This is a genomic window from Klebsiella sp. K47 (assembly GCF_051858335.1).
In the GTDB taxonomy this organism is placed as follows: Bacteria; Pseudomonadota; Gammaproteobacteria; order Enterobacterales; family Enterobacteriaceae; genus Klebsiella; species Klebsiella pneumoniae.
In genome coordinates this window covers 166,668-279,240 of record NZ_JBPYUI010000002.1, presented here as the reverse complement: position 1 = coordinate 279,240, position 112,573 = coordinate 166,668, and the positions used below count along the sequence as shown (strand labels likewise).

Below are 112,573 nucleotides of genomic sequence, written 5' to 3'. Positions count from 1 at the left end.
TTCCAGCTGCTCGATCTTATGCGCGAACCCGGCGCCCAGCAGCGGATGCTGCTCCAGTTGGGCAACGACCGCTTTCATATCGGTTTCAGCATCGAACAGGCCGATTACGTCGGTATCCCCCCACAGGCGGGTTTCCCCGGGCAATGGCTCAAATACCGGCGTATCGTGCGTATCCTGGAAGGTGATCGAGACCGATCCGGCCTCCATCAGCGCATCGCTAAGATCTTCAGCGTTCGCGCCGGTGGTATTTAGTTTCAGTTGGATCCATGGCATAGCAAAACTCTTTATTTATCAGTAGTCAAAATGGGGGGCTGTGGGGCGGGACGACCGAAACGGTTCCCCGCCACAAACGCCAGCAAACTCAGCAGCAGCGCGGGAACGATCGGGTGAAAGCCCAGAAACTGCACTTTCAGCGTGGCCAGTACGGCATACAGGACGCCGCCTACGATCATCGCGCTCAGCGCGCCAGCCGCGTTGGCGCGTTCCCAGTAAAGGCCCAGCACCAGCGGCCACAGGAAGACGGCTTCCAGGCCGCCGAAGGCCAGCAGGTTCAGCCAGATTATCATCTCCGGCGGCCGCCAGGCCGCGAGCAGCAACAAGACCCCCAGCAGGAGCGTGATGCTGGCGGACATGCGTTTAAGCCGCTTTTCGTTAGTCGCTTGATCCGGCCGCCAGTTCAGGTACAGATCTTTGATGATCGTAGCGGAACTTTGCAGAAGTTGGGCATTGATCGTCGACATAATCGCCGCCATCGGCGCGGCAAGGAAGATCCCGGCGGCAAAGGGCGGAAGCACTTTAACCATCAGCGTCGGGATCACCAGATCCGGCACGGTTAAATCGGGGATCACCGCCCGGCCTAATGCCCCAGCCAGATGCATGCCAAACATCAGGATCGCCACCACGATGGTGCCGATAATAATGCCGCGATGCACGGCTTTGCTGTCTTTGTAGGAGATACAGCGCACTGCGGTATGTGGCAGACCAATAACGCCGAAGCAGACCAGCACCCAAAACGAGGCCATAAAGGTTGGCGAGAGGATATCCTCCGCGCCCTGCGGGGACACCAGCTTGACGTCGATCGACTGCAGCGTCTCTACCGCATGGCCAACCCCCCCGGCGGCGTGGATCACGCCTACCAGCAGCACGATCGTGCCGATCAGCATTACCATGCCCTGCATCGTGTCGTTGAGCACGCTGGCGCGAAAGCCGCCATAGGCGGTATACAGCGCGATGCTGACCCCGAAGATCAGCAGGCCGGTATCGTAAGGAATACCGGCAGCCGTCTCCAGCAGGCGGGCGCCGCCGATAAACTGGACGGTCATGGCGCCGACAAAGGCCACCAGCAGACTCAGGCTGGCCAGCCAGACCAGCAGGCGGCTCTGATAGCGCGCAAACAGCATGTCATTGAGGGTGACAGCATTATAGCGACGCGCAAGGATGGCGAATTTTTTCCCCAGCACGCCCAGCGACAGCCAGATGGCGGGGAGCTGGATCATCGCCAGCAGCACCCAGCCCAGGCCGTATTTATAGGCGGCGCCGGGTCCGCCGATAAATGAGCTGGCGCTGATATAGGTGGCAGTTAGCGTCATGGCCAGCACGAAGCCGCCCATCGAGCGGCTGCCGAGAAAGTACTCATTAAGAAAGCTACCTGAGGCGCGTTTTCTCATGGCGTAGAGGGATAAACCGAACACCACCACCAGGTAGGCGATCAGGGGAATAATGACCTCAAACTGCATCATCGTCCTCCAGAGAAATATCGCGGAAAATCAGTTTGACCATCGCCCAGCACAGCAGAATGAACAGCAGCGGTACCAGCAGGCAGGCCATTTCAAACCAGTGTGGCAGGCCGGTAAAGCCAATAGCCACCCCCGGCAGATAGGCGGCGGCCAGCCAGGCGGCAAGGTAGAGAAGGGTCAGCCACAGCGCCCAGCGCGCTTCTTTGTGGGCCTGAACAAAGCGTTTGTCCATTTTTTGTCCCTTGAGGATGAAGAAAGCGGGGATTGTACCGCATGGTATAGATGAGGAGAGAGAAAAAGAAAAAAGGCCGGTTTACCCGGCCTTTTGCTGAGAGAGCAGAATTATTTTTCCTGCAAGCCGAGTTTTTTCTCCAGATAGTGGATATTGGTGCCACCATGCTGGAAATTCTCGTCGCTCATAATGCGCATCTGCAGATCGACGTTGGTTTTGATGCCATCGATGATCAGCTCCTGCAGCGCATTCTTCATGCGGGCAATCGCCACGTCACGGCTTTCGCCGTAGCAGATCAGTTTACCGATCATGGAGTCATAGTACGGCGGTACGGTGTAACCGGCGTAAATATGTGACTCCCAGCGTACGCCAAAGCCACCCGGCGCGTGGAAACGGGTGATTTTGCCCGGGCTCGGCAGGAAGGTGTTCGGGTCTTCGGCGTTGATACGGCATTCCACCGCATGGCCGCGAACCACCACTTCATCCTGCTTGATAGACAGCGGCTGGCCGGCTGCGATACGCAGCTGCTCTTTGATCAGGTCAACGCCGGTGATCATTTCAGTTACCGGATGCTCTACCTGGATACGGGTGTTCATTTCAATGAAGTAGAACTCGCCGTTTTCGAACAGGAACTCAAAGGTACCCGCCCCGCGGTAGCCGATATCCACACAGGCTTTCGCGCAACGCTCGCCGATGTAGCGACGCAGTTCCGGGGTGATGCCCGGCGCCGGCGCTTCTTCGACCACTTTCTGATGACGGCGCTGCATGGAGCAGTCGCGTTCAGCCAGATAGATAGCGTTACCCTGACCATCCGCCAGCACCTGAATTTCAATGTGGCGTGGGTTTTCCAGGTATTTCTCCATGTAGACCATGTCGTTGTTGAAAGCCGCTTTGGCTTCCGCTTTGGTCATGGAGATGGACTGTGCCAGTTCAGCGTCGCTACGTACAACGCGCATACCGCGACCGCCGCCGCCGCCGGAGGCTTTGATGATCACCGGATAGCCGATGCGTTTGGCATGCGCGCGGTTAGCGTCCATGTCGTCGGTCAGCGGGCCGTCAGAACCCGGAACGGTCGGGACGCCGGCTTTCTTCATGGCGGTGATCGCGGACACTTTGTCGCCCATCAGGCGGATAGTGTCGGCTTTCGGGCCGATGAAGATAAAGCCGGAACGCTCAACCTGCTCAGCAAAATTAGCGTTCTCAGAGAGGAAGCCATAACCCGGGTGAATCGCTACCGCGCCAGTGATCTCAGCGGCGCTGATAATGGCCGGAATGTTCAGATAGCTTTTTACGGACGGAGCCGGACCGATGCAGACCGTCTCATCCGCTAACAATACGTGTTTTAGATCGCGATCCGCAGTGGAGTGCACAGCGACAGTCTTGATGCCCAGTTCTTTACAGGCACGCAGGATGCGCAGTGCGATCTCGCCACGGTTAGCGATGACAATTTTATCCAGCATGTTCGCCTCGTTACTCGATAACTACCAGCGGCTCGTCGAATTCTACCGGTTGGCCGCTTTCGATCAGAATGGCTTTCACCACGCCGGCTTTGTCGGCTTCGATCTGGTTCATCATTTTCATCGCTTCGACGATGCACAGGGTGTCGCCCACGTTAACTTTCTGGCCAACTTCCACAAACGCTTTCGCGTCCGGGCTCGGCGTACGATAGAAAGTACCAACCATCGGGGAACGTACGATGTGACCACTGATTTCCGCTTTCGCCGGCGCTTCAGCCGCAGCAGCTGGTGCGGCAGTCGCGGCGGCAGGCGCCTGAGGCTGCATCATCGGCGCAGCATAAGCCTGCTGCATAACCGGATAGCTTGCGGCCGGTGCAGAGCGGCTGATGCGAACAGACTCTTCGCCTTCAGAAATTTCCAGTTCGGAGATACCTGATTCTTCAACCAGCTCGATCAGTTTTTTAATCTTACGAATATCCATGAGTGGGTTCCGTACTCTTTGTTTAGTGTGATTGTGACAGGCGTTTTACCGCCGTCTGTAAAGCGTATGAATAACCATCCGCCCCCAGCCCGCAAATGACGCCAGCGGCGACATCTGACAGATACGAGTGCTGGCGGAAGGGTTCGCGTGCATGCACATTGCTCAGGTGAATCTCGATAAACGGGATGTTCACGGCGAGCAAAGCGTCACGGATTGCTACGCTGGTATGCGTGAACGCGGCCGGATTAATCAGGATATAGTCCACGTTGTCTTTAGCCTGATGAATTCGGTCGATTAACGCATGCTCCGCGTTGGACTGCAGGTGATCCAGACTCACATTCAGCGCCGCCGCTTCAGATGTTAAACGGTTAACAATTTCAGCCAGCGTGAGAGGGCCATACTTCTCAGGCTCGCGGGTACCGAGCATGTTAATGTTTGGACCATTCAAAAGCAAAATGTGAAACTTCACTGCCATTGTGTGGCGATCTCCTGCCATTTTCGGGTAAAAAACAACATATACCTTCAATGCGCCCTTGTCACCTTTTCAGGGTCAGAAAACCCCGTCAGGAAAACCAAAGTCGCACATTATAACGATTTCGTAGCAATTGGCAGCTAAATACTGGTCTTATCAGGGAAGATTATCAACCGCTATCTGAAAAAGAGTCGCGGTTGATAAAGGATCTGCGGGAAACTGCACATTACCGGATTGAGCGCCACCACTGGCGGAACTTCTTGTAACGCCATGTCAATAGCCCCGCTGCCAGCAGGGCATATATAACGGGCTGCGGCGAGACGATCTTCACTGACCACAGGTAGTGTATCGGCGCGAGGATCGCCACCAGATAGACGAAGTTGTGTAAAAGTTGCCAGCGACGCCCCAGTTTTCGCTGCATCGCTTGCGTGGAGGTCACCGCCAGCGCCAGCAGAATCGCCCAGCTGATCATGCCCAATGTCAGATAGGGGCGGGTGATAATCTCCGAGCCCAGCAGCGCCAGATTGTTAATGCCCAGCTCCAGTAGGGTATAGCTGGTCAGGTGCAGCGTCGCCCAGGCAAAACACCATAAACCTAACAGGCGACGAACGCGAATCAATAATGGCTGCTTCGCATAGCGCGCCAGCGGAGAGACCAGCAGCGTCGCCAGCAGAAACTTAAGCGCCATTCTGCCGGTAAAGTGCTGGATATCCTTGGCTGGATCGGCGCTAAAGTAGCCCTGGTGCCCGGCCCAGAATAACCAGACCAGCGGCAAAAACCCCGCAAGGTGAAGTAAAACCTTCAGCCAGACGATCTGTTTGACGGTGAAACGCACTAGAAGTTCTCCCGCAGATTCATGCCGCGATACAGCGACGCCACTTCGTCGGCATAGCCATTAAACAGCAACGTCGGTTGACGCTTCACATCGAGCACGCCGCCGGCGCCGATAAACCGCTCGCTAGCCTGCGACCAGCGGGGGTGATCGACGTGCGGATTGACGTTGGCGAAGAAGCCGTATTCGTCCGGCGCCGCCAGGTTCCAGGTGGTTGGCGGCCGCTCGCGGGTCAGCTCGATACTAACAATGGATTTTATGCCTTTAAAACCGTACTTCCACGGCACGGTCAGGCGGACCGGCGCGCCGTTTTGCGGCGGCAGCGCTTTGCCATACACCCCAACGGTGAGTAGCGTCAGCGGGTGCATCGCTTCATCCAGCCGTAGCCCCTCCACGTAAGGGTAAGCGAGCCCCCCGCCGATAAACCGGTCTTTCTGGCCGGGCATTTGATCCGGAGCATAGAGGGTTTTGAAGGCCACATAGCGCGCGCTGCTGGTGGGCTCCACCAGCGCCAGCAGTTTATGCAGCGGGAAGCCGACCCAGGGGACCACCATCGACCAGGCTTCCACACAGCGCATACGATAAATACGCTCTTCCAGCGGGAAGTGTTTGGTCAGATCGTCATGGTCAAGGGTCAGAGGTTTCGCCACTTCGCCACCGATGGTGAGCGTCCAGGGATCGGTGCGCAGGCTACCCGCGTTCGCCGCCGGATCGGCTTTATCGAGGCCGAATTCATAAAAATTATTGTAACCGGCGACCTTATCTTCCGGGGTAAGCGTCAGATTAGCCTGCCACTCGGCGGGTTTAGCAAACTCCAGGGCCTTGCCCGCCGGGGCCGGCGGGCGGTCATTTCCTTTAAACCAGTCCAGCAGATCGGCCTGCGCGGCGGCGGGAAGCGAAAGCGCCGTCGCGCTGATACCCAGCATTTTCAGCACCTGGCGCCGCTTGAGCATAAAAACGGATTCGGCCGTGACGTCGGCTTCCGTCAGTTTTTTTCTTTTCATGGTGTCCTCCGTCATGCGTTTTCCTAAGCATGACGGAGACGGCGATGAATGGCGAATATGTCACGAAAAATTGCACATTAGGATGAGGAGCCGCCGCCGAAGCAGAGGCGCGGTCGTCCAGGAATCATCGGAAAGTGGCGCAAGATGTTTCCTTTGCCGCGCATGACCCGGCATCTTTAGCAGGGAAAAGAGGGCGGCAAGCAGGCCAAACGGTAAACCGGTAATAATTTGCGTCGCTGGCGCGGGTTTGCCATCCTGCGTCTAAAATTAAAGCGCTTCTGGCGCAGGCCGCAGGCGGGCGACGATTGGCAAATTTTTTCTGCAAACTATACTCGCTATCGGCATACTTTTACCGATAATACGCATTCCATTGCCAGACTCGCCATCTTTGATAGTATGCGTCGCGCTTTAAAAGGTTAATGCTTGCGGCAAGGCGCGCGCCGGCACGGGAGCCTGATGGTTCATCGGGTAGTCATTCACTCGCGGAGTTAACACAGGGATGCGATTAACGACGAAGTTCTCAGCCTTTATTACGCTGCTAACTAGCCTGACCATCTTTGTCACGCTGATTGGCGCTTCGCTGAGTTTTTATAACGGCATTGAGAACAAGGTCGAAAACCGCGTTCAGGCGGTGGCGACCATGCTGGATAACCGGCTCATCACCACCTCTTTCGATAAGCTTGAACCGCAGTTGGATGAGCTGATGACGCCGATCGAGATCGTGCATATCGATTTCATGCTCAACGGCAAACCGCTCTACAGCCATTCCCGACCCGATAGCTATCGCCCGCTCGGCAGCCATGAGCAATTCCGTGAGATCACGGTTCCGTCGCTTAAACATCCTGGCATTACGCTGCATCTGGTCTACGTTGACCCGATGGTGAACTATTTCCGTTCGCTGTCGATCACTGCCCCGCTGTCGATCTCCATTGGCTTCATGGTGGTAATTATTTTCTTCGCCGTCCGCTGGATCCGCCGCCAGCTGGCCGGCCAGGAGCTGCTGGAGGTGCGTTCCACGCGTATCCTGAGCGGCGAGCGCGGGCCGCAGGTGCGCGGGTCGGTCTATGAATGGCCGGCTAGCACCAGTAGCGCGCTGGATATGCTGCTGTCGGAGCTGCAGTTCGCCAGCGATCAGCGCAGCCGGATGGATACGCTTATTCGCTCCTACGCGGCGCAGGATTCGAAAACCGGACTGAATAACCGCCTGTTTTTTGACAATCAGCTGGCCACGCTGCTGGAAGACCAGGAGAAGGTGGGAGCCTACGGCATCGTGATGATGATCCGTCTGCCGGAGTTTGATCTGCTACGGGACAACTGGGGACGGGCGGCGGCCGAAGAACATTACTTTACGCTTATCAACCTGCTCTCTACCTTTATTATGCGTTACCCCGGCGCGCTGTTGGCGCGCTATCACCGTAGCGACTTCGCCGTGCTGCTGCCGCACCGTACGTTGAAAGAGGCGGATAGTATCGCCGGCCTGTTGCTGAAGGCGATGGATGCGCTGCCTCCAACGCGTATCCTCGATCGCGACGATATGATGCATATCGGCATCTGTTCGTTCCGCAGCGGGCAATCGGCGGCGCAGGTGATGGAACATGCGGAAGCGGCGACGCGCAACGCGGTGCTGCAGGGCAGCAACAGCTGGTCGGTCTATGATGACACCCTTCCGGAGAAAGGTCGCGGCAACGTTCGCTGGCGAACGCTGATCGAACAGATGCTGAGCCGCGGCGGGCCGCGGTTGTACCAAAAACCAGCTGTCACCCGCGACGGGCGGGTACATCATCGTGAACTGATGTCGCGGATGTACGACGGTAAAGAAGAGGTGATTGCAGCGGAATACATGCCGATGGTGCTGCAGTTTGGCCTGGCGGAGGAGTATGACCGCCTGCAGGTAACGCGCCTGCTGCCGTTTTTAGGCTTCTGGCCCGAGGAGAATCTGGCGCTCCAACTGTCGGTGGAGTCGCTGATCCGTCCGCGTTTCCAGCGCTGGCTGCGCGATGCCTTGATGCAGTGTGAAAAATCGCAGCGTCAGCGGATTATTTTTGAACTTGCAGAGGCAGATGTTTGTCAATATATCGGCCGTCTGCAGCCGGTTATGCGATTGGTTAACGCTCTGGGCGTTCGGGTGGCAGTGGTTCAGGCGGGGTTAACCCTGGTTGGAACCAGCTGGATCAAGCAGCTGGATGCGGAGCTGATCAAACTGCATCCGGGTCTGGCGCGCAACATCGAAAAGCGCAGCGAGAACCAACTGCTGGTGCAAAGCCTGGTGGAAGCCTGTAAAGGCATGCCTATGCAAGTTTTTGCGACGGGCGTACGCAGCCGCAGCGAGTGGTTGGTACTGTCCCAATGCGGTGTCACGGGCGGGCAGGGGGAATTTTTTGCCGCCTCACAGCCACTTGACACAAATGTGAAAAAATATTCGCAAAGATACTCGGTTTGATCTGCCGTTTAGCGTGATTTCACGTAGAATAACGCGCGCCATCGTGAAGGGGGTGTGCTTGTCTACCTGCCGGATCATCGCAATGTAAATGCCAGTGACCCTCCTTTGACAGGTTACAAATTCAGGCGTGGAGCGCTGCTGAAGATTTCAGCAATGAACGGAGTCGGGAAAATTTGTAACAAAGGAAATGAACTGCACTAATTTTCACCGCAGCAGGTGATTTTTGCGCCTTGTCGCTGCTGCGTGTGGTTGGTAAAGTAAGCGGATTTTGTTTTCCGCCCCAGCTTTCAGGATTATCCCTTAGTATGTTAAAAAAATTTCGTGGCATGTTTTCCAATGACCTGTCCATTGACCTGGGTACCGCGAATACCCTTATTTACGTAAAAGGACAAGGCATCGTATTGAATGAGCCTTCCGTGGTGGCCATTCGTCAGGATCGTGCCGGATCGCCGAAAAGCGTCGCCGCCGTGGGTCATGAAGCGAAGCAGATGCTCGGCCGTACCCCGGGTAATATCGCGGCGATTCGCCCGATGAAGGACGGCGTTATCGCTGACTTCTTCGTGACGGAAAAGATGCTGCAGCACTTTATCAAACAAGTGCACAGCAACAGCTTTATGCGCCCGAGCCCGCGCGTGCTGGTGTGTGTACCGGTTGGCGCAACCCAGGTCGAACGTCGCGCTATTCGTGAATCCGCGCAGGGCGCAGGCGCCCGTGAAGTCTTCCTGATCGAAGAGCCGATGGCGGCAGCGATTGGCGCAGGCTTACCGGTTTCTGAAGCGACCGGCTCCATGGTGGTGGATATCGGTGGCGGTACCACTGAGGTGGCGGTTATCTCCCTGAACGGCGTGGTCTATTCCTCTTCTGTACGTATCGGCGGTGACCGCTTCGACGAAGCCGTTATCAATTACGTGCGTCGTAACTACGGCTCCCTGATCGGTGAAGCGACCGCTGAACGTATCAAGCATGAAATCGGTTCGGCTTACCCGGGCGATGAAGTGCGCGAAATTGAAGTGCGCGGTCGTAACCTGGCGGAAGGCGTGCCACGCGGCTTCACCCTGAACTCAAACGAAATTCTTGAAGCGCTGCAGGAGCCTCTGACCGGCATCGTGAGCGCGGTCATGGTTGCCCTTGAGCAGTGCCCGCCGGAACTGGCGTCTGATATCTCTGAACGCGGGATGGTTCTCACCGGCGGTGGTGCGCTGCTGCGCAACCTGGACCGTCTGTTAATGGAAGAAACCGGTATTCCAGTCGTGGTTGCTGAAGATCCGCTGACCTGCGTAGCGCGTGGCGGCGGCAAGGCGCTGGAGATGATCGACATGCACGGCGGCGACCTGTTTAGCGAAGAGTAGTCAGCCTGAAGGTCCGGGGCGGCATACGAGCTGCCCCTGGTCTTTACTGACACGAGAATACGCATAGCCTATGAAGCCAATTTTTAGCCGTGGCCCCTCGCTACAGATTCGCCTTATTCTGGCGGTGCTGGTGGCGCTTGGCGTGATTATCGCCGACAGCCGCCTGGGTACGTTCAGTCAAATCAGAACGTACATGGATACAGCCGTCAGCCCTTTCTACTTTGTCTCTAATGGTCCTCGGGAACTGCTCGACAGCGTATCGCAGACGCTAGCTACCCGCGACCAGCTCGAACTGGAAAACCGCGCGCTGCGCCAGGAGCTGTTGCTGAAAAACAGCGATCTGCTGATGCTGGGCCAGTACAAGCAGGAGAACGCGCGCCTGCGTGAACTGCTTGGCTCGCCGCTGCGCCAGGACGAGCAAAAAATGGTGACGCAGGTCATCTCAACGGTCAACGACCCTTACAGCGATCAGGTGGTTATTGACAAAGGCAGCGTGAACGGCGTCTATGAAGGCCAGCCGGTTATCAGCGATAAAGGCGTCGTGGGGCAGGTCGTGGCCGTGGCGAAAATGACCAGCCGGGTGCTGCTGATCTGCGATGCCACTCATGCGCTGCCGATCCAGGTTCTGCGTAACGACATTCGCGTCATTGCCGCCGGTAACGGCTGCACGGACGATCTCCAGCTTGAGCATCTGCCGGCGAATACCGATATTCGCGTCGGCGACGTGCTGGTGACCTCCGGTCTCGGCGGTCGTTTCCCTGAAGGGTATCCGGTTGGGGTAGTCTCCTCGGTGAAACTGGACACCCAGCGCGCCTATACCGTGATTCAGGCGCGTCCGACGGCCGGGCTGCAGCGCTTGCGCTATCTGTTGCTGCTGTGGGGCGCCGATCGTAATGGCGCTAACCCGATGACCCCGGAAGAGGTTCATCGGGTGGCTAACGAACGTCTGATGCAGATGATGCCGCAGGTACTGCCTGCGCCGGATGCGATGGGGCCGCAGATGCCGGCGCCCGCCACCGGGTTGACGCCGCCTCAGCCGTCGCAGCCTGCAGGGGGGCAATAGTGGCAAGTTACCGTAGCCAGGGACGCTGGGTTATCTGGCTCTCGTTTCTTATCGCGCTATTGCTGCAAATTATGCCCTGGCCGGCGGACATCAGCGTTTTCCGGCCCAACTGGGTATTATTGATCCTGCTGTACTGGATCCTCGCGTTGCCGCACCGGGTAAACGTGGGGACGGGTTTCGTGATGGGGGCTATTCTTGATCTCATCAGCGGTTCAACGCTCGGCGTTCGCGCGCTGTCTTTAAGCATCGTCGCCTATCTGGTCGCGCTGAAGTATCAGCTGTTCCGTAACCTGGCGCTGTGGCAGCAGGCGCTGGTGGTAATGCTGTTATCCCTGGCCGTGGATATCATTGTTTTCTGGGCAGAGTTTTTAGTGATCAACGTCTCTTTCCGTCCGGAAGTATTCTGGAGTAGTGTAGTAAACGGCATCCTCTGGCCATGGCTCTTCCTGCTGATGCGTAAAGTGCGTCAGCAATTTGCAGTGCAATAAGGTTGATATGACAACTCTGTATCTCGCTTCTGGTTCCCCGCGTCGGCAGGAACTGCTGACTCAGCTTGGTCTCGCTTTCGAGCGTCTGGTTCCTGGTATCGAGGAGCAGCGCCAGCCGCAGGAGAGCGCCCAGCACTATGTCGTCCGCCTGGCGCGCGAAAAAGCGCAGGCCGGGGTGGCGATGGCCACCCGCGATTTGCCGGTGCTGGGAGCGGATACGATTGTCATTTTGAACGGCGAAGTGCTGGAAAAACCGCGCGACGCCGAACACGCTGCAGCGATGCTGCGTTTGCTTTCCGGCCACACCCATCAGGTCATGACCGCGGTGGCGCTGGCGGATAAGCAGCAAACGCTGGACTGTCTGGTGGTCACGGAAGTGACCTTCCGGCGGCTCAGCGAGCAGGATATCGCCGATTATGTGGCCAGCGGCGAGCCTTTAGATAAAGCAGGTGCATACGGTATTCAAGGGTTGGGTGGTTGCTTCGTCAGGAAGATTAATGGCAGCTATCACGCCGTAGTCGGCTTACCGCTGGTGGAAACGTATGAGTTGCTCAGTAACTTTAACTCACTGCGTAAAGGAAAGGGATAAAGATGACGGCTGAATTATTAGTTAACGTAACGCCATCCGAAACGCGCGTTGCGTATATTGATGGCGGTATTCTGCAGGAAATCCATATTGAGCGTGAAGCGCGACGTGGAATAGTAGGCAATATCTACAAAGGTCGTGTTAGCCGAGTGCTGCCGGGAATGCAGGCGGCTTTTGTAGATATTGGTCTGGATAAGGCGGCGTTCCTTCACGCCTCCGATATCATGCCGCATACCGAGTGCGTCGCCGGTGAGGAGCAAAAGCAGTTTACCGTGCGCGATATTTCGGAGCTGGTGCGCCAGGGCCAGGACCTGATGGTCCAGGTGGTTAAAGATCCGCTGGGTACCAAAGGCGCGCGTCTGACCACCGATATTACCCTGCCTTCCCGCTATCTGGTCTTTATGCCAGGCGCCTCCCACGTGGGGGTCTCTCAGCGGATTGAAAGCGAAGCCGAGCGCGAGCGCCTAAAAAAGGTCGTCGCAGAATATTGCGATGAGCAGGGCGGGTTTATCATTCGCACCGCTGCGGAAGGCGTTCACGAGCAGGAGATGGCCGCCGATGCCGCTTATCTTAAGCGCGTATGGACCAAGGTGATGGAGCGCAAAAAGCGCAACCAGACCCGCTATCAGCTGTATGGCGAGCTGGCTCTGGCCCAGCGCGTGCTGCGTGATTTTGCCGATGCGCAACTGGATCGCATTCGCGTCGACTCGCGCCTGACCTATGAGGCGTTGCTCGAATTCACCGCCGAATATATCCCGGAAATGACCAGCAAGCTGGAACACTACAGCGGCCGTCAGCCGATATTCGATCTCTTTGACGTTGAGAACGAAATTCAGCGCGCGCTGGAGCGTAAAGTCGAGCTCAAATCGGGGGGCTATCTGATCATCGACCAGACCGAGGCGATGACCACCATCGATATCAACACCGGGGCCTTTGTCGGGCACCGCAATCTTGACGATACGATCTTCAATACCAACATCGAAGCCACCCAGGCGATAGCCCGCCAGCTACGTTTGCGTAATCTCGGCGGCATTATCATCATTGATTTCATAGACATGAACAATGAAGATCACCGTCGACGGGTGTTGCACTCTTTAGAGCAGGCGCTGAGTAAAGATCGGGTGAAGACCAGCATTAACGGCTTCTCCCAGCTGGGCCTGGTGGAGATGACCCGTAAACGCACCCGTGAAAGCGTGGAGCATGTGCTGTGCAACGAGTGCCCAACCTGCCACGGACGTGGAACGGTAAAGTCGGTGGAAACGGTGTGCTATGAGATTATGCGTGAGATCGTCCGCGTACATCATGCTTATGATTCCGATCGCTTCCTGGTCTATGCTTCCCCTGCGGTGGCGGAAACCCTGAAAGGGGAAGAGTCGCATGCGCTGGCGGAAGTGGAAATCTTTGTCGGCAAACAGGTGAAGGTACAAATTGAGCCGCTCTATAATCAAGAGCAGTTCGATGTGGTTATGATGTAAGACACCGCGTCATTGTGCGGCTGACAAGGAGAGAGGCGTGAGGCGACTGCCCGGGATTTTATTGCTCACCGTGGCAACATTGATTGTTATCGTCGCGCTGCTGGTGAGTGGCTTGCGTCTCGTGTTGCCACAGCTCGACGCCTGGCGTCCGCAGCTGCTGGAGAAGATCTCCACCCTCACCGGTACGCCGGTGGACGCCTCGCAGATCACCGCCAGCTGGCAGACTTTTGGTCCGACGTTAGACGCCCGCGATATCCATGTCGGGCTGAAAGATGGCGGCACAATGGCGGTCAAGCGCGTAACCCTGGCGCTGGATGTCTGGCAGAGCCTGCTGCATATGCGCTGGCAGTTCCGCGACCTCACCTTCTGGCAGCTGCAGGTCCATACCAATACCCCTATTCAGACCAATGACGGTGGCGAAAGCCTGAAAACCGACCGCATCAGCGATCTCTTTTTACGTCAGTTCGATCACTTTACTCTGCGCGACAGCCATCTGAGCTTCCTGACCCTTTCCGGTCAGCGGGCGGAGCTGGCGGTTCCGCAGCTGACATGGCTTAACGGCAGGAACCGTCATCGCGCCGAGGGGCAGCTCAGCCTCTCTAGCCTCACCGGCCAGCATGGCGTCATGCAGGTGCGGATGGATCTTCGCGATGAGGATGGCCTGCTGAATAAAGGCCGGGTCTGGCTGCAGGCGGATGATATCGACGTCAAACCGTGGCTGGGACGCTGGATGCAGGACAATATCGCCCTGAAAAGCGCCCGCTTCAGCCTCGAAGGCTGGATGACCATTGAAAAAGGCGATGTGGCCAGCGGCGACGTATGGCTGAAAAAAGGGGGCGCCAGCTGGCAGGGCGATAACGAAGTCCATCATTTGTCGGTGGATAACCTGACGGCGCATCTCTCCCATGATAAGCAAAGCTGGGCCTTTTATATTCCCGACACGCGGATCGCTATCGATGATAAACCCTGGCCAAGCGGAGCCCTGGCGATGGCGTGGATCCCGGCGCAGGACGTTGGTGGCGACGATCGTCAGCGTAGCGATGAGTTACGTATTCGCGCCAGCAATTTGGCCCTCAGCGGCCTGAGCGGGTTACAGCCGTTTGCTGATAAGCTGGCGCCTTCTCTGGGCGAACTCTGGCGAACCACGCAGCCTGGCGGCAAAATCAATTTGCTGGCTCTCGATATCCCCCTGCAGGCGACGGAGAAAACGCGTTTTCAGGCGCAGTGGAGCGATCTGGCGTGGAAGCAGTGGAAACTCCTGCCTGGGGCAGAGCACTTCTCCGGCAGTCTGAATGGCAGCGTTGAGCACGGGGAATTACGCGCCCATATGGCGAAGGCGCTGATGCCGTATGCCGGCGTCTTCCGCGCGCCGCTGGAGATAGCCGCTGGCGAAGCCACGCTCAGTTGGGTGAAAAACGACAAAGGGTTTATGCTTGATGGCCGCGATATAGACGTGCAGGCGACAGGCGTACGCGCCCGCGGCGGCTTCCGCTATCTGCAACCGCAGGGGGACGATCCCTGGCTGGGCATTCTGGCGGGCATCAGCACCAATGACGGTGGCCAGGCATGGCGTTATTTCCCGGAAAATCTGATGGGCAAAGCGCTGGTGGACTATCTGAGCGGCGCGATTAAAGCGGGGCAAGCCAGCGATGCGACGCTGGTGTATGGCGGCAATCCGCATCTATTCCCTTATCCGCATAATGAAGGCCAATTCCAGGTTTATGTTCCGCTGAAGAACGCCACTTTTGCCTTCCAACCGGACTGGCCGGCGCTAACCGGGCTGAATATCGACCTCAATTTTATCAACAACGGCCTGTGGATGCGGGCGGATAAAGCGATGCTTGGCAACGTGACCGCCAGCAATCTCGATGCCGCGATCCCGGACTATGCGCAGGAAAAACTGCTGATTGATGCCGATATCAAAGGCCCGGGAAAAGAGGTTGGACCTTACTTTAATACTACGCCGCTGAAAGAGTCGCTCGGGGCGGCGCTGGATTCCCTGCAGCTGGATGGGGATGTGAGCGCTCGCTTACATCTGAATATCCCCCTCGACGGCGAGATGACCACCGCGAAAGGCGATGTGCGCCTGCAGAATAATAGCCTGTTTATCAAACCGTTAGATACTACGCTGCAGAACCTGAGCGGTAATTTCAGCTTTGTGAATGGCGATCTCAATAGTCAAACGTTGAGCGCGACCTGGTTTAATCAGCCGCTGAACCTCAATTTTTCCACCCGCGAAGGTGAAAAAGCGTTTCTGGTGGATGTCGGGATGAATGCCAACTGGCAGCCGTCGCGCACCGGGCTGCTGCCGAAAGCCGTGAGTGAGGCGTTGAGCGGTAGCGTCCCGTGGGATGGCAAGGTCGCCATCGAACTGCCGTACCATGGCAATGCCAGCTATAAGGTCGATATCAACGGCGATCTGAAGAATGTGAGCAGTCGCTTACCTTCGCCAGTCAGTAAGCCCGCCGGCGAACCCCTTCCGGTCAAAATTAACGTCGCCGGCGGCCTGAGCAGCTTCGACCTGACCGGCTCCGTCGGGGCGAAGAATCATATTAACAGCCGCTGGTTGCTCAATCATAAGCTGACGCTGGATAGAGCGATCCTTACCACTGACAGCAAAGGGCACTCTCCGCTGCCCGATCAGCCCGGTATCGAGCTCAATCTGCCGCCGATAGATGGCGCGCAGTGGCTGGCGCTCTTCGAGAACGGCGCGGCAAATGAAGTGAGCAGCAGCGTGCTCTTTCCACCGCGCATTGTGCTGCGTACGCCGTCGCTGGCCCTTGCGGGGCAACAGTGGAACAACGTCAGTCTGATGTCCCAGCCGGTCGCCGGCGGCTCGCAGGTTGAGGCGCAGGGGCGTGAGATCAATGCCACATTGACGATGCGCGACAATGCTCCGTGGCTGGCAAATGTGCGTTATCTCTATTTCAATCCGGCCAGCGCCAGCGGCCAGAACGCAACAGAGAATGTGGCCCCCCAGACGGCGACGCGGCTGGATTTCCATGGCTGGCCCGATCTGCAGCTACGCTGCGCGGAATGCTGGCTGTGGGGACAAAAATATGGCCGCATCGATGGGGATGTGGCGATCGAAGGGGATACCTTAACGCTCTCCAACGGCCTGGTGGATACCGGGTTTGGCCGGCTGACGACCAACGGCGTGTGGGTGAACGCCCCTTCAGGGGTTCGAACCTCGCTGAAAGGCAGACTGCACGGCAATAAGACGGATGCATTTGCGGATTTCTTTGGCGTCTCCACGCCGGTGAAGGATTCGCCGTTTGATATCGACTACGATCTGCACTGGCGCGCGCCGCCCTGGTCACCCGATGTCGCGTCGCTCAATGGCATCATTAAAAGCCACCTGGGCAAGGGGCAGTTTACCGACCTGAGTACCGGGCACGCTGGCCAGCTGCTGCGTCTGCTGAGTGTGGATGCCCTGCTGCGTAAACTGCGTTTCGATTTCAGCGATACCTTCAGCGAAGGCTTTTACTTTGATTCGATTAACAGTACGGCATGGATTAAGGATGGCGTACTGCATACCGATGATACGCTGGTAGATGGCCTTGAAGCGGATATTGCTATGAAAGGGTCGGTCGATCTGGTGCGTCGCCAGCTGGATCTGCAGGCGGTGGTGGCGCCGGAGATCTCCGCGACCGTCGGCGTGGCGGCGGCCTTTGCCGTCAACCCCATCGTCGGCGCGGCGGTATTTGCCGCCAGCAAAGTGCTGGGTCCGCTGTGGAATAAAGTTTCGATTCTGCGCTACCGCATCACCGGCCCAATTGACCAGCCGCAGATCAATGAAGTGCTGCGCCAGGCGCGCAGCAATAAAAAGCAATGATTTGACGATTGCCGGGAATTGCCGCAATCTCAATAGATAGCCTTCTGTATTTCCGCCTGTCAGGCGGCAACAAACGAGTAGCATAACGATGAGTCTGAACCTGGTAAGTGAACAATTACTGTCGGCAAATGGCCTGAATCATCAGGACCTGTTTGCCATTCTTGGTCAACTGACCGAGCGCCGCCTCGATTACGGCGATCTCTATTTTCAGTCGAGCTATCACGAATCCTGGGTTCTGGAAGACAGCATCATTAAAGATGGGTCGTACAATATCGACCAGGGCGTAGGCGTGCGCGCCGTCAGCGGCGAAAAAACGGGCTTTGCCTACGCCGATCAGATCAGCAAACTGGCGCTGGAGCAGAGCGCCCAGGCGGCGCGGACCATTGTGCGCGACACCGGCAATGGCAAAGTGCAGACCCTCGGCGCCGTAGAGCATCGTGCCCTGTACACCAGCATCGACCCGCTGCAGAGTATGACCCGGGAAGAGAAGCTGGATATTCTGCGCCGGGTAGACAAAGTCGCCCGGGCGGCGGACCAGCGGGTGCAGGAGGTTTCAGCCAGCCTGAGCGGGGTGTATGAGCTGATCCTGGTCGCCGCCACCGATGGCACTCTGGCCGCCGACGTTCGTCCGCTGGTTCGTCTTTCCGTCAGCGTGCTGGTGGAAGAGGATGGCAAGCGTGAGCGCGGCAGCAGCGGTGGTGGCGGGCGTTTTGGTTATGACTATTTCCTCGCCTCCCAGGAGGGCGACGTGCGGGCCGATGCCTGGGCGAAAGAAGCGGTGCGCATGGCGCTGGTCAACCTCTCGGCGGTCGCCGCCCCTGCGGGGATGCTGCCAGTGGTGCTCGGCGCCGGCTGGCCTGGCGTCCTGCTGCATGAAGCGGTCGGCCATGGGCTGGAAGGCGATTTCAACCGGCGTGGCACCTCGGTCTTTAGCGGCCATATGGGGGAATTAGTCGCCTCTGAGCTGTGCACCGTAGTGGATGACGGCACCATCGCCGATCGCCGTGGCTCGGTGGCCATTGATGACGAAGGGACGCCGGGGCAATACAACGTGCTAATCGAAAACGGCATTCTGAAAGGCTATATGCAGGATAAACTCAACGCGCGCCTGATGGGCGTCGCACCGACCGGCAATGGCCGACGTGAGTCGTATGCCCATCTGCCGATGCCGCGTATGACCAACACCTATATGCTGGCGGGCCAGTCAACGCCACAGGAGATTATCGAATCGGTCGACTACGGTATCTTTGCGCCTAACTTCGGCGGCGGGCAGGTGGATATCACCTCCGGTAAATTCGTCTTCTCCACTTCCGAGGCCTATCTGATCGAAAAAGGGAAGGTCACGAAGGCGGTGAAAGGGGCCACGCTGATTGGCTCCGGCATTGAGACCATGCAACAGATTTCGATGGTGGGCAACGACCTGCGCCTGGATAACGGCGTCGGCGTCTGTGGCAAAGAGGGCCAGAGCGTGCCGGTGGGCGTCGGCCAGCCGACCCTGAAGGTCGATAACCTTACCGTCGGCGGCACCGCCTGAGCCTGACCTGGTTCCCGGCGCTGCCGGGAACCGCTTCACCGGGCGATCCCGCGCCCGTGCATGCCCTGATAGATCTTCGCCACGTCGACAAAATACTCCGTCAGATAGTTGATACAGACCTGCACTTTCAGCGGCAGTTTATCCTTTTCCGTATACAGGGCGTAGACCGGTCGCGGATCGGACTGATAGCTGGGCAGCAGGATCTCAAGCTCACCGCGGTTGATCTCTTCGATCGCCCACATTAAGGGTACATAGGCGATACCCACCCCGGCGGTCAGCCAGCGCACCAGCGTCATAGGGTCGTTGGTCACGAAGCGCCCCTGCGGGGTCAGGCGGGTCGAGATCCCTTCCGGCGCGATAATGACAAACTCATTGTCCGGCCGCACGCTATATTCCAGCCAGGCATGTCCGGCAAGGTCGGCCGGTTTCTCTGGATTGCCAGCCTGCGCCAGATAGCTTTTAGCGGCGCATAATACCATCGGCATTGAGCCCAGGCGGCGGGAAAAAAGGCTGGAATCCTGCAGGGCGCCCACGCGGATCACCACGTCAAGGCCGTCGGCGATCAGGTCTGGCGCAGGTATGCCGGTGACCAGATTAACAGAGAGCCCAGGGTATTCTTTGAGCATTTTCGCCGTTATGCGCGCCAGAACATTCTGTGCCATAGTTGAAGAGCAGCCGATGCGCAGCGTCCCGATGGGGGTATTGTTAAATGCGTATAATTGCTCATGGACATCCTGCGCTTCAAACAGCATCCTACGGCAGCCCTGGTAATAGATTTTACCTGCTTCAGTTAAGCCAAGGCTGCGGGTGCTGCGGTTGAGCAGCTTTACCTGCAGTTCATCTTCCAGTTTGGCGACGGTCTGACTGATCGAGGAAACGCTCATCTGAAGCTGGCGGGCCGCTGCGGTGAATGAACCTAATTCGACCACTTTGGCGAAAACGGACATGCGTTTTAATCGTTCCATTATTCACTCTGGCTTAAAAGTGATTTAGATCACACATTGTAGATAATGCGGCAATCGTTACGTTAATATATTGTTAGCTACATAATAAACGCATCTGCTCACTACCTGTACGCTTCTTATTCAAGGTCATCATGAGTCTGTTTCCTGTCATCGTGATTTTCGGCTTATCGTTTCCGCCGATCTTCTTCGAGTTGCTTTTGTCGCTGGCTATCTTTTGGCTGGTGCACCGACTGCTGGTTCCGACCGGCATTTACGATTTTGTCTGGCACCCAGCACTGTTTAATACGGCGCTCTATTGCTGCCTTTTTTATTTGATATCGCGCTTGTTCGTTTGAGGTTGATGTGAAAACACTAACAAGAAATATCCTCCGTACTGCCATTACCGTGATACTGGTCATTCTGGCCTTCGTGGCGATTTTCCGCGCCTGGGTTTATTACACCGCCTCGCCGTGGACGCGTGATGCGCGCTTTAGCGCCGACATTGTGGCGATTGCCCCCGACGTCTCCGGGCTGATTTCTCAGGTAAACGTCAAGGATAACCAACTGGTTAAGAAAGACCAGGTATTGTTCGTTATTGACCAACCTCGTTACCAAAAAGCGCTGGCGCAGGCGGAAGCTGATGTCGCCTATTATCAGACGTTAGCTCAGGAAAAACGCGTCGAAGCCGGTCGGCGTAATAAGCTTGGCGTACAGGCGATGTCGCGGGAAGAGATTGATCAGGCGAACAACGTACTGCAAACCGTTGAACATCAGCTGGCGAAAGCGGTGGCTAGTCGCGACCTGGCCAGGCTAGATCTGGAGCGGACGGTCATTCGCGCCCCTGCGGATGGCTGGGTGACTAACCTTAACGTCTACACTGGGGAATTTATCACCCGTGGCTCCACGGCGGTGGCGCTGGTGAAAGAGAATACGTTTTACGTCATGGCCTATCTGGAAGAGACCAAACTGGAGGGCGTCCGTCCAGGCTATCGTGCGGAGATTACCCCGCTGGGCAGCAGCAAAACCATTAAAGGGACGGTGGACAGTATCGCTGCGGGGGTGACCAACGCCAGCAGCAGCAGCGACTCGAAAGGGATGGCCTCGGTCGACTCCAACCTTGAGTGGGTGCGTCTGGCGCAGCGTGTGCCGGTGCGTATTCGCCTCGATCACCAGCAGGGGAATCTGTGGCCATCGGGCACCACGGCGACGGTAGTGATCACCGGTCAAGAAGATCGTGATACCAGCCAGGCCAACTTCTTCCAGAAACTGGCTATGCGCCTGCGCGAATTTGGTTAATCGCTATGGGGACATATACCATTGCTCCCCGGCATCTCCGCTTTGCCATTAAGCTTGCATGCGCGGTGGTGCTGGCGCTGTTTGTCGGTTTCCATTTTCAGCTCGAAACGCCGCGCTGGGCGGTACTGACGGCAGCGATCGTCGCCGCCGGGCCGGCCTTTGCTGCTGGCGGCGAACCGTACTCCGGCGCGATCCGCTATCGCGGTATGTTGCGTATTGCCGGGACCTTTATTGGCTGTATTGCGGCGCTGGTTATCATCATCCTGATGATCCGCGCGCCTCTGTTGATGATGCTGGTCTGCTGTCTGTGGGCCGGTTTTTGTACCTGGGTTTCGTCGCTGGTCAAGGTCGAAAACTCCTATGCCTGGGGGCTGGCCGGGTACACCGCGCTGATTATCATTATTACCATCCATACCAATCCGATGCTGGCGCCGCAGTTTGCTGTCGAACGCTGCAGCGAAATTGTCATCGGTATTGTCAGCGCCATCGTCGCCGATCTCCTGTTTTCGCCGCGTTCGATTAAAAAAGAGATCGACCTCGAGCTCGATAATCTGCTAATTGCACAGTATAAGCTGATGCAGTTATGCGTCGCGCACGGTGAAAAAGAGGAAGTGGATCAAGCCTGGGGAGCGCTGGTACGCCGCACTACGGCGCTGGAAGGTATGCGTAGTAACCTGATTATGGAATCCTCACGCTGGGCAAAGGCCAATCAGCGCCTGAAGGCGATCAACACCCTTTCGCTAACCCTTATCACCCAGGCTTGCGAAACCTATCTGATTCAGAACTCACGCCCGGAAATGGTCACGGACGACTATCGCGAGCTGTTCGCCGAGCCGGTTGAGACGGTGCAGGATGTTCACCAGCAGCTGAAGCGCATGCGCCGCTTCCTGACCTGGAAAGGCGAGCATAATACCCCGGTCACGATTTATAGCTGGGTGGGCGCCGCCACGCGTTATCTGCTGCTTAAGCGCGGCGTGGTGGGGAATACTAAAATCAGCCGTATCGAGGATGGCGTGTTGCGCGGCGAAACGGTGGTTAAAGTGGAGTCCGCCGAACGTCATCACGCGATGGTGAACTTCTGGCGCACCTCTGTCTCCTGTATTCTCGGAACGCTATTCTGGCTGTGGACGGGCTGGACCTCAGGCAGCGGCGCGATGGTAATGATCGCCGTGGTTACCGCGCTGGCGATGCGCCTGCCAAACCCGCGTATGGTGGCGATAGACTTCCTCTATGGCACCCTGGCGGCGTTACCGTTGGGCACCTTGTACTTCCTGGTGATCATGCCGGCGACGCAGCAGAGCATGCTGTTGCTTTGCATCAGCCTGGCGGCGATGGCGTTCTTTATCGGGATCGAAGTGCAGAAAAGGCGTCTCGGATCGTTGGGGGCGCTGGCGAGCACCATCAACATTCTGGTGCTGGATAATCCGATGCAGTTCCAGTTCAGCCAGTTCCTCGATAGCGCGCTGGGGCAGATCGTCGGCTGTTTCCTCGCTCTGATGGTTATTCTTATTGTCAGGGATAACTCCCGGGCCAGAACCGGTCGGGTGCTGCTGAACCAGTTTGTCTCCGCGGCGGTCTCTTCGCTGACCACCAACTCGGCGCGTCGCAAAGAGAATCATCTGCCCGCGCTCTATCAGCAGCTGTTTTTATTACTCAATAAATTCCCAGGTGACGTCGCCCGTTTCCGTCTGGCCTTGACGTTAATCATCGCCCATCAGCGCTTGCGCGATGCGCCCGTGCCGGTGAACGACGATCTCTCCGCCTTCCATCGTCAGCTGCGACGTACCGCGGACCATGTGATCTCCGCCGGCAGCGATGATAAGCGTCGGCGCTATTTTACCCAGCTGCTGGCGGAGCTTGATGTCTATCAGGAGAAGCTGCGGGTCTGGGAGGCCTCGCCGCAGGTTACCGAGCCGGTACGGCGACTGGTTGAGATGTTGCATAAGTACCAGCATGTGCTGACCAGCAGCTAACCCATAAACCGACGCCCAGGCGTCGGTTTTTTTATCGCTATACTTAACGGCGACAGAAAGAGAAGCGGGAGGGGCTGTCATGACCACCTATACGTTTGATTTTGACGAAATCGCCGAACAACAGGATTTCTACCGGGAGTTTTCCCGAACCTTCGAGCTGGCTCAGGATAAGGTCAACAACCTGGATTCGCTATGGGACGCAGTGACCGGTGGCCTGCTACCGCTGCCGCTGGATATTGAGTTCATCCATTTAAATGACAAGCAGCGCCGGCGCTTTGGCGCATTGATTTTATTGTTTGATGAAGCAGAGGAAGAGCTGGAGGGGGAGTTGCGTTTTAATGCCCGACAAGCATAAAAAAGCCCCCGGCAGGCGGGGGCAAGTCGTCGAAATAAGACGACGAGGGTTTATTTGTACAGCTCAGCGGTGGCGTGCCAGCTATCGCCGGTACGTGCTTCAATAATACGGTAGCTGCTGGCGCCTTCTTTCTCGGCTTTAGCCGCCAGTTCCTGACGCATGTCCATTGGCGCACTACCTACCTGGGATACGGAGATGGTGCCCATGGATTGCAGATTTTGGGCTTGTTCTGCGTTCACTTGCTGGACAGCCGCGCTGGCACCGAAAGAGAGAAGGGAAGCCAGGCCAAGGGATGCGATGATCATTGCGCGTTTCATAATCTTTACTCCAGTCTTTGTTTTGCCGCGGCGGGGCGATGTATGTCGCCGGGCCGCGGTAGAGAATTTTTGTCAGGTTAATCGTTGACGTCTAAAACTTATTTATACAGCTCAGCAGTGGCATGCCAGTGGTCGCCAGTGCGGGCTTCAATAATGCGGTAAGAAGAAGCCCCTTCTTCCTGCGCTTTTTTGTTCAGCATTTCATGCATATCCATCGGGGAAGATGCTACCGCGCCGACGGAAACCGTGCCGATGGCCTCGCGGCCCTGGGCCTGCTCGCTGTTGATAATATCAGCGGCGAAAGCGCCAAACGACACGACGGACAGGATGCTGATAGCAGCTACAGTGGTTTTGATTTTCATGATGTTCACCTCGTCGAATCTTTTTGTTGGGGGTCTTTGTTTCGTGACCCTCATCACAAAACCAAGTATACACTAATCACCAAAAATATTAATACCATGCTAATTGTTTTGTGCGTTAATAGTTACAATAGATTGCGCTTTTTATAACGGATAAGAATTAAAAATGACACGTTAGCGACAGCGATAAGATTTATTTCTAATAAATTCATAAAGGTATACGAATTTGATCTTTTGTGCGTTTTACGATTTTCGCGTTAGTAAAAGAACGTATAGACGGCGTAAATGACACTAAGTGTTAAATAGTTGTTGTGCCGGAAGGGGGGAGAGGCAAAAGAAAAGGGAGTCGCCCTCTGACGGTAGCCAGAGGGGAATTACTCAGAGTTCCTGCTCAAACAGAACCAGAATGGCGTCGTGCAGATCTTTCACCGTAAAACCGCGCGCAGGCGTGGTAAAGATGGTGTCATCCCCGGCGATACTGCCAAGAATGCCTTCCGCTTTGCCCAGCGAGTCGAGAAGACGGGCGATCAGCTGCGCGGCGCCGGGGCTGGTATGAATCACCACTACGGCATCGTTATAGTCGATATCCAGCACCAAATTCTTCAGCGGGCTGGAGGTGGTCGGTACCCCAAGCTCGGCAGGCAAGCAATAGACCATTTCCATTTTGGCGTTACGGGTACGTACCGCGCCAAATTTGGTGAGCATGCGGGAAACCTTCGATTGGTTGATATTCTCGAAGCCCTCTTCCTGCAGCGCCTGGACGATCTCTCCCTGCGAGCTGAATTTCTCTTCTTTAAGCAGCGCTTTAAACGCTTTAACCAGTTCTTCTTGTTTTGCCGAACTTCGCATAAGTCACCCAGATTATGGTGGTAAAATCAACATCATTATGCATAACCATGAATTTTTATGCAAATAATCCGCGAAAGGATAGGCCAATAATGTTATGAAGGGGGCATATTTTAGCAAAAAAACCGTATAAGGAACATGTTCTCATCACAACGCTTAAAGCCATGTAAAAGTAAATGAAATGTTATTGAGTTGGTGTTGTTTTGCGCAACTGGCTGGGTGTATTGTAACCAATAGTCGATCCGGTACTTCGCTTTGCTGGATGGTCAGTCAGGAAGCATAAAGTGCGCCGCTGTTCTATTGCTACGCACAATAATGCATTCTTCAGCCATAATCATTGTAATTGTTCATCTTGTGAATTAAGGTCCAGGCGACGGAATAACGAAAGACTAAATTAACCATAATAAGGAGTTTAGGATGAAAGTTGCAGTCCTTGGCGCTGCCGGTGGTATCGGCCAGGCGCTTGCCCTACTACTTAAGACCCAACTGCCTTCAGGTTCAGAGCTCTCGTTGTACGACATCGCTCCGGTTACGCCGGGCGTGGCGGTAGATCTAAGTCATATCCCCACAGATGTAAAAATTAAAGGATTTTCCGGTGAAGACGCTACTCCGGCGCTGGAAGGCGCGGATGTAGTGCTGATCTCCGCGGGCGTGGCGCGTAAGCCCGGCATGGATCGTTCCGACCTGTTTAATGTGAATGCGGGTATCGTGAAGAACCTCGTGCAGCAGATTGCCAAAACCTGCCCGCAGGCCTGCATCGGCATTATCACCAACCCGGTGAATACCACCGTGGCTATCGCCGCCGAAGTACTGAAAAAAGCCGGCGTGTACGATAAAAACAAACTGTTCGGCGTTACCACGCTGGACATCATCCGTTCCAATACCTTTGTGGCGGAGCTGAAAGGTAAATCGGCAACCGAGGTGGAAGTCCCGGTCATTGGTGGTCACTCCGGGGTCACCATTCTGCCTTTACTGTCGCAGATCCCCGGCGTCAGCTTTAGCGATCAGGAAATTGCCGACCTGACTAAACGTATTCAGAACGCCGGTACTGAAGTCGTGGAAGCGAAAGCGGGCGGCGGGTCGGCGACCTTGTCGATGGGCCAGGCGGCTGCCCGTTTTGGTCTCTCTCTGGTTCGCGCCATGCAGGGGGAAAAAGGCGTGGTGGAGTGCGCCTACGTGGAAGGCGACGGCCACTATGCGCGTTTCTTCTCCCAGCCGCTGCTGCTGGGGAAAAACGGCGTGGAAGAGCGACAGTCTATCGGCAAACTCAGCGCCTTTGAACAGCAGGCGCTGGAGGGCATGCTGGACACCCTGAAGAAAGATATCGCGCTCGGCGAAGACTTCGTCAACAAGTAATCTCGCCCTAACAGAAGAGCCGGAACCGCTGTTCCGGCTTTTTATTGTCCAGCATTCATGGAAACCGGGTTTCTGGTCAGATTCCCGGCCGGTCCGGTATTTAGCGATTAACGTGGCTCCCCAAACGGGGAGCCGTTTAGTTGGTGGCCGGGTATTCCTGGACGGCGATATGGAGCGTGATTTTCTTATCATCACGCATGATGACCACCGGAATTTCCGATCCCGGGCGGATCTCGGCCACCTGATCCATCGTCTCCAGTGCCGAGACGGCGGGTTTGTCATTCACGGAGATGATTACGTCGTTGGCGCGGATCCCGGCTTGCGCCGCTGGACCGTCCGGGGCGACATCGTTAACGACGATCCCCTGAATCTGATCGATCCCTCCGCCCTGCGCGTGCAGCGGGGCGATCTCCCGGCCGCTAATGCCGATATAGCCGCGGATCACCCGGCCATCGCGGATCAGTTTATCCATAATTTTGGTCGCTAACTGGAACGGGATCGCAAAGCCAATGCCTTCCGGCGTTTCGCCGTCATTGCTCTTGTCAAAGGAGAGGGTGTTAATCCCCATCAGCTCGCCGAGAGAGTTCACCAGCGCCCCGCCGGAGTTACCGTGGTTGATCGAGGCGTCAGTCTGCAGGAAGTTCTGGCGGCCGGTCGGATTGAGGCCAATGCGCCCTGTGGCGCTGATAATCCCCTGGGTGATGGTCTGCCCCAGGTTATAAGGGTTGCCAATCGCCAGCACCACGTCGCCGATGTGCGGCGTGCGTTTCGGATTGATCGGGATCACCGGCAGCCCGCCGGTAGCATTGATCTTGAGCACGGCGAGATCGGTGAGGGAATCGGATCCTACCAGCAGCGCTTCGAAGACGCGGCCGTCCTGCAGGGCGACGATAATCTGATCGGCATCGTTGATAACATGCTTGTTGGTCAGGATATAGCCGCGCTGATCCATAATCACCCCTGAGCCAAGCGTCAGCTGATTATGGCTGGTGCTGTTCAGGGCGCGGTTATAGACGTTCACCACGGCGGGCGCCGCGCGGCGCACCGCGGCGTTATAGCTCGCCGGGGAGTCGTCTGCCGTATCGTTCTGGGTAGTCGGCGCCAACTGCCACTGGCGCAGCGAGGGCATCAGGGCCAGCAGCAGACCCCCGACAAGCAAACCGATGAGTACTGAACGTAATAACTTTCCAGGCATGATGCAGATATCGTTAATGAATGGTCAGGCGCAGCATAGCATGAGTTGTCCGGACATCGCACATGGCGGCGATGCCCGGAGAGACAATCAGCGCAGCAGCAGATAGATGCTTTCGTTGCCGCGGATCACGTTCAGGGCGATGACCGGCGGTTTGCCTTCGAGCGCTTTGCGCAGTTCGGCAATCGAGTGAATACGCTGCCGGTTAAGGCCAATGATAATGTCATCTTTATGTAGGCCGACCTGGGCGGCGGCGCTGCCTTTATCCACATTATCGATCACCACTCCTTTGGTGCCATCTTTCATCTGGCCGTCGCTGAACGAGGCCCCCTGCAGCGCCGGGATAATCAGTTCCGCGCTGGCGGTTGAGGAGGTGCTCTTATCCAGGGTCACTTCGACATCGACCGGCTTTCCGTCGCGCAGCAGGCCCAGTTTGACCTTGGTACCCGGCTCGGTGGTGGCGATCCGCGAACGCAGTTCGGCGAAACTGTTCAGCGGTTTGCCGTTCAGACTCACGATGACGTCCCCGGATTTAATCCCCGCTTTGGCGGAGCCGGAGTTTGGCAGGACTTCACTGACGAAGGCGCCGCGCTGAACGTTGAGATTCATCGCTTTGGCGATGTCGGCGCTCATTTCCATGCCTTTAATGCCCAACAGGCCGCGCTTGATTTCGCCAAACTGAATAAGCTGGTCGGCGAGGGTTTTCGCCATATTGCTTGGAATGGCAAAGCCGATGCCGATGCTGCCGCCGCCCGGCGCGAGGATCGCGGTGTTGATCCCGATAAGCTCGCCGTTGAGGTTCAGCAGCGCGCCGCCGGAATTGCCGCGGTTAATCGAGGCGTCGGTCTGAATGAAATTCTCCAGCCCTTCAAGGTTCAAGCCGCTGCGGCCAAGGGCAGAGATAATGCCGGATGTGGCGGTCTGGCCAAGGCCGAACGGGTTGCCGACGGCGACGGCGAAGTCGCCGACGCGAAGTTTATCAGAGTCAGCAATGGCGATTTGCGTCAGGTGGTCTGGCTTAATCAGCTGCAGCAGAGCGATATCGCTCTGTTCATCGCTCCCGACCAGTTTGGCATCGAACTCACGGCCATCGTTCAGCTGGACGCTGATCTTCTGCGCCTGATTGATGACGTGGTTATTGGTCAGCACATAGCCTTTCGCCGCGTCGATGATAACGCCGGAGCCGAGCCCTTCAAACGGCTGCGCCTGCTCCTGCGGGGCGTTATCGCCAAAATATTTTTTCAGCTCTTCCGGCATATTGAGCGTCGGCGAGGCAGTGCCTTCCACCTGTACGCTAACCACCGCCGGCAGAACCTTTTCCAGCATCGGCGCCAGGCTTGGTAACGCGCCCTGGCCGGGCACCTGAGTCGGTAAGGATGCCGCTGCCGGAGGCAGGACCGACAACGATAACCCAATGCTTAACGCTAACGCACTCAACAGCAAAGTCTGTTTCTTCATTAGATGCTGGCTCTCGTAACCTGAGGTGTATGGAAAAATGTCCTGAATAACCTGATGTTATTGAATTTTTGCACAGGTAACAACGTGGGGACTGGTTTAAATTGTAGCCGGGAAGTGGGGGAAGGAGCGGGCGCGACGGGCGCGCCCGGAGAATATTTTAATCGCAGCGAGGCTTAATCGCGTTTTGCGCCTCCGCGCAGTAAACCGGATGCGCCCTCGGAGTAGTCGCGCGGCATCTGGACCGGCGCCTGATCGTTGCTGGCTTCAGACTCTTCCAGACGGTTGCGGAACGGGTTGGCGTCTGCCATCGAGTCCGGCAGCAGGTTGTTAGAGCTTTTCGCCATATGCTGATATAGCTGACGATAGTCGTGCGCCATGTTATCCAGCAGTTCGGCGCTACGCGCAAAGTGGCTCACCAGCTCTTCACGGTACTCTTCAAGCTCGGCTTTATTCTTTTCCAGTTCGTACTGCAGCGCCTGCTGTTGGCGCAGTTTGCGGTTGCCGAAACGCATGGCGACGGCACCAATGATGATACCGACGACTAACCCAATTAGCGCGTATTCCCAGGTCATGAACATCTCCCGTTGTATTGTGGTTCCGTAGGGTGGCTCTTAGGCTCTCCGCCTGCGCCCGATAGTGCCACTATAACCGCTAATTCCACAGAAGTGGAATCCTGGCGTATCATCGCGTAGTGTAGAACGGCCTTTTTTTCGTCAATCGTGAGCTTCGGCATTACGGTTTTCAAGGAATAACAATTAGATCATGCAAAGCCTGTCTCCAACATCGCGTTACCTTTTAGCCCTGAAAGAGGGCAGCCATCAACCCGACGACGTCCAGCAAGAAGCGGTGAGCCGCCTTGATACCATTTACCAGGAACTGCAGACGCAGCCCGCGCCGGTCGCGTCAGGCGGCGGTTTGCGCGCGAAATTCGGCAAACTGCTGGGTAAGCGCGAGCCGGCTGCCGGGACGGCACCTGTCCGCGGCCTGTATATGTGGGGCGGCGTGGGGCGAGGCAAAACCTGGCTGATGGACCTGTTTTACCAGAGCCTGCCGGGCGAGCGTAAACAGCGCCTGCATTTCCATCGTTTCATGCTGCGCGTACACGAAGAGCTGACCACCCTGCAGGGACATAGCGACCCGCTGGAGATCGTCGCCGACCGCTTTAAAGCGGAAACCGACGTGCTCTGTTTCGACGAGTTTTTTGTCTCCGATATTACCGACGCCATGCTGTTGGGCGGGCTGATGAAAGCCCTGTTCGCCCGCGGCATCACCCTGGTGGCGACCTCCAATATTCCGCCGGATGAACTCTATCGCAATGGCCTGCAGCGGGCCCGTTTTCTGCCGGCGATCGACGCCATCAAGCAGCATTGCGATATTATGAACGTCGATGCCGGCATCGATTATCGACTGCGTACCCTGACGCAGGCGCACCTGTGGCTGTCGCCGCTGAATAACGACACCCGCGAACAGATGGATAAATTGTGGCTCGCGCTGGCGGGCGCGCCGCGCGCTGCCGGGCCGACGCTGGAGATTAACCATCGCGAGCTGCCTACCCTCGGCGTAGAAAACCAGACGCTGGCGGCGTCATTCGCCACGCTATGCGTGGATGCGCGCAGCCAGCATGACTATATCGCGCTCTCCCGACTGTTCCATACGGTGATGCTGTTCGACGTGCCGGTGATGACCGCGCAGCTGGAGAGCGAGGCCCGCCGCTTTATCGCTCTGGTGGATGAGTTCTACGAGCGCCATGTAAAGCTGGTGGTCAGCGCGGCAGTGCCGCTGTACGACATTTACCAGGGCGAGCGGCTGAAGTTTGAGTTCCAGCGCTGTCTCTCGCGTCTGCAGGAGATGCAGAGCGAAGAGTACCTCAAACGTCCGCATATGCCCTGACAGGGGACTTTTTCAGGCGGATTCAGGGCCGCAAGGCCGCCCCGGGCGCGGCCTGAAAAATCTCATAAAGGGGTCGATCTTTGACCCCGACTTCTCTATAATCTTGCGACCCCACGTTACGAGAAGGTTTTTTTCCCGAAACTTTCTATGCGCCGGCATAGGCTATTCGAAGGGGTAGGTTTGCTGGACAATGTCGTGTGAACCTCAACTGACTAAACGTTTGGGTGTTCACCAACGTGTAACTTATTATTTGGGTAAGCTTTTAATGAAAACTTTTACAGCTAAACCAGAAACCGTAAAACGCGACTGGTATGTTGTTGACGCGACCGGTAAAACTCTGGGCCGTCTGGCTACTGAACTGGCTCGTCGCCTGCGCGGTAAGCACAAAGCGGAATACACTCCGCACGTTGATACCGGTGATTACATCATCGTTCTGAACGCAGAAAAAGTTGCTGTTACCGGCAACAAGCGCGAAGACAAAATGTACTACCACCACACCGGCCACATCGGTGGTATCAAAGAAGCGACCTTTGAAGAGATGATTGCCCGCCGTCCTGAGCGTGTGATTGAAATCGCGGTTAAAGGCATGCTGCCAAAAGGCCCGCTGGGTCGTGCTATGTACCGTAAACTGAAAGTTTACGCGGGTAACGAGCACAACCACGCGGCACAGCAACCGCAAGTTCTTGACATCTAATCGGGATTATAGGCAATGGCTGAAAATCAATACTACGGCACTGGTCGCCGCAAAAGTTCCGCAGCTCGCGTTTTCATCAAACCGGGCAACGGTAAAATCGTTATCAACCAGCGTTCTCTGGAACAGTACTTCGGTCGTGAAACTGCCCGCATGGTAGTTCGTCAGCCGCTGGAACTGGTCGACATGGTTGAGAAACTGGATCTGTACATCACTGTTAAAGGTGGTGGTATCTCTGGTCAGGCTGGTGCGATCCGTCACGGTATCACCCGCGCTCTGATGGAGTACGACGAGTCCCTGCGTTCCGAACTGCGTAAAGCTGGCTTCGTTACTCGTGACGCTCGTCAGGTTGAACGTAAGAAAGTCGGTCTGCGTAAAGCACGTCGTCGTCCGCAGTTCTCCAAACGTTAATTGTTTTCTGCTCACGCAGAACAATTTGCGAAAAAACCCGCTTCGGCGGGTTTTTTTATGGATAAAACGGCTGTTATCCACAAGCATAGCGCCGGTTCTCGCCACTTTTTCAGCATTTCCAGAATCCCCTCACCACAACGTCTTCAAAATCTGGTAAACTATCATCCAATTTTCTGCCCAAATGCTGGTGATTGTTCATTTTTTGTTTTATTCGTGAACGAAGGTGACATCGCGCTAATGGGGTTTTTACATCTGGCTGGTCATGAGTGGCCGGCAGCAGTACAAAATTCTGAATATACCTGGAGGTTTTCATGGCTGTCGCTGCCAACAAACGTTCGGTAATGACGCTGTTTTCTGGTCCTACTGACATCTATAGCCATCAGGTCCGCATTGTGCTGGCCGAGAAGGGTGTCAGTTTTGAGATAGAGCACGTGGAGAAGGATAACCCGCCTCAGGATCTGATTGACCTCAACCCGAATCAAAGCGTACCGACGCTGGTGGATCGTGAGCTCACTCTGTGGGAATCCCGCATCATTATGGAGTATCTGGATGAGCGTTTCCCGCACCCGCCGTTAATGCCGGTTTATCCGGTGGCGCGTGGTGAAAGCCGCCTGTATATGCAACGTATCGAGAAGGACTGGTATTCGCTGATGAACACCATCCAGAGCGGTACCGCAGCGCAAGCTGATGCTGCGCGTAAGCAGCTGCGTGAAGAATTGCTGGCCATCGCGCCGGTCTTCACCCAGAAACCTTACTTCCTGAGCGATGAGTTCAGCCTGGTGGACTGCTACCTGGCGCCGCTGCTGTGGCGTCTGCCGGTTCTTGGTGTGGAGCTGGTTGGCGCTGGTGCGAAAGAGCTCAAAGGCTATATGACTCGCGTATTTGAGCGTGATTCCTTCCTCGCTTCTTTAACTGAAGCCGAGCGTGAAATGCGCCTCGGTCGGGGCTAAATAATGGATGTATCACAGCTGACGCCGCGTCGCCCGTATCTGTTACGGGCGTTTTATGACTGGCTGCTGGATAACCAGCTGACGCCGCACCTGGTGGTGGATGTGACGCTGCCGGGCGTGCTCGTGCCGATGGAGTACGCGCGCGATGGGCAAATCGTTCTCAATATTGCCCCGCGTGCGGTAGGCAATCTCGAGCTGGCGAACGACGAAGTGCGCTTCAACGCGCGCTTTGGCGGGGTACCACGCAACGTGTCTGTCCCGCTGGCTGCGGTACTCGCCATCTACGCCCGTGAGAACGGCGCTGGTACGATGTTCGAACCGGAAGCGGCCTATGACGAAGACGTCAGCAGCCTCAACGATGATGACGTCGCGCCGGAGAGTGAAAGCGAAACGGTGATGTCGGTGATCGATGGCGATAAGCCGGATAATCACGACGACGATCCTGACGACACGCCGCCGCCGCGCGGTGGTCGCCCGGCGCTGCGCGTGGTGAAGTAAATCCCTTCTCTGACAGGCCCTGCGGGGCCTGTTTTTTTGTCTGTCCGCTTTGTTAACTCTGCCACAAACGAGGCGTCCCATGGCTGGTATCGTCATCGCCACAGGTAGTTTTTAGGGAGCAGACATGTCTTTACTCGCACAACTGGACCAGCGTATCCGTCATCATGGCGGATTAATTGTCTCCTGCCAGCCGGTGCCGGGCAGTCCGCTGGATAATCCCGCTATCGTCGCGGCAATGGCGCTGGCGGCTGAGCAGGCGGGAGCGGTAGCGCTGCGCATCGAAGGCCTGGCCAACCTGCAGGCCGTTCGTCCGTTAGTGACAGTGCCCGTTATTGGGTTGATCAAACGCGATTTGCCCGATAGCCCGGTGCGTATTACGCCATGGCTGGAAGATATCGACGCGCTGGCGCAGGGCGGAGCGGATATTATTGCTATTGACGGCACCCAGCGTCAGCGTCCGGCGTCAGTGTCGGCGCTATTAGCAGAAATTCATCGGCTGGGGAAAGTGGCGATGGCCGATTGCTCATCTCTCGACGATGCTCTCGAGTGCTGGCAGTTGGGGGCTGAGATTGTCGGCACGACTCTCTCCGGCTATACCGCAGAAGAGACGCCGGATGAGCCGGATCTGGCGCTGGTGCAATGCCTGAGCGCGGCGGGCTGCAGAGTGATTGCCGAAGGGCGCTATAACACGCCTGCCCAGGCGGCGGAGGCGATGCGCTGCGGCGCGTGGGCGGTGACCGTCGGCTCGGCGATTACCCGCCTGGAGCATATCTGCGGCTGGTATAATACGGCGCTGAAAGCGGCGGTTTGCCCGGCGAATGAGCAATAAAAAAGCCCGATGACGTTAACCATCGGGCTTTTATGCGTGAGGTTCCGGACCTAATCAGACTTCAAGGTAGTTGAGGATCCCGTCCGCCGCTTTACGGCCTTCGGCAATCGCGGTGACCACCAGATCGGAACCGCGAACGATATCGCCACCGGCGAAGATTTTCGGGTTGCTGGTCTGGAAGGCGTTTTCGCTGCCTTCCGGGGCGATAATACGGCCCTGGGAGTCCAGTTCGACGCTGTGCTTCGCCAGCCACTCCATGCTGTGCGGACGGAAGCCAAACGCCATGACTACGGCGTCAGCCGGCACCACGTGCTCAGAGCCGGGGACGATCTCCGCGCGGCGGCGGCCCTTCGCATCCGGCTGGCCCATTTCGGTGCGCGCCATCTTCACGCCGCAAACCTTACCGTTGGCATTCACTTCCACGCCCAGCGGCTGGACGTTAAACTGGAACTCAACGCCTTCTTCGCGCGCGTTTTTCACTTCGCGTTTTGAGCCGGGCATGTTCTCTTCGTCACGGCGATAGGCGCAGATCACGTGCGCCGCATTCTGACGGACGGAGGTGCGTACGCAGTCCATCGCGGTATCGCCACCGCCGAGCACCACCACGCGTTTGCCTTCCATGCTGACATAGGGCTCATCGGCGGTTTCACCAAAGCCCATGATCTGCTTAGTGTTAGCGATCAGGAACGGCAGCGCGTCGTAAACACCCGGAGCGTCTTCGTTGTCCAGTCCACCGCGCATAGACTGATAGGTCCCGACGCCGAGGAACACCGCATCGTACTCCTTCAGCAGGTCGTCGAGCTGCACGTCGCGGCCCACTTCGGTATTGAGTTTGAACTCAATGCCCATGCCGGTGAAGATCTCCCGGCGGCGGGTCATCACCTCTTTTTCCAGCTTGAACGCCGGGATACCGAAGGTCAGCAAGCCGCCGATTTCCGGATGGCGGTCAAATACCACCGCCTTGACGCCGTTACGGGTCAGCACGTCGGCGCAGGCGAGGCCCGCCGGGCCAGCGCCGATGATCGCGACGGTTTTACCGGTCGGCTTCACGTCGGAGAGATCCGGACGCCAGCCCATCTCGAATGCCTTATCGTTGATATAGCGTTCGATGTTGCCGATGGTCACCGCGCCGAACTCATCGTTCAGCGTACAGGAGCCTTCACACAGGCGGTCCTGCGGGCAGACGCGCCCGCAGACTTCCGGCAGAGTGTTGGTTTGATGCGACAGCTCGGCCGCTTCAAAAATACGCCCCTCGTTGGCCAGCTTCAGCCAGTTCGGGATGTAGTTATGCACCGGGCACTTCCATTCGCAGTACGGGTTGCCACAGGAGAGGCAGCGATCCGCCTGCGCCTTGGCCTGGCCTTCTGAAAACGGCTCGTAAATTTCCACAAACTCAATTTTACGGATCTTCAGCGGTTTCTTTGGCGGATCAACGCGCTGCAGGTCGATAAATTGATAAACGTTCTGACTCATCTTAACCCCTTACTGCGCCTGCACCCGCAGCTCAGCTGCGGAACGACTACGGTGACCCAACAGTGCTTTAACATCGCTGGACTTTGGTTTAACCAGCGCAAACTTCGCGGAGAAGGCCGGCCAGTTGGCGAGGATCTCTTCGCCGCGTTGCGAACCGGTAAGCTGTACGTGCTCGGTGATTAAACCGCGCAGGTGCTCTTCATGGATGGCCAGAGAATCAACGTCCAGCACTTCCACCAGCTCCGGGTTCACGCGTTTGCGGAAGTCGCCATCTTCATCCAGGACATAGGCAAAGCCGCCGGTCATCCCTGCGCCAAAGTTGACGCCGGTTTTTCCGAGCACGCAGACGATGCCGCCGGTCATATATTCGCAGCCGTTGTCGCCGATGCCTTCCACCACGGTGATGGCGCCGGAGTTACGCACGGCGAAACGCTCGCCCGCGCGGCCTGCGGCGTACAGACGACCACCGGTCGCGCCGTACAGGCAGGTGTTGCCGATAATACTGGCTTCATGGCTGCGGAACGCAGAGCCCACCGGCGGACGAATGGCCAGCAGACCGCCCGCCATGCCTTTCCCGACGTAGTCGTTGGCGTCGCCAGTCAGATGCAGTTCCACGCCGCCGGCGTTCCACACGCCGAAGCTCTGGCCCGCGGTGCCGCTAAAGTGAGCGACGATCGGGTCGCCCGCCAGTCCCTGGTCGCCATGGGTCTGGGCGATATACCCGGACAGCGAGGCCCCCACGGAGCGGTCGGTGTTACGGATATCAAACCAGAACGTCTTGCTCTGCTTTTCATCCACGTACGGTTTCGCCTGCTGCAGCAGCTGGGCGTTGAGCACGCCGTTATCGAACGGTGGGTTGTTCTCGGTGCAGTACAGCGCTTTGCCCGGATGCGGCTCTGCGGTCTCCAGCAGTTTACCCAGATCCAGTTTCTGCTGCTTGGCGGTGAACCCATCCAGCTCTTTGAGCAGATCGGTGCGGCCAATCAGATCCACCAGACGCTTGACGCCCAGCTGGGCCATCAGCTCGCGGGTCTCACGGGCGATAAATTCAAAGTAGTTGGTCACTTTGAACGGCAGACCGTGATAGTGATTCTTACGCAGTTTGTCATCCTGGGTCGCCACGCCGGTAGCGCAGTTGTTCAGGTGGCAAATACGCAGGTATTTACAGCCCAGCGCGACCATCGGGCCGGTACCGAAACCGAAGCTCTCCGCGCCGAGGATCGCCGCTTTGATGATATCAAGACCGGTTTTCAGGCCGCCATCCACCTGCAGACGGATCTTATGACGCAGACCGTTGGCAACCAGCGCCTGCTGGGTTTCCACCAGGCCGAGCTCCCACGGACAGCCGGCATATTTCACCGAAGAGAGCGGGCTCGCCCCGGTGCCGCCGTCGTAGCCGGCGATGGTGATCAGGTCGGCATAGGCTTTGGCCACGCCGGTGGCGATGGTGCCAACGCCCGGCTCAGAAACCAGTTTGACCGAAATCATCGCTTTCGGATTGACCTGCTTGAGGTCGAAAATCAGCTGCGCCAGATCCTCGATAGAGTAGATATCGTGGTGCGGCGGCGGGGAAATCAGCGTGACGCCCGGTACCGAATAGCGCAGTTTGGCGATGTACGGGGTGACTTTATCACCCGGCAGCTGGCCACCTTCACCCGGTTTCGCCCCCTGGGCGACTTTGATCTGGATGACGTCGGCATTGACCAGGTAGGCTGGCGTGACGCCGAAGCGGCCGGAAGCGACCTGCTTGATGCGCGACACTTTATTAGTGCCGTAGCGCGCCGGGTCTTCACCGCCTTCACCGGAGTTGGAGAAGCCGCCGATGCTGTTCATCGCTTCCGCCAGCGACTCGTGCGCTTCCGGGCTCAGGGCGCCGATCGACATCGCCGCGGTATCGAAGCGTTTAAACAGCTCCTTCGCCGGCTCTACTTCGTCGATGCTGATGGCGTCTTCGCCTGGGTTGAGCGCCAGCAGGTCGCGCAGCGTGGCCGCTGGACGTTCGTTAACCAGTTTCGCGTATTGTTGATAATCGCTGTATTCGCCGCTCTGCACGGCCTGCTGCAGGGTGCGCACCACGTCCGGGTTGTAGGCATGATATTCGCCGCCGTGCACATATTTCAGCAAACCGCCCTGGGCCAGTGGCTTACGCGCCAGCCAGGCGCGTTTCGACAGATTCAGCAGATCCTGCTGGAAGTCGTCGAAGCTGGCGCCGCCGATGCGGCTGACCACGCCCTGGAAGCAGAGCTCGGAGACATCGCGATGCAGACCGACCGCTTCGAACAGCTTCGAGCAGCGGTAGGAGGCGATGGTCGAGATCCCCATCTTGGACATGATCTTATACAGACCTTTATTGATACCGTTGCGATAGTTCAGCATCACCGCACGGTACGGTTTATCGATGGCTTTGCTGTCGACCAGCTTCGCCAGCGTTTCGTAGGCGAGGTATGGATAGATAGCCGTCGCCCCAAAGCCGAGCAGCACGGCGAAGTGGTGCGGATCGCGGGCGCTGGCGGTTTCAACGATGATGTTGGCATCGCAGCGCAGGCTTTTATCGACCAGACGGGTCTGGATCGCGCCAACGGCCATCGGCGCCGGTACCGGCAGACGGTCTTTGGCGATGTTGCGGTCAGAGAGCACCAGCAGCACGGTGCCGTCGCGCACCATTTGCTCCGCTTTATCGCACAGCGCTTTCACCGTCTCGCTGAGGGAGGCCTCTGCCGGGTTGAACGTGATATCGAGGACGTCGGCGCGATAGTGCTCTTCTTCCATCGTCGTCAGCTGTTTAAAATCGGAGTACAGCAGGATCGGCGATTTGAAGCTCAGACGATGCGCCTGGCCTTCCGCTTCGCAGAAGACGTTCATTTCGCGGCCGATGCTGGTAGCCAGCGACATGACGTGCGCTTCGCGCAGCGGGTCGATCGGCGGGTTAGTCACCTGGGCGAACTGCTGACGGAAGTAATCGTAGATAATGCGCGGCTGGCTGGAGAGCACGGCGAAAGGCGTGTCATCGCCCATCGAACCGACTGCTTCCTGGCCATTTTCGCCGAGCACGCGCAGGACGGAGTCCAGCTCTTCCGCGCTGTAGTTAAACTGTTTCTGGTAGCTGGCGAGCGTGTCGTCATCCAGCTGGCGACTGCCAACCTCTTCGTCCGGCAGATCTTCGAACGGCACCAGGCGACGAACGTTTTTCTCCATCCACTCTTTATACGGGTGGCGGCTCTTCAGATCGTCATCGGTTTCCGCTGAGTGCAGAATGCGTCCGGCACGGGTATCGATAACCATCAGCTCGCCCGGGCCCACGCGGCCTTTCTCGACCACTTCGTCAGGCTGGTAATCCCAGATGCCGACTTCGGAGGCGCAGGTGATGAGCTTATCTTTGGTAATGACGTAGCGCGCCGGGCGCAGACCGTTACGGTCGAGGTTACAGGCCGCGTAGCGGCCATCGGACATGACGATGCCCGCCGGGCCGTCCCACGGCTCCATATGCATGGAGTTAAAGTCGAAGAACGAACGCAGCTCCGGATCCATATCCGGGTTGTTCTGCCAGGCTGGTGGCACCAGCAGACGCATGGCGCGCACGATGTCCATCCCGCCGGCCAGCAGCAGCTCCAGCATGTTGTCCATGGAACTGGAGTCGGAGCCGGTTTCGTTAACGAACGGCGCGGCGTCGTGCAGGTCAGGGATCAGCGGGGTCTGGAACTTATAGGTACGGGCGCGGGCCCACTGGCGGTTGCCGGTAATGGTGTTAATTTCACCGTTGTGCGCCAGGTAGCGGAACGGCTGCGCCAACGGCCAGCGTGGTACGGTGTTGGTGGAGAAGCGCTGGTGGAACAGGCAGATAGCCGACTCCAGGCGCAGGTCCGCGAGGTCCAGGTAGAAGCGCGGCAAATCCGCCGGCATACACAGACCTTTATAGATGTTGACCAGATTGGACAAGCTACAAACGTAGAAATCTTTGTCTTCCTGCAGACGTTTTTCAATGCGACGACGCGCAATAAACAGACGGCGCTCCATATCGCGCGGGCGCCAGCCAGCCGGGGCGTTGACAAAGATTTGCTCAATACGGGGCAGCGAGGAGAGGGCGATTTCACCGAGCACGCCTTCGTTGGTCGGCACATCGCGCCAGCCGACAATCGACAGGGTCTCAAGCTGAAGTTCTTCTTCAACGATGCGGCGCGCCGCTTTAGCCAGCTCAGGATCTTTATTCAGGAACAGCATCCCAACGGCGTAGTTTTTGGCTAAACGCCAGCCGCGCTCTTCGGCAACGATGCGGAAGAAACGATCGGGTTTTTGCAGCAGCAGACCGCAACCGTCGCCGGTTTTACCATCGGCAAGGATTGCGCCACGGTGCTGCATGCGGGCCAGTGCGTGTATTGCGGTTCGCACTACCTTGTGGCTAGGTTCGCCTTCTATGTGGGCGATCAGGCCGAAACCACAGTTATCCCTCTCAAGGGATTTGTCGTACAACATATCAGTGAACCTCCCCAGGCTCTACGGACACCCTCCGATACCGATTGCGCACAGGCACAGAAAGAGCATGGCGACGGGGTTTACACCTCGCATTCGCCCTCTTTAAATCCTTTTCGCATCGGTACACAAGTTTGAGGACTTGCTGTTAAGAGGGAATCTCAATTACTGCATAAATATGATGAGCAGAGTGCTCATCCAGAAAGCTTCCAGCGGATTCCCAACTTATCGGGAATCCACACTTACGTCAAATGGCAATCTTATTAATACAAAAATGTGCTATACACAAGTTAACTAATTGTTATTAAAGAAAATAATGGCAATTTTTACGCTTTGAATACGCCTGCTGGTGGTGCGGCTAGTGTGATCTGTCTCACTGTGCACGCGGCTTTGCATTACCAATATGCGCTGAAATATATTTCATTATTAGCATATTTGACTGCAATATTTTTAACTACTGGACATTAATACCGTTTTTTACCAGAAAGCAGATTAGGGCAATGCGAAGATAAAATATAAGGAAAACTCATCACCTGGTGGTTGAATGAAATTGCAGTAATCTTGATTGTTTATGCAATAGGGTTGGTCGCCGCGCTGACGATTGATCCAGGTCATCGCCGTCGGTGACGAAAAGTGGCAGGCTTGGCCCCCTTTGTTGAGGGCGGTCTATCAGATTATGCAGTTACAGAAATTAGTCAATATGTTTGGTGGGGATCTTATGCGTCGCTATGGCGAAAAGGTCCATAAGCTAACGCTGCACGGCGGTTTTAGCTGCCCAAACCGCGACGGCACGCTGGGCCGCGGCGGTTGCACTTTCTGTAACGTGGCATCGTTTGCCGATGAGGCGCAGCAGCATCGCTCTATCGCCGAACAGCTCGCTCATCAGGCGCAGCTCGTCAACCGTGCGAAGCGCTATCTGGCCTATTTTCAGGCCTACACCAGCACCTTCGCTGAAGTGCAGGTGCTCCGTTCAATGTATCGTCAGGCCGTCAGTGCCGCAAATATCGTTGGCCTGTGCGTCGGCACCCGCCCGGACTGCGTTCCGCAGGCGGTCCTTGACCTGCTGAGTGAATACCATCAGCAAGGGTATGAGGTATGGCTGGAGCTGGGGCTGCAAACTGCTCATGACAAGACCCTGCATCGCATTAACCGTGGACACGATTTCGCCTGTTATCAGCGTACCGCGCGCCTGGCGCGAGAGCGGGGGCTGAAAGTCTGTGCGCATCTGATCGTCGGTCTGCCCGGAGAGAGCCAGGGGCATTGTCTGCAGACGCTGGAGCAGGTAGTGGCGACCGGCGTGGATGGGATCAAATTGCATCCACTGCATATTGTGAAAGGCAGCATTATGGCCAAAGCGTGGCAGGCCGGGCGTCTCGATGGCATTGAGCTGGAGGCGTATACCGTCACCGCTGGAGAGATGATCCGCCATACGCCGCCGGAGGTGATCTACCACCGTATTTCCGCCAGCGCCCGTCGGCCCACGCTGTTGGCGCCGCTGTGGTGTGAAAATCGCTGGACCGGCATGGTTGAACTGGATCGTTATCTGAATCAGCAGGGCGCTCAGGGCTCGGCGCTGGGCCGTAGCTGGGTTGCTCCCCAGGCTGAGTGAGAAGTACGAGCGTGATGTCCGGAACAATGCCGGACATCGCGCTCCTGCCATTTATGCCTGGCTGGCTTTCATCGTCACACGCGGAGTTTTGATCACGAACAGCACCAGCAGGGCGCCAAGCGCGGCGATAGTGCCGGCGAGTACGAAAGCGCTGTCAAATTTACCAGTAGACTGCACGATATAGCCGGTAACAATCGGCCCCACGATGCCGGAGACGCTGCCGATAAGATGGATAAAGCCGCTGGCGCCGCCGACGCGGGATTTATGCACCACGTCCTGGATAATCGCCCAGTAGATCGCCCCGGTTACATAGAGGAAAAAGATGGAGACCGACATCAGCAGAACGGCAGGCACGACGCTGCTGACGGTACCCGCCAGTCCCACGCAGATAGCGGCCATCAGCAGGCATACCACCAGCACAATTTTGCGCGACAGCAGCAGGCGCCCGGTGAGTTTAAAAATTTTATCGGAAATATAGCCCCCAAGCGCCAGACCGACAAAGCCGACTATCCATGGGATCATAGTGGTAAGGCTCATCTGTTTAATATCCAGATGGTGCTGTTGTACCAGATAGGACGGGAACCAGCTGAGAAAGAAAAACAGAATATAGTTGTAGCAGAAGAAGGCAAATGCCGTTACCAGAATAATTGGCTGTTTCAAATAATAACCCAGCGAGTGAGCTGTTTGATTTTCTATTGTTTCCAGCGCGACTTCTTCTTCTTTCATTTTATTAATCAGCTTAAGTTCTTCCTGGCTGACTTTTTTGTGCTTTTCGGGCGAATTAGCGGCAATGAAAAACCACGCTATCATCCATACAATACCGATAGCGAAAATAATCATAAAAGCCGGGCGCCAGCCGAATGCCAGGGCCAGGTAACCGACGATGGGGCCGGCGACCGCGCCGCCCAGCGGAGAGCCTGCGCTGAGAAAGCCGACGGCGGTAGCCGCTTGCTTTTTAGGAAACCAGCCGTTGATCATCTTGTTCGCCGATGCGCAGATCGGGCCTTCCGCCATCCCGAAAAGCACCCGCAGCACCAGCATGGAATAAAAGCCGGTGGCTACCGCGGTTAAGCCGCAAAACAGCGACCACAGACCGACCGCCAGGCCCATTACCAGCGTTGCGCCAAACTTATCCACGGCCAAACCGCCAATAAAATTAAATACCGCGTAGCCGAAGAAAAAGCTGCCGAAAATAATGCCGAATTGTTCAGCGTTAAGTGCAAGGTCCTTTTCAATCATCGGGACCGTAATGGATAATGCCACCCGGTCAAGATAATTTATCATATATACTAAAAATAATAACAGGACGATAATCCAGCGGATATTTTTTCCCATGATAACACCATGCTCATTATATTATTTATATCAGGCGCGGCGGATACGCAGATATCCGTCGGCCGTTATTCTATACGATGCCGGTTTAACCCAGCTGCAGCAGCACTTTGCAGCAGGTCTTACGGTCGTTAGCAAAAATCTCCATGGCCTCTTTCACCTGCTCCAGCGGCATACAATGGGTGATTAACGCCTCCGGACGAATAAGGCCTTTCTCCATCCAGTCGATGACCAGCGGAAAACGCCCGCTGTTCAGCCGGGAGGAGAAAATAGAAATTTCTTTACTGGTGATGCTTTGCTGAGTGAGGGTCGAGGCCTCGCCGGAGAAACCGAGTATACCGATGCGGGCGGCGGGGGAGGCGAGGAGAATGGCTTCCTGCAGGATCGCCGGGTGGCAGGCGGCATCAATGACCAGCGTGGGGGCAAGCTGCCGCTGCGCCAGCTGTTCCGCGAGCGGCTGGTCAGTGTTATCGAGCGTCAGATCGGCGCCGTTTTCCCGGGCCATCTGCAGACGTTCGGCAATGCGATCCACGACGATCACCTGCTTAACGCCATATACCCCCTTTAGCGCCTGAATGATTGTCAGCCCCATCGGGCCAGCGCCGTAAACCAGGGCAATATCTTGCGCCGTGGGCTGCAGCTGGGCGGTAATATTTGCCGCGATGGTAAAAGGCTCAACCATCGTTGCCTGACGGTCGCTGATAGCCTCGGGGATGCGCCAGGCATTTTTCGCCGGCACGCAGGCATAGTCGCTAAATCCCCCGTCGCGGTGAACTCCTATGACCTGGAGCTGCGTACAGACATTCGGCCTTCCTACCGAGCAAGGATAACAATGGCCGCAGCTGACAACGGGGTCCACCGCGACACGCTCGCCGATGCGTGCCGGAGATACCTGCTCGCCGACGGCGTCGATGATGCCATAGAATTCATGGCCGATGACGCGGGGATATTTCGCGAAAGGGTTGTGGCCGTGATAGATGTGTACATCGGAACCACAGATCCCGGCAAAAGCAATTTTCACCCGTACTTCATGGGCGCCCGGAACTGGAACCGGACGTGATTCAATGTTCAGTTGGCCTGGCTCTTTGACGACGACGCTTCTCATTTTGATTCCTTCCATTGTCTTTTTTCTGAACAAATTACGCTACTTTTATTACCATACAAGTATGCAAAAGATCATAATCAGGCCTGGATCACATTTGAGAAAGCTCGGCAGAAAAAGCCATAGCATGATTAATCTATTGAAATAAATTGAAAAAAATTATGAATGCGCCGACGCATTCGCCGCTGGCGAGCCGGTCGGCAGGAATGTGATCGCTATCACGACAGCCAACGCTCAATCATTTATGATTACTGGTATGGTAGTAGGGTAAATTAAACTAAGTTGAGCAGGTGAAGACAATGCAGATGACAATGCGCTGGTTTGGACCAGAGGAAGACAAGATTTCATTAGAACATATTCGCCAGGTGCCTGGCGTTGAGGGGGTGGTCGGCGCGCTCTACGACGTCGCGGTGGGCGAAGTATGGCCGGTGGATAAAATTGAGCGTCTGGTCGGTCAGGCCCATGCCGCAGGCCTGAAAATGGAGGTGATCGAGAGCGTCAACATCCATGACGACATCAAAATCGGCCTACCTACCCGTGACCGCTATATTGCCAACTACCAGCAGACCATCCGCAACCTTGCCCGCTTTGGCGTTAAAGTCATCTGCTATAACTTCATGCCGGTTTTCGACTGGATGAAGACGGATATGAACTACGTCCTGCCGGATGGCTCGCTGACGATGGCGTTTGAGAAGAAAGATATCGATAAGCGGCTGGAAGACGTGGTGAAGGAGGTGCTTGAGAATTCAAACGGCTTCGCCTTGCCGGGCTGGGAGCCGGAACGGCTGGCGGAGGTGCAGACCCTGTTTGCCAAATATAGCGCGGTGGATGATCAGAAGCTGCGGGAGAACCTGGTTTATTTTCTGCAGGCGGTGATCCCGGTTTGCGAAGAGGTTGGGGTGAAAATGGCGATCCACCCGGACGACCCGCCGTACTCCATTTTTGGCCTGCCGCGGGTGGTCAAAAACCGCGACGATCTGGACTGGATCTGCCGGGCCGTCGATTCACCCGCCAACGGCATTACGCTCTGCACCGGCTCGATTGCCGAAGATCCTGATAATGACGTGTACGCCATCCTGGCCGAATTTACGCGGCGTAAGCGAATTCATTTTGCCCACGTCCGCAATATAAAGCTGATGCAGGATAAAGACTTTTACGAGTGCGCCCATCCGTCAGAGTACGGCTCCCTGGATATGTACAAAGTGATGCAAGCGCTGTATGACAACGGATTCGACGGCTATATTCGCCCGGATCATGGTCGCTTTATCTGGGGAGAGACCGGACGGCCGGGCTATGGCTTGTTCGACCGCGCCCTCGGCGTGACCTACCTGAAAGGACTCTGGGAGGCGTTAAGCAAGCGTTAATCCCTCTCCTGATCCCCCTCTTTTGCGGCTGGTTCGCCTCAGCGGCCGGCCGCCGTATCGACTCCTGCCCGCATTTTTTGCACAACTTACAGCGCATTGCTCAGAATTGAGTATTATTGTGCGGAGTTGTCGTGAAGGAATCCCCTATGAAGCAAATTCGTATGCTGGCGCAGTATTATGTCGACCTGATGATGAAGCTGGGTCTGGTCCGCTTTTCGATGCTGTTGGCTCTTGCGCTGGTGGTACTGGCCATCGTGGTACAGATGGCGGTTACCATGGTGCTGCATGGCCAGGTTGAAAGTATCGACGTTATCCGCTCTATCTTCTTTGGCCTGCTGATCACGCCTTGGGCGGTCTACTTTCTCTCGGTGGTGGTGGAGCAGCTCGAAGAGTCCCGTCAGCGTCTTTCGCGGCTGGTGGACAAGCTGGAGGAGATGCGTGAGCGCGATCTAAAGCTGAACGTCCAACTGAAAGATAACATCGCGCAGTTGAATCAGGAGATTGGCGAACGTGAAAAAGCGGAAGCCGAGCGCGAGACCACCCTCGAGCAGTTGAAGATTGAGATGAAAGAGCGTGAAGAGACGCAGATCCAGCTCGAACAGCAATCCTCCTTTCTGCGCTCTTTCCTTGATGCTTCCCCGGACCTGGTCTTCTATCGCAATGAGGATAAGGAGTTTTCAGGCTGTAACCGGGCGATGGAGCTGCTGACCGGCAAAAGCGAAAAACAGCTGATCCACCTCAAACCGCAGGACGTCTATAGCGAAGAGGCGGCGGAAAAGGTACTGGAGACCGACGAGAAGGTGTTCCGCCATAATGTATCGCTGACCTATGAGCAGTGGCTGGACTATCCCGATGGCCGCAAAGCGTGCTTTGAAATCCGCAAGGTCCCCTACTACGATCGCGTCGGTAAGCGTCGCGGCCTGATGGGCTTCGGCCGCGATATCACCGAACGTAAACGCTATCAGGACGCTCTTGAGCGCGCCAGCCGGGATAAAACCACCTTTATTTCCACCATCAGTCATGAGCTGCGTACCCCGCTAAACGGGATCGTCGGGCTGAGCCGAATTTTGCTGGATACCGAACTGACCAGCGAGCAGGAAAAATACCTGAAAACTATCCATGTCTCGGCGGTGACGCTGGGGAATATCTTCAATGATATTATCGACATGGACAAAATGGAGCGCCGCAAGGTGCAGCTCGATAACCAGCCGGTGGACTTCACCAGCTTCCTTGCCGACCTTGAAAACCTATCCGGCCTGCAGGCACAGCAGAAGGGGCTGCGCTTTGTGCTGGAGCCGAGCCTGCCGCTGCCGCATAAGGTAATCACGGATGGGACCCGCCTGCGGCAGATCCTGTGGAATCTTATCAGTAACGCCGTGAAGTTTACCCCGCAGGGCGGAGGGGTAAACGTCCGCGTGCGCTATGACGAAGGCGATATCCTGCACTTCGAAGTGGAAGACTCCGGAATTGGTATTCCTGAAGCGGAACAGGACAAAATTTTCGCCATGTATTACCAGGTCAAAGACAGCCACGGCGGCAAACCGGCCACCGGAACCGGGATTGGTCTCGCCGTCTCGCGTCGCCTGGCGCGTAATATGGGCGGTGATATCAGCGTTACCAGCCAGCCGGGTAAAGGGGCGACCTTTACGCTTACCGTCCATGCGCCTGCCATTGCGGAAGAAGTGGAAGATACGCTGGCGGAAGACGACATGCCATTACCGGCGCTCAACGTGCTGCTGGTTGAGGACATTGAGCTCAACGTTATTGTGGCCCGTTCAGTGCTGGAAAAACTGGGTAACAGCGTTGATGTGGCGATGACCGGGAAAGCCGCGCTGGAGATGTTTGAGCCAGGCGAATATGACCTTGTGCTGTTGGATATTCAGTTACCGGACATGACCGGACTGGATATTTCCCGGGAACTGAAACAGCGCTTTGCCGCTGACGAGCTACCGCCGCTGGTCGCCCTGACCGCCAACGTGCTGAAGAATAAAAAAGAGTATCTCGACGCCGGGATGGACGATGTATTGAGTAAGCCGCTATCGGTGCCAGCGCTAACGGCCATGATCAAGAAATTCTGGGATGCACCGGATGAGGAAGCGCAGGAAGCGCCGGCGGCCGATCTGCATAAAGCCGACGCGGTGCTGGATACCGATATGCTGGAGCAATATATCGAGCTGGTGGGACCGAAGCTTATCAACGATGGTCTCGCGGTGTTTGAGAAGATGATGCCGGGCTACATGTCCGTTCTGGAGTCTAATCTGACCGCCCGCGACCAAAAAGGGATTGTCGAAGAGGGGCATAAGATCAAAGGGGCGGCCGGTTCTATCGGACTGCGCCACATCCAGCAGCTGGGCCAGCAGATCCAGACTCCGGATCTGCCTGCCTGGTCTGATAATGTCGCTGAATGGGTTGAAGAGATGAAATCCGAGTGGCAAAACGATGTAGCGGTACTGAAGGCGTGGGTGGCGAAAGCCAGCAAAAAATGACCCCGGACAGACCGGGGTGCGCGAATACTGCGCCAACACCAGGGAACTGGTGGTTGAGCCAGTGTTGTTTGAGTGATGTTGTTACGTGGCGCAACCGAAGAAGTGGATTGCTCGCTCATTAAGATAGCAAAGCTTAACTAATTTGTTACATGAATCAGTAAAATATGTGAAGCATAGCGAGTTAATCGACATTTTTGACTGGTTTCAGCGAGTTGCATGGAGGAGCGAAAGCGATGAAAAAAATTGGTGTGGTACTGGGCGGCTGCGGCGTGTACGACGGCAGTGAAATCCATGAGGCGGTGATTACCCTGCTGGCGATCGCGCGCAACGGCGCGCAGGCAGTGTGCTTTGCGCCCGATAAACCGCAGCGCGATGTCATCAACCATCTGACCGGGGAGGCGATGCCAGAGCAGCGCAATGTGCTGGTGGAAGCAGCGCGTATCGCCCGCGGCGACATCCTGCCGCTGGTGCAGGCGCGTGCGGAGACGCTGGACGCGCTGATCGTCCCTGGCGGCTTCGGCGCGGCGAAAAATCTAAGCAGCTTCGCCGCCGAGGGCAGCGAATGCCAGGTGGATCCCGATCTGCGGGCCCTGGCGCTGGCGATGCATCAGACCGGCAAGCCGCTGGGCTTTATGTGCATTGCCCCGGCGATGCTACCGAAGATCTTTGCGTTTCCGCTGCGGATAACCATTGGGACCGATCTTGATACCGCCGATGTGGTGGAAGAGATGGGGGCAGAGCACGTGCCTTGCCCGGTCGACGACATCGTGGTGGATGAAGACAACAAAGTGGTCACCACTCCGGCGTATATGCTGGCGGAGGACATTGCGCAAGCCGCCACCGGAATTGAGAAGCTGGTGGCCCGCGTGCTGGCGCTGAGCGCATGAGGCTCCGCGTTGCGCCCTTTGCGCTGCTGAAACGTCTGGCATTGCGTCTGCTGCTGATCGCCGCCGTCCTCTGGGGCGGGGGGATCGCGCTGTTTAGCGTGCTGCCGGTGCCGTTTTCGGCGGTGATGCTTGAGCGGCAGGTGAGCGCCTGGCTGTCCGGTGATTTCCATTATCTGGCGCATTCCGACTGGGTTGCCATGGATAAGATCTCCCCATGGATGGGGCTGGCGGTGATTGCCGCCGAAGATCAGAAGTTCCCGGAACACTGGGGGTTCGACGTGTCGGCGATTGAGAAAGCGCTGGCGCACAATGAGCGGCATGATACCCGGATTCGCGGCGCGTCAACGCTGTCGCAGCAGACGGCGAAAAACCTGTTTTTATGGGATGGCCGCAGCTGGCTGCGTAAGGGGCTGGAAGCCGGGCTGACAGTCGGGATCGAAACCGTGTGGAGTAAAAAGCGGATCCTGACCGTCTACCTGAATATTGCCGAGTTCGGCGATGGGATATTTGGTGTGGAAGCGGCCGCCCAGCGCTATTTTCATAAACCCGCCAGTCAGCTGACGCCGGGGGAAGCGGCTCTGCTGGCCGCGGTGCTGCCGAACCCGATCCGCTATCGCGCCGATGCGCCGTCAGGCTATGTGCGCAGTCGTCAGGCCTGGATCTTACGCCAGATGCGACAGCTGGGCGGGGAAGGGTTCATGCGCGATCATAAGCTCTATTAGCGGGTTACTCCGGCGCCGGGGCTGGTACAATCGCCAGTCGTCCGCCGCCGGGAAGCGTCACGTTTAGTCTTCGTCAAAGCCAGCGTTAAACAGGGCAATCACCGCGGCGAGGGCTTCAACTTCCTGCGGACCGCTGGCCTCCACCTCTATCTGTCGCCCTTTCGCCGAGTCCAGCATCAGCAGGGCAATCACGCTGTTGGCTTCCGCCTCCGTGCCTTCATCGTTGCGCAGCAGTACTTCGGCATCGAAATTCTGCATCAGTTCGAACAGCTTCATCGCCGGGCGGGCGTGCATGCCCAGCTTATTGGTGATTTCAACGGTCTGCTTTACGGTCATGATTTACGTTTTTCCAGCGTCCGATGACGAGACTGCACGTTCTTGCCGCGCGAGCGGAAGTAGTCAGCCAGTTGTTCAGCAATATAAACCGAACGATGTTTACCGCCGGTACAGCCAATGGCCACCGTCAGATAGCTGCGATTGTTGGTCTCCAGCATCGGTAACCATAGCTCAAGATAGCTTCGGGTCTGATAAATAAAGTTGTGCACTTCAGTGTGCCGATCGAGGAAGGCGGCCACTGGTTTATCCAGGCCGGTCATTGGACGCAGTTTCGGATCCCAGTGCGGGTTGGGCAGAAAGCGCACGTCAAAGACGTAATCGGCATCGATCGGAATACCGTGCTTGAAGCCGAAGGATTCGAAGACCATCGTCAGTTCACGCTCGCGTTTACCCAGCAGTCGGGTACGCAGCATCTCGGCCAGCTCATGCACCGACATTTCCGACGTATCGACGATCAGATCGGCGCGGGAGCGCAGGGGCTCCAGCAGATCGCTCTCTTCGTCGATGGCGCTTTCCAGCGAAAGATTCTTGCTGGAGAGCGGGTGCAGGCGACGGGTATCGCTGTACCGGCGGATCAGGGTATTGCGGTCGGCATCAAGGAACAGCAGCTGCGGAGAAAAACATTCCGGCAGATTCTGCATCGCCTGCTCGAAGATCTCCGGGGATTCCGGCATGTTACGCACGTCGATGCTGACGGCCGCGGAGATATTACGGTCAGCCAGCGACCGCGCCAGGTCGGGCAGCAGCACGACCGGCAGGTTATCCACGCAGTAAAAGCCCATATCTTCCAGCGCTCGCAGAGCGACGGATTTCCCCGAGCCCGAGCGGCCGCTGACGATCATCAGTACCATGTACCGTTTCTCCTCAGTACGATAAAGGATAAGGTGCGACTGCCGTTATGCGTCATCGCTGCTTCCTGCTTCGGTAATGATCTCATACAACTCTTCATCGCTCTGCGCCGCGCGCAGGCGACGACAAATCGCTTTGTCCGCCAGCCGTTTGGCCACCAGGGAGAGCGTATGCAGGTGAGTTTTTGTCTGGTCGGCCGGCACCAGCAGCGCGAACAGCAGGTCGACAGGCTGATTGTCGATCGCGTCGAAGGCGATGGGGGTTTCCAGCTGGACAAAAACGCCGACAGCACGCAGCGTATCCTCTTCCAGTTTTCCGTGGGGAATGGCAATACCATTGCCGATCCCGGTACTGCCCATTTTTTCGCGGGTGAGGATCGCTTCGAACACCACCTGCGGCGGCAAACTTAACTGTTTGGCGGCCAGTTCGCTGATGATTTCCAGAGCACGCTTCTTGCTCTGGCAGTGCACCTGGCTACGGGTACATTCCTGGTTCAGGACGTTGCTCAGTTGTAGAGCCGAATCGTTGTTCATCATAATTTCACCTGAGCGCCCCCGCGCCCGTCGCCGATGATATCCAGCGGCGGGCGCAAGGGGGCCCGGACAATTAGTGTTGTTTTAGTTTATCTTTGTGCTTCGTTAACTGTCTTGCCAGCTTGTCGATAAGACCATCGACAGCCGCATACATATCCTGCCCTTCCGCACTGGCATGGATTTCGCCACCGTTGACATGCAGATTCGCGTCCGCAATTTGCGTCACTTTCTCTACTTTTAACACAATATAGACCTGATTGATCCGGTCGAAAAATTGCTCCAGCTTGCTGAACTTCGCCGTAACGAATTCGCGCATCGCAGGCGTAATTTCGACGTTGTGTCCTGTAATGTTGAGCTGCATAGTGTCTTCCTTATCGGTTATGTCAGACCAGTTGTTTACGCTGGTTTGACGGCGGGATGGATAAAGACTCTCTGTACTTCGCGACAGTGCGGCGCGCCACCATAATACCCTGCTCGGACAGCATGGAGGTGAGCTTACTGTCGCTCAACGGTTTCGCGGGGTTTTCCGCGGCGATGAGCTTCTTCACCAGCGCGCGAATCGCCGTCGACGAGGCTTCGCCTCCGCCTTCGGTATTCACATGGCTGGAGAAGAAATACTTCAGTTCAAAAATACCGCGCGGACTGTGCAGATATTTTTGCGTGGTGACACGGGAAATCGTCGATTCATGCATCTCGACGGCCTGGGCGATATCGGCCAGCACCATCGGCTTCATATACTCTTCACCCTGTTCGAAAAAAGCCTGCTGCTGCTCTACGATGCAGCGGCTGACGCGCAGCAGGGTATCGTTGCGGCTTTCCAGACTTTTAATCAGCCAGCGGGCTTCCTGCAGATTGCTGCGAATGAACTGGCCGTCGGCGTCATTGCGGGCGCTGTTGCCCATTGCCGCATACTGCTGATTTATTTTCAACCGTGGAATGCTGTCGGCGTTGAGCTCGACGGTCCAGCGGCCGCTCACCTTGCGCACCAGCACATCCGGGATGACATATTCCGGTTCGCTGGTCTGAATGGACTGGCCAGGGCGAGGATCCAGGGACTGGATCAGGTTGACCGCCTCTTTAAGCACCTCTTCTTTCAGGCGGGTGACTCGCATTAGAGTGCGGAAATCATGGTTGGCCAGCAGATCAAGATGGTCGCTGATAATCAGCCGCGCCTCTTCCAGCCACGGCGTCTCTTTAGCAAATTGCGACAGCTGGATCAGCAGGCAGTCGCGCAGATCTTTCGCTGCGACGCCAACCGGATCAAAACGCTGGATTCGCTTGAGGACCGCTTCCACCTCCTCCAGGCCGATCTCGTCATCGCCGATGCTGTCGACAATATCTTCAATCTGAATCGTGAGGTAGCCCGTATCGTCGACGGCGTCGACGATAGAGGTGGCAATAGCGCGGTCGGTGTCGGTGAAAGGCGTCAGCTCAACCTGCCACATCAGATAGTCCTGCAGCGTCTGGGTGGTCTCGCCTTGATAGACGGGAAGCTCGTCGTCCTGATAGTCGACGCCGTTACCCGACGGCGTGCCAGCGGTATAGATTTCATCCCAGCTGGCATCGAGAGGCAGTTCGTCGGGCATCTCTTTTTGCTCAAGCGCATCGACGGTATCGAGGGACTCGCGGTCCTCCACCTCTTTTGCCTCTACCTCGTCGTGAAGATCGGTTTGCTCAAGCAACGGGTTACTTTCCAGCGCTTGCTGGAGCTCTTGCTGGAGTTCTAACGTGGACAACTGCAGCAAACGAATCGCCTGCTGCAGCTGCGGCGTCATGGCAAGCTGTTGGCTAAGCCTTAATTGCAAACCTTGCTTCATGTTCAGGGTAAATATCTCCGGCTAAAACGTCTGTAACCTCTACCCTATCAGAGTCTGAAGTCTTCCCCAAGATACACGCGCTTAACCTGCTCATCTTCGAGGATCTGCTGCGGTGTACCATGAGCGATAAGGTGTCCCTGACTGACAATATACGCGCGTTCGCAGACCGCGAGGGTCTCACGGACGTTATGGTCGGTAATCAGAACGCCGAGACCGCTGTCGCGCAGGTGCTCAATGATGCGTTTAATATCGATAACGGAGATCGGATCCACGCCGGCAAAGGGTTCATCCAGAAGAATAAATTTCGGATTCGCCGCCAGCGCGCGGGCGATTTCGACGCGGCGGCGTTCACCACCGGAGAGCGCCTGACCGAGGCTGTCGCGCAGGTGCTCAATATGAAACTCTTCCATCAGCTCTTTAGCGCGATCTTCCCGTTGTTCGCTGGTTAAATCGTCACGGATCTGCAGGACCGCCATCAGGTTGTCATAGACGCTGAGGCGACGGAAAATCGACGCTTCCTGCGGCAGGTAGCCGATGCCCCGTCGCGCGCGCGCGTGCAGCGGCAGCAGGCTGATGTCTTCGTCATCGATGATGATATTGCCTGCGTCGCGGGGCACAATCCCGACCACCATGTAGAAGGTGGTCGTTTTACCGGCGCCGTTCGGGCCGAGCAAGCCGACAATCTCGCCCGAGTTAACGGTGAGACTGACATCTTCCACCACGCGGCGGCCTTTATACGCTTTAGCGAGATTCTTCGCAGTTAAGGTTGCCATAACGGATTAGTTACTCTTCTTTTGCTGGTTGCCGCTTTTGTCCTGCAGCTCGGACGGCACCAGAACGGTGGTGACGCGTCGACCTTTGTCGCTGAAGGCCTGCATTTTTTGCTCTTTCACCAGATAGGTGATCTTGTCGCCCTTGATGTTGCTGTCGAGCTGTTCCAGATAAGCGTTGCCCGTCAGCACGACGTAATCGTTCTGCAGCTCGTAGCGCATTTTCGACGCCCGGCCTTTTACCGGCTTGCCGTTATCCTGCATCTGATAGAAAGTAGCCGGGTTACCGAAACCTTCGATCACCTCTTTGCCTTTCTCGTTGCCTGGACGGGTGACCACCACTTTATCAGCGTTAATCTTGATCGTCCCCTGGGTCACGACCACGTTACCGGTGAAGGTGACGACATTGCCCTGCATGTCCAGCGACTGCTGATCGGATTCGATATGGATCGGCTGATCGGTATCGCCCGTCTTGGCGAGGGCCGGCAGGCTGGCGGCCAGTAACGCGCCGGCGAGCGCAATCTTAAGGCTGAGTTTGTTTGTTCTGAATTTCATAAGAGGTTCTCACCTTTTCAATCAGCTCGGCATTTTTGCTGCGAAGGTTTCCACGCATTTTCAGGCCGCTGGAATTAAATGTGGTGCCGTATAACGTCACCATGTCATCGGAGGTAACGTCCTGCGTTACCAGATTTATCTGGGCGTTATCCGTCGTAATTTTGCGCAGTTGAGAATCTGGCGCGAGCGCATTCACCTCAACGTGCCCGTAAAGATAGAGCATCCGGTCATTCGTCAGCTTCGCTTTGTCTGCTCTGACCGACCAGGTAGGCACCTTGTTAGTATCAAAGGTGGTCATCACCGGTTTGGTAAACCAGGAGACCTCCTGATCGGAAAAATATTCCACGTGCTCGGCAATCAGCCGATAGCTCAGGGCGCCTTCCGGACTGTATACCACGGTGTCGGTATGTTCGCTTTTATACGTAGGGTCGTTAGGATTGACCTCCGGCTGGGCCGTGTCGTCCGTATTCGCCAGATTCAGGCCGATAAGGATCAGCGCGAGCAGCGACAGTAAAATGATAACCCAACGTCTGGTTTTACTCATATTGATTGCCCTTTGGCCTCATCCAACTTGCCCTGCGCCAATAGTAACAAATCGCAGACTTCGCGTACCGCGCCGCGTCCGCCGTTAATTCGCGTGACATAATTCGCCCGCGGTAGCAGCAGCGGATGCGCATCGGCGACGGCGACGCTAAGGCCCACTTCGGCCATCACCGGCCAGTCAATAAGATCGTCGCCGATGTAGGCGACTTCTTCCGGCCGCACGTGCAGTTTGTCCGTCAGATCGCGGAACGCCAGCAGCTTGTCCGACTGCCCCTGGTACAAATGCGTGATGCCCAGCGTCTGACAGCGATCTTCTACCAGTTTAGCTTTTCGCCCGGTAATAATCGCCACTTCAATACCCGAGGTCAGCGCGCAGCGGATACCATAGCCATCACGGACGTTAAACGCTTTCAGCTCCTCGCCGTGATTACCCATATAGATAAGCCCGTCGGATAATACACCGTCGACATCAAGGATCAGTAGACGGATCTTCGCCGCGCGATCGACAAACGCCTGGCTTACCGGCCCGTAGCAGGTCGCTAACTGAGCATCAGCATTATTCATTATTTTTTCCTTACTTACACTACGCCCGCGCGCAGCAGATCGTGCATATGTACCACACCCAGCAGATGGTCGCCATCGGCAACCAGCACGCAGGTGATATGACGGGATTGCATCAGGTTTAGCGCATCCACCGCCAGAGTGCCGGGGCGGATGCGGATACCTCCCCGGGTCATGACGTCGGCAATGCTGGCATCGCGCATATCAACGCCGGTATCGAAGACCCGGCGCAGGTCACCGTCGGTAAAAATACCGATGATGTTCATATCGTCATCGCAGATAGCGGTCATGCCTAAATTTTTACGCGTGATTTCCAGCAGCGCATCGCGCAGGGTCGCCTGCAGACCGACGTGCGGGATTTCATCACCGGTATGCATAATATCATTGACCCGCAGCAACAGCTTACGGCCGAGTGCGCCGCCCGGATGCGACAGGGCGAAATCCTCAGCGGTAAAGCCGCGGGCTTCCAGCAGGGCGACGGCGAGGGCATCACCCATCACCAGCGCGGCGGTGGTGCTCGACGTGGGCGCCAGTCCTAACGGGCAGGCCTCCTTCGGCACTTTCACGCACAGATGGATATCCGCCGCGCGCGCCATGCTGCTCTCCGGCCGGCTGGTGATACAGATAAGCTTCACCTGCTGGCGCTTGAGGACCGGGATCAGCGCGAGGATTTCATTCGATTCGCCGGAGTTCGACAGCGCAATTACCACATCCTGCGGGGTGACCATACCTAAATCACCGTGCGCCGCTTCGCCGGGGTGGACAAAAAATGCCGAGGTGCCGGTACTGGCGAAGGTTGCCGCCATTTTGCGGCCGATGTGGCCGGATTTGCCCATCCCCATCACCACGACTTTCCCGCCGCAGCGGAAAATCGTTTCGCAGGCATGGGTAAAGTCTTCATTTATGTATTGATCGAGCTGGGCCAGACCTTCACGTTCAATTTCCAGCACCTGACGGCCTGCCTGTTGAAAGTCAAAATCCGTGGGCAAATCTATTTGCGACATGATGTTATCCCGAATCATTCAACGAAGAGCGGTGCTGTCCAAAACAGCATCGCCAACCAAACCACAAAGCCGCCGACCAGCAGCGCGCCAACCAGTCGTCCCGGCTGCTGCTGACGGCGCCAGCACAGCACTGCGAAGATCAGGCTGACCAGCAGCATCACGCCATAATCGCGAGTGAAGGCTTCGGTCGCAAAGCTCCCCGGCGCGATCAGCGCCGGTAAACCCAGCACCAGTGCGATATTAAGGATATTGGCGCCGATGATATTGCCGATGGCAATATCATCTTCCCCTTTCCGCGCCCCGGCGATGGCGGTGGCCAGCTCCGGCAGGCTGGTGCCTATCGCCACCACCGTCAGGCCGACGGTCAGTTCGCTGATGGCGAAATAGTTTGCCAGCACTGTACTGTTATCCACCACCATGCGGGTCGCCATCGGCATGACGATCATCGCTACCCCTAACCAGAGCAGGGCGACCGGCAGCGACCCTTCGCGTGGCAGCTCCGCCAGCTGTTCGCGGGTCAGGCTATCGCTTCCCTGGCGCTCCGCCAGGCGAGCGATTTTGATGGTGAACAGCAGCCACAGAAGCGCTAACGCCAGTAAAAATAGCCCGTCGAGACGGGTCAGTTGTCCATCGTAGAGCACCAGTCCCGCCAGCACGCTGACCAGCAACATTAGCGGTAATTCGCGGCGCAGAATATCAGAATGCACGGTAAATGGCCTGAGTAAGGCGGCGAGACCGAGGATCAATAAGATATTGGTGATATTAGATCCGAGCGCGGTGCCGACCGCCAGATCGGTCTGCCCGTGCAGCGAGGCCGCGGTGGCGACCATGATCTCAGGCAGGCTGGTGCCGATACTGACCACTGTCATGCCGATGATCAGCGGCGGGATCCCCAACATACGACACAGGATGGAGGCGGCATAGACCAGACGATCGGCACTGTAGACAACCAGCAATAAACCAATAATTAACAGAGCCGTCGCTAAGAGCATCTAAAGTCCTTTCTTCAGGTATAATCGTCGCCTCGCTGGGTTATCCCTACGCAGCGTAACGAATTCTTAATTTTGACTTTATGTGTGCCAAAAGTAAAACAAATGCCAGCTTTCGCTAACCTGTGCAGGTAAGATTCTGTAAAAATGTTGTGATTGTGGCGCAAGAAAGGGCCATGCTTGCCCGTCAGGTGTTTAGTAAGGATGATTTTATGAGCCAAACTCAGGCGAATTTAGTTGAAGTGCGCGGTATCCGCTTTTCACGCGGCGATCGTGTGATCTTCGACGACATCTCGCTGTCGGTGCCACGCGGTAAAATTACTGCGATCATGGGACCTTCGGGGATCGGCAAGACTACCCTGTTACGCCTGATCGGCGGCCAGATCCCGCCGGACAGGGGAGAGATCCTGTTTGATGGCGAGAACGTGCCGCAGATGACGCGTTCGCGTCTTTATACGGTGCGTAAGCGGATGAGCATGCTGTTCCAGTCCGGCGCGCTGTTCACCGATCTCAATGTCTTTGACAACGTTGCCTATCCGCTGCGCGAACATACGCATTTGCCGCCTGCGCTGCTGCATACGACGGTGATGATGAAGCTGGAAGCGGTGGGGCTACGCGGTGCGGCGAAGTTAATGCCTTCTGAGCTTTCCGGTGGGATGGCGCGCCGCGCCGCCCTGGCGAGAGCCATTGCCCTGGAGCCGGATCTGATTATGTTCGACGAACCGTTCGTCGGGCAGGATCCCATCACTATGGGCGTGCTGGTGAAGCTGATTTCTGAACTCAACAGCACGCTGGGTGTCACTTGCATCGTGGTTTCGCACGATGTGCCCGAGGTGCTTAGCATCGCGGACTACGCGTATATCGTGGCGGATAAAAAGATTGTCGCCCACGGTAGCGCCCAGTCGCTACGGGAGAATACCGATCCTCGGGTTCGTCAGTTCATTGATGGTATTGCCGACGGTCCGGTGCCGTTCCGTTATCCTGCTGGCGACTATCACCATGATTTATTAGGCATAGGGAGTTGAGCGACTCATGCTGTTTAATGCGCTGGCCGCGCTAGGTCATCGCGGTATTAAAACCACCGCGACGTTTGGACGCGCCGGATTAATGCTTTTCAACGCCGTTGTCGGCAAACCAGAGTTTCGCAAGCACGCGCCGCTGCTGGTTCGTCAACTCTATAACGTCGGCGTCCTGTCGATGCTGATTATCATTGTATCGGGCTTGTTTATCGGTATGGTGCTCGGGCTGCAGGGGTATCTAGTGTTAACCACCTACAGCGCAGAGACCAGTCTTGGCATGCTGGTGGCGCTGTCGCTGCTGCGTGAGCTGGGGCCGGTGGTCGCCGCGCTGCTGTTTGCCGGCCGCGCCGGGTCGGCGCTGACCGCCGAGATTGGCCTGATGCGGGCCACGGAACAGCTCTCCAGTATGGAGATGATGGCGGTGGATCCGCTGCGTCGCGTCATTTCCCCACGCTTCTGGGCCGGTGTCATTTCGCTGCCGCTGCTGACGATTATCTTCGTCGCGGTAGGGATCTGGGGCGGTGCGCTGGTGGGGGTGAGCTGGAAAGGCATTGACGGTGGTTTTTTCTGGACCGCGATGCAAAATGCCGTCGACTGGCGAATGGATCTGGTGAACTGCCTGATTAAGAGTCTGGTGTTCGCTATTACGGTAACCTGGATTGCGTTATTTAATGGTTATGACGCTATCCCCACTTCCGCCGGGATTAGCCGGGCGACAACGCGTACCGTGGTGCATGCGTCGCTGGCGGTTCTGGGGCTGGATTTTGTGCTGACTGCGCTGATGTTTGGGAATTGAGTTCATGCAAACGAAAAAAACTGAAATCTGGGTAGGGGTGTTCTTACTGGTGGCGCTGCTGGCGGCGCTGTTTGTCTGCCTGAAGGCGGCGAACGTCACCTCGCTACGCACCGAGCCGACTTATCGCCTTTATGCGACTTTCGATAACATCGGCGGCCTGAAGGCGCGCTCGCCGGTGCGCATCGGCGGCGTGGTAGTGGGGCGGGTAGCGGACATTACGCTCGATCCGAAAACCTATCTGCCACGCGTGGAGCTCGATATCGATGAGCGCTACAACCATATCCCGGATACCAGTTCGTTGGCGATCCGCACCTCTGGCCTGCTGGGCGAGCAGTACCTGGCGCTGAACGTCGGTTTTGAAGACCCGGACCTCGGGACGACTATCCTTAAAGACGGCGGCACTATCCAGGACACCAAGTCCGCCATGGTGCTGGAAGATCTGATTGGTCAGTTCCTTTATAACAGTAAGGGCGGCGACAATCAGAATTCTGGCAATGATAAGGCCGAGGCAGAAGGTCATACTGACGCGACGCCGGCAGCCGGCACGACGCATTAATTTCAGGAGAAATACGATATGTTTAAACGCTTACTCATGGTCGCCATGCTGGTGATTGCCCCGCTGACCGCCGTCCAGGCCGCAGATCAGTCCAATCCGTATAAGCTGATGAATGAAGCGGCGCAGAAAACCTTCGATCGCCTGAAGAATGAACAGCCGAAGATTAAAGCTAATCCTAACTATCTGCGCGACATCGTCGACCAGGAGTTATTGCCGTATGTACAGGTGAAATATGCCGGCGCGCTGGTGCTGGGCCGCTATTACAAAGAAGCGACCCCTGCGCAGCGTGAGGCCTATTTTGCCGCCTTCCGTGAATACCTGAAGCAGGCCTACGGTCAGGCGCTGGCGATGTACCATGGGCAGACTTACCAGATTGCTCCGGAGCAGCCGCTGGGCAGCGCAACCATCGTTCCGATCCGCGTCACTATCATCGACCCGAACGGTCGTCCGCCGGTACGTCTTGACTTCCAGTGGCGTAAAAATACCCAGACCGGCAACTGGCAGGCCTACGATATGATCGCGGAAGGGGTGAGCATGATCACCACCAAACAGAATGAGTGGAGCGATCTGCTGCGCACCAAGGGCGTTGATGGCCTGACCGCGCAGCTGAAAGCGATCTCTGCGCAGCCGATCACCCTGGAACAGAAAAAATAATGAGCGGGCAGCTGAGCTGGACTCGCGAGGGCGAGACGCTGGCGCTGCACGGGGAGCTGGATCAGGATCTGCTGGTCCCGCTCTGGGAGGCGCGCGCCCAGGCGACGGCGGGAACGGCGATCATCGATCTCAGTCAGACCACGCGCGTGGACACCGCGGGCCTGGCGCTGTTAGTGCATTTTATGGCGCTGATTCGCCGTCAGGGCCGGGAAGCGCAGCTGGTCGGCAAGAGCGAAAACCTGCAAACGCTGATCGGTCTTTACAACCTGCCTGCCGATCTGATCTGATAATCTTTTCAGTGCCTTAGCACTGAAGCTATTCCGAAAGCCCTGGCAATCTTTTCGCCGGGGCTTTTTGCTTGTTTAAGACCGCGCCACTTTCCTCTAAGATGTTGGGCTGTTTTCACTATCAGATAAATTTGAGCCCATGGAAAATCATGAAATTCAGACCGTGCTGATGAACGCACTCCCCCTCCAGGAAGTCCACGTCTCTGGCGATGGCAGCCACTTTCAGGTTATTGCTGTGGGTGAGATGTTCGATGGCATGAGTCGGGTGAAAAAGCAGCAGAGCGTCTACGCGCCGCTGATGGAATATATTGCCGACAACCGCATCCATGCGCTGTCGATCAAGGCCTTTACTCCGCAGGAGTGGGCGCGAGACCGCAAACTCAATGGCTTCTAAGCTGTGGGGGATCCCCTGCAGCGTATGTGAATTTTTAATAGAGAACAGAATCAATGGATAAATTCCGTGTTCAGGGGCCGACTCGCCTTCAGGGTGAAGTCACCATCTCCGGGGCAAAAAACGCCGCCCTGCCAATCCTCTTTTCCGCGCTGCTTGCCGAAGAGCCGGTAGAGATCCAAAACGTACCTAAGCTGAAAGACATCGATACCACCATGAAGCTGCTGAGCCAGCTGGGCGCGAAGGTCGAGCGCAATGGTTCGGTATGGATTGACGCCGGCCCGGTCGATGTATTCTGTGCTCCGTACGATCTGGTGAAAACCATGCGCGCCTCTATCTGGGCGCTGGGCCCGTTGGTGGCACGTTTCGGTCAGGGGCAAGTTTCTCTGCCTGGCGGCTGCGCTATCGGCGCGCGTCCGGTCGATCTGCATATTAGCGGTCTGGAGCAGCTGGGCGCCGAGATCAAACTGGAAGAAGGTTATGTCAAAGCCTCGGTCAGCGGTCGCCTGAAAGGCGCGCATATTGTGATGGATAAGGTGAGCGTCGGCGCCACCGTAACCATCATGAGCGCAGCGACGCTTGCGGAGGGAACGACGATTATTGAAAACGCCGCTCGCGAGCCGGAGATTGTCGATACCGCCAACTTCCTGAACGCGCTGGGCGCAAAAATCACAGGCCAGGGTAGCGATCGCATTACCATCGAAGGCGTGCAGCGCCTGGGCGGCGGCGTCTACCGTGTGCTGCCTGACCGTATTGAAACCGGGACTTTCCTGGTGGCCGCGGCGATTTCCGGCGGCAAGATCCTCTGCCGTAACGCGCAGCCGGATACCCTGGATGCCGTACTGGCGAAGCTGCGCGACGCCGGGGCTGACATCGAAACGGGCGAAGACTGGATCAGCCTCGATATGCACGGCAACCGTCCGAAAGCGGTCAACGTGCGTACCGCGCCGCACCCGGGCTTCCCGACCGATATGCAGGCCCAGTTCACGCTGCTTAACCTGGTAGCGGAAGGGACCGGCGTGATCACCGAAACGATCTTTGAAAACCGCTTCATGCACATTCCGGAGCTGATCCGTATGGGCGCGCACGCGGAGATCGAGAGCAATACCGCTATCTGTCACGGCGTGAAGCAGCTTTCTGGCGCGCAGGTGATGGCGACCGATTTGCGCGCGTCGGCGAGCCTGGTGCTGGCCGGCTGTATCGCTGAAGGGACCACCATCGTCGATCGCATCTATCATATCGATCGCGGCTATGAGCGTATCGAAGATAAACTGCAGGCGCTGGGCGCCAATATTCAACGCGTGAAGGGCGAGTAACCGCGTCCTGACAGCGCCCCGGGACGTTGTTCCGGGTCGCTGTCGAGCAATCACATCACTTGTCGATCTTCTTCTGACGCATCATCTGCGTTCTGTCGATAAACTCATGAGTTACCGGGTCGTGGTAGCGTGACGGCCAGATGACCCACGGCTGCGTTTCCAGCGCTGTGGCGATAATCAATTCGCCTTTCGGCCAGGGGCGGGTCAGGGCGTTCGCCAGCGTTGAAGAACTTAGTCCGTGCCGTCGCGACTCTGCCGCCAGCGATGTTCCCCGTTTACGTAATCCCGCAACAATATCTGCGGGATGCCAGTCGATGAACTTATCCATAAATTCTCCTGGTGTTAAAGGTCCAGATCGTCCCACATGGGCGATAGAGACACTATACCCGCGTACTATGTAGGGTTCTAACAAGTTCTGTTAAAGCGCCGGAATATTCAGAATCTATCAAGATATTCGGAAGTTTAGGGAGAGAAATGGCATTTTACTGGAACTTTCCCGCGCGTCGCGCGGGAAAGGAGGGGGGATTAATGATCGCGCTGGACTGCAATATGCGCCAGCCCAATCAAGGCTTCGCGCCAGGGCGTGTCCGGGAGGATCTGCAGCGCGGCAATGGCTTTGTCAGCTTCTTCTTCGGCACGCTTCTGCGTCCATTCCAGCGAACCGCAGGTCGCCATCGTTTCCAGCACAGCATCCAGTAGATGGCGGCCGTTGCCTTGCTCGATCGCACCGCGGATCATCGCTGATTGATCGGGTGTGCCATGGTGCATGGCGTGCAGCAGCGGTAGCGTGGGTTTACCTTCGTTCAGGTCGTCACCGACGTTTTTACCGAGCCGCTCGCCGTCAGAGCTATAATCGAGTAAATCGTCGATTAGCTGGAAAGCGGTGCCGAGATAGCGGCCATAATCCTGCAACGCGCGCTCTTCTTCCGCAGTGCAGTCGGCCAGCAGTCCCGCACACTGCGAGGCAGCTTCAAACAGGCGCGCCGTCTTGCTGTAGATAACGCGCATGTAGTTCTCTTCGGTGATATCCGGGTCATTGACGTTCATCAGCTGCAGCACTTCGCCTTCGGCAATGACGTTCACCGCTTCCGACATGACCTCAAGGATCTTCAGCGAGCCCAGCTGGGTCATCATCTGAAAGGCGCGGGTATAGATAAAATCGCCGACCAGCACGCTGGCGGCATTGCCAAACGCCGCATTGGCCGTGGCTTTGCCGCGACGCATATCAGACTCATCGACGACGTCGTCATGCAGCAGGGTGGCGGTATGAATAAATTCAATCAGCGCGGCAATGGTGACATGCGCGCTCCCCTGATAGCCCACCGCGCGTGCGGCGAGCACAGCAATCATCGGGCGAATGCGTTTGCCGCCGCCGCTGACGATGTAATAGCCTAACTGATTGATAAGCTGAACATCGGAGTTGAGTTGCTCAAGAATCGTCGCATTGACACCCGCCATATCTTGCGCGGTTAACTCATTGATTTTTTCTAAATTCATCGCAAAAGCCGGGCCAAATGTCCTGTTACCATGAATCCAGGTGGGATCACAGAAGGATTAAGACAGAATTAAAAGAAGATATGATTGTACTGAAAAATTGCCGTAGATAAACGTTGTCGTGAAAGTTGTGTTTTTTTTCTGCATTGATCGCTAATCGCTCTTGTCAAAGGCTCGCGTTTTGCGTAATATTCGCGCCCTATTGTGAATATTTATAGCGCACTCTGAATCACATAAAGAGGTGCGCGGAAGCGGAGTTTTATATGTACGCGGTTTTCCAAAGTGGTGGTAAACAACACCGAGTAAGCGAAGGTCAGACCGTTCGCCTGGAAAAGCTGGACATCGCAACTGGCGAAGCTGTTGAATTCGCTGAAGTGCTGATGATCGCAAACGGTGAAGAAATCAAGATCGGCGTTCCTTTCGTTGAGGGCGGCGTAATCAAAGCTGAAGTTGTTGCTCACGGTCGTGGCGAGAAAGTTAAAATCGTTAAGTTTCGTCGTCGTAAACACTATCGTAAGCAGCAGGGCCATCGTCAGTGGTTCACTGATGTGAAAATCACTGGCATCAGCGCCTAAGACCTGAGGAGTAGATTTAAATGGCACATAAAAAGGCTGGCGGCTCGACTCGTAACGGTCGCGATTCAGAAGCTAAACGTCTGGGCGTAAAACGTTTCGGCGGTGAAGCAGTTCTGGCAGGTAGCATCATCGTTCGTCAACGTGGTACTAAATTCCACGCTGGTACCAACGTTGGTTGCGGCCGTGACCACACTCTGTTCGCTTTGACTGACGGTAAAGTCAAGTTCGAAGTTAAAGGCCCGAAAAACCGTAAATTCATCAGCATCGTTGCTGAATAAGTTTTTCGCGTCCCGGTAACGGATGAAAGCCCCGCAACACGTTGCGGGGCTTTTTACATTCGTCTACCGGAAAATTTTTGCAGGGAAACAGGCATGAAGCAGCAGGCTGGGATTGGCATTATTCTGGCGCTTACCACCGCAATGTGTTGGGGAGCGTTGCCGATTGCAATGAAACAGGTTCTCGAGGTGATGGCGCCGCCTACGGTGGTCTTTTATCGCTTCCTGATGGCCAGCATTGGGCTTGGCGCGATCCTCGCGATCAAAGGCAAACTGCCGCCGATGCGAATTTTTCGCAAGCCGCGCTGGCTGGTGTTATTAGCGATTGCCACCGGCGGTCTGTTCGGTAACTTCATCCTGTTTAGTTCTTCCCTGCAATACCTCAGCCCCACGGCTTCTCAGGTCATCGGCCAGCTATCGCCGGTGGGGATGATGGTGGCTAGCGTCGTAATTCTGAAAGAGCGCATGCGCGGCACCCAGGTGGTGGGCGCGTTGATGCTGCTCAGCGGGCTGGTGATGTTCTTCAATACCAGTCTGATTGAAATCTTTACCCGCCTGACGGACTACACGTGGGGGGTAATTTTCGGCGTTGCTGCCGCTACGGTGTGGGTAAGCTACGGCGTCGCGCAAAAGGTGTTATTGCGCCGTCTGGCATCACAGCAGATACTATTTTTGCTGTACACTTTGTGTACGATTGCATTACTGCCACTTGCTGAGCCCGGAGTGATTTCCCGGTTAAGCAGCTGGCAACTGGCATGCCTGATTTTTTGCGGGCTGAATACCCTGGTCGGCTACGGGGCGCTGGCGGAAGCCATGGCGCGCTGGCAGGCGGCGCAGGTCAGCGCGTTAATCACCTTGACGCCACTGTTTACGCTACTGTTTTCTGATTTATTATCAATGGCCTGGCCCGATGTTTTCGCCAGACCGATGTTAAACCTGATTGGTTATCTCGGTGCGTTTGTCGTGGTTGCGGGCGCGATGTATTCCGCCATCGGTCATCGTCTTTGGGGACGTTGGCGTAAGCGAGAGGCGGTAGTACCGCTGCCCCGCTCAGGCGAATGATTTACGGAGAGTAAAATGAAGTTTGTAGATGAAGCAACGATCCTGGTCGTAGCAGGTGACGGCGGCAATGGTTGCGTAAGCTTCCGCCGCGAAAAGTATATTCCGAAAGGCGGTCCGGATGGCGGCGATGGCGGCGATGGCGGCGATGTCTGGCTGGAAGCGGACGAGAACCTGAACACCCTGATCGACTACCGTTTTGAAAAATCGTTCCGCGCCGAACGTGGGCAGAATGGTCAAAGCCGCGACTGTACCGGTAAGCGCGGTAAAGACGTGACGGTAAAAGTGCCGGTCGGCACCCGGGTTATCGATCAGGGCACCGGCGAGACCATGGGCGATATGACCAAACACGGTCAGCGTCTGATGGTGGCGAAAGGCGGCTGGCACGGTTTGGGCAACACCCGTTTCAAATCGTCCGTTAACCGTACGCCGCGTCAGAAAACCATGGGTACCCCGGGTGATAAACGCGACCTGCAGCTGGAGCTGATGCTGTTGGCCGATGTCGGGATGCTGGGCATGCCGAACGCCGGCAAATCCACCTTCATCCGTGCGGTCTCCGCCGCCAAGCCGAAAGTGGCTGACTATCCGTTTACCACCCTGGTGCCAAGCCTGGGCGTGGTGCGTATGGACAATGAAAAGAGCTTCGTAGTTGCCGATATCCCGGGGCTGATTGAAGGCGCAGCGGAAGGGGCTGGCCTCGGTATCCGCTTCCTCAAGCACCTCGAGCGCTGCCGCGTACTGCTGCACCTCATCGATATCGATCCGATCGACGGCTCCGATCCGGTTGAGAATGCGCGCATTATCATCGGCGAGCTGGAGAAATACAGCGAGAAGCTAGCCTCCAAACCACGCTGGTTAGTTTTCAACAAGATTGACCTGATGGACAAGTCCGAAGCCGAAGCCAAAGCCAAAGCGATTGCCGAAGCGCTGGGTTGGGAAGAGAAATTCTACCTGATCTCCGCGGCTAGCCAGCAGGGCGTGAAAGAGCTGTGCTGGGACGTGATGACCTTCATCATCGAAAACCCGATCGTGCAGGCGGAAGAAGAGCAGAAGCCGGAGAAAGTCGAGTTTATGTGGGACGACTATCACCGTCAGCAGCTTGAAGAGGCCGAAGCCGAAGCAGAAGATGACGAAGACTGGGATGACGACTGGGATGAGGACGACGAAGAAGGCGTCGAATTCATCTACAAACGCTAATCCTGACTTCTCTGGATCAAAAAGGGCCGCATCTGATGCGGCCCTTTTGTTTTAATTGTTCTGGTACAAATCTTTATACAAGCGGCTTTCAAAGCGGACCAGTGGGATGCGGCGATTGCGCTGATCAGCTGGCTCCACGGCGTATCCGGAGAGATATTGCACGAAGGCCACCTTTTGTCCGCTGGCGGTAGTGATGAAGCCTGCGAGGTTATAAACCCCCTGGAGCGACCCGGTTTTCGCCGAAACTTTACCATCGACGCCCGCCTGATGAAGACCGGCGCGATACTGCAGCGATCCGTCATGGCCCGCCAGCGGCAGCATGGAGATGAAGTTGAGCTCGGTATCGTGCTGGGCGATATACTGCAGCACCTGCATCATGGTCGCCGGGGCGATCAGGTTGTGGCGCGACAGGCCAGAGCCGTCGGCGATGATAGTATTGCCGAGATCGACCCCAGCCTGTTGACGCAGGATCTGCCGTACGGCATCGGAGCCCGCCCGCCAGGTGCCAGGTACGCCGAACCGGGCGTGGCCGATGGTGCGAAAGACGGTGTCGGCAATCATGTTGTCTGACTTCTTCAGCATGATCCGCAGCAGATCGTGCAGCGGAGCCGACTGGCTGGTTGCCAGCACGGTGCCGGGCTCATTGGCCAGCGTCTGGCGCAGCAGCGTGCCGCTGTAGGTGATCCCCGCCTGGGCCAGCTCGGCTTTGAGGATCGCTCCGGCATAGCTGGCGCCATCCTGAATGGCGAAGGCCAGAGGCAGCGGCTCGCTACGCTGCGGCAGGCAGCCGGTGAGAGTATAGCGATTGAGATCGCCCGGCACCACGTCGAGCTCGCAATACTGCGCTTCCGATGAGCCACGCGCCAGCGTTCGCACCTGGCTGAACATGGTGACCGGATAATAGGATGCAACGCGAATGAAGGCGACATCGCCCGGTTTCTGCGCGCTATACAGCGAGACAGAGAAGCAGTTACGGTCGACAATCGCCGCCGCCGGCGGGGCGCTGAAGCACTGCGTCAGGTCGTTCCACGGCCAGCCGGGCGCTTTGTCATGGCTGGCGAAGACCGACGTATCGATGAGCACATTGCCTTCGATACGCTGCACGCCGGCTTTTTTCAGCGTCGCCACCATATTGCGAATATCCTGCCGTTTAAGCGTCGGATCGCCGCCGAAGCGTGCAATCAGGTCGCCTTTCAGCACGCCGCCGTCAAGGGAACCTTTGGTTTCCAGCGTGGTGGTAAAGCGAAAATCGGGCCCCAGTTGCAGCAGTGCCGCCAACGCGGTGATGACCTTTTGCGTACTGGCCGGGAGCGCCATTTGCTGGCTGTGATAGTCGATTTCCGGCGTCGATGCGCCGACCTTTTGCGCCATAAAGGCAAGGTTCGCACCGGCGGGAAGCTGGTTGATGTACTCGTCAATATTCGCCGCCTGAGCGCTAAGCGCTATACCGGCGGTCAATCCGATGATAAATCTGGGAAATCGCATAATCTCGCGCTAACAACCTGAAGCCAGGCCGTCATACTACGGTGCAACGCCCAGTAAAGTAAACGATGACCCATAATGAACTTCGGGGTAAAATACCCATCAAATGAAAAATTGCTGCTGACCTGGGGAGTGTTTCCCGGGTCGGTTTCTTTTTGCTCGTGTCCTGCCCGTGGGCAGGACAGGTGGCGGAGCGGAGCTATCCGTTCCCTGAAGGAATGATAAAGAGGTATAACTAATGCAAGCGATTCCGATGACCTTACGTGGCGCTGAAAAACTGCGCGAAGAACTGGATTATCTGAAGTCTGTGCGTCGTCCTGAAATCATTGCCGCTATTGCTGAGGCCCGTGAACACGGCGATCTGAAAGAGAATGCCGAGTATCACGCCGCGCGTGAGCAGCAGGGTTTCTGCGAGGGGCGTATCAAGGATATCGAAGCGAAGCTGTCTAACGCGCAGGTTATCGATATCACCAAAATGCCGAACAACGGCCGGGTGATTTTTGGTTCTACCGTCAGCGTGCTGAACCTCGATACCGACGAGGAACAGACCTACCGCATCGTGGGCGATGACGAAGCTGATTTTAAGCAGAATCTGATCTCCGTGAACTCGCCGATCGCTCGCGGTCTGATCGGCAAAGAGCAGGATGACGTCGTGACTATCCGTACCCCGGGTGGGGAAGTGGAATACGAAATTACCAAGGTTGAATACCTGTAAGGCGTATTTCCCGCTACGATGTTTATAGATTGTAAAGAAAGGAAAAAGGCCGCATAGCGGCCTTTTATCAACGTCAGGAGCATGGCATTTTGCTCGCCTGGCCGCAGAAATCCCTCGTTTTACACAAAGTTGTGTCGAGATTCAGGATATTCTTAGCGTGGCAGCGAGATTTTACGCTCTGGCGTTGGGCGGTACAGAACCAGCGTTTTACCGATGACCTGTACGTTACAGGCGCCGGTTTCGCGTACGATGGCTTCCACGATCAAGGCTTTTGTTTCGCGATCTTCTGAGGCGATCTTCACCTTGATGAGTTCATGGTGCCCTAACGCTTGTTCGATCTCGGCCAGTACCCCTTCGGTCAAACCATTGTTGCCAAGCATAACTACCGGCTTGAGCGGATGTGCCAGACCTTTCAGGTGCTGTTTTTGTTTAGTACTCAGATTCATCGTATTTTTTTGCTTACGTTGGGATTGAAAACGGGTCATTCTACCGCCATCTCCCATATATCGCCAAACTACCGCGTCGATTTTTACGCAGTAAAGTACGATGAACCCGAACGGGAATGTTAAATGACAGGTAAAAAGCGTTCTGCCAGCTCAAGCCGCTGGCTTCAGGAACACTTTAGCGATAAATATGTTCAACAGGCACAGAAAAAGGGGTTACGTTCCCGTGCCTGGTTTAAACTTGATGAAATACAGCAAAGTGACAAAATTTTTAAGCCGGGGATGACGGTAGTCGACCTCGGTGCTGCTCCCGGTGGCTGGTCGCAGTATGCGGTCACGCAGATCGGCAACAGCGGCCGCATCATCGCTTGCGATCTTTTACCAATGGATCCAATCGTTGGTGTGGACTTCCTTCAGGGCGATTTTCGTGATGAATTAGTCCTGAAAGCGTTACTTGAGCGAGTGGGCGACAGTAAAGTCCAAGTTGTCATGTCCGATATGGCGCCGAATATGTGCGGAACACCGGCGGTGGATATTCCCCGGGCTATGTATCTGGTAGAACTGGCGCTTGAAATGTCTCGTGATGTATTAGCGCCAGGTGGTAGTTTTGTAGTGAAGGTGTTCCAGGGCGAAGGCTTCGATGAGTATCTTCGAGAAATTCGCTCCCTGTTTACGAAGGTCAAAGTTCGTAAGCCGGACTCTTCCCGCGCTCGTTCGCGTGAAGTGTATATTGTAGCGACCGGGCGTAAACCATAACCGGCAGATTTCAAACGAAAGTTTGAAAGAAACTGGATATAGAGTATCCTGACGCTGTTTTTAACACAGTTGTAATAAGAGGTTAATCCCTTGAGTGACATGGCGAAAAACCTAATACTCTGGCTGGTCATTGCCGTTGTGCTGATGTCAGTATTCCAGAGCTTTGGGCCCAGCGAGTCGAATGGCCGCAAGGTGGATTATTCTACCTTCCTGCAAGAGGTCAATCAGGACCAGGTTCGCGAAGCGCGTATCAACGGACGTGAGATCAACGTTACCAAGAAAGATAGTAACCGTTACACGACTTACATTCCGGTTAACGATCCGAAGCTGCTCGATAACCTGTTGACTAAAAACGTCAAAGTTGTTGGCGAACCACCAGAAGAGCCGAGCCTGCTGGCTTCCATCTTCATCTCCTGGTTCCCAATGCTGCTGCTGATCGGCGTCTGGATCTTCTTTATGCGGCAAATGCAGGGCGGCGGCGGGAAGGGCGCGATGTCCTTCGGCAAAAGCAAAGCCCGTATGTTGACGGAAGACCAGATCAAAACCACTTTTGCAGACGTTGCCGGGTGTGACGAAGCGAAAGAGGAAGTCGGCGAGCTGGTAGAATACCTGCGTGAGCCGAGCCGTTTCCAGAAACTGGGCGGTAAGATCCCGAAAGGCGTCCTGATGGTCGGCCCTCCGGGTACCGGTAAAACGCTGCTGGCGAAAGCGATCGCTGGTGAAGCGAAGGTACCGTTCTTTACCATTTCCGGTTCTGACTTCGTCGAAATGTTCGTCGGTGTGGGCGCTTCTCGTGTGCGTGACATGTTCGAACAGGCTAAGAAAGCAGCGCCTTGCATCATCTTCATCGATGAAATCGACGCCGTCGGCCGCCAGCGTGGCGCAGGCCTGGGCGGTGGTCACGATGAACGTGAGCAGACCCTGAACCAGATGCTGGTTGAGATGGACGGCTTCGAAGGTAACGAAGGTATCATCGTTATCGCGGCGACTAACCGTCCGGACGTTCTTGACCCCGCGCTGTTGCGTCCGGGCCGTTTTGACCGCCAGGTGGTGGTTGGCCTGCCGGATGTTCGCGGTCGTGAACAGATCCTGAAAGTGCATATGCGTCGCGTTCCGCTGGCGCCGGATATCGATGCGGCAATCATTGCGCGCGGTACCCCGGGCTTCTCCGGTGCGGATCTGGCCAACCTGGTCAACGAAGCGGCGCTGTTTGCTGCCCGCGGCAACAAACGCGTTGTGTCGATGGTTGAGTTCGAGAAAGCGAAAGACAAAATCATGATGGGTGCGGAACGTCGCTCCATGGTGATGACGGAAGCGCAGAAAGAGTCTACTGCTTATCATGAAGCGGGCCACGCGATTATTGGTCGCCTGGTGCCGGAGCACGATCCGGTGCACAAAGTGACGATTATCCCGCGCGGTCGTGCGCTGGGTGTGACCTTCTTCCTGCCGGAAGGCGATGCAATCAGCGCCAGCCGTCAGAAACTGGAAAGCCAGATCTCCACCCTGTACGGCGGTCGTCTGGCGGAAGAGATTATCTACGGTCCGGAACATGTTTCTACCGGTGCGTCCAACGATATTAAAGTGGCGACGAACCTGGCGCGTAACATGGTGACCCAGTGGGGCTTCTCCGACAAACTCGGTCCGCTGCTGTATGCGGAAGAAGAGGGTGAAGTCTTCCTCGGCCGTAGCGTCGCGAAAGCGAAGCATATGTCCGATGAAACCGCGCGTATCATCGACCAGGAAGTGAAATCGCTGATTGAGCGTAACTACGGTCGTGCTCGCCAGCTGCTGAACGACAACATGGATATTCTGCACGCGATGAAAGATGCGCTCATGAAGTATGAGACCATCGATGCGCCGCAGATTGACGACCTGATGGCTCGTCGCGAAGTTCGTCCGCCAGCGGGTTGGGAAGAACCTGGTTCTTCTAACAACTCTGACAACAATGGCACGCCTCGTGCGCCGCGTCCGGTTGATGAACCGCGTACGCCGAACCCGGGCAACACCATGTCAGAGCAGCTGGGCGACAAGTAAGCTACCGCTGTTGATGCTTGTTTAACCTTAAAACCCCGGGCGTCCGCTCCGGGGTTTTTCTTTTTTAACCTCTTCAGTCTCAGGGATTTTGTGATGAAACTTGTAGCCCAGGGCTCAACCCTCGATCTCTCTCACCCCCACGTGATGGGTATTCTAAATGTGACGCCTGACTCCTTCTCCGATGGCGGCGCCCATAATTCGCTGATTGAGGCGGTGAAGCATGCCAATCTGATGATCAACGCCGGCGCGACCATCATTGATATCGGCGGTGAATCGACGCGGCCAGGGGCGGCTGAGGTTAGTGTGGAAGAGGAGCTTGCGCGGGTGATACCGGTGGTTGAAGCCATTGCCCAGCGCTTTGAGGTATGGATCTCAGTGGATACCTCCAAGGCGGAGGTTATTCGCCAATCGGCCAGGGCCGGGGCGCATATCATCAACGATATTCGTTCGCTGACCGAGCCCGGCGCGCTGCAGGCTGCCGCGGAAACCGGACTGCCAGTGTGTCTGATGCATATGCAGGGACAACCAAAAACCATGCAGGAGGCGCCGAAGTATGAGGACGTCTTCGCCGATGTTGAGCGTTTTTTTAATGAGCACATTGTGCGCTGCGAACAGGCGGGGATCGCAAAAGAAAAATTGCTGCTCGACCCGGGATTCGGTTTCGGTAAAAATCTCTCCCACAATTACCAACTGTTGGCCAGGCTTGGGGAGTTTCATCACTTTGGTCTGCCGCTGCTGGTCGGTATGTCACGTAAGTCGATGGTAGGTCAGTTGCTGAACGTCGGGCCGTCGGAGCGGCTGAACGGCAGCCTGGCGTGTGCCGTCATTGCAGCAATGCAGGGCGCGCAGATTATCCGCGTCCATGATGTCAAAGAAACGGTAGAAGCGCTGCGCGTGGTGGAAGCCACCCTCGCCGCTAAGGGAAAAAAACGTTATGAGTAACCGCAAGTATTTTGGCACCGATGGTATTCGTGGCCGCGTCGGCGATGCGCCGATCACTCCGGAGTTTGTGCTCAAGCTGGGCTGGGCGGCGGGCAAAGTGTTAGCGCGTCACGGTTCGCGTAAAATTATCATCGGCAAGGATACCCGTATTTCGGGCTATATGCTGGAATCGGCGCTGGAAGCTGGACTGGCGGCAGCGGGGCTCTCTGCGTCGTTCACCGGGCCTATGCCGACACCGGCCATCGCCTACCTGACGCGCGCCTTCCGCGCCGAGGCGGGGATTGTTATCTCTGCTTCACATAACCCTTTCTACGACAACGGCATTAAATTCTTCTCCATTGAGGGCACCAAACTGCCGGATGATGTCGAAGAGGCGATTGAAGCCGAAATGGAGAAAGAGCTCACCTGCGTGGATTCGGCTGAGCTGGGCAAAGCCAGCCGTATCGTCGATGCGGCGGGGCGCTACATTGAATTTTGTAAGGGTACCTTTCCCAACGAACTGAGCCTGGGAACGCTGAAAGTGGTGGTGGATTGCGCGCACGGCGCGACCTATCACATCGCCCCTAATGTCTTCCGCGAGCTGGGAGCCCAGGTTATCGCGATGGGCTGCGAGCCAGACGGTCTCAACATCAACGAAGAGGTCGGCGCCACTGACGTGCGGGCGCTGCAGGCGCGCGTGCTGGCGGAAAAAGCCGATCTGGGTATTGCCTACGACGGCGATGGCGATCGGGTGATTATGGTTGACCACGAAGGCAATAAAGTCGATGGCGACCAGATCCTCTATATCATAGCCCGGGAAGGATTGCGTCAGGGGCAGCTGCGCGGCGGCGCCGTCGGCACGCTGATGAGTAATATGGGGCTGGAGCTGGCGCTCAAGCAGTTAGGCATCCCGTTTGCCCGCGCGAAGGTCGGTGACCGCTATGTACTGGAGATGCTCCAGGAAAAAGGCTGGCGCATCGGTGCGGAAAACTCCGGCCATGTGATCCTGCTGGATAAAACCACCACCGGCGATGGCATTGTTGCCAGCCTGCAGGTGGTCGCGGCGATGGTCCGCAACCACATGAGCCTGCATGACCTGTGCAGCGGGATGAAAATGTTCCCTCAGCTGCTGGTGAATGTCCGCTTTACCGAGGGCAGCGGTAACCCGCTGGAGAATGAGCACGTCAAAGCGGTGACCGCGGAAGTGGAGGCGGCGTTAGGAAAACGCGGCCGTGTCCTGCTGCGTAAATCGGGTACGGAGCCGCTGATTCGCGTGATGGTGGAAGGCGAGCATGAAGATCAGGTGCACGAGTTTGCGCACCGCATCGCTGAGGCGGTAAAAAGCGTTTAGCTTTGCCGGCTAAGTGGTTAAAAAGGCGGCGCTTGCCGCCTTTTTTATGATCGAAAATTGGCTTTTTGCTGTTTTTTTCTGCAGTTGATACAATGTGTCGAAATTGCCCTTGCGAAGGTCATTCGCTTTGGTTAGTATTCACACCCGCTTCAGTGGGAAACGTTAAAACGTCCCGCTTTATTGGTCGAAGCACTTGGTATGCGGCGAATCCGCAAGGAACAGGTTGATTATGTACGAAGCTCTTTTGGTTGTTTTCCTTATTGTAGCGATTGGCCTTGTAGGTCTGGTTATGCTGCAGCAAGGTAAAGGCGCTGATATGGGAGCCTCCTTCGGTGCAGGCGCTTCCGGCACACTGTTTGGGTCCAGCGGTTCTGGCAACTTTATGACCCGTATGACCGGCATCCTGGCTGCGCTGTTCTTCATCATCAGTCTGGCGCTGGGTAATATCAACAGCAACAAGACCAGTAAAGGAAGTGAGTGGGATAATCTGAGCGCGCCGAAAACGGAGCAAACTCAGCCAACTGCGCCGGCTCAGCCGACCAGCGATATCCCGCACTAAGTATTCTGTACCGAGGTGGTGGAATTGGTAGACACGCTACCTTGAGGTGGTAGTGCCCTAACGGGCTTGTGGGTTCGAGTCCCATCCTCGGTACCAATATTCCAGAAAAAAGACGCTGAAAAGCGTCTTTTTTTGTTTTTGTCCCCGCTGGACATTTATTTATAAACATCTCTTCGCTGGTTGCCTCCTTTTACTGTCGTTAAAGTCGCCTCGTCAAATTAACAGAGGTGAAGTGACACAATGAACAAGATCGGGTTGCTTATCGTCGCCGGCGTGCTCGGTTTAGCTGGGTGCAGTTCAACATCGCCCTCCCAAACAGTGGAGATGATTAATGCGCTAACCGTACCGGTATCGCCCAGTGAGTCTGGGACTACAGCGAATCATGCCCAGGCGGTGAGGCGCTATTTCCAGGACAATACGGCACTGATTAGTCGCCTTAACCATTCGTTGAAAAGTCATTATCTGCAGGACGTGGAGCGCCGCGATGTGTTCGACAGACACAGCGAGGCGTATAAAGTGTATGGCGCCCTGACCCGCCTGGAGCAGATGGCGTCCATGAATGAGGTTTACCGCAAAGAGAATAATGTTGCGGGCCTACAAGAGATCAACCGCGTACTGAAAAGCGTGCCGCTGACCAGCTGAGAATGAAACAGGGACTGCTGACCGGCAATCCCTGTGAAGAGTTAAAAGCGGAAGTTAACCCCGGCGTAAGCGCCGTCGGCCAGGGTGTTATCGCGATTGCCCTCTTTCCCTGCCATATCAATATAGCGATAGCCAGCTTCGATATTCAGAGATGGGAGCACGTTAAGGCGTACCCCGGCATTGGCCTCCACATAATCCTCAACGCCGCTGGACATTGAGTCCGGTGAGTAATAGCCCTCGCCGAAAAGCGTGAAATACTGACCAAGGGGGAGTTCAGCGCCACCACCGGCGGCGATGGCGTAACCTTCATCACCATCTTTTGGATTCAGATAGACCGCCTTACCGCCCAGGGTCATCAGAAAAGGGCCAAGGTTAAAGTTATAACCCATTCCCAGTCCTACACTATCTCCGTCGTTGTCGCTATGGGCCCACTGAGAACTGAACGTCATACCCGGTTCCCCGGCGCCAAAGCTGGCGGACAGATTGGTAAACTCGGCGCCAGCTTCTCCATGCAGGTTAACGGCTGCGCAGGCAGCGCTGCTGGCTCCCAAAGCGATCGTTACGGCAACCATTTTTGCAGCAATAGACTTCATTATTAAATTCCTTCAGATAAAAAAAAGCCCGATATGGGCGTTCGGGCATAATTAACGGGTTCGTGCATCTCATTGTTATGGTCGCGGCAGGCGAGGGGGCAACTCTCGCTACCGCCGCACACGTCTGGCCGATTTCCGCTGGCATATCCTGAGCCGGTGCAGACCCGGCGGTTAACGCCGTTTGTGGTCGTCTGCTGGCGAACTCAGTAATAGATTGTCTTCCGGGAAACCCAGGCGCTTAGCATAAAATTTTTGTTCTTTTAGCGGTAACGGTTATTGGTTTAAATTTAAACATCTTCCCCGCTGCAGCAAATAACAATAAATGATAGGAGGAGTGCGGGTCAGAATTTTTCAGGAAGTGAGACGATATTTTGTAAATAACCGCCGCGGGCAAAGGTAATATAACCGCCTTTCTTTAATGCTGACAATACATTGAGAATACTGCTACGCGACAGAAGGGTCCTGTCCTGAATATACTCAAGAATAGATACCCGCTGTCGGGTCTCTTCGCTTAATAGCATCATCTCCAGCAGATGGTTACGGATGACCGAATAGGTACGCTGCTGCAGGACCAGATCGTCACGATACACCATATACGAGGTATGATAAGCCAACAGGCTGGTCACCTCTTCCCATAGGTTATGCTGACGAAAAAGCGCCGAAGCCAGGTCATAGTCGATCCGTAGCAGTTCGCATGATACCTCGGCTCGCAGGCTGTGGCTGCGGCTGGGCTGCAGCATTTCCGCCACGCCGAAAAGATGCGGCTCATAGACGGTCACCATCAGTAGCCTGTCGGAATTACGAATAATCGACAGCTCGCCTTTTTTAAAAATAAAGAGCTGGGTTTTGCCTTTATATTCCCATGTCAGTCTTTTTCTGGCGATTGCGTTAACGGGTGTCGCGTGTGGCTCAAGTACATCGATCAGTCGGTCAATGGTCTTTTGCGGCCTGATCGGCGGTTTAATATTCATGATGTGTATCACCAGATATGAATTAATCAATTGAGGCTATTATAGTCAACAGTTTTGCTGGTCTGGCGATAAGGAAAAAATGCGTCATGGCATTTTTTTTACGTTGGTGGGTCATTCAAAATAAAAAGCCGGCGGTGAGCCGCCGGCGGAAAGCAACATTGTCAGGCGATTATTTGCCTTTGTTTTCCAGATTTTCAACCTGCGGTAAACCGGTTGCCGAGGAGGCGCTCAGCAGGCCAGACTGGGCATAGCCGAACAGCTTCTCGCGGGTATCGGTGATGTCCAGATTACGCATGGTCAGCTGGCCGATACGGTCTTCGGCAGTAAACATGGAATCGCCTTTTTCCATGGTCAGACGCTCCGCTTTATAGGTCAGGTTGTCTGATACCGTATTAAGGATCGAGTAGTCGTTACCGCGACGCAGTTCGAGGGTGACTTCGCCGGTGATCTGGCTGGCGACCCAGCGCTGCAGCGAATCACGCAGCATCAGCGCCTGGGAATCAAACCAGCGGCCCTGATACAGCAGGCGGCCCAACTGGCGACCGTGGGCGTGATATTGCTCAATCGTATCTTCGTTATGGATACCGGTCAGCAAACGCTCGTAGGCAATATGCAGCAGCGCCATCCCCGGAGCTTCATAAATGCCGCGGCTTTTCGCTTCGATAATCCGGTTTTCAATCTGGTCGCTCATGCCCAGGCCGTGACGACCGCCGATGCGGTTGGCTTCCAGCATCATCTCGACGTCATCGGCAAAGGTTTTACCATTCAGCGCCACCGGATGGCCCTGCTCAAAGCGTACGGTGACCTCTTCCGCAGGGATCTTCACGTTTTCGTCCCAGAACTTCACGCCCATAATCGGGTTGACGATCTTGACGCTGGAGTTCAGGAATTCGAGATCTTTCGCTTCATGGGTCGCGCCGAGCATATTGGAGTCGGTGGAGTAGGCTTTCTCGACCGACATCTTGTAATCAAAGCCGCAGGCGATCATAAATTCGGACATTTCGTGACGACCGCCGAGCTCATTGATAAAGTCGCTGTCCAGCCACGGTTTGTAAATCTGCAGTTCAGCGTTGGTCAGCAGGCCGTAACGATAGAAACGTTCGATATCGTTGCCTTTATAGGTGCTGCCATCGCCCCAAATGTTAACGCCGTCTTCTTTCATCGCCGCCACCAGCATGGTGCCGGTGACCGCGCGGCCTAGCGGCGTGGTGTTGAAGTAGGTCAACCCACCGGTGGTGTTATGGAAAGCGCCACACTGAATCGCGGCGATCCCTTCTGCGACCAGCTGTTTGCGGCAGTCGATCAGACGGGCGCCTTCAGCGCCGTACTCTTTCGCGCGGCGCGGGATAGCATCGTAGTCGTCTTCGTCCGGTTGACCCAGGTTAGCGGTATATGCATAAGGCACGGCGCCTTTTTTGCGCATCCATAACAGCGCGGCGCTGGTATCCAGTCCACCAGAGAAAGCGATACCAATACGTTGACCAACCGGGAGATGCTTGAGAATCGTCGTCATAAAATAAAACCCTGCTCGATAGACTGTGGTGAGTTCGACCCAACAACCTTAACTGCATTTTTATGCATTAATTGTGAGTATTCATTTAACCATCTTTTACTGGCGACAGGAAGTGCTTCATCATCTTTTTGCTAAAAAAGCCTGAAATACCAGCACAAACGGCAATCGGGGACGCTAAAAAGCATGTTGACAAAATATACTAATCGCCGTTACAATTCATCTCGATTTTATGTCCCGTCTTCGGTACCAAATCCCAGCAGTATTTGCGTCTTTTGCTCAAAAAGAGTAAAATATGCCACGTTTCAGGCGCGGGGTGGAGCAGCCTGGTAGCTCGTCGGGCTCATAACCCGAAGGTCGTCGGTTCAAATCCGGCCCCCGCAACCACTTTCCCATTAAGTACTTTTTCAAATATACTGTGAGGACTAGGTGTCCTTCGTAGCCGAATTTGAAAGAATTCTTGCGGAAGGTGTTCCAGATCGCCATGGCGATCTCAGGGTTCAGTTATCTAAAGCCCCGATTTATCGGGGTTTTTTGTTATCTGACTTCAGAATAACTGGGCTATACGCCCTTTTTTTATGTCTTGGGGGTGGGTTTGTCCACATTAGAGCAAAAATTGACAGAGATGCTCACTGCGCCGGTTGAAGCGCTTGGCTTTGAGCTGGTCGGCATCGAATTTATTCGCGGTCGCACATCCACACTGCGCATCTATATTGATAGTGAAGATGGCATCAACGTTGATGATTGTGCTGATGTGAGCCACCAGGTAAGCGCCGTCATGGATGTCGAAGACCCGATCACTGTCGCTTACAACCTGGAAGTCTCTTCGCCTGGTCTTGACCGTCCGATGTTCACCGCCGAACACTATCAACGTTTCACCGGCGAAGAAGTTGCGCTGGTGCTGCGCATGGCGGTTCAGAACCGCCGCAAATGGCAGGGCATTATCAAAGCGGTAGACGGTGAGATGATCACGGTAACCGTCGAAGGCAAAGATGAAGTGTTCGCGCTGAGTAACATCCAGAAGGCGAACCTGGTTCCCCACTTTTAACAGTCTGGATTGAGGTGAAAGGCCCCGATGAACAAAGAAATTTTGGCTGTTGTTGAAGCCGTTTCCAACGAAAAAGCGCTGCCGCGTGAGAAAATTTTCGAAGCGCTGGAAAGCGCGCTGGCAACGGCCACCAAGAAAAAATACGAACAAGAGATCGACGTTCGCGTTGAAATCGACCGCAAGAGCGGCGATTTCGATACCTTCCGTCGTTGGCTGGTTGTAGAAGAAGTCACCCAGCCGACGCGCGAGATCACGCTGGAAGCAGCGCGTTTCGAAGATGAAAGCATGAACGTCGGCGACTATGTCGAAGATCAGATCGAATCTGTTACCTTCGACCGTATCACCACCCAGACCGCTAAGCAGGTTATCGTGCAGAAAGTCCGCGAAGCCGAGCGCGCGATGGTGGTCGATCAGTTCCGCGAGCACGAAGGTGAGATCATCACCGGCGTGGTGAAAAAAGTGAACCGCGACAATATCACACTGGATCTGGGTAACAACGCTGAAGCCGTGATCCTGCGTGAAGATATGCTGCCGCGTGAAAACTTCCGTCCGGGCGACCGCATTCGCGGCGTACTGTACGCTGTCCGTCCGGAAGCGCGTGGCGCCCAGCTATTCGTCACCCGTTCCAAACCTGAGATGCTGATCGAACTGTTCCGCATCGAAGTGCCGGAAATCGGTGAAGAAGTGCTGGAGATCAAAGCGGCGGCTCGCGATCCGGGCTCTCGTGCCAAAATCGCGGTGAAAACCAACGACAAGCGCATCGACCCGGTTGGCGCTTGCGTCGGTATGCGCGGTGCGCGTGTGCAGGCCGTGTCGACTGAGCTGGGTGGTGAACGCATCGATATCGTCCTGTGGGATGATAACCCGGCGCAGTTCGTGATTAACGCTATGGCGCCGGCAGACGTCGCGTCCATCGTGGTGGATGAAGATAAACACACCATGGATATCGCGGTAGAAGCGGGCAACCTGGCGCAGGCGATCGGCCGTAACGGTCAGAACGTCCGCCTGGCTTCACAGCTCAGCGGCTGGGAACTCAACGTCATGACCGTTGACGATCTGCAGGCTAAGCACCAGGCGGAAGCGCATGCCGCTATCGATACCTTCACCAAATATCTTGATATTGATGAAGATTTCGCGACAGTGCTGGTTGAAGAAGGCTTCTCCTCGCTGGAAGAGCTGGCCTATGTGCCGATGAAAGAACTGCTGGAAATCGACGGTCTGGATGAAGCCACCGTTGAAGCACTTCGTGAGCGTGCGAAAAACGCACTGACTACGCTGGCGCTGGCTCAGGAAGAAAGCCTGGGAGATAACAAACCTGCCGATGATCTGTTGAATCTCGAAGGTCTGGATCGTGCCCTGGCATTCAAACTGGCTGCCCGTGGTGTTTGTACGCTGGAAGATCTCGCCGAGCAGGGCGTTGATGACCTGGCTGATATCGAAGGGATGACCGACGAGAAAGCTGGCGAGCTCATCATGGCCGCTCGCAACATTTGTTGGTTCGGCGACGAAGCGTAATAAACTGTAGCAGGAAGGAACAGCATGACAGATGTGACTATTAAAGCGCTGGCCTCAGAGATTCAGACCTCTGTGGATCGCCTGATACAGCAATTTGCTGACGCAGGCATCCGCAAATCGGCTGATGATTCTGTGACCTCGCAAGAGAAACAAACTTTGTTGACGCACCTGAACCGTGAACACGGCTCGGCGCCAGACAAGCTGACGTTACAGCGTAAGACGCGCAGTACGTTGAATATTCCAGGTACCGGTGGAAAGAGTAAATCGGTACAAATCGAAGTCCGCAAGAAACGCACCTTTGTGAAACGCGATCCGCAAGAGGCTGAACGCCTGGCCGCGGAAGAGCAGGCGCAGCGTGAAGCGGAAGAGCAGGCCCGTCGTGAAGCTGAAGAAGCAGCGAAACGCGAGGCGCAATTAAAAGCTGAACGTGAGGCCGCAGAACAAGCTAAACGTGAAGTCGCTGATAAAGCGAAACGTGAAGCTGCGGAAAAAGACAAAGTGAGCAATCAACATACCGACGAAATGACCAAAACCGCCCAGGCTGAAAAGATCCGTCGCGAGAACGAAGCCGCGGAATTGAAGCGCAAATCGGAAGAAGAAGCACGCCGCAAACTTGAAGAAGAAGCGCGCCGTGTAGCGGAAGAAGCACGCCGTATGGCTGAAGAAAACGAAAAAAATTGGTCTGAAACCTCAGACAGCCCGGAAGATAGCAGCGACTATCACGTCACCACATCACAGCATGCTCGTCAGGCTGAAGATGATAACGATCGTGAAGTCGAAGGCGGTCGCGGCCGTAGCCGTAGCAGCAAAGCGGCTCGTCCGGCGAAGAAAGGCAACAAACACGCTGAATCGAAAGCTGATCGTGAAGAAGCCCGCGCGGCCGTTCGCGGCGGTAAAGGCGGTAAGCACCGTAAAGGTTCCGCTCTGCAGCAGGGCTTCCAGAAGCCAGCGCAGGCCGTTAACCGTGACGTCGTAATCGGCGAAACCATCACCGTTGGCGAACTGGCTAACAAGATGGCGGTGAAAGGTTCTCAGGTCATCAAAGCGATGATGAAGCTGGGCGCCATGGCGACCATCAACCAGGTCATCGACCAGGAAACCGCACAGCTGGTTGCCGAAGAGATGGGCCACAAAGTTATCCTGCGTCGTGAAAACGAACTGGAAGAAGCCGTAATGAGCGACCGTGACACCGGCGCGGCGGCTGAACCGCGCGCACCGGTCGTGACCATTATGGGTCACGTTGACCACGGTAAAACCTCGCTGCTGGACTACATTCGTTCTACCAAGGTTGCCTCCGGCGAAGCGGGTGGTATTACCCAGCACATCGGTGCTTACCACGTCGAAACCGACAACGGCATGATCACCTTCCTGGATACCCCGGGCCACGCCGCGTTTACCTCCATGCGTGCTCGTGGCGCGCAGGCGACGGATATCGTGGTTCTGGTGGTGGCGGCAGACGACGGCGTGATGCCGCAGACTATCGAAGCTATCCAGCACGCTAAAGCGGCGCAGGTACCGGTGGTAGTGGCGGTGAACAAGATCGATAAGCCAGAAGCCGATCCGGATCGCGTGAAGAACGAACTGTCCCAGTACGGCATCCTGCCGGAAGAGTGGGGCGGCGAGAGCCAGTTCGTCCACGTTTCCGCGAAAGCGGGTACCGGCATCGACGACCTGCTGGACGCGATCCTGCTGCAGGCTGAAGTTCTTGAGCTGAAAGCGGTCCGCAACGGTATGGCGAGCGGCGCGGTCATCGAATCCTTCCTTGATAAAGGTCGTGGTCCGGTAGCTACCGTTCTGGTTCGCGAAGGTACTCTGCACAAGGGCGACATTGTTCTGTGCGGCTTCGAATATGGCCGTGTGCGCGCGATGCGTGACGAACTGGGTCGCGAAGTGCTGGAAGCGGGTCCGTCCATTCCGGTGGAAATCCTCGGCCTGTCCGGTGTGCCGGCTGCCGGTGATGAAGTGACCGTAGTGCGTGACGAGAAAAAAGCGCGTGAAGTGGCGCTGTATCGTCAGGGCAAATTCCGTGAAGTTAAGCTGGCGCGTCAGCAGAAATCTAAACTGGAAAACATGTTCGCTAACATGACCGAAGGCGAAGTTCACGAAGTGAACATCGTACTGAAAGCGGACGTACAGGGTTCTGTCGAAGCGATTTCCGATTCCTTACTGAAACTGTCTACCGACGAAGTGAAAGTGAAGATCATCGGTTCCGGCGTAGGTGGTATCACCGAAACCGACGCTACCCTGGCAGCAGCATCCAACGCGATTCTGGTTGGCTTCAACGTTCGTGCCGATGCCTCTGCGCGTAAAGTTATCGAAGCGGAAAGCCTGGATCTGCGTTACTACTCCGTCATCTATAACCTGATCGACGAAGTGAAAGCGGCGATGAGCGGCATGCTGTCTCCGGAACTGAAACAGCAGATCATCGGTCTGGCTGAAGTGCGTGATGTCTTCAAATCGCCGAAATTCGGCGCCATCGCGGGCTGTATGGTTACCGAAGGGACGATCAAACGTCACAACCCAATCCGCGTTCTGCGTGACAACGTGGTTATCTATGAAGGCGAGCTGGAATCCCTGCGCCGCTTCAAAGATGACGTTAACGAAGTCCGTAACGGCATGGAATGTGGTATCGGCGTGAAGAACTACAACGACGTTCGCGTTGGCGATATGATCGAAGTGTTCGAAATCATCGAAATCCAGCGTAGCATCGATTAATCATTTGATGGCTAAGCAGCCGGGGAAGCGAAGCGCCACCCGGCAATCATTTTAAAAAGGGGCTTTTGGCCCCTTTTTTGTCTTTATTCTGGAGAACTTATTATGGCGAAAGAATTTGGTCGCCCGCAGCGTGTGGCCCAGGAGATGCAAAAAGAGATTGCCATCATCCTGCAGCGTGAAATTAAAGATCCGCGTCTGGGCATGATGACCACCGTTTCCGGTGTGGAAATGTCCCGTGACCTGGCCTATGCCAAGGTGTATGTCACCTTCCTTAACGACAAAGATGAAGCCGCGGTGAAAGCGGGCATCAAAGCGCTGCAGGAAGCTTCTGGCTTTATCCGCTCTCTGCTGGGGAAAGCGATGCGTCTGCGCATCGTACCGGAATTGACTTTCTTCTACGACAACTCACTGGTGGAAGGGATGCGTATGTCCAACCTGGTCACCAGCGTGGTGAAACACGACGATGAACGTCGTGTGAACCCGGACGACAGCAAGGAGGACTGATGAGTCGTCCTCGTCGTCGCGGCCGCGACGTGCATGGCGTATTGTTGCTGGACAAGCCTCAGGGCGCCTCCAGTAACGATGTGCTGCAAAAAGTAAAACGTATTTATAACGCCAACCGCGCCGGGCATACCGGCGCGCTGGATCCGCTGGCGACCGGTATGCTGCCGATCTGCCTTGGCGAAGCGACCAAGTTTTCCCAGTATCTGCTGGACTCCGATAAGCGTTACCGCGTGATCGCCAAACTTGGCCAGCGCACGGATACCTCCGATGCCGACGGTCAGGTGGTGGAAGAGCGCCCGCTGACTTTTAGCGACGAACAGCTGGCGGCTGCGCTGGACAGCTTCCGCGGCGAGACGCAGCAGGTGCCGTCGATGTATTCGGCGCTGAAATATCAGGGCAAGAAGCTATACGAATATGCTCGCCAGGGTATTGAAGTTCCGCGGGAAGCCCGGCCGATAACCGTCTATGAGCTGCTGTTTATTCGCCGCGAAGGCGATGAGCTGGAGCTGGAGATCCACTGCTCGAAAGGCACCTACATCCGGACGATTATCGATGATTTAGGTGAGAAGCTCGGCTGCGGCGCGCACGTGATTTTCCTGCGTCGCCTGGCGGTAAGCAAATACCCGGTCGAGCGGATGGTGACCCTCGAGCAGCTGCAGGCGCTGGTCGATGAGGCGGCGGCGCAGGATATTCCTGCCGCTCAGTTGCTTGATCCGCTGCTGATGCCGATGGACAGCCCGGCCTCGGATTACCCGCTGGTTAATATTCCAGAAACCTCCGCAGTCTACTTTAAGAACGGCAACCCGGTACGTCAGTCAGGCGCGCCGCTTAACGGGCTGGTGCGGGTGATGGAGAGCGAGTCCGGCAAGTTTCTCGGCATGGGCGAAATTGACGATGAAGGCCGCGTGGCCCCGCGTCGTCTGGTGGTGGAATACCCGGCGTAAGCGCTTTTCTTGCGATAAAAGCCTGCTACGAGTAGAATATCGCCGCTTAACGTCCGCTAACGTGTTTTAACATTTTCGGGCGTTGCCTCAGGGGTCGCTGAATTAGAGATCGGCACCCTTTCTTTCTTTTAATTTTTGGAGTTATAAAATGTCTCTAAGCGTTGAAGCTAAAGCAAAAATCGTTTCTGAGTTTGGTCGTGGCGAAAACGACAGCGGTTCTACCGAAGTTCAGGTTGCACTGCTGACCGCACAGATCAACCACCTGCAGGGCCACTTTGCAGAGCACAAAAAAGATCACCACAGCCGTCGTGGTCTGCTGCGCATGGTTTCTCAGCGTCGTAAACTGCTCGACTACCTGAAACGTAAAGATGTTGCCCGTTACTCTGCGCTGATTGAGCGTCTGGGTCTGCGTCGCTAATTCTGCGAGTTTCAGAAAAAGGGGCCTGACGGCCCCTTTTTTCGACCGGGCGGCAGCAATTCATTCAAAACTCATGTATTGTTGCTAGTAATGATCTTCATGCAGAGGTTCGCGCGGCTAATGAGAGGCTTCATCCGCAGGGGCGGGTAAAGGTTGTCATTAGTCGCGAGGATGCAGAAGATCGGGTCAATAGACGCTATGTCGTGGATATGGCGTGATTTATAGATAAAAAGGATAGAATTTTGCTTAATCCGATCGTTCGTAAATTCCAGTACGGCCAGCATACCGTGACCCTGGAAACCGGCATGATGGCGCGCCAGGCAACGGCCGCTGTGATGGTTAGCATGGATGACACTGCGGTATTCGTTACCGTTGTGGGTCAGAAAAAAGCGAAGCCAGGCCAGGACTTTTTCCCGCTGACCGTTAACTACCAGGAGCGTACCTACGCTGCCGGTAAAATCCCGGGTGGTTTCTTCCGCCGTGAAGGCCGTCCAAGCGAAGGCGAAACCCTGATCGCGCGTCTGATTGACCGCCCGGTTCGCCCGCTGTTCCCGGAAGGCTTCGTTAACGAAGTTCAGGTTATCGCCACCGTCGTTTCCGTTAACCCGCAGGTTAACCCAGACATCGTCGCGATGATCGGTGCTTCCGCTGCGCTGTCGCTGTCTGGTATTCCGTTCAATGGCCCAATCGGCGCTGCGCGCGTGGGTTACATCAACGACCAGTACGTACTGAACCCAACCCAGGAAGAACTGAAGTCCAGCAAACTGGACCTGGTGGTTGCCGGTACCGAAGCGGCCGTGCTGATGGTGGAATCCGAAGCGGAACTGCTGAGCGAAGACCAGATGCTGGGCGCGGTGGTCTTCGGCCACGAGCAGCAGCAGATTGTTATTCAGAACATCAACGACCTGGTGAAAGAAGCCGGTAAACCGCGTTGGGACTGGCAGCCGGAAGCGGTCAACGAAGCGCTGAACGCGCGCGTGGCTGCGCTGGCTGAATCCCGTCTGAGCGATGCTTACCGTATCACCGACAAACAAGAGCGTTACGCTCAGGTTGACGTGATCAAATCTGAAACCATCGCCACGCTGGTTGCTGAAGATGAAACCCTGGACGCTAACGAGCTGGGTGAAATCCTGCACGCCATCGAGAAAAACGTGGTTCGTAGCCGCGTACTGGCCGGCGAGCCGCGTATCGATGGCCGTGAAAAAGATATGATCCGTGGTCTGGACGTTCGTACCGGCGTTCTGCCGCGTACTCACGGTTCCGCGCTGTTCACCCGTGGTGAAACGCAGGCGCTGGTTACCGCGACTCTGGGTACCGCACGCGATGCGCAGAACATCGACGAACTGATGGGCGAGCGCACCGACTCCTTCCTGTTCCACTACAACTTCCCTCCGTACTCCGTAGGCGAAACTGGCATGGTGGGGTCTCCGAAGCGTCGTGAAATCGGTCACGGTCGTCTGGCGAAGCGCGGCGTACTGGCCGTGATGCCGACTATTGAAGAATTCCCGTACACCGTGCGCGTGGTATCGGAAATCACCGAATCTAACGGTTCCTCTTCCATGGCTTCCGTCTGCGGCGCCTCTCTGGCGCTGATGGACGCGGGCGTGCCGGTAAAAGCCGCTGTGGCGGGTATCGCAATGGGTCTGGTGAAAGAAGGCGACAACTTCGTCGTGCTGTCTGACATCCTCGGTGACGAAGACCACCTCGGCGATATGGACTTCAAAGTTGCGGGTTCCCGCGACGGTATCTCTGCGCTGCAGATGGATATCAAAATTGAAGGTATCACCAAAGAAATCATGCAGGTTGCATTGAACCAGGCTAAAGGTGCGCGTCTGCACATCCTGGGCGTGATGGAGCAGGCGATTAACGCGCCGCGCGGCGATATCTCTGAATTCGCACCGCGTATCCACACCATCAAGATCAACCCGGACAAGATCAAAGACGTTATCGGTAAAGGCGGTTCTGTTATCCGTGCCCTGACCGAAGAGACCGGTACTACCATCGAGATCGAAGATGACGGTACCGTGAAGATCGCAGCGACCGACGGCGACAAAGCGCAGCATGCTATCCGTCGTATCGAAGAGATCACCGCTGAGATCGAAGTTGGCCGCATCTACAATGGTAAAGTGACCCGTATCGTTGACTTTGGCGCATTCGTTGCCATCGGCGGCGGTAAAGAAGGTCTGGTTCACATCTCGCAGATCGCTGACAAGCGCGTTGAGAAAGTGACTGACTACCTGCAGATGGGTCAGGAAGTACCGGTTAAGGTTCTGGAAGTTGACCGCCAGGGCCGTGTCCGTCTGAGCATTAAAGAAGCAACTGAACAGACTCCGTCTGCCGCAGCGCCGGAAGCTCCGGCTGCCGAGCAGGGCGAGTAAGGTTGCCGTTAGCCCTCCGCTTTTGCGGAGGGCGTTTTACGGGCAGGACGCCTCGTTTGCAGCCGGGGAACAGGACGTTCATCCAATCGTTGTCTTCGGGAGTGGGAAATGAAGCCTTTTTTGCGCTGGTGTTTCGTGGCGACAGCTCTCACGCTGGCAGGATGCAGTAGCACCGCCTGGCGTAAGGACGCCGTCCTCGCAGTACCATTGCAACCCACTTTACAGCAAGAAGTGATTCTGGCACGCATGGAACAAATTCTTGCCAGTCGGGCTTTATCCGATGACGAACGCGCACAGCTTTTATATGAGCGCGGAGTGTTGTATGATAGTCTCGGTCTGAGGGCACTTGCGCGAAATGATTTTTCACAAGCGCTGGCAATCCGACCCGATATGCCGGAAGTATTCAATTACTTAGGCATTTACTTAACGCAGGCAGGCAATTTTGATGCTGCCTATGAAGCGTTTGATTCTGTACTTGAGCTTGATCCAACTTACAACTACGCGCACTTGAACCGCGGTATCGCCCTGTATTACGGCGGCCGGGCTAAGTTAGCGCAAGATGATCTGCTGGCGTTTTATCAAGACGATCCCAATGATCCTTTCCGTAGCCTGTGGCTTTATATCGCCGAGCGTAAACTCGACGAGAAGCGGGCGCTTGAAGCACTCAGAGAGCGCTTAAACAAGTCGGATAAAGAGCAATGGGGATGGAACATTGTCGAGTTCTACCTTGGCGACATTAGCGAAAAAGAGCTGATGACTCGTCTGAAGGCAGACGCAACGGATAACACCTCGCTCGCTGAGCATCTCAGTGAAACCAACTTCTATTTAGGTAAGTACTACCTAAGTCTGGGGGACAAGGACAGCGCTACGGCACTGTTCAAACTGGCGGTCGCCAACAACGTACACAACTACGTTGAGCACCGATACGCATTGTTGGAATTATCGCTCTTGGGCCAGGAGCAAGATGACCTGGCAGAATCGGACCAGCAATAGCTGACGAACACATCAGCCCATAGTTTTTTGCTTGCCATCACCTTTGCGGGTGAGGGCGTTGTTGTTCGTTAATACACCTACTTTGAGCCGGTTCACACTTTTCAATGAAAATTACCGTAAATTTTCACGATGAGTTATGTAGACTGGCCGCCATTAATTTTGAGGCACACGTACTACATGGCTGAATTCGAAACCACTTTTGCAGATCTGGGCCTGAAGGCTCCTATCCTTGAAGCGCTCACCGATCTGGGTTACGAAAAACCATCTCCGATCCAGGCTGAGTGCATTCCGCATCTGCTGGACGGCCGCGACGTTCTGGGTATGGCCCAGACCGGTAGCGGTAAAACCGCAGCATTCTCTTTACCGCTGCTGAACAACATCGATCCTGAGCTGAGAGCACCGCAGATTCTGGTGCTGGCGCCGACCCGCGAACTGGCGGTACAGGTTGCTGAAGCAATGACGGAATTCTCTAAACATATGCGCGGCGTGAACGTGGTTGCCCTGTACGGCGGCCAGCGTTATGACGTGCAGCTGCGCGCCCTGCGTCAGGGTCCGCAGATCGTCGTCGGTACCCCGGGTCGTCTGCTGGACCACCTGAAGCGCGGCACCCTGGACCTCTCCAAACTGAGCGGCCTGGTACTGGATGAAGCAGATGAAATGCTGCGCATGGGCTTTATCGAAGATGTAGAAACCATTATGGCGCAGATCCCGGAAGGGCATCAGACCGCGCTGTTCTCCGCCACCATGCCGGAAGCTATCCGTCGCATTACCCGTCGCTTTATGAAAGAGCCGCAGGAAGTGCGCATTCAGTCCAGCGTGACGACTCGCCCGGATATCAGCCAGAGCTACTGGACTGCCTACGGCATGCGTAAAAACGAAGCGCTGGTGCGTTTCCTGGAAGCGGAAGACTTTGATGCGGCGATTATCTTCGTCCGTACCAAAAACGCGACCCTGGAAGTAGCTGAAGCGCTGGAGCGTAATGGCTACAACAGCGCGGCGCTGAACGGCGACATGAACCAGGCGCTGCGTGAGCAGACTCTGGAACGCCTGAAAGATGGTCGTCTGGATATCCTGATTGCGACTGACGTTGCGGCCCGTGGCCTGGACGTTGAGCGTATCAGCCTGGTGGTGAACTACGACATCCCAATGGATTCTGAATCCTACGTTCACCGTATCGGCCGTACTGGTCGTGCCGGTCGTGCTGGCCGCGCGCTGCTGTTCGTTGAGAACCGCGAGCGTCGTCTGCTGCGCAACATCGAACGCACTATGAAGCTGACCATTCCTGAAGTGGAACTGCCTAACGCGGAGCTGCTGAGCAAGCGTCGTCTGGAAAAATTCGCCGCGAAAGTTCAGCAGCAGCTGGAAAGCAGCGATCTGGATCAGTACCGTGCACTGCTGGCGAAAATCCAGCCGACGGCGGAAGGTGAAGAGCTGGACGTGGAAACGCTGGCTGCTGCGCTGCTGAAGATGGCTCAGGGCGAACGTTCGCTGATCGTTCCGCCGGACGCGCCGATGCGTCCACGTCGTGAATTCCGCGATCGTGACGATCGTTTCGACCGTCGTGGCGACCGTAATGATCGCGGCCCGCGCGGCGATCGCGAAGATCGTCCGAAGCGTGAGCGTCGTGACGTGGGTGACATGGAGCTGTATCGCATTGAAGTGGGTCGCGATGACGGCGTTGAAGTGCGTCATATCGTTGGCGCGATCGCCAATGAAGGCGATATCAGCAGCCGTTACATCGGTAACATCAAGCTGTTCGCTTCTCACTCCACCATTGAGCTGCCGAAAGGGATGCCGGGCGAAGTGCTGCAGCACTTTACTCGTACCCGTATCCTGAACAAGCCGATGAACATGCAGCTGCTGGGCGATGCGCAGCCGCGCACCGAACGTCGTGGCGGCGGTGAGCGTCGCGAAGGCGGCCGTGGCTTCGGCGGCGAGCGTCGTGAAGGCGGCCGTGGCTTCGGTGGCGAACGTCGTGAAGGCGGTCGTGGTGAAGGACGTCGTTTCAGCGGCGAACGTCGTGAAGGCCGTGCGCCGCGTCGTGACGATGCATCCGCGCCGCGCCGCGATGACTCAGCCGGTCGCCGTCGCTTCGGTGGCGATGCGTAATCAACGCCGCCCGCTAGCGTAAACTAAATAATACAGCCCCGATCGTCATGATTGGGGCTTTTTTTATTCCCTTTGTACTCGTGTACTGGTACAGTGCGTCATGCTCAACGTGAGCGAAGTATTTTCGACTGGAGAATTCGGTAAATGGCGACACTAACCACTACGGCAACCCGTCCGTCTCTGTTTGGCGGCGTGGTGATTATCGGCGGCACGATTATCGGCGCGGGCATGTTCTCGCTGCCGGTGGTGATGTCCGGCGCGTGGTTTTTCTGGTCGCTGGCGGCGCTGGTCTTCACCTGGTTCTGCATGCTGCACTCCGGTTTGATGATCCTCGAGGCCAATCTTAACTACCGCATCGGCTCCAGCTTCGACACCATTACCAAAGACCTGCTCGGCAAGGGCTGGAACCTGGTGAACGGTGTATCAATCGCCTTTGTGCTCTATATCCTGACCTACGCCTATATTTCGGCGAGCGGTTCGATCCTCCACCACACCTTCAGTGAACTGTCGCTGAAGGTGCCGGCGCGCGCGGCGGGCTTCGGCTTTGCGCTGCTGGTGGCGTTTATCGTCTGGATGAGCACCAAAGCGGTGAGCCGCATGACGGCTATCGTACTGGGCGCTAAGGTGATCACCTTCTTCCTGACCTTCGGTAGCCTGCTCGGGCACGTCGAGCCGACGACGCTATTTAACGTTGCGGAGAAGAATGCCTCCTATGCGCCATACCTGCTGATGACGCTCCCGTTCTGCCTGGCCTCGTTTGGCTATCACGGCAACGTGCCGAGCCTGATGAAATACTACGGAAAAGATCCGCGCACCATCATTCGCTGCTTAACCTACGGTACGCTGCTGGCGCTGGGTCTGTATGTCGTTTGGCTGCTGGTGACGATGGGTAACATCCCTCGTCCGCAGTTTATCGACATCGCGCAGAAGGGCGGCAACATTGATGTGCTGGTGCAGGCGTTGAGCGGCGTGCTGAATAGTCGGAGCCTGGATCTGCTGCTGGTGGTGTTCTCGAACTTTGCCGTCGCCAGTTCATTCCTCGGCGTGACGCTGGGGCTGTTCGACTACCTGGCGGATCTGTTTGGCTTTGACGATAGCGCGATGGGACGCTTTAAAACCGCGCTGCTGACCTTTATCCCGCCGATGATTGGCGGACTGGTCAAACCCGATGGTTTCCTCTACGCCATCGGCTATGCTGGCCTGGCGGCGACGATCTGGGCGGCGATTGTACCGGCGCTGCTGGCTCGCGCCTCACGCCAACGCTTCGGCAGCCCACAGTTCCGCGTTTGGGGCGGAACGCCAATGATTGTGCTGATCCTGCTCTTTGGCCTCGGCAATGCGGTTGTACATATCCTGTCGAGCGTCAATCTGCTGCCGGTTTATCAGTAAAGCTATTGCCCGGTGGCGCGACGTCCACCGGGCTGACGTGTGTGTTACCCCAACAGCTCCTCTTTCACCTGCATCGCTAAATCGAAAGAATGCAGACGCGCCTGGTGGTCGAAGATCTGGCCATTGACCATGATTTCGTCCGCCTCGGTTTCACGCAGAATCGACTCTAGCCCATGGCGGACTTTAGTTTTATCGCCGACCAGCGACATGCTCAGTGCCTGCTGCACACCATACTGCTCGGACGCTGACCACAGCTGATGCATATTTTCCACCGGCGGCGGCAACTGACCGGTCTCGCCGCGACGCAGCTTCACAAACGCCTGTTGCATGGAGGTGAAGAGAAACTCCGCATCGCGGTTGCTGTCGGCGGCGATGATATTGATACACACCATCGCGTACGGTTTTTCCAGCCGCGCCGAAGGTTTGAAATTGCTGCGATACAGATGCAGGGCCTGGAACAACATATCCGGCGCGAAGTGCGAGGCGAAGGCAAACGGCAGGCCGAGCTGCGCCGCCAGTTGCGCGCTATAGAGGCTTGAGCCCAGCAGCCATACTGGAATGCGCTCCCCGTAGCCGGGAACCGGGCGCACGTGCGGGTTCGGATCGCGGGCGTCAAACCAGTCCACCAGTTCCGCTACATCGCGCGGGAAATTATCGACATCGCCGCTCATATGGCGACGCAGGGCGCGCATGGTCGGCTGATCGCTGCCCGGCGCGCGGCCAAGGCCGAGGTCGATCCGCCCGGGGTAAAGGGTGTTCAGGGTGCCGAACTGCTCAGCTATCACCAGTGGAGAGTGGTTAGGCAGCATCACGCCGCCGGACCCGAGATGCAGGGTGGTGGTGTTGGCGGCGAGATAGCCAATCAGCACCGAGGTCGCTGCGCTGGCAATGCCGACCATATTATGGTGCTCCGCCAGCCAGTAGCGATGATAGCCGCGCGATTCGGCCAGCTGGGCGAGATCCAGAGAGTGGGTAAAAGCTTCTTTGGCAGAAGATCCTTGCGGGATCGGCGCCAGATCGAGCACCGAGAATGGAACAGATTTGTCAGTCATAAAGGCTCACTTTGCTACAGCATCGTCATCAGATTGAAGGTCTTCTTCCAGCCTGGCGCATCCTGGACGCGCCAGCCAGAAAAGCTGCATCTTTAATAATGCATTAAAATCTGAGCACCGTTGTTAACAAAGTGAGCGGTTTATCAGGCCTGAAGCACCAGTCCTGGCAATCGTTTCCAGTAGCCGTTGCAATCGCTATTGCTGGTGAGATCCAGCGGCGCAGCGCCGTTTTCGTTGGCGCGGAAGGCATCGAGCATGGCGAAGGTCTCGTTGCCCATCGGCGACAGGCGCACCATATCCACCAGGCCGTGCATGGAGGTCAGCTCATTGCCCAGGTTATAGACGTAGCCGCTCATGGTCTGAATACCATTGAGCACGAACACCTGCTGGTTCTCCTGCGACAGCATGCTGCGCCCGGTTGGGTACTTGATGCAGCAGGTTTCGCACTCGTCCTTTGGCCGGTCTTCCGAGCGGGCGGTAAAGCAGCGCGCGGAATAAGCCAGCGGCAGATGGCCGTAGCTCAGCACTTCGACTTCAAACTGGTTGCGGATACCCAGCTCTTCGCACTGGGTCAGTAAATTAGCCAGCCAGTCGCGGGAGAGTTCCACCGGCATGCACCAGCGCACCATGCCCTGTTTCCGCAGCAGGCGTAGGGTGACGGCGTTGTAGCAGTTCAGCGCATGCCCGGCGACGAATGGTAGCTTGCGTTCGGCGCAGAGATTTACCACGCCCAAATCACTGGCCTCAATCAGAAATTCGCCGTTATCGACATAGCGCTTCAGCTCGCCCAGTTCAGAAGAGGCCTGCACCAGCGCGAGGGTGGAGAGCACCACCTGCTTGCCGCTAGCGGCCAGCGTTTTCGCCATTTCGATCCAGTCGCCAACTTTGGTGGCGCGGCGTTTGCTGCATACCGCTTCGCCGAGATAAATGGTGTCGGCGCTGCAGTTTGCCGCCTGCTGGTAAAAATCTTCCAGCGTCTCTTTTGGCCAGTAGTACAGCACCGGCCCTAATGAATATTTCATGTTTCTCACTGCCATTTACGGTGATAAGCGCCAAGGGTAGTTTGTGTCCCCTCGGACATGGCGCCCAGGGTCTCCATCCAGGCGGACTGCGGTACGAAATTCTGCGGATCGGCTTTGCAGCGATCGATCGCCTGGCGCCAGACTTTCGCCACCTGGGTCACGTAAGCCGGGCTGCGCTGACGGCCTTCGATTTTCACCGAGGCGATATTGGCGGCCATCAATTCCGGCAACAGTTCCAGGGTGTTGAGGCTGGTGGGCTCCTCCAGCGCGTGATAGCGCTCGCCATCAACCAGGTAGCGGCCTTTGCACAGCGTCGGATAACCGGCATTCTCGCCATCCTGATAACGGTCAATCAGCACTTCATTGAGACGCGATTCCAGCCCCTGCGGCGTTTGCTGCCAGCGTACGAAGCGGGCAGGCGAACAGGCGCCGACGGTGTTGGGCGATTCGCCGGTCAGGTAGGAAGAGAGATAGCAGCGGCCTTCCGCCATGATGCACAGGCTGCCGAAGGCGAAGACTTCCAGCGGCACCGGCGTAGCGCGGGCCAACTGTTTCACCTGATGAATAGACAACACGCGCGGCAGTACGACGCGCGCGACGTCGAAGTTGCGATGATAGAAGCGAATGGCCTCTTCATTGGTGGCGGAAGCCTGCACCGAAACGTGACGCTCAATGTGTGGGTAACGCTCCGCAGCGTACTCCAGCATGGCGATATCGGCCAGAATGAGCGCATCGGCGCCCAGTTGAGCGGCCATATCCACTGCTCGCTGCCAGCGGGCGTAGCCGTCGGGATGAGCGAAGGTATTGATGGCGATATGCAGCTTACGACGGTGCTGATGCACAAAGCTGACGGCTTCCTGCAGTTTCTTTTCGGTGAAATTAAGGCCGGCAAAGTGGCGGGCGTTGGTGTCATCTTTCAGCCCGATATAGACGGCATCGGCGCCGTTTTCGATGGCCGCCTTAAGCGCCGGAAGGTTACCGGCTGGGCAGAGCAGCTCCATAATTTTTCCTGAAAAATGCGGCCCGTCAGGGACGCTGAATGGTTAACGAGCAGGGATTTTAGTTAACCTTCTGGTGACAATTTTTGATTTGAGGCAGTTAAAAGTGTATTGGCGGCGCCAATAACTGGCGGCCGTCATCGCGTTTTTGTTGATTTACGCCGCTATGTTGTTTATGTGATATGGCACAATAGCGGAACTATTGCATTCATGGAGTAAAGCTTGTGTTGGATAAACTGCGTTCCCGGCTGGTCCACTTTGGCCCGTCTTTAATGAGCGTGCCGGTTAAGCTGGCGCCTTTTGCCCTCAAGCGCCAGGTGCTGGAGCAAGTGCTGAGCTGGCAGTTTCGCCAGGCGCTGGCGGAGGGGGAGCTGGAGTTTCTTGAGGGGCGTTGGTTAAGTATTCATGTGCGTGACATCGGTCTGCTGTGGTATACCTCGGTAGTCGATGGTCGACTGGTGGTCAGCCAGCAGGCCGACGCCGACGTCAGCTTCAGCGCCGACGCCAGCGATCTGTTAATGATCGCCGCGCGCAAGCAGGATCCGGATACGCTATTCTTCCAGCGTCGTCTGGTCATTGAAGGCGATACGGAGCTGGGGCTGTATGTAAAAAATTTGATGGACGCCATTGAGCTCGAGCAGATGCCAAAAGCGCTGCGCGTGATGTTGCTGCAACTGGCGGATTTTGTCGAAGCTGGACTGAAGAGCCCGCAGAAACCTGAACAGACATCGGTAGGTGAGGCATGCTGATTCGAGTGGAGATTGGGATTGATGCACCGGGAATCGACGCGCTGCTGCGTCGTACTTTCGGCCGCGATGCCGAAGCGCAGCTGGTGCACGATCTGCGTGAAGATGGACTGATCACGCTGGGGGTAGTGGCGACGGATGATGAAGGCCAGGTGATCGGCTACGTTGCCTTCAGCCCGGTGGCGGTGGAAGGTGAAGAGCTGCAGTGGGTCGGCCTGGCGCCGCTGGCGGTAGATGAACGCTACCGCGGACAGGGCATTGGCCGGCAGCTGGTTTATGAAGGGCTGGACTCGCTGAATGAGTTTGGCTACGCCGCGGTGGTGACGCTGGGCGACCCGGATTTATACCGTCGCTTCGGCTTTGAACCGGCCGCGCGCTTCGATCTCCGCTGCCGCTGGCCGGACAGCGCCGAGGCGTTCCAGGTTCACCGTCTGGCGGATGACGCCCTCGACGGCGTCCATGGCCAGGTAGAATACAGCGAGCACTTTAATCGTCTTTAAGCCTTGCCAGCAGGGTTTCGAAGGCATCCTCTCCGGCAACGAGGCGCTCTTTTTCGCGCTTCGTTAGCTGCTTGACGCGATATTCCAGTCGCAATGCAAGTGAGTGTTCACCAACTTCGTGGCTAAAGGCCAGCTGCAGGTCGCCTTTGCCGCGCAACGCCTTTGCGCCTTTTCCCGCCTGATGCTGGCGAAAGCGGCGTGGCACGTCGGTGGTGATGCCGGTATAAAGGCGATTATCCGCGGTTCGAATGAGATACAGAAACCAGCACACGGTCACAAAGTCACTATGGTAAGGTGTGTGCACCATAGCATAATGGAGAAGAAAGATGGATACGCTTGCCGCCATTGGTCGCTGGCTGAGTAAACAGCACGTCGTCACCTGGTGCGTCTCCCGTGAAGACGAGCTGTGGTGCGCGAATGCCTTTTACGTCTATGACCCGGATACCGTGGCCTTTTATCTGCTCAGCGAGGAGCACACCCGCCATGGCCAGATGACCGGACAGAGGGCGAAGGTGGCCGGCACGGTTAACGGCCAGCCAAAAACGGTGGCCCTGATCCGCGGCGTGCAGTTCAAAGGCGAGATCCGTCGTCTGAGCGGTGACGAAGAGGCGCGAATGCGCCAGCGCTACGTCAAGCGCTTCCCGGTGGCCCGCATGCTGTCGGCGCCGGTATGGGAGATTCGTCCGGACGAAATCAAATTTACCGACAACACGCTGGGTTTCGGGAAAAAATTACACTGGCGGCGTGATGCCGGCACCGAGCAGGCGTAGCGCTTCGCGATTGAAGGCCGGCAGATCGTCCGGCGTTCTGCTGGTAACCAGCTGTTCGTTATCGACCACCACCTCCTGGTCGTAAAACTCGCCCCCGGCGTTTTTCACATCCACCACAATCGGTTTCACCGCCGTGAGCTTACGTCCGCGGATCACATCGGCGCTGATCAGCAGCTGCGGGCCGTGGCAGATGGCAAACACCGGCTTACCGCCGTTGACAAAATCGCGGGTAAAGGTGACGAAGCGTTCATCACCACGCAGCTGGTCGGGAGAGTAGCCCCCGGGCAGCAATAAGGCATCAAATTCACCCGGTGTGACGTCATCGATGGCTCTGTCGATGGCGACCTCGGCTTCTCCCTGCTTACCCTTCACCGTTTTGCCAGCCTGCTTTTCGATCGTGATGACCTGATGCCCGGCGAGCTTAAAGGCTTCGGCGGGAGAGGTAAATTCAGAATCTTCAAAGTCGTCGGTAATGAGGACGGCTATCTTTTTACTCATGCTTCCTCCACTGTCTGGATGGTCAATGAGGTAATTCCATGATGATGGTGGATACTTACCTTGTAAGGTATTAAGCCTGGAACATGAGCCCGAAAGTGCAAGGCGGAGAATTCTGTAAAGGAGAACCAATGAGTCAGGTATTATTAACCGGCGCGACCGGGTTAGTTGGCGGTCACTTACTCCGGCTGCTGCAGAATGAGCCCCGTATAAGCACCATCGCCGCGCCGACGCGTCGCCCGCTGGCACCAGCGGAAGGTGTCTTTAATCCTCACGATCCCCAGCTGACCGATGCCCTGGCGCAGGTGGTTGACCCGGTGGATATCGTCTTCTGTTGCCTGGGAACGACGCGCCGGGAGGCCGGGAGCAAAGAGGCCTTCGTCCATGCTGACTACACGCTGGTGGTTGATACCGCGCTGACCGGCAAACGACTGGGTGCGCAACATATGCTGGTGGTTAGCGCGATGGGCGCCAACGCCCACTCGCCGTTTTTCTACAATCGGGTGAAGGGAGAAATGGAGGCGGCGCTGATTGAGCAAGACTGGCCGCGGCTGACCATCGCCAGGCCGTCGATGCTGTCAGGCAAGCGGGAAAAAAAGCGGGCCAATGAGACCTTCCTCGCACCATTGTTCCGGCTCTTGCCGGGGAACTGGAAATCCATTGCGGCCCGCGATGTGGCGATCGCCCTGCTGGCGGAGGCGCTGTCGCCCACCCACGAAGGGGTGCGAATTCTGTCATCATCGGAACTACGGGAGCGCGCCGCGCGGCAGGCTGAATAGCGGTTTGCAAACGCAGGCTTCCGGCGTAGTATTCACGGCTTCAATTCATATCCACATTTCTTGCTGGGGAATGCTATGGCTGGTCAGTCTTCATCTCAGGCGGCGTCACCATTTCAATGGTGGAAACCCGCGCTTTTCTTTCTCGTCGTGATTGTTGGTCTGTGGTACGTCAAATGGCAGCCGTACTACGGGAAAGCCTTCACCGCTGCGGAAACCCACAGTATCGGTAAATCTATTCTCGCCCAGGCCGACGCTAACCCGCTGATGGCGGCGTGGGACTATGCGATGGTTTACTTCCTTGCCGTCTGGAAAGCGGCGGTGCTCGGCGTGCTGCTCGGGTCGTTGATTCAGGTACTCATTCCGCGCGACTGGCTGCTACGCACCCTGGGACAATCGCGGTTTCAGGGCACGCTGCTGGGAGCGATTTTCTCGCTGCCCGGCATGATGTGCACCTGCTGCGCCGCGCCGGTCGCGGCCGGGATGCGCAAACAGCAGGTGTCGATGGGCGGGGCGCTGGCGTTCTGGATGGGGAACCCGCTGCTCAACCCGGCGACGCTGGTGTTTATGGGCTTTGTTCTGGGCTGGCAGTTTGCGCTGGTTCGCCTGGTGGCGGGCCTGGCGACAGTATTAACTGTGGCGACGCTGGTGCAGAAATGGGTGAAAGAGGCGGCGACGCAGCCGGTAGCGGTGCCTGCTGCACCGTCGGAAGCGACTCAGGGCGGCTTCTTTAGCCGCTGGCTGCAGGCGCTGTGGACGCTGTTCTGGAACACGATCCCGGTTTATATCCTCGCGGTGCTGGTGCTGGGAGCGGCGCGCGTCTGGCTGTTCCCGCACGCCGATGGCGTGGTGGATAATACGTTGTTCTGGGTTATCGCGATGGCGATCGCCGGCTGCCTGTTTGTGATCCCTACCGCGGCGGAAATTCCGATTGTGCAGACAATGATGCTGGCGGGTATGGGGACGGCGCCCGCGCTGGCGCTGCTCATCACACTGCCGGCAGTGAGCGTGCCGTCGCTGATTATGCTGCGTAAAGCCTTCCCGGCCAAAGCGCTGTGGCTGACGGGCGGACTGGTGGCGCTGTGCGGGGCGATTGTCGGTGCGCTGGCGCTGGTGTAGTTTGCCGTAAACGTACGCATAGCGGGATTGGATGCCGGGTGGCGGCTACGCCTTACCCGGCACACAACGGACAGGGGGCGGTAGCCCGGCTAAGCGCAGCGCCAGCCGGGAAACTGCAGCTTTATTTAATGTAGGTAAAGGCGGTGGTCACCCGGGATACGCCGCTTACCCGGCTGGCAATATCCGCCGCCGCCCGGCCTTCGCGGTCGGTCACCAGCCCCATCAGGAAGACTTCGCTGTTTTCCGTGGTTACTTTCACGTTCGAGGATTTGACCTGATCGGTGCTCAGGAGCTGCGAACGCACCTTGGTGGTAATCCAGGTATCAGACGAGGCGGTGCCTAAACCAATCGGCTGGCCCTGGCGCACTTCATTAAACACTTCCGTGGTCCCTTCCACGCCCATGGCGATTTGCTTGGCGCGCGCGGAGAGGTCCGGCGTCGGCGACTGGCCGGTCAGCAGAACTTTGCCCTGATAAGCGGTGACGTTGATACGGGCCTGTTTCTTAATCTGTTCATCTTTCGACAAGGCGCTATTGACGCGCAGTTCCAGGGTACTGTCATCGACCTGGGTTCCCACCGTACGCGGGTCCGTTGCGGCTTTGGTGCCGACTGCTGCCGTTCCGACTACCGCGGCGGCAACGCAGCCCTGCAGCAGTAGTGCAGAAAGCAGGATGGCGAGGGGCGAGAGAGCCTTCATGTGTTCTCCTTAATCGTCCTGGTGTGGAAAAAGAGTGTTATCTATCAAATCGCACAGACAGTTGACGGTCAGCATGTGCATCTCCTGGATACGCGCGCTGCGATGGGAGGGGATGCGGATTTCGACATCCTGTTGACCTAACAGGCCCGCCAGCTCACCGCCGTCATAGCCGGTTAACGCGACGATGGTCATGTCGCGGGTCACGGCGGCTTCCACCGCCTTGACGATGTCCCGACTGTTTCCGCGCGTAGAGATCGCCAGCAGCACATCGCCGGCGTGTCCCAGGGCGCGCACCTGCTTGGCGTAGATCTCGTCATGCAAGCGATCGTTAGCGATGGCGGTTAAGACCACATTATCGGTATTTAGTGCAATGGCAGGTAAACCAGGGCGTTCCGTTTCAAAGCGATTAATCATGCTGGCAGCAAAATGCTGTGCGTTGGCGGCGGAGGTGCCATTACCACAACAGAGGATTTTGTTGCCGTTAAGCAGGGACTGGACGAGCGTCATCGCCGCCCGGGAGATGGCGTCCGGGAGTGCTTCCGCTGCGGCAATTTGGGTTTGAATGCTTTCGGTAAAGCAGGCTTTGATTCTGTCGAGCACGGGATCCCTTACTTCTGGTATTACGCTATTCGCCAAAGGCGTTTTTTAGCCATTGGATGTCGTTTCCGGTGAAGGCTACCACATCGAAACGGCAATCCACAGTCTCAAAGCTCCCATTCTGTCGGCAGAGCCACAAACGGGCGGCTTTAAGCAGTCGTTGTTGTTTTTGCGGAGTGACGCTGGCCGCCGCATCACCGTACCGGGCGCTACGGCGGTAGCGCACTTCGATAAAAACGGTGACCGTGCCGTCGCGCATGATAAGGTCAATTTCGCCGCCACGCTCGCGGGCATTGGCGGCGATAAAACGCAGGCCCTGGCCTTCCAGCCAGCGGCGCGCCTGGTTTTCCCAGGCATCGCCGGTCTGTTTGCTTAGCTGGCCGGAACGATTTTTCCCTGCTGGTACTTGAGCCATGACAGTTTCCTGTTAATCACGCAATCCTGGTTGGCCGTCAGATCGCCGGTATTGCCGTTCAGCTCGAAGCCAGGCGTCTGGCGCATTTGCGTGAAGTGATTTGCCAGTGACCAGGCGTCAGCGCCCATGGCATACAGACGCGCCAGCGAGTAGTCATTACGCACCGCGGACAGCGCCTGCTGCATTAGCGACGGATTGCTGCCGGCCAGCATTGGGATCTCACTATACTGCAAGCCTTCCATCTCCAGACGGAAATCCGGCCCCGCGGTGCCCTGGGCGCTGCGCGAGCTGGCGTACAGGGTGACATTGCTCTGGCTGCCGTTGCGCATGGCGATCATCGGTTTGATATAGGCAATCTGTTCCGGGGTGGCGAGGATATAGGCCGCATCGACGCTGCCGCCGCTGCTTACCGGCATCTCATCCGCACTGCCGAGGATGCTGTTCTGCGCTGATGGCAGGGTGGAGACCGGGGTGCCGCTCAGCGCAATGCCCCCGCCGCCGTTCACGCCGGCGCGCAGCTCGGCCGTGGATCCAAAACGCTGCTGCAGGACGCTGGCGCCGCCCAGCTTCAGCCACTCGTCGGCAAAAGCGCTAACCACACGATCGCCCAGCGCGCCGCGCGGAACCAGCAGCAGCGGGGTCTGTTTCCCCTGTTGGTGGATATGTCGGGCGGCGTCACGCGCTTCGTCTTCCGGAGAAAGCGCGAAATAGCAGAGGTTAGCGCGGCTTTCGACTTTTTCCGGCTGGTTGAGGGCCAGCACATTGAGCGGCGTGTTGCTCTTGATAACCTCTTCAACGTTTTCTTTCAGCAACGGCCCAACCACCAGGGTGGCGCCATCCTGCTGCGCCTGGGCGAGCAGCTGGCTTATCGGCTGGCTGGTGGTGTCGTAAATTTTCAGTTCCGCAGAAGGGTTAGCGGCGGTTGCGACCACGGGCTGCGGCTGTGCGGCCGGCGCGGTAACCGGCTGGGTGGCCGGGGAAGCGGTAGTCTGCGGCGTGGCGGATGTTGCCGGCGCCTGGGCTGCCGGTTCCGCAGCAGGCGCTGCCTGGTCCTGCGTCGGGGCCTGAACCGGATCCGCGCGGCTTCCGGCGGCGGTAAGATCGCTGATTTCTGCCTGCGACGGACTCACCACATCATCATTACCGGAGACATTCGCCGCCTGGGCGACCTGGGCGGGAACCGCGCTGCCCGTCACCGACGGCGCGCCGTTTTTGGCGGCTTCAAAGCCCTGCTGGATAGTGCGGCCGAAGATCGACGCCTGACCGTTCAGCGGCAGAAAAAGCGCAATCTTGTTGATGGACGCAGGCTTATAGTTTTGCATATTCACAAGCGCCGTCGGCAGCATTTTAGCGCCCGGGTTTTGCGGATAGCGCGTCTGCCAGTCTTTAACGCCCGCTTTCAGTAGCGTCGGATCGTTGCGGTTGTCAAACCACATCCGCTGCAGATCCAGCCAGCCCTGGAGGATATTTTCATCGGCGTTGATCACCAGCGCATTGGCCTGGTCCTGGGGCATCGAGGTGAGCGCTTGCCAGGTCGCATCAATATTTTTCTGACGCTGTTTGGCGTCACTCAGCAGCGGCTGCTGGGCGATTAAGGCGCGCAGCAGGGTCAGCGATGGTTTGCCCTGGCTGGCATCGATTTGCGCCTGCCAGTAGCGCGCCTGCTGAGGCTGCTCAAGGTTTGTCGGATCGATCTTAGCCAGCAGATTACGGGCGGCCTGATAATCGTTCTGCGCCAGCTTCACTTCCACCGCCAGCAGCGACTGTTCACGGGCCTGAGTGCTGTTCAGGTTCGCCGGCAGCTGGTTAAACAGGTCGATAGCCTGCTGCTTCTTCCCTTCCTGCAGTAGTGCACGAATGGCGAGTAATTGCCAGTTGGTCTTGCTATCATTCGTGCTTTGCTGCATCTGCTGTAAGTAGAAACTGGAGTTGGCCTGCGACGTACCCTGCATAAACGCCGCGCTTTGATCCTGCGTGTGGGTGCCGCAGCCAGCAAAAATAAGAGTCGCCAGCAATACGGGCAGGCAGCGCGCGGGCTTAGAACGAAGAAATGTTGACGGTACCATAAGTGTCCAGTGATATTTTTTTGGCTCAATGCTCAATATTAAATCGGCAATACGGACGAGACAATGAAACAACACGAATCAGCGGATAATTCTCAGGGGCAGCTCTATATTGTGCCCACTCCGATAGGAAATCTGTCTGATATCACGCAGCGTGCACTGGAAGTGCTGCAAGCCGTTGATTTAATTGCAGCGGAAGATACCCGTCATACCGGTTTGCTGCTGCAACATTTTGCGATAAACGCCCGTTTGTTTGCGCTTCACGACCATAATGAGCAGCAAAAGGCGGAAACCCTGCTTGCCAAACTGAAAGAAGGGCAAAACATCGCGCTGGTTTCCGATGCCGGCACGCCGCTGATTAACGATCCTGGTTACCATCTGGTGCGCACCTGCCGCGAAGCGAATATTCGCGTGGTGCCGCTGCCGGGCCCCTGTGCGGCTATCGCCGCCCTGAGCGCCGCCGGCCTACCTTCCGACCGTTTCTGTTATGAAGGCTTCCTGCCGGCGAAATCGAAAGGCCGCCGCGATACCCTGAAAGCGCTGGAAGAAGAGCCGCGCACCCTTATCTTCTATGAGTCGACCCACCGTCTGGTGGAGAGTCTGGAGGATATCTGCGCGGTACTGGGAGAATCCCGCTATGTGGTGCTGGCTCGTGAGCTGACCAAAACCTGGGAGTCGATCCATGGCGCGCCGATTGGTGAGCTGGTGGCGTGGGTGAAGGAAGATGAAAACCGTCGCAAAGGCGAGATGGTGCTGATCGTCGAAGGTTTCAAGGCTCAGGAAGAGGCGCTGCCGGCGGCCGCGCTGCGTACTCTGGCGCTGCTGCAGGCGGAGCTGCCGCTGAAGAAAGCCGCCGCGCTGGCCGCGGAAATCCACGGCGTGAAGAAAAATGCGTTGTATAAGTACGCCCTGGAGCAGCAGGGGGAGTGATCCTGTAAACCCAATTGAAGCCTGGCAAGCAGCCCTTCAGATAGTGAAGAGCTGCTTGAGCGTCCTCCCACATGTCGGAAGAAATGTCGGAAAAAATGTCGGAAGAAAAGGGCAGAACCGCTTTTCTTGCCGCCCAGCATCCCTAACCAACAAGCCCGGATAGATCCGGGCTAAAAGTGGTTAAATCCTTACGCTCTCGATCAGGTTACCGGCGCCGGGTTAAATACCGCCAGCTGGTTGTGCAGGCCCCATTGATCGGAGAAGGTTTTTTTGCGTCCGCTGGCGACGTCGAGAATAAATTCGAACAGCTTCCGCCCGACATCCTCAATCGTCTCTTCGCCAGTGGCGATGGTCCCGGCGTTAATGTCCATTAAGTCATACCAGCGGTTGGCCAGCTCGGTACGGGTCGCCATTTTTATCACCGGTACCGCCATCAGCCCGTACGGCGTACCGCGACCGGTGGTGAATACCTGCACCGTGATGCCAGAGGCTACCTGCTGGGTGCCGCAGACAAAATCGCTGGCGGGGGTTGCGGCGTAAATGAGGCCGCGTTTGGTCGGACGCTGCCCCGGAGAGAGCACCTCAACGATGGCGCTTTTCCCTGATTTGGCAATTGACCCCAGCGCTTTTTCCACCACGTTGGCCAGACCGCCTTTCTTGTTGCCGGGGGAGGGGTTAGCGCTGCGGTCGGTTTTGCCCATATCAAGATAGTTATCGTACCAGGCCATCTCTTCCAGCAGACGTTTACCGACCTCTTCGTTAATCGCCCGCGGGGTCAACAGATGAATGGCGTCGCGTACTTCGGTCACTTCCGAGAACATCACCGTCGCGCCGCAGCGCACCAGCAGGTCGGACGCGTAACCTACCGCCGGGTTGGCGGTCACGCCTGAAAAGGCGTCGCTGCCGCCGCACTGCATCCCGACCACCAGCTCAGAGGCCGGGCAGGTTTCCCGCTGGCGCTGGTTCAGTTTCGCCAGGTGGCGCTCGGCGACCTGCAGAATGTCATCGACCATCGATTTAAAACCAACATGCTTTTCATCCTGCAGGCTGACGATGCTGGCGCTGTCCACCGGGATACTTTTGACGTCTTCCGTGCCCTGCAGCAGGCGTTCCGGCTGCAGCTTCTCACAGCCGAGGCCAATGACCATCACCTCGCCGCCGAAGTTTGGGTTGAGGGCGATATTATGAATGGTGCGAATCGGCACTACCGCCGCCGGCGCATTAATCGCCACGCCGCAGCCATAGAGATGATTCAGGCCCACCACGCCATCGACGTTGGGATAGTTTGGCAGCAGGTCGCGTTCAATGATTTTCACCACGTAATCGACCACGCCAGCGACGCAGTGCACGCTGGTGGTAATACCCAGCAGATTCTTGGTACCCACGCTGCCGTCAGCATTGCGGTAGCCTTCGAAGGTGTAACCTTCCAGCGGCGGTAGCGGTTCAGGCACTTTAGTGGCCAGCGGCAGGGTATTCAGCGGCGGGGCGGTGGGCAGCTCCACCAGCGACTCGTCAATCCAGCTTCCCTGCGGGATATCGCGTACGGCATAGCCAATGACTTCGCCGTAGCGGATGATTTCACCATGGGCGGGGATATCCACCAGGGCAACTTTGTGACCCTGCGGGATATGCTCGACGAGCGTCAGGCCGTCCGGGAAACGCGTTCCGGCGGTTAAGCCGCGATCGTTGACAATAATCGCCACATTATCTGTCGGGTCAACTTTAATATAAAACGCGGTCGGCGATTGTTGTCGAATTGCAATGTCAGCCATTGTCCAGTCATCTCCAAACAGGTGCTAATAATAAAATAAAACGCTAATTCATTTGCTACGTATCAGTATGATGGAATAAAGGATGTCAGCTGAGTTGATTTTAAAATGTGATCGGCATCACTCCTTTTTATGACGCTAACCTCTGCAGGGCAGGCAATCGTAAGAAGTGTGGATTAGCGCCCATGACTTATGGCATAAGCACAATTATGGCTTTAAATAATAACTTTATATTGTGGGTATGCATAGTGTCTGGCGGGGGCGTGCTGATTATACTGAGTCATGTTTTTGAGGTGATCGATATGCGAATAGACAGTTTCAATATCGTCTTTTAAATAAATCAGAAACCACTTAAAACAATTATAAAAGGTGTTCTGTGCCCGAGGAATGTCTAAATGATTTTGGATTCTACATTAGATGAAAAAAAAGGAATACCGACCCGCTATTTAATTCTGTTGATGATATTTGTGGTGACGGCAGTGAACTATGGCGACCGCGCGACCTTGTCTATCGCCGGTACTGAAGTCGCGAAAGAGCTGGGGCTCAGCGCGGTGTCGATGGGATACATTTTTTCCGCCTTCGGCTGGGCTTATCTGCTGATGCAGATCCCTGGTGGCTGGCTGCTGGATAAATTTGGCTCGAAAAAGGTTTATTCATACAGTCTGTTTTTCTGGTCACTGTTTACCTTCCTGCAAGGCTTTATTGATGTGTTCCCGCTCGCCTGGGCCGGGGTCTCCATGTTCTTTATGCGTTTTATGCTGGGCTTTTCCGAAGCGCCCTCGTTTCCCGCCAACGCCCGCATTGTGGCGGCCTGGTTTCCGGCCAAAGAGCGGGGTACGGCTTCAGCTATCTTTAATGCCGCTCAGTACTTCTCGCTGGCTCTGTTCTCGCCGCTGCTCGGCTGGCTGACCTTCGCGCTGGGCTGGGAACATGTCTTTACCGTGATGGGGATAATAGGGTTTGTGCTCACCATCATCTGGGTGAAGTTTGTGCATAACCCCACCGATCATCCGCGAATGTCGGCCGCGGAGCTGAAATATATCTCAGAAGGCGGCGCAGTGGTCGATATGGACCATAAAAAAGAGGCCACCCCGGCGGCCGGGCCGAAGATGGACTATATCCGCCAGTTGCTGACTAACCGAATGATGTTAGGCGTATTTTTCGGTCAGTATTTCCTGAATACCATTACATGGTTCTTCCTGACGTGGTTTCCGATCTACCTCGTGCAGGACAAGGGAATGTCGATTCTGAAAGTGGGGTTTGTGGCTTCGATTCCGGCGCTGTTTGGCTTTGCTGGCGGCGTACTGGGCGGGCTGTTTTCGGATTATCTGATTGGCCGCGGCTGCACGCTGACTTTTGCGCGTAAGCTGCCCATTGTGCTGGGAATGCTGCTGGCGTCGTCCATCATCCTGTGTAACTACACGGCCAGCACGCCGCTGGTCATTACGCTTATGGCGCTGGCGTTCTTTGGCAAAGGCTTTGGCGCGCTGGGCTGGCCGGTTATCTCGGATGTCGCGCCGAAGGAGATTGTTGGCCTGTGCGGCGGGGTATTCAACGTCTTTGGCAATGTGGCCTCGATCGCCACGCCGCTGGTTATTGGCTATATCGTGAGCGAACTGCACTCATTTAATGGCGCACTGATTTTTGTTGGCGGCTCCGCGCTGATGATGATGGTCTGCTACCTGTTTGTGGTTGGCGATATCAAACGTATGGAATTGCAGAAGTAAGCAACGATTAACGCAAGGTAAAAATCATGGATAACGCAATTTTTCCGAACAAATTTAAGGCCGCGCTGGCGGCGCATCAGGTGCAGATTGGCTGCTGGTGCGCTTTGGCTAACCCGATTAGCACCGAGGTGCTGGGTCTGGCGGGGTTCGACTGGCTGGTGTTGGACGCGGAACACGCGCCAAACGACGTCACCACGCTCATTCCGCAGCTGATGGCCCTGAAAGGTAGCTCCAGCGCGCAGGTAGTCCGTGTGCCGACCAATGAACCCATCATCATCAAGCGCATGCTGGACATCGGCTTCTATAACTTCCTGGTGCCGTTTGTCGAGACGGCTGAACAGGCGGCGCAGGCGGTGGCTTCGACCCGTTATCCGCCGGAAGGGATCCGCGGGGTCTCCGTTTCCCACCGCGGCAATATGTTTGGCACCGTGCCGGACTACTTCGCCCAGTCCAACAAGAACATTTCCATTCTGGTGCAGATTGAGAGCCAGACCGGAGTGGACAACGTCGAGGCGATTGCCGCGACCGAGGGCGTGGACGGTGTGTTTGTCGGCCCGAGCGACCTGGCCGCCGCCTTAGGCCATTTGGGCAATGCCTCCCATCCTGAGGTGCAGCGCGCTATCCAACATATCTTCGCCAGCGCGAAGAAGCACGGTAAGCCAAGCGGCATTCTGGCGCCAGTGGAAGCCGATGCGCGCCGCTATCTGGAATGGGGCGCGACCTTCGTCGCCGTTGGCAGCGATCTGGGCGTCTTCCGTTCTGCAACCCAGAAACTTGCCGACGCGTTTAAAAAATAATCACCAGGATGAAGAGAGAGAACATTATGACAATCAAAGTAGGTTTTATCGGTCTTGGCATTATGGGCAAACCGATGAGCAAAAATTTGCTGAAAGCGGGTTACTCGCTGGTGGTGTCTGACCGTAACCCGGAAGCGATTGCCGACGTGATCGCCGCTGGCGCTGAGACCGCGACGACGCCGAAAGCGATTGCCGAACAGTGCGAGGTGATCATCACCATGCTGCCGAACTCTCCGCATGTTAAAGAGGTGGCGCTGGGTGAAAACGGCATTATTGAAGGGGCGAAACCGGGCACCGTGGTGATCGATATGAGCTCCATTGCGCCGCTGGCGAGTCGGGAAATCAGCGAAGCGCTGAAAACCAAAGGTATTGATATGCTGGATGCGCCGGTGAGCGGCGGCGAACCGAAAGCCATCGACGGCACGCTGTCGGTCATGGTCGGCGGCGATAAAGCGATCTTCGATAAATACTACGATCTGATGAAAGCGATGGCCGGCTCCGTAGTGCATACCGGCGATATTGGCGCGGGCAACGTCACCAAACTGGCTAACCAGGTAATTGTCGCGCTGAACATCGCGGCGATGTCTGAAGCGCTGACCCTGGCGACTAAAGCCGGCGTCAATCCGGATCTGGTTTATCAGGCTATTCGCGGCGGTCTGGCGGGCAGTACCGTGCTGGATGCGAAAGCCCCGATGGTCATGGACCGTAACTTCAAACCGGGTTTCCGTATCGACCTGCATATTAAAGATCTGGCCAATGCGTTGGATACCTCACACGGCGTGGGCGCCCAACTGCCGCTGACGGCGGCGGTGATGGAGATGATGCAGGCGCTGCGCGCGGACGGTCTCGGCACTGCAGACCATAGCGCGCTGGCGTGCTATTACGAAAAACTGGCGAAAGTGGAAGTCACTCGCTAACAAGAAGGGCGCCCTGCGCGCCCTGTTATGCTTGCCTTGCGCGGCACTGTCAGGCTACAAAATTATGAAAATCGTCATTGCCCCAGACTCTTACAAAGAAAGCCTTTCTGCCAGCGAGGTAGCTCAGGCGATAGAAAAAGGATTTCGGGAAATTTTCCCTGATGCACAGTATGTTTCCCTGCCCGTCGCCGACGGCGGCGAAGGGACGGTGGAAGCCATGATTGCCGCCACCCAGGGAAAGGAACATTTCGCATGGGTAACGGGTCCGCTGGGTGAGAGAGTGAAGGCCTGCTGGGGCATGTCCGGCGACGGCGTCACCGCGTTTATTGAGATGGCGGCAGCCAGCGGTCTGGGGCTCGTTCCGCCCGACAAACGTAACCCGCTCATCACCACTTCACGGGGTACCGGGGAGCTAATATTACAGGCGCTGAAGCATGGTGCGGAACGGATCATTATCGGCATCGGCGGTAGTGCGACCAACGACGGTGGGGCGGGTATGATGCAGGCGCTAGGCGCCCGCCTCTGTGACGCCGAGGGACAAGAGATCGGCCATGGCGGGGGCAGTTTGAGCCGTCTGAGCCGGATCGATCTTTCCGCCATCGATCCGCGCTTACGTGACAGGATGATCCACGTGGCCTGCGATGTTACCAATCCGCTGGTGGGCGAGCGTGGGGCGTCGCGGATCTTTGGCCCACAGAAAGGGGCGACCGAGGCGATGATCGTCGAGCTGGATCGTAATCTGGCGCATTATGCCGACGTCATTAAGACGTCGCTGCAGGTGGACGTGAAGTCGATCCCCGGCGCGGGAGCGGCCGGCGGCATGGGTGCGGCGCTGATGGCCTTTCTCAATGCGGAGCTGCGCAGCGGGATTGAGATCGTTACCGAGGCGCTGAAGCTGGAAGAACAAATCCATGACTGCTCACTGGTGGTCACCGGGGAAGGGCGGCTCGATAGCCAGTCTGTTCACGGTAAGGTGCCGGTGGGGGTGGCCCGGGTGGCGAAGAAATACCGTAAGCCGGTGATCGGTATTGCTGGCAGCCTGACTCACGATGTCGGCGTGGTTCACCAGCACGGTATCGATGCCGTATTCAGCGTGTTAACTTCCGTTTCGACGCTGGAAGAGGCATTTCGCGGGGCGTTTGATAATATTTACCGCGCGTCGCGTAATATTGCTGCCACCCTGCAGGTTGGGATGACCACTGAGGGATGACAACGGGCGGTAAACCCTCTATACTGCGCGCTGAAGCTGACCAGACAGTCGCCGCTTCGTCGTCGTCCTCCTTCGGGGGGAGACGGGCGGAGGGGAGGAAAGTCCGGGCTCCATAGGGCAAGGTGCCAGGTAACGCCTGGGGGGTGTCACAGCCCACGACCAGTGCAACAGAGAGCAAACCGCCGATGGCCCGCGCAAGCGGGATCAGGTAAGGGTGAAAGGGTGCGGTAAGAGCGCACCGCGCGGCTGGTAACAGTCCGCGGCACGGTAAACTCCACCCGGAGCAAGGCCAAATAGGGGTTCATAAGGTACGGCCCGTACTGAACCCGGGTAGGCTGCTTGAGCCAGTGAGCGATTGCTGGCCTAGATGAATGACTGTCCACGACAGAACCCGGCTTATCGGTCAGTTTCACCTTTTACGCAAAAACCCCGCTCCGGCGGGGTTTTTGCTATTCGAATAGCGGAGAAAGGATGAATGACTGTCCACGACGCTATACCAAAAGAACGCGGCTTATCGGTCAGTTTCACCTTTTTATGTCAAAACCCCGCTCCGGCGGGGTCTTTGCTATTCGAATAGCGGAGAAAGGATGAATGACTGTCCACGACGCTATACCAA

Annotated in this window: 112 protein-coding genes, 2 tRNA genes and 1 other RNA gene (1 of these 115 running past the window's edge); 68 read left to right on the top strand and 47 right to left on the bottom strand. The window is 56.5% G+C overall.

Features of this window, described 5'->3' with window-relative positions:
* The 8 genes from prmA to msrP all read right to left on the bottom strand — a co-directional run.
* Positions 1-273: the 5' end (the start) of a 50S ribosomal protein L11 methyltransferase gene (prmA, locus tag RRF55_RS03155; protein ID WP_002918745.1), read on the bottom strand. Its footprint begins 609 nt before the window's first position; the window shows 273 of its 882 coding nt (coding positions 1-273); the start codon lies at positions 271-273; its stop codon lies beyond the left edge, outside the window.
* Positions 274-284: 11 nt separating this feature from the next.
* Entirely contained in the window at positions 285-1,736 is a 1,452-nt protein-coding gene (gene panF / locus RRF55_RS03150; protein WP_004174094.1) for a sodium/pantothenate symporter, read from the bottom strand.
* Positions 1,726-1,968, bottom strand: coding sequence for a YhdT family protein (locus tag RRF55_RS03145; protein ID WP_002918740.1), 243 nt, complete (start codon positions 1,966-1,968; stop codon positions 1,726-1,728). The genes panF and RRF55_RS03145 overlap by 11 nt, the downstream gene beginning before the upstream one ends.
* A gap of 110 nt (positions 1,969-2,078) precedes the next feature.
* Entirely contained in the window at positions 2,079-3,428 is a 1,350-nt protein-coding gene (gene accC, locus RRF55_RS03140; protein ID WP_004174096.1) for an acetyl-CoA carboxylase biotin carboxylase subunit, read from the bottom strand.
* Positions 3,429-3,438: 10 nt separating this feature from the next.
* Positions 3,439-3,906: an acetyl-CoA carboxylase biotin carboxyl carrier protein gene (gene accB / locus RRF55_RS03135; RefSeq protein ID WP_002918736.1), complete on the bottom strand. Its 468-nt coding sequence runs from the start codon at positions 3,904-3,906 to the stop codon at positions 3,439-3,441.
* A 22-nt stretch (positions 3,907-3,928) separates the two neighbouring features.
* Entirely contained in the window at positions 3,929-4,381 is a 453-nt protein-coding gene (gene aroQ, locus RRF55_RS03130) for a type II 3-dehydroquinate dehydratase (RefSeq protein WP_004174104.1), read from the bottom strand.
* A gap of 223 nt (positions 4,382-4,604) precedes the next feature.
* Positions 4,605-5,213 carry a protein-methionine-sulfoxide reductase heme-binding subunit MsrQ gene (msrQ, locus tag RRF55_RS03125; protein WP_004889547.1) on the bottom strand — a complete coding sequence of 203 codons (609 nt, stop codon included), beginning with the start codon at positions 5,211-5,213 and terminating at the stop codon, positions 4,605-4,607.
* Positions 5,213-6,214 (bottom strand): protein-methionine-sulfoxide reductase catalytic subunit MsrP, encoded by a 1,002-nt coding sequence (gene msrP, locus RRF55_RS03120; protein WP_064153258.1) that lies wholly within the window; start codon positions 6,212-6,214, stop codon positions 5,213-5,215. The genes msrQ and msrP overlap by 1 nt, the downstream gene beginning before the upstream one ends.
* Before the next feature lie 228 nt (positions 6,215-6,442).
* On the opposite strand from msrP, the gene RRF55_RS03115 reads away from it, so the two are divergent.
* From RRF55_RS03115 to tldD, 9 genes are all read left to right on the top strand, one after another.
* The gene (locus RRF55_RS03115; protein ID WP_002918687.1) at positions 6,443-6,634 is read left to right on the top strand and encodes a hypothetical protein; all 192 of its coding nucleotides are present in this window, start codon (positions 6,443-6,445) and stop codon (positions 6,632-6,634) included.
* Between the two features lie 79 nt (positions 6,635-6,713).
* Positions 6,714-8,654, top strand: coding sequence for an RNase E specificity factor CsrD (gene csrD / locus RRF55_RS03110; protein WP_004174110.1), 1,941 nt, complete (start codon positions 6,714-6,716; stop codon positions 8,652-8,654).
* A 305-nt stretch (positions 8,655-8,959) separates the two neighbouring features.
* Positions 8,960-10,003 (top strand): rod shape-determining protein MreB, encoded by a 1,044-nt coding sequence (gene mreB, locus RRF55_RS03105; RefSeq protein WP_002918653.1) that lies wholly within the window; start codon positions 8,960-8,962, stop codon positions 10,001-10,003.
* Between the two features lie 70 nt (positions 10,004-10,073).
* Positions 10,074-11,066: a rod shape-determining protein MreC gene (gene mreC, locus RRF55_RS03100; RefSeq protein WP_004149974.1), complete on the top strand. Its 993-nt coding sequence runs from the start codon at positions 10,074-10,076 to the stop codon at positions 11,064-11,066.
* Complete coding sequence (mreD, locus tag RRF55_RS03095; protein ID WP_002918648.1) at positions 11,066-11,554, top strand: rod shape-determining protein MreD; 489 nt, start codon at positions 11,066-11,068, stop codon at positions 11,552-11,554. Before mreC ends, mreD begins: the two co-directional genes overlap by 1 nt.
* Positions 11,555-11,561: 7 nt before the next feature.
* Positions 11,562-12,143, top strand: a complete 582-nt coding sequence (locus RRF55_RS03090) for a Maf family protein (RefSeq protein ID WP_002918646.1) — start codon at positions 11,562-11,564, stop codon at positions 12,141-12,143.
* A gap of 2 nt (positions 12,144-12,145) precedes the next feature.
* Entirely contained in the window at positions 12,146-13,615 is a 1,470-nt protein-coding gene (gene rng / locus RRF55_RS03085) for a ribonuclease G (RefSeq protein WP_002918644.1), read from the top strand.
* A gap of 37 nt (positions 13,616-13,652) precedes the next feature.
* Positions 13,653-17,450: an AsmA2 domain-containing protein YhdP gene (yhdP, locus tag RRF55_RS03080; protein ID WP_040219101.1), complete on the top strand. Its 3,798-nt coding sequence runs from the start codon at positions 13,653-13,655 to the stop codon at positions 17,448-17,450.
* Between the two features lie 88 nt (positions 17,451-17,538).
* Positions 17,539-18,984 carry a metalloprotease TldD gene (gene tldD / locus RRF55_RS03075; protein ID WP_004144958.1) on the top strand — a complete coding sequence of 482 codons (1,446 nt, stop codon included), beginning with the start codon at positions 17,539-17,541 and terminating at the stop codon, positions 18,982-18,984.
* Between the two features lie 35 nt (positions 18,985-19,019).
* On the opposite strand, the gene aaeR is transcribed toward tldD, so the two are convergent.
* On the bottom strand, positions 19,020-19,949 hold the full coding sequence (gene aaeR / locus RRF55_RS03070) for an HTH-type transcriptional activator AaeR (RefSeq protein ID WP_002918641.1): 930 nt from the start codon (positions 19,947-19,949) through the stop codon (positions 19,020-19,022).
* 131 nt (positions 19,950-20,080) lie between these two features.
* Here aaeR and aaeX point away from each other — a divergent pair, with 131 nt between their 5' ends.
* The 4 genes from aaeX (at position 20,081) to RRF55_RS03050 (ending at position 23,552) form a co-directional block, all read left to right on the top strand.
* Entirely contained in the window at positions 20,081-20,284 is a 204-nt protein-coding gene (aaeX, locus tag RRF55_RS03065; protein ID WP_002918640.1) for a p-hydroxybenzoic acid efflux pump operon protein AaeX, read from the top strand.
* 7 nt (positions 20,285-20,291) lie between these two features.
* Positions 20,292-21,224, top strand: a complete 933-nt coding sequence (gene aaeA, locus RRF55_RS03060; protein ID WP_002918639.1) for a p-hydroxybenzoic acid efflux pump subunit AaeA — start codon at positions 20,292-20,294, stop codon at positions 21,222-21,224.
* A gap of 5 nt (positions 21,225-21,229) precedes the next feature.
* Positions 21,230-23,197, top strand: coding sequence for a p-hydroxybenzoic acid efflux pump subunit AaeB (gene aaeB, locus RRF55_RS03055; protein ID WP_002918632.1), 1,968 nt, complete (start codon positions 21,230-21,232; stop codon positions 23,195-23,197).
* A 79-nt stretch (positions 23,198-23,276) separates the two neighbouring features.
* A complete protein-coding gene (locus RRF55_RS03050) occupies positions 23,277-23,552 on the top strand; it encodes a barstar family protein (RefSeq protein ID WP_002918629.1) in 276 nt (91 codons plus the stop codon).
* Between the two features lie 50 nt (positions 23,553-23,602).
* Here the strand turns inward: RRF55_RS03050 and yhcN-B are convergent, their stop codons facing one another.
* The 3 genes from yhcN-B to argR all read right to left on the bottom strand — a co-directional run bounded on the left by yhcN-B (position 23,603) and on the right by argR (position 25,077).
* Positions 23,603-23,869, bottom strand: coding sequence for a DUF1471 family stress response protein YhcN-B (gene yhcN-B, locus RRF55_RS03045; RefSeq protein ID WP_002918627.1), 267 nt, complete (start codon positions 23,867-23,869; stop codon positions 23,603-23,605).
* A 98-nt stretch (positions 23,870-23,967) separates the two neighbouring features.
* The gene (gene yhcN / locus RRF55_RS03040) at positions 23,968-24,231 is read right to left on the bottom strand and encodes a peroxide/acid stress response protein YhcN (RefSeq protein ID WP_002918626.1); all 264 of its coding nucleotides are present in this window, start codon (positions 24,229-24,231) and stop codon (positions 23,968-23,970) included.
* Between the two features lie 375 nt (positions 24,232-24,606).
* The gene (argR, locus tag RRF55_RS03035; RefSeq protein ID WP_002918625.1) at positions 24,607-25,077 is read right to left on the bottom strand and encodes a transcriptional regulator ArgR; all 471 of its coding nucleotides are present in this window, start codon (positions 25,075-25,077) and stop codon (positions 24,607-24,609) included.
* A 414-nt stretch (positions 25,078-25,491) separates the two neighbouring features.
* Between argR and mdh the strand changes: the two genes are divergently transcribed.
* Complete coding sequence (gene mdh / locus RRF55_RS03030) at positions 25,492-26,430, top strand: malate dehydrogenase (protein ID WP_002918570.1); 939 nt, start codon at positions 25,492-25,494, stop codon at positions 26,428-26,430.
* Between the two features lie 136 nt (positions 26,431-26,566).
* On the opposite strand, the gene degS is transcribed toward mdh, so the two are convergent.
* The 3 genes from degS to zapG all read right to left on the bottom strand — a co-directional run bounded on the left by degS (position 26,567) and on the right by zapG (position 29,652).
* Positions 26,567-27,625 carry an outer membrane-stress sensor serine endopeptidase DegS gene (degS, locus tag RRF55_RS03025; RefSeq protein WP_002918568.1) on the bottom strand — a complete coding sequence of 353 codons (1,059 nt, stop codon included), beginning with the start codon at positions 27,623-27,625 and terminating at the stop codon, positions 26,567-26,569.
* An 87-nt stretch (positions 27,626-27,712) separates the two neighbouring features.
* Positions 27,713-29,080, bottom strand: coding sequence for a serine endoprotease DegQ (gene degQ, locus RRF55_RS03020; protein WP_004174125.1), 1,368 nt, complete (start codon positions 29,078-29,080; stop codon positions 27,713-27,715).
* 173 nt (positions 29,081-29,253) lie between these two features.
* Entirely contained in the window at positions 29,254-29,652 is a 399-nt protein-coding gene (gene zapG / locus RRF55_RS03015) for a Z-ring associated protein ZapG (protein ID WP_002918565.1), read from the bottom strand.
* A 190-nt stretch (positions 29,653-29,842) separates the two neighbouring features.
* Here zapG and zapE point away from each other — a divergent pair, with 190 nt between their 5' ends.
* The 7 genes from zapE (at position 29,843) to RRF55_RS02980 (ending at position 34,349) form a co-directional block, all read left to right on the top strand.
* A complete protein-coding gene (gene zapE, locus RRF55_RS03010) occupies positions 29,843-30,970 on the top strand; it encodes a cell division protein ZapE (protein WP_004144945.1) in 1,128 nt (375 codons plus the stop codon).
* 265 nt (positions 30,971-31,235) lie between these two features.
* A complete protein-coding gene (rplM, locus tag RRF55_RS03005) occupies positions 31,236-31,664 on the top strand; it encodes a 50S ribosomal protein L13 (RefSeq protein ID WP_002918559.1) in 429 nt (142 codons plus the stop codon).
* A gap of 15 nt (positions 31,665-31,679) precedes the next feature.
* Positions 31,680-32,072: a 30S ribosomal protein S9 gene (gene rpsI / locus RRF55_RS03000; protein ID WP_000829818.1), complete on the top strand. Its 393-nt coding sequence runs from the start codon at positions 31,680-31,682 to the stop codon at positions 32,070-32,072.
* 57 nt (positions 32,073-32,129) lie between these two features.
* Positions 32,130-32,414, top strand: coding sequence for a hypothetical protein (locus tag RRF55_RS02995; protein WP_135801240.1), 285 nt, complete (start codon positions 32,130-32,132; stop codon positions 32,412-32,414).
* Positions 32,384-33,022: a stringent starvation protein SspA gene (gene sspA / locus RRF55_RS02990; protein WP_002918467.1), complete on the top strand. Its 639-nt coding sequence runs from the start codon at positions 32,384-32,386 to the stop codon at positions 33,020-33,022. Before RRF55_RS02995 ends, sspA begins: the two co-directional genes overlap by 31 nt.
* Before the next feature lie 3 nt (positions 33,023-33,025).
* Positions 33,026-33,520 (top strand): ClpXP protease specificity-enhancing factor, encoded by a 495-nt coding sequence (gene sspB / locus RRF55_RS02985; RefSeq protein ID WP_002918465.1) that lies wholly within the window; start codon positions 33,026-33,028, stop codon positions 33,518-33,520.
* A gap of 124 nt (positions 33,521-33,644) precedes the next feature.
* Positions 33,645-34,349 carry an N-acetylmannosamine-6-phosphate 2-epimerase gene (locus tag RRF55_RS02980; protein WP_004185859.1) on the top strand — a complete coding sequence of 235 codons (705 nt, stop codon included), beginning with the start codon at positions 33,645-33,647 and terminating at the stop codon, positions 34,347-34,349.
* A gap of 54 nt (positions 34,350-34,403) precedes the next feature.
* On the opposite strand, the gene RRF55_RS02975 is transcribed toward RRF55_RS02980, so the two are convergent.
* Together RRF55_RS02975 and gltB are read right to left on the bottom strand one after the other, a co-directional pair.
* Complete coding sequence (locus RRF55_RS02975) at positions 34,404-35,822, bottom strand: glutamate synthase small subunit (protein ID WP_002918461.1); 1,419 nt, start codon at positions 35,820-35,822, stop codon at positions 34,404-34,406.
* A gap of 9 nt (positions 35,823-35,831) precedes the next feature.
* Complete coding sequence (gltB, locus tag RRF55_RS02970; protein ID WP_002918458.1) at positions 35,832-40,292, bottom strand: glutamate synthase large subunit; 4,461 nt, start codon at positions 40,290-40,292, stop codon at positions 35,832-35,834.
* A gap of 673 nt (positions 40,293-40,965) precedes the next feature.
* On the opposite strand from gltB, the gene RRF55_RS02965 reads away from it, so the two are divergent.
* Entirely contained in the window at positions 40,966-41,898 is a 933-nt protein-coding gene (locus RRF55_RS02965; protein WP_002918455.1) for a TIGR01212 family radical SAM protein, read from the top strand.
* Between the two features lie 51 nt (positions 41,899-41,949).
* Here the strand turns inward: RRF55_RS02965 and RRF55_RS02960 are convergent, their stop codons facing one another.
* Positions 41,950-43,233, bottom strand: coding sequence for an MFS transporter (locus RRF55_RS02960; protein ID WP_002918453.1), 1,284 nt, complete (start codon positions 43,231-43,233; stop codon positions 41,950-41,952).
* 85 nt (positions 43,234-43,318) lie between these two features.
* Positions 43,319-44,335, bottom strand: coding sequence for a Zn-dependent oxidoreductase (locus RRF55_RS02955; protein ID WP_002918451.1), 1,017 nt, complete (start codon positions 44,333-44,335; stop codon positions 43,319-43,321).
* A 296-nt stretch (positions 44,336-44,631) separates the two neighbouring features.
* Between RRF55_RS02955 and uxuA the strand changes: the two genes are divergently transcribed.
* The 4 genes from uxuA to mtgA all read left to right on the top strand — a co-directional run bounded on the left by uxuA (position 44,632) and on the right by mtgA (position 49,791).
* On the top strand, positions 44,632-45,696 hold the full coding sequence (uxuA, locus tag RRF55_RS02950) for a mannonate dehydratase (RefSeq protein WP_004174133.1): 1,065 nt from the start codon (positions 44,632-44,634) through the stop codon (positions 45,694-45,696).
* Positions 45,697-45,842: 146 nt separating this feature from the next.
* A complete protein-coding gene (gene arcB, locus RRF55_RS02945) occupies positions 45,843-48,182 on the top strand; it encodes an aerobic respiration two-component sensor histidine kinase ArcB (protein ID WP_002918444.1) in 2,340 nt (779 codons plus the stop codon).
* Between the two features lie 233 nt (positions 48,183-48,415).
* A complete protein-coding gene (elbB, locus tag RRF55_RS02940; protein WP_004185856.1) occupies positions 48,416-49,069 on the top strand; it encodes an isoprenoid biosynthesis glyoxalase ElbB in 654 nt (217 codons plus the stop codon).
* A complete protein-coding gene (gene mtgA, locus RRF55_RS02935) occupies positions 49,066-49,791 on the top strand; it encodes a monofunctional biosynthetic peptidoglycan transglycosylase (RefSeq protein WP_032439011.1) in 726 nt (241 codons plus the stop codon). The genes elbB and mtgA overlap by 4 nt, the downstream gene beginning before the upstream one ends.
* Before the next feature lie 63 nt (positions 49,792-49,854).
* On the opposite strand, the gene npr is transcribed toward mtgA, so the two are convergent.
* The 11 genes from npr to RRF55_RS02880 all read right to left on the bottom strand — a co-directional run bounded on the left by npr (position 49,855) and on the right by RRF55_RS02880 (position 57,751).
* Entirely contained in the window at positions 49,855-50,127 is a 273-nt protein-coding gene (npr, locus tag RRF55_RS02930; RefSeq protein WP_002918431.1) for a PTS phosphocarrier protein NPr, read from the bottom strand.
* Positions 50,124-50,978, bottom strand: a complete 855-nt coding sequence (rapZ, locus tag RRF55_RS02925; RefSeq protein ID WP_002918428.1) for an RNase adapter RapZ — start codon at positions 50,976-50,978, stop codon at positions 50,124-50,126. The genes npr and rapZ overlap by 4 nt, the downstream gene beginning before the upstream one ends.
* A 45-nt stretch (positions 50,979-51,023) precedes the next feature.
* Entirely contained in the window at positions 51,024-51,512 is a 489-nt protein-coding gene (gene ptsN, locus RRF55_RS02920) for a PTS IIA-like nitrogen regulatory protein PtsN (protein WP_004144926.1), read from the bottom strand.
* Positions 51,513-51,582: 70 nt separating this feature from the next.
* The gene (gene hpf / locus RRF55_RS02915; RefSeq protein ID WP_002918423.1) at positions 51,583-51,870 is read right to left on the bottom strand and encodes a ribosome hibernation promoting factor; all 288 of its coding nucleotides are present in this window, start codon (positions 51,868-51,870) and stop codon (positions 51,583-51,585) included.
* A 22-nt stretch (positions 51,871-51,892) separates the two neighbouring features.
* A complete protein-coding gene (gene rpoN, locus RRF55_RS02910) occupies positions 51,893-53,326 on the bottom strand; it encodes an RNA polymerase factor sigma-54 (protein ID WP_002918420.1) in 1,434 nt (477 codons plus the stop codon).
* Positions 53,327-53,373: 47 nt separating this feature from the next.
* On the bottom strand, positions 53,374-54,099 hold the full coding sequence (gene lptB, locus RRF55_RS02905; RefSeq protein ID WP_002918417.1) for an LPS export ABC transporter ATP-binding protein: 726 nt from the start codon (positions 54,097-54,099) through the stop codon (positions 53,374-53,376).
* Positions 54,100-54,105: 6 nt separating this feature from the next.
* A complete protein-coding gene (gene lptA, locus RRF55_RS02900) occupies positions 54,106-54,651 on the bottom strand; it encodes a lipopolysaccharide ABC transporter substrate-binding protein LptA (protein ID WP_002918415.1) in 546 nt (181 codons plus the stop codon).
* Positions 54,620-55,195 (bottom strand): LPS export ABC transporter periplasmic protein LptC, encoded by a 576-nt coding sequence (lptC, locus tag RRF55_RS02895; RefSeq protein WP_002918413.1) that lies wholly within the window; start codon positions 55,193-55,195, stop codon positions 54,620-54,622. The genes lptA and lptC overlap by 32 nt, the downstream gene beginning before the upstream one ends.
* Complete coding sequence (gene kdsC / locus RRF55_RS02890) at positions 55,192-55,758, bottom strand: 3-deoxy-manno-octulosonate-8-phosphatase KdsC (RefSeq protein WP_002918405.1); 567 nt, start codon at positions 55,756-55,758, stop codon at positions 55,192-55,194. Before kdsC ends, lptC begins: the two co-directional genes overlap by 4 nt.
* A 14-nt stretch (positions 55,759-55,772) precedes the next feature.
* The gene (gene kdsD / locus RRF55_RS02885; RefSeq protein ID WP_004144922.1) at positions 55,773-56,777 is read right to left on the bottom strand and encodes an arabinose-5-phosphate isomerase KdsD; all 1,005 of its coding nucleotides are present in this window, start codon (positions 56,775-56,777) and stop codon (positions 55,773-55,775) included.
* Complete coding sequence (locus tag RRF55_RS02880) at positions 56,774-57,751, bottom strand: calcium/sodium antiporter (RefSeq protein ID WP_002918397.1); 978 nt, start codon at positions 57,749-57,751, stop codon at positions 56,774-56,776. Before RRF55_RS02880 ends, kdsD begins: the two co-directional genes overlap by 4 nt.
* 209 nt (positions 57,752-57,960) lie before the next feature.
* Between RRF55_RS02880 and mlaF the strand changes: the two genes are divergently transcribed.
* The 7 genes from mlaF to murA all read left to right on the top strand — a co-directional run bounded on the left by mlaF (position 57,961) and on the right by murA (position 62,767).
* Positions 57,961-58,773 carry a phospholipid ABC transporter ATP-binding protein MlaF gene (mlaF, locus tag RRF55_RS02875; RefSeq protein WP_004150950.1) on the top strand — a complete coding sequence of 271 codons (813 nt, stop codon included), beginning with the start codon at positions 57,961-57,963 and terminating at the stop codon, positions 58,771-58,773.
* Between the two features lie 7 nt (positions 58,774-58,780).
* Positions 58,781-59,563 carry a lipid asymmetry maintenance ABC transporter permease subunit MlaE gene (gene mlaE / locus RRF55_RS02870; protein ID WP_004150949.1) on the top strand — a complete coding sequence of 261 codons (783 nt, stop codon included), beginning with the start codon at positions 58,781-58,783 and terminating at the stop codon, positions 59,561-59,563.
* 4 nt (positions 59,564-59,567) lie between these two features.
* A complete protein-coding gene (gene mlaD, locus RRF55_RS02865; RefSeq protein ID WP_002918387.1) occupies positions 59,568-60,119 on the top strand; it encodes an outer membrane lipid asymmetry maintenance protein MlaD in 552 nt (183 codons plus the stop codon).
* 18 nt (positions 60,120-60,137) lie between these two features.
* Complete coding sequence (gene mlaC / locus RRF55_RS02860) at positions 60,138-60,773, top strand: phospholipid-binding protein MlaC (protein ID WP_002918386.1); 636 nt, start codon at positions 60,138-60,140, stop codon at positions 60,771-60,773.
* Complete coding sequence (gene mlaB, locus RRF55_RS02855) at positions 60,773-61,060, top strand: lipid asymmetry maintenance protein MlaB (RefSeq protein ID WP_004185850.1); 288 nt, start codon at positions 60,773-60,775, stop codon at positions 61,058-61,060. The genes mlaC and mlaB overlap by 1 nt, the downstream gene beginning before the upstream one ends.
* A 139-nt stretch (positions 61,061-61,199) precedes the next feature.
* Positions 61,200-61,454: a BolA family iron metabolism protein IbaG gene (gene ibaG, locus RRF55_RS02850; RefSeq protein WP_004144910.1), complete on the top strand. Its 255-nt coding sequence runs from the start codon at positions 61,200-61,202 to the stop codon at positions 61,452-61,454.
* Between the two features lie 53 nt (positions 61,455-61,507).
* Positions 61,508-62,767 (top strand): UDP-N-acetylglucosamine 1-carboxyvinyltransferase, encoded by a 1,260-nt coding sequence (gene murA / locus RRF55_RS02845; RefSeq protein WP_002918382.1) that lies wholly within the window; start codon positions 61,508-61,510, stop codon positions 62,765-62,767.
* Positions 62,768-62,822: 55 nt separating this feature from the next.
* On the opposite strand, the gene sfsB is transcribed toward murA, so the two are convergent.
* Positions 62,823-63,095 carry a DNA-binding transcriptional regulator SfsB gene (gene sfsB, locus RRF55_RS02840; protein WP_002918381.1) on the bottom strand — a complete coding sequence of 91 codons (273 nt, stop codon included), beginning with the start codon at positions 63,093-63,095 and terminating at the stop codon, positions 62,823-62,825.
* A 197-nt stretch (positions 63,096-63,292) separates the two neighbouring features.
* Positions 63,293-64,264 carry an octaprenyl diphosphate synthase gene (gene ispB / locus RRF55_RS02835; RefSeq protein WP_004144907.1) on the bottom strand — a complete coding sequence of 324 codons (972 nt, stop codon included), beginning with the start codon at positions 64,262-64,264 and terminating at the stop codon, positions 63,293-63,295.
* Between the two features lie 260 nt (positions 64,265-64,524).
* Between ispB and rplU the strand changes: the two genes are divergently transcribed.
* The 4 genes from rplU to cgtA all read left to right on the top strand — a co-directional run bounded on the left by rplU (position 64,525) and on the right by cgtA (position 67,367).
* Positions 64,525-64,836, top strand: coding sequence for a 50S ribosomal protein L21 (gene rplU / locus RRF55_RS02830; protein WP_002918379.1), 312 nt, complete (start codon positions 64,525-64,527; stop codon positions 64,834-64,836).
* A 20-nt stretch (positions 64,837-64,856) separates the two neighbouring features.
* The gene (rpmA, locus tag RRF55_RS02825; RefSeq protein ID WP_002434222.1) at positions 64,857-65,114 is read left to right on the top strand and encodes a 50S ribosomal protein L27; all 258 of its coding nucleotides are present in this window, start codon (positions 64,857-64,859) and stop codon (positions 65,112-65,114) included.
* Between the two features lie 93 nt (positions 65,115-65,207).
* Positions 65,208-66,173 carry a DMT family transporter gene (locus tag RRF55_RS02820; RefSeq protein ID WP_004149938.1) on the top strand — a complete coding sequence of 322 codons (966 nt, stop codon included), beginning with the start codon at positions 65,208-65,210 and terminating at the stop codon, positions 66,171-66,173.
* 15 nt (positions 66,174-66,188) lie between these two features.
* The gene (gene cgtA, locus RRF55_RS02815; RefSeq protein ID WP_032415626.1) at positions 66,189-67,367 is read left to right on the top strand and encodes an Obg family GTPase CgtA; all 1,179 of its coding nucleotides are present in this window, start codon (positions 66,189-66,191) and stop codon (positions 67,365-67,367) included.
* A gap of 51 nt (positions 67,368-67,418) precedes the next feature.
* Here the strand turns inward: cgtA and dacB are convergent, their stop codons facing one another.
* Complete coding sequence (gene dacB, locus RRF55_RS02810; protein WP_004149937.1) at positions 67,419-68,852, bottom strand: serine-type D-Ala-D-Ala carboxypeptidase; 1,434 nt, start codon at positions 68,850-68,852, stop codon at positions 67,419-67,421.
* Between the two features lie 235 nt (positions 68,853-69,087).
* On the opposite strand from dacB, the gene greA reads away from it, so the two are divergent.
* Positions 69,088-69,564 carry a transcription elongation factor GreA gene (gene greA, locus RRF55_RS02805; protein ID WP_002918375.1) on the top strand — a complete coding sequence of 159 codons (477 nt, stop codon included), beginning with the start codon at positions 69,088-69,090 and terminating at the stop codon, positions 69,562-69,564.
* Between the two features lie 152 nt (positions 69,565-69,716).
* Here the strand turns inward: greA and yhbY are convergent, their stop codons facing one another.
* Complete coding sequence (yhbY, locus tag RRF55_RS02800) at positions 69,717-70,010, bottom strand: ribosome assembly RNA-binding protein YhbY (RefSeq protein ID WP_002918374.1); 294 nt, start codon at positions 70,008-70,010, stop codon at positions 69,717-69,719.
* A gap of 123 nt (positions 70,011-70,133) precedes the next feature.
* Between yhbY and rlmE the strand changes: the two genes are divergently transcribed.
* The 7 genes from rlmE (at position 70,134) to RRF55_RS02765 (ending at position 76,270) form a co-directional block, all read left to right on the top strand.
* Complete coding sequence (gene rlmE, locus RRF55_RS02795; RefSeq protein ID WP_002918373.1) at positions 70,134-70,763, top strand: 23S rRNA (uridine(2552)-2'-O)-methyltransferase RlmE; 630 nt, start codon at positions 70,134-70,136, stop codon at positions 70,761-70,763.
* Positions 70,764-70,862: 99 nt separating this feature from the next.
* Positions 70,863-72,797 (top strand): ATP-dependent zinc metalloprotease FtsH, encoded by a 1,935-nt coding sequence (gene ftsH / locus RRF55_RS02790; protein ID WP_002918372.1) that lies wholly within the window; start codon positions 70,863-70,865, stop codon positions 72,795-72,797.
* A 93-nt stretch (positions 72,798-72,890) separates the two neighbouring features.
* Positions 72,891-73,739: a dihydropteroate synthase gene (gene folP, locus RRF55_RS02785; protein WP_002918371.1), complete on the top strand. Its 849-nt coding sequence runs from the start codon at positions 72,891-72,893 to the stop codon at positions 73,737-73,739.
* Positions 73,732-75,069 (top strand): phosphoglucosamine mutase, encoded by a 1,338-nt coding sequence (gene glmM / locus RRF55_RS02780; RefSeq protein WP_002918370.1) that lies wholly within the window; start codon positions 73,732-73,734, stop codon positions 75,067-75,069. The genes folP and glmM overlap by 8 nt, the downstream gene beginning before the upstream one ends.
* Before the next feature lie 229 nt (positions 75,070-75,298).
* On the top strand, positions 75,299-75,628 hold the full coding sequence (secG, locus tag RRF55_RS02775; protein ID WP_002918369.1) for a preprotein translocase subunit SecG: 330 nt from the start codon (positions 75,299-75,301) through the stop codon (positions 75,626-75,628).
* A gap of 9 nt (positions 75,629-75,637) precedes the next feature.
* Positions 75,638-75,724 (top strand) — tRNA-Leu (locus RRF55_RS02770).
* A 297-nt stretch (positions 75,725-76,021) separates the two neighbouring features.
* Entirely contained in the window at positions 76,022-76,270 is a 249-nt protein-coding gene (locus RRF55_RS02765; protein ID WP_014906872.1) for a hypothetical protein, read from the top strand.
* A gap of 41 nt (positions 76,271-76,311) precedes the next feature.
* On the opposite strand, the gene RRF55_RS02760 is transcribed toward RRF55_RS02765, so the two are convergent.
* From RRF55_RS02760 to argG, 3 genes are all read right to left on the bottom strand, one after another.
* A complete protein-coding gene (locus tag RRF55_RS02760; protein WP_032415624.1) occupies positions 76,312-76,863 on the bottom strand; it encodes a YfaZ family outer membrane protein in 552 nt (183 codons plus the stop codon).
* A gap of 341 nt (positions 76,864-77,204) precedes the next feature.
* The gene (locus RRF55_RS02755) at positions 77,205-77,834 is read right to left on the bottom strand and encodes a winged helix-turn-helix transcriptional regulator (protein ID WP_004185827.1); all 630 of its coding nucleotides are present in this window, start codon (positions 77,832-77,834) and stop codon (positions 77,205-77,207) included.
* A gap of 169 nt (positions 77,835-78,003) precedes the next feature.
* Positions 78,004-79,347, bottom strand: coding sequence for an argininosuccinate synthase (argG, locus tag RRF55_RS02750; protein WP_004144895.1), 1,344 nt, complete (start codon positions 79,345-79,347; stop codon positions 78,004-78,006).
* Between the two features lie 307 nt (positions 79,348-79,654).
* On the opposite strand from argG, the gene RRF55_RS02745 reads away from it, so the two are divergent.
* From RRF55_RS02745 to mtr, 12 genes are all read left to right on the top strand, one after another.
* A tRNA-Met gene (locus tag RRF55_RS02745) sits at positions 79,655-79,731 on the top strand.
* 208 nt (positions 79,732-79,939) lie between these two features.
* A complete protein-coding gene (gene rimP, locus RRF55_RS02740; protein ID WP_002918364.1) occupies positions 79,940-80,392 on the top strand; it encodes a ribosome maturation factor RimP in 453 nt (150 codons plus the stop codon).
* A 27-nt stretch (positions 80,393-80,419) separates the two neighbouring features.
* Complete coding sequence (gene nusA, locus RRF55_RS02735) at positions 80,420-81,907, top strand: transcription termination factor NusA (RefSeq protein ID WP_002918252.1); 1,488 nt, start codon at positions 80,420-80,422, stop codon at positions 81,905-81,907.
* A 24-nt stretch (positions 81,908-81,931) separates the two neighbouring features.
* Positions 81,932-84,622 carry a translation initiation factor IF-2 gene (infB, locus tag RRF55_RS02730; RefSeq protein ID WP_002918250.1) on the top strand — a complete coding sequence of 897 codons (2,691 nt, stop codon included), beginning with the start codon at positions 81,932-81,934 and terminating at the stop codon, positions 84,620-84,622.
* A 102-nt stretch (positions 84,623-84,724) separates the two neighbouring features.
* Positions 84,725-85,126: a 30S ribosome-binding factor RbfA gene (rbfA, locus tag RRF55_RS02725; protein WP_002918248.1), complete on the top strand. Its 402-nt coding sequence runs from the start codon at positions 84,725-84,727 to the stop codon at positions 85,124-85,126.
* Positions 85,126-86,070, top strand: a complete 945-nt coding sequence (gene truB / locus RRF55_RS02720) for a tRNA pseudouridine(55) synthase TruB (RefSeq protein WP_004144892.1) — start codon at positions 85,126-85,128, stop codon at positions 86,068-86,070. Before rbfA ends, truB begins: the two co-directional genes overlap by 1 nt.
* 148 nt (positions 86,071-86,218) lie before the next feature.
* On the top strand, positions 86,219-86,488 hold the full coding sequence (gene rpsO, locus RRF55_RS02715; protein ID WP_002918244.1) for a 30S ribosomal protein S15: 270 nt from the start codon (positions 86,219-86,221) through the stop codon (positions 86,486-86,488).
* A 242-nt stretch (positions 86,489-86,730) separates the two neighbouring features.
* Positions 86,731-88,866, top strand: a complete 2,136-nt coding sequence (gene pnp / locus RRF55_RS02710) for a polyribonucleotide nucleotidyltransferase (RefSeq protein ID WP_004150944.1) — start codon at positions 86,731-86,733, stop codon at positions 88,864-88,866.
* A 108-nt stretch (positions 88,867-88,974) separates the two neighbouring features.
* Positions 88,975-89,859: a lipoprotein NlpI gene (gene nlpI / locus RRF55_RS02705; protein ID WP_002918241.1), complete on the top strand. Its 885-nt coding sequence runs from the start codon at positions 88,975-88,977 to the stop codon at positions 89,857-89,859.
* A 104-nt stretch (positions 89,860-89,963) separates the two neighbouring features.
* Positions 89,964-90,044, top strand: a complete 81-nt coding sequence (yrbN, locus tag RRF55_RS02700; RefSeq protein ID WP_085903200.1) for a protein YrbN — start codon at positions 89,964-89,966, stop codon at positions 90,042-90,044.
* Positions 90,037-91,968, top strand: coding sequence for an ATP-dependent RNA helicase DeaD (gene deaD / locus RRF55_RS02695; RefSeq protein WP_004150943.1), 1,932 nt, complete (start codon positions 90,037-90,039; stop codon positions 91,966-91,968). The genes yrbN and deaD overlap by 8 nt, the downstream gene beginning before the upstream one ends.
* A 144-nt stretch (positions 91,969-92,112) precedes the next feature.
* Positions 92,113-93,357 carry a tryptophan permease gene (gene mtr / locus RRF55_RS02690; protein ID WP_023288020.1) on the top strand — a complete coding sequence of 415 codons (1,245 nt, stop codon included), beginning with the start codon at positions 92,113-92,115 and terminating at the stop codon, positions 93,355-93,357.
* Positions 93,358-93,401: 44 nt separating this feature from the next.
* Here mtr and RRF55_RS02685 read toward each other — a convergent pair whose 3' ends face one another.
* The 3 genes from RRF55_RS02685 to ubiU all read right to left on the bottom strand — a co-directional run bounded on the left by RRF55_RS02685 (position 93,402) and on the right by ubiU (position 96,432).
* A complete protein-coding gene (locus tag RRF55_RS02685) occupies positions 93,402-94,409 on the bottom strand; it encodes a luciferase-like monooxygenase (protein ID WP_004144889.1) in 1,008 nt (335 codons plus the stop codon).
* A gap of 143 nt (positions 94,410-94,552) precedes the next feature.
* Complete coding sequence (locus RRF55_RS02680; RefSeq protein ID WP_023288019.1) at positions 94,553-95,431, bottom strand: U32 family peptidase; 879 nt, start codon at positions 95,429-95,431, stop codon at positions 94,553-94,555.
* A gap of 5 nt (positions 95,432-95,436) precedes the next feature.
* Positions 95,437-96,432, bottom strand: coding sequence for a ubiquinone anaerobic biosynthesis protein UbiU (gene ubiU / locus RRF55_RS02675; protein ID WP_002918232.1), 996 nt, complete (start codon positions 96,430-96,432; stop codon positions 95,437-95,439).
* A gap of 221 nt (positions 96,433-96,653) precedes the next feature.
* On the opposite strand from ubiU, the gene ubiT reads away from it, so the two are divergent.
* Both ubiT and RRF55_RS02665 read left to right on the top strand, forming a co-directional pair.
* The gene (gene ubiT / locus RRF55_RS02670; protein WP_002918231.1) at positions 96,654-97,178 is read left to right on the top strand and encodes a ubiquinone anaerobic biosynthesis accessory factor UbiT; all 525 of its coding nucleotides are present in this window, start codon (positions 96,654-96,656) and stop codon (positions 97,176-97,178) included.
* The gene (locus RRF55_RS02665; protein ID WP_002918229.1) at positions 97,172-97,675 is read left to right on the top strand and encodes a GNAT family N-acetyltransferase; all 504 of its coding nucleotides are present in this window, start codon (positions 97,172-97,174) and stop codon (positions 97,673-97,675) included. The genes ubiT and RRF55_RS02665 overlap by 7 nt, the downstream gene beginning before the upstream one ends.
* Here RRF55_RS02665 and RRF55_RS02660 read toward each other — a convergent pair.
* Positions 97,662-97,952: a GIY-YIG nuclease family protein gene (locus RRF55_RS02660; protein ID WP_002918226.1), complete on the bottom strand. Its 291-nt coding sequence runs from the start codon at positions 97,950-97,952 to the stop codon at positions 97,662-97,664. The two genes, RRF55_RS02665 and RRF55_RS02660, sit on opposite strands and share 14 nt — an antisense overlap.
* A 49-nt stretch (positions 97,953-98,001) precedes the next feature.
* Here RRF55_RS02660 and RRF55_RS02655 point away from each other — a divergent pair, with 49 nt between their 5' ends.
* On the top strand, positions 98,002-98,445 hold the full coding sequence (locus tag RRF55_RS02655) for a YhbP family protein (RefSeq protein ID WP_004889620.1): 444 nt from the start codon (positions 98,002-98,004) through the stop codon (positions 98,443-98,445).
* Here RRF55_RS02655 and RRF55_RS02650 read toward each other — a convergent pair.
* Positions 98,407-98,943 (bottom strand): type 1 glutamine amidotransferase domain-containing protein, encoded by a 537-nt coding sequence (locus tag RRF55_RS02650; protein WP_002918221.1) that lies wholly within the window; start codon positions 98,941-98,943, stop codon positions 98,407-98,409. The genes RRF55_RS02655 and RRF55_RS02650 overlap by 39 nt on opposite strands.
* 128 nt (positions 98,944-99,071) lie before the next feature.
* Here RRF55_RS02650 and RRF55_RS02645 point away from each other — a divergent pair, with 128 nt between their 5' ends.
* The gene (locus tag RRF55_RS02645) at positions 99,072-99,719 is read left to right on the top strand and encodes an NAD(P)H-binding protein (protein ID WP_023288018.1); all 648 of its coding nucleotides are present in this window, start codon (positions 99,072-99,074) and stop codon (positions 99,717-99,719) included.
* Positions 99,720-99,794: 75 nt separating this feature from the next.
* Positions 99,795-100,835 (top strand): permease, encoded by a 1,041-nt coding sequence (locus tag RRF55_RS02640; RefSeq protein ID WP_004889624.1) that lies wholly within the window; start codon positions 99,795-99,797, stop codon positions 100,833-100,835.
* A 121-nt stretch (positions 100,836-100,956) separates the two neighbouring features.
* Here the strand turns inward: RRF55_RS02640 and dolP are convergent, their stop codons facing one another.
* The 4 genes from dolP to RRF55_RS02620 are packed head-to-tail and all read right to left on the bottom strand — an operon-like array spanning position 100,957 to position 104,610.
* Positions 100,957-101,532 (bottom strand): division/outer membrane stress-associated lipid-binding lipoprotein, encoded by a 576-nt coding sequence (gene dolP / locus RRF55_RS02635; RefSeq protein WP_002918214.1) that lies wholly within the window; start codon positions 101,530-101,532, stop codon positions 100,957-100,959.
* A 9-nt stretch (positions 101,533-101,541) separates the two neighbouring features.
* A complete protein-coding gene (gene diaA, locus RRF55_RS02630; protein WP_002918211.1) occupies positions 101,542-102,132 on the bottom strand; it encodes a DnaA initiator-associating protein DiaA in 591 nt (196 codons plus the stop codon).
* Positions 102,133-102,157: 25 nt separating this feature from the next.
* Complete coding sequence (locus tag RRF55_RS02625; RefSeq protein WP_002918206.1) at positions 102,158-102,544, bottom strand: YraN family protein; 387 nt, start codon at positions 102,542-102,544, stop codon at positions 102,158-102,160.
* Positions 102,502-104,610, bottom strand: a complete 2,109-nt coding sequence (locus tag RRF55_RS02620) for a penicillin-binding protein activator (RefSeq protein WP_023288017.1) — start codon at positions 104,608-104,610, stop codon at positions 102,502-102,504. The genes RRF55_RS02625 and RRF55_RS02620 overlap by 43 nt, the downstream gene beginning before the upstream one ends.
* A 63-nt stretch (positions 104,611-104,673) precedes the next feature.
* Between RRF55_RS02620 and rsmI the strand changes: the two genes are divergently transcribed.
* Positions 104,674-105,537 (top strand): 16S rRNA (cytidine(1402)-2'-O)-methyltransferase, encoded by an 864-nt coding sequence (gene rsmI, locus RRF55_RS02615; RefSeq protein WP_004144878.1) that lies wholly within the window; start codon positions 104,674-104,676, stop codon positions 105,535-105,537.
* Positions 105,538-105,737: 200 nt separating this feature from the next.
* Here rsmI and garD read toward each other — a convergent pair whose 3' ends face one another.
* Complete coding sequence (gene garD, locus RRF55_RS02610; RefSeq protein WP_002917960.1) at positions 105,738-107,309, bottom strand: galactarate dehydratase; 1,572 nt, start codon at positions 107,307-107,309, stop codon at positions 105,738-105,740.
* A gap of 392 nt (positions 107,310-107,701) precedes the next feature.
* Between garD and RRF55_RS02605 the strand changes: the two genes are divergently transcribed.
* The 5 genes from RRF55_RS02605 (at position 107,702) to rnpB (ending at position 112,372) form a co-directional block, all read left to right on the top strand.
* Entirely contained in the window at positions 107,702-109,033 is a 1,332-nt protein-coding gene (locus RRF55_RS02605; protein WP_004149911.1) for an MFS transporter, read from the top strand.
* 26 nt (positions 109,034-109,059) lie between these two features.
* Positions 109,060-109,830: a 2-dehydro-3-deoxyglucarate aldolase gene (gene garL, locus RRF55_RS02600; RefSeq protein WP_004144873.1), complete on the top strand. Its 771-nt coding sequence runs from the start codon at positions 109,060-109,062 to the stop codon at positions 109,828-109,830.
* Positions 109,831-109,856: 26 nt separating this feature from the next.
* The gene (garR, locus tag RRF55_RS02595) at positions 109,857-110,747 is read left to right on the top strand and encodes a 2-hydroxy-3-oxopropionate reductase (RefSeq protein ID WP_004889634.1); all 891 of its coding nucleotides are present in this window, start codon (positions 109,857-109,859) and stop codon (positions 110,745-110,747) included.
* A 64-nt stretch (positions 110,748-110,811) separates the two neighbouring features.
* On the top strand, positions 110,812-111,957 hold the full coding sequence (gene garK, locus RRF55_RS02590; protein ID WP_023288016.1) for a glycerate 2-kinase: 1,146 nt from the start codon (positions 110,812-110,814) through the stop codon (positions 111,955-111,957).
* A gap of 32 nt (positions 111,958-111,989) precedes the next feature.
* Positions 111,990-112,372: RNase P RNA component class A (gene rnpB / locus RRF55_RS02585), an RNA gene on the top strand.
* Positions 112,373-112,573: the final 201 nt, after the last annotated feature.

Bases quoted from the DNA above. Each gene is read 5' to 3' on its own strand.
- panF (WP_004174094.1), bottom strand. From the start codon at position 1,736: ATGCAGTTTGAGGTCATTATTCCCCTGATCGCCTACCTGGTGGTGGTG.
- RRF55_RS02960 (WP_002918453.1), bottom strand. From the start codon at position 43,233: ATGGGAAAAAATATCCGCTGGATTATCGTCCTGTTATTATTTTTAGTA.
- rng (WP_002918644.1), top strand. From the start codon at position 12,146: ATGACGGCTGAATTATTAGTTAACGTAACGCCATCCGAAACGCGCGTT.
- rplU (WP_002918379.1), top strand. From the start codon at position 64,525: ATGTACGCGGTTTTCCAAAGTGGTGGTAAACAACACCGAGTAAGCGAA.
- truB (WP_004144892.1), top strand. From the start codon at position 85,126: ATGAGTCGTCCTCGTCGTCGCGGCCGCGACGTGCATGGCGTATTGTTG.
- rlmE (WP_002918373.1), top strand. From the start codon at position 70,134: ATGACAGGTAAAAAGCGTTCTGCCAGCTCAAGCCGCTGGCTTCAGGAA.
- RRF55_RS03145 (WP_002918740.1), bottom strand. From the start codon at position 1,968: ATGGACAAACGCTTTGTTCAGGCCCACAAAGAAGCGCGCTGGGCGCTG.
- npr (WP_002918431.1), bottom strand. From the start codon at position 50,127: ATGACCGTAAAGCAGACCGTTGAAATCACCAATAAGCTGGGCATGCAC.
- zapG (WP_002918565.1), bottom strand. From the start codon at position 29,652: ATGACCTGGGAATACGCGCTAATTGGGTTAGTCGTCGGTATCATCATT.
- RRF55_RS02880 (WP_002918397.1), bottom strand. From the start codon at position 57,751: ATGCTCTTAGCGACGGCTCTGTTAATTATTGGTTTATTGCTGGTTGTC.
- aaeB (WP_002918632.1), top strand. From the start codon at position 21,230: ATGGGGACATATACCATTGCTCCCCGGCATCTCCGCTTTGCCATTAAG.
- greA (WP_002918375.1), top strand. From the start codon at position 69,088: ATGCAAGCGATTCCGATGACCTTACGTGGCGCTGAAAAACTGCGCGAA.
- dolP (WP_002918214.1), bottom strand. From the start codon at position 101,532: ATGAAGGCTCTCTCGCCCCTCGCCATCCTGCTTTCTGCACTACTGCTG.
- mtgA (WP_032439011.1), top strand. From the start codon at position 49,066: ATGAGGCTCCGCGTTGCGCCCTTTGCGCTGCTGAAACGTCTGGCATTG.
- RRF55_RS03090 (WP_002918646.1), top strand. From the start codon at position 11,562: ATGACAACTCTGTATCTCGCTTCTGGTTCCCCGCGTCGGCAGGAACTG.
- arcB (WP_002918444.1), top strand. From the start codon at position 45,843: ATGAAGCAAATTCGTATGCTGGCGCAGTATTATGTCGACCTGATGATG.
- rsmI (WP_004144878.1), top strand. From the start codon at position 104,674: ATGAAACAACACGAATCAGCGGATAATTCTCAGGGGCAGCTCTATATT.
- mreB (WP_002918653.1), top strand. From the start codon at position 8,960: ATGTTAAAAAAATTTCGTGGCATGTTTTCCAATGACCTGTCCATTGAC.
- ftsH (WP_002918372.1), top strand. From the start codon at position 70,863: ATGGCGAAAAACCTAATACTCTGGCTGGTCATTGCCGTTGTGCTGATG.
- uxuA (WP_004174133.1), top strand. From the start codon at position 44,632: ATGCAGATGACAATGCGCTGGTTTGGACCAGAGGAAGACAAGATTTCA.
- argR (WP_002918625.1), bottom strand. From the start codon at position 25,077: ATGCGAAGTTCGGCAAAACAAGAAGAACTGGTTAAAGCGTTTAAAGCG.
- RRF55_RS02975 (WP_002918461.1), bottom strand. From the start codon at position 35,822: ATGAGTCAGAACGTTTATCAATTTATCGACCTGCAGCGCGTTGATCCG.
- zapE (WP_004144945.1), top strand. From the start codon at position 29,843: ATGCAAAGCCTGTCTCCAACATCGCGTTACCTTTTAGCCCTGAAAGAG.
- RRF55_RS02645 (WP_023288018.1), top strand. From the start codon at position 99,072: ATGAGTCAGGTATTATTAACCGGCGCGACCGGGTTAGTTGGCGGTCAC.
- aaeX (WP_002918640.1), top strand. From the start codon at position 20,081: ATGAGTCTGTTTCCTGTCATCGTGATTTTCGGCTTATCGTTTCCGCCG.
- mlaB (WP_004185850.1), top strand. From the start codon at position 60,773: ATGAGCGGGCAGCTGAGCTGGACTCGCGAGGGCGAGACGCTGGCGCTG.
- yhbY (WP_002918374.1), bottom strand. From the start codon at position 70,010: ATGAATCTGAGTACTAAACAAAAACAGCACCTGAAAGGTCTGGCACAT.
- ibaG (WP_004144910.1), top strand. From the start codon at position 61,200: ATGGAAAATCATGAAATTCAGACCGTGCTGATGAACGCACTCCCCCTC.
- rbfA (WP_002918248.1), top strand. From the start codon at position 84,725: ATGGCGAAAGAATTTGGTCGCCCGCAGCGTGTGGCCCAGGAGATGCAA.
- rpmA (WP_002434222.1), top strand. From the start codon at position 64,857: ATGGCACATAAAAAGGCTGGCGGCTCGACTCGTAACGGTCGCGATTCA.
- garL (WP_004144873.1), top strand. From the start codon at position 109,060: ATGGATAACGCAATTTTTCCGAACAAATTTAAGGCCGCGCTGGCGGCG.
- ptsN (WP_004144926.1), bottom strand. From the start codon at position 51,512: ATGATGAACAACGATTCGGCTCTACAACTGAGCAACGTCCTGAACCAG.
- deaD (WP_004150943.1), top strand. From the start codon at position 90,037: ATGGCTGAATTCGAAACCACTTTTGCAGATCTGGGCCTGAAGGCTCCT.
- lptB (WP_002918417.1), bottom strand. From the start codon at position 54,099: ATGGCAACCTTAACTGCGAAGAATCTCGCTAAAGCGTATAAAGGCCGC.
- RRF55_RS02955 (WP_002918451.1), bottom strand. From the start codon at position 44,335: ATGAGAAGCGTCGTCGTCAAAGAGCCAGGCCAACTGAACATTGAATCA.
- garD (WP_002917960.1), bottom strand. From the start codon at position 107,309: ATGGCTGACATTGCAATTCGACAACAATCGCCGACCGCGTTTTATATT.
- lptC (WP_002918413.1), bottom strand. From the start codon at position 55,195: ATGAGTAAAACCAGACGTTGGGTTATCATTTTACTGTCGCTGCTCGCG.
- garR (WP_004889634.1), top strand. From the start codon at position 109,857: ATGACAATCAAAGTAGGTTTTATCGGTCTTGGCATTATGGGCAAACCG.
- mlaE (WP_004150949.1), top strand. From the start codon at position 58,781: ATGCTGTTTAATGCGCTGGCCGCGCTAGGTCATCGCGGTATTAAAACC.
- rpsO (WP_002918244.1), top strand. From the start codon at position 86,219: ATGTCTCTAAGCGTTGAAGCTAAAGCAAAAATCGTTTCTGAGTTTGGT.
- mlaD (WP_002918387.1), top strand. From the start codon at position 59,568: ATGCAAACGAAAAAAACTGAAATCTGGGTAGGGGTGTTCTTACTGGTG.
- rpsI (WP_000829818.1), top strand. From the start codon at position 31,680: ATGGCTGAAAATCAATACTACGGCACTGGTCGCCGCAAAAGTTCCGCA.
- yhcN-B (WP_002918627.1), bottom strand. From the start codon at position 23,869: ATGAAACGCGCAATGATCATCGCATCCCTTGGCCTGGCTTCCCTTCTC.
- murA (WP_002918382.1), top strand. From the start codon at position 61,508: ATGGATAAATTCCGTGTTCAGGGGCCGACTCGCCTTCAGGGTGAAGTC.
- aaeR (WP_002918641.1), bottom strand. From the start codon at position 19,949: ATGGAACGATTAAAACGCATGTCCGTTTTCGCCAAAGTGGTCGAATTA.
- msrP (WP_064153258.1), bottom strand. From the start codon at position 6,214: ATGAAAAGAAAAAAACTGACGGAAGCCGACGTCACGGCCGAATCCGTT.
- glmM (WP_002918370.1), top strand. From the start codon at position 73,732: ATGAGTAACCGCAAGTATTTTGGCACCGATGGTATTCGTGGCCGCGTC.
- mreC (WP_004149974.1), top strand. From the start codon at position 10,074: ATGAAGCCAATTTTTAGCCGTGGCCCCTCGCTACAGATTCGCCTTATT.
- degS (WP_002918568.1), bottom strand. From the start codon at position 27,625: ATGCCTGGAAAGTTATTACGTTCAGTACTCATCGGTTTGCTTGTCGGG.
- accB (WP_002918736.1), bottom strand. From the start codon at position 3,906: ATGGATATTCGTAAGATTAAAAAACTGATCGAGCTGGTTGAAGAATCA.
- RRF55_RS02995 (WP_135801240.1), top strand. From the start codon at position 32,130: ATGGATAAAACGGCTGTTATCCACAAGCATAGCGCCGGTTCTCGCCAC.
- csrD (WP_004174110.1), top strand. From the start codon at position 6,714: ATGCGATTAACGACGAAGTTCTCAGCCTTTATTACGCTGCTAACTAGC.
- ubiU (WP_002918232.1), bottom strand. From the start codon at position 96,432: ATGGAGCTGCTCTGCCCAGCCGGTAACCTTCCGGCGCTTAAGGCGGCC.
- infB (WP_002918250.1), top strand. From the start codon at position 81,932: ATGACAGATGTGACTATTAAAGCGCTGGCCTCAGAGATTCAGACCTCT.
- ispB (WP_004144907.1), bottom strand. From the start codon at position 64,264: ATGAATTTAGAAAAAATCAATGAGTTAACCGCGCAAGATATGGCGGGT.
- garK (WP_023288016.1), top strand. From the start codon at position 110,812: ATGAAAATCGTCATTGCCCCAGACTCTTACAAAGAAAGCCTTTCTGCC.
- RRF55_RS02650 (WP_002918221.1), bottom strand. From the start codon at position 98,943: ATGAGTAAAAAGATAGCCGTCCTCATTACCGACGACTTTGAAGATTCT.
- mlaF (WP_004150950.1), top strand. From the start codon at position 57,961: ATGAGCCAAACTCAGGCGAATTTAGTTGAAGTGCGCGGTATCCGCTTT.
- aroQ (WP_004174104.1), bottom strand. From the start codon at position 4,381: ATGGCAGTGAAGTTTCACATTTTGCTTTTGAATGGTCCAAACATTAAC.
- RRF55_RS02625 (WP_002918206.1), bottom strand. From the start codon at position 102,544: ATGGCTCAAGTACCAGCAGGGAAAAATCGTTCCGGCCAGCTAAGCAAA.
- tldD (WP_004144958.1), top strand. From the start codon at position 17,539: ATGAGTCTGAACCTGGTAAGTGAACAATTACTGTCGGCAAATGGCCTG.
- RRF55_RS02820 (WP_004149938.1), top strand. From the start codon at position 65,208: ATGAAGCAGCAGGCTGGGATTGGCATTATTCTGGCGCTTACCACCGCA.
- rpoN (WP_002918420.1), bottom strand. From the start codon at position 53,326: ATGAAGCAAGGTTTGCAATTAAGGCTTAGCCAACAGCTTGCCATGACG.
- RRF55_RS03050 (WP_002918629.1), top strand. From the start codon at position 23,277: ATGACCACCTATACGTTTGATTTTGACGAAATCGCCGAACAACAGGAT.
- RRF55_RS02640 (WP_004889624.1), top strand. From the start codon at position 99,795: ATGGCTGGTCAGTCTTCATCTCAGGCGGCGTCACCATTTCAATGGTGG.
- yrbN (WP_085903200.1), top strand. From the start codon at position 89,964: ATGAAAATTACCGTAAATTTTCACGATGAGTTATGTAGACTGGCCGCC.
- sfsB (WP_002918381.1), bottom strand. From the start codon at position 63,095: ATGGATAAGTTCATCGACTGGCATCCCGCAGATATTGTTGCGGGATTA.
- mlaC (WP_002918386.1), top strand. From the start codon at position 60,138: ATGTTTAAACGCTTACTCATGGTCGCCATGCTGGTGATTGCCCCGCTG.
- argG (WP_004144895.1), bottom strand. From the start codon at position 79,347: ATGACGACGATTCTCAAGCATCTCCCGGTTGGTCAACGTATTGGTATC.
- elbB (WP_004185856.1), top strand. From the start codon at position 48,416: ATGAAAAAAATTGGTGTGGTACTGGGCGGCTGCGGCGTGTACGACGGC.
- RRF55_RS02685 (WP_004144889.1), bottom strand. From the start codon at position 94,409: ATGACTGACAAATCTGTTCCATTCTCGGTGCTCGATCTGGCGCCGATC.
- sspA (WP_002918467.1), top strand. From the start codon at position 32,384: ATGGCTGTCGCTGCCAACAAACGTTCGGTAATGACGCTGTTTTCTGGT.
- secG (WP_002918369.1), top strand. From the start codon at position 75,299: ATGTACGAAGCTCTTTTGGTTGTTTTCCTTATTGTAGCGATTGGCCTT.
- RRF55_RS02620 (WP_023288017.1), bottom strand. From the start codon at position 104,610: ATGGTACCGTCAACATTTCTTCGTTCTAAGCCCGCGCGCTGCCTGCCC.
- cgtA (WP_032415626.1), top strand. From the start codon at position 66,189: ATGAAGTTTGTAGATGAAGCAACGATCCTGGTCGTAGCAGGTGACGGC.
- hpf (WP_002918423.1), bottom strand. From the start codon at position 51,870: ATGCAGCTCAACATTACAGGACACAACGTCGAAATTACGCCTGCGATG.
- sspB (WP_002918465.1), top strand. From the start codon at position 33,026: ATGGATGTATCACAGCTGACGCCGCGTCGCCCGTATCTGTTACGGGCG.
- kdsD (WP_004144922.1), bottom strand. From the start codon at position 56,777: ATGATTCGGGATAACATCATGTCGCAAATAGATTTGCCCACGGATTTT.
- rapZ (WP_002918428.1), bottom strand. From the start codon at position 50,978: ATGGTACTGATGATCGTCAGCGGCCGCTCGGGCTCGGGGAAATCCGTC.
- degQ (WP_004174125.1), bottom strand. From the start codon at position 29,080: ATGAAGAAACAGACTTTGCTGTTGAGTGCGTTAGCGTTAAGCATTGGG.
- RRF55_RS02655 (WP_004889620.1), top strand. From the start codon at position 98,002: ATGGATACGCTTGCCGCCATTGGTCGCTGGCTGAGTAAACAGCACGTC.
- mdh (WP_002918570.1), top strand. From the start codon at position 25,492: ATGAAAGTTGCAGTCCTTGGCGCTGCCGGTGGTATCGGCCAGGCGCTT.
- nusA (WP_002918252.1), top strand. From the start codon at position 80,420: ATGAACAAAGAAATTTTGGCTGTTGTTGAAGCCGTTTCCAACGAAAAA.
- gltB (WP_002918458.1), bottom strand. From the start codon at position 40,292: ATGTTGTACGACAAATCCCTTGAGAGGGATAACTGTGGTTTCGGCCTG.
- RRF55_RS02980 (WP_004185859.1), top strand. From the start codon at position 33,645: ATGTCTTTACTCGCACAACTGGACCAGCGTATCCGTCATCATGGCGGA.
- RRF55_RS02760 (WP_032415624.1), bottom strand. From the start codon at position 76,863: ATGAAGTCTATTGCTGCAAAAATGGTTGCCGTAACGATCGCTTTGGGA.
- folP (WP_002918371.1), top strand. From the start codon at position 72,891: ATGAAACTTGTAGCCCAGGGCTCAACCCTCGATCTCTCTCACCCCCAC.
- RRF55_RS02965 (WP_002918455.1), top strand. From the start codon at position 40,966: ATGCAGTTACAGAAATTAGTCAATATGTTTGGTGGGGATCTTATGCGT.
- dacB (WP_004149937.1), bottom strand. From the start codon at position 68,852: ATGCGATTTCCCAGATTTATCATCGGATTGACCGCCGGTATAGCGCTT.
- nlpI (WP_002918241.1), top strand. From the start codon at position 88,975: ATGAAGCCTTTTTTGCGCTGGTGTTTCGTGGCGACAGCTCTCACGCTG.
- rplM (WP_002918559.1), top strand. From the start codon at position 31,236: ATGAAAACTTTTACAGCTAAACCAGAAACCGTAAAACGCGACTGGTAT.
- lptA (WP_002918415.1), bottom strand. From the start codon at position 54,651: ATGAAATTCAGAACAAACAAACTCAGCCTTAAGATTGCGCTCGCCGGC.
- mtr (WP_023288020.1), top strand. From the start codon at position 92,113: ATGGCGACACTAACCACTACGGCAACCCGTCCGTCTCTGTTTGGCGGC.
- yhcN (WP_002918626.1), bottom strand. From the start codon at position 24,231: ATGAAAATCAAAACCACTGTAGCTGCTATCAGCATCCTGTCCGTCGTG.
- RRF55_RS02665 (WP_002918229.1), top strand. From the start codon at position 97,172: ATGCTGATTCGAGTGGAGATTGGGATTGATGCACCGGGAATCGACGCG.
- RRF55_RS02680 (WP_023288019.1), bottom strand. From the start codon at position 95,431: ATGAAATATTCATTAGGGCCGGTGCTGTACTACTGGCCAAAAGAGACG.
- RRF55_RS02605 (WP_004149911.1), top strand. From the start codon at position 107,702: ATGATTTTGGATTCTACATTAGATGAAAAAAAAGGAATACCGACCCGC.
- kdsC (WP_002918405.1), bottom strand. From the start codon at position 55,758: ATGAATAATGCTGATGCTCAGTTAGCGACCTGCTACGGGCCGGTAAGC.
- accC (WP_004174096.1), bottom strand. From the start codon at position 3,428: ATGCTGGATAAAATTGTCATCGCTAACCGTGGCGAGATCGCACTGCGC.
- RRF55_RS02755 (WP_004185827.1), bottom strand. From the start codon at position 77,834: ATGAATATTAAACCGCCGATCAGGCCGCAAAAGACCATTGACCGACTG.